Source organism: Candidatus Liberibacter asiaticus (genome assembly GCF_000590865.3).
GTDB classification, from domain to species: Bacteria; Pseudomonadota; Alphaproteobacteria; order Rhizobiales; family Rhizobiaceae; genus Liberibacter; species Liberibacter asiaticus.
Map to the genome: position 1 here is coordinate 912,672 of NZ_CP010804.2, position 115,343 is coordinate 1,028,014.

Genomic DNA, 115,343 nt, shown 5'->3' on the forward strand with positions numbered 1-115,343 from the left:
TAATGTTCATGGTATTTCTTCACAGAAGCCATCTTTCTCTGCCAGTCCGTGATGGTCAAAATTGATATGTTTATCATGAGGTATTTAATAAGTAGGATCGCAGTAAAGAAAATCATTTGTGTTCTCTGCAATGTTTACTTTTCCCAGTAGGATAATGAAGAGAGGAGGGTAAAAGGAATGGCAGTATCTTTTTTATCCACTTGGTACGTATTTCATTATACGTATAATTCCCTTTTAATTAAAACACAGGTGTTGGTAGCATTAACAAGCACAATGATATATGATATAGTGAATGAGATTTGATTTCGTGCATTGTTACGTATGGTGAAAGAAGTATTGTTTGCGTTTAAAAAAGAAACGTGAGTACACCAGCTGCCTTTTTTGTTGATTGCGAATCGTTATTCTTTCGGGGTATGTTGTGACGAACGAGAAGGAATGGCGTACTAAATTAGCGACCAGATGGTTTTTCTATTTAGTGATAGGCGGGATACTCTTCCCTTGAGAAATTTCGCTGAATATTTTTTTCTTTTGGTAAATTTTGATCAGAGACAAATCGAGAAACGCCTTATGGTATGAAGATTATTTCGTCAAGTTTTCATTACGATATGGCGAAAAAATAAAGGATATCAATAGGATATCGTACTGGAGGCCTCGCCCAGAATCGAACTGGGGTTGAAGGATTTGCAGTCCTCTGCGTAACCATTCCGCCACGAGGCCGAAGACAGAAAAGAGGAATAAATCAAAGACATAAATTTTCTTTTTAAGACTTATCACTTTGGAATGGATATTCCAATTCCATACTAACAGTAAATATTTTTTCTCGCAAGGAGAAATTTAGTTAACGTAGAATATTAAGAGTCCACAAAGTAAATCTGACTATAATCAGATCACCAAGTGATAATGCGAGGAGTAATAGGCATATGAACTATAAAATGTTCTTAATTTTCAATAAGCGTGTGAATCTTTTTCTTACACTATTATTAATTATTTTGAGCATGCATCGTCTCAGTTATAAAAAAACTTGTGAAGTATTAATAATTTCTTAAGACTTGAGAATATTGTGGTTTATTTTTAATAATGATTTTTATATAATTACAAGGTAGTTATTTTGATGATTTGATCGATTCTTGGTACTACCAAGAGAGGCTTAATAGTGAATATTGAAGGATATTTTCCGAGAGGTGGATTAGTGTGTAGAGTAAATCATTGTTTTTTAGGTTAATTTATTGCTCTTTAAGAATCAACCGGTTGATCCGATTATACCATTGTATGGTAGTCTAGAGTAGAGATCAAAAGATAACTAACGTTTGTTTGATAACGTCTTTAAAGGGGATGAATAATGGCCCAATATAATGCTGTATCCGAACCGTCTATGGAAGAAATAGTTAATTCTATTCGCAGGATACTGGAGAATAATGATCAAGAGTTTAGTACTTCTAATAATGTACAAACTCAAGTCCCAGCACGCGACGAAGGTGTAATCGAAAAAGAGGATTTTGTGCAAGAGGATAAAATGTCTAATCATCTTTTTGCAGATCAAAATTCCCATTTGAAGAAATATGGTGTCGAGTATCCTAAAAAGGAGACTATGTCACTTTCTGATGTTGCGGCGCGCGTTCGTGCAGAAGCTCGGGGTGATGCTCGTATTATTGCTGATGCACCTTCTCCTATAGCAAATTCGATTCTTCCTTCTACGGACGCATTAGAGGAAAATGCTGTCATGGATAAACCCTTGAATGAAGGTTTATCTCCGAGTTCAGATCTTGGTATGCAAGCGGAGGAATCAATGTATTCTCCTGATCTTGTTGATAAATGCAAGGGGGAAGAGGAGGCGTTAGTTTCATCTGATGTTGGAGATCAGGTTGCTTCTTCTTTTGATCAGTTGGTAAAGGCGCTTCGGGAATCTGAGAGTCGTTCTCTTGACCAGCTATCTTTGGATGTACTACGTCCTATGTTGCGTGAGTGGCTAGATGATAACTTACCAGGAATTGTGGAGAGACTTGTGCGGGAGGAAATAGAGAGAATTGCAAGAGGTCCTATTCGACATTAGTGTATACTTTTCTTGTCCTGTCATCGTGTTCTCTCGCTCTAAATCATAGTTAAGAATTTCTTCTTTTGATTGGTTTTGATGATGATTGATAAAACATATGATTTCGCTTTTATAGAACAGAAGAGTGTAGAGAAGTGGAATTCTGTTGATGCGTTTCGCATTGACGTTGCTCCTAAGCTAGGATCGGGGGTATTTTGCATTGCTATGCCTCCACCTAATGTGACGGGTTCATTGCACATGGGGCACGCTTTTAATACCACCATACAGGATATCATGATCCGTTTTGAACGTATGAGAGGAAAGAATGTTCTTTGGCAGCCAGGAACGGATCATGCTGGTATAGCTACTCAGATAACAGTCGAATCTCGGTTATTTGCCCAATCTTCCCTCACGCGAGAGGATATTGGGCGTGACGCTTTTATTGAAAAAGTTTGGGAGTGGAAAAAAGAATCGGGAGGATCTATCCTCAGTCAGTTAAAAAGGTTAGGTGCATCATGCGACTGGTCTCGTGAGAGATTCACAATGGATGAGGGAATGTCCAACGCAGTTCGCAATGCTTTTGTTGTTCTCTATAAAGACGGTTTAATCTATAGAGATAAGAGGATTGTTAATTGGGATCCATCGCTTAAAACTTCTGTCTCTGATCTCGAGGTTATTCAAAAAGAAGTTGATGGCAATCTGTGGTACGTACGCTATCCATTAGTAGAAGGAGTTACGTATCGTCACCCGATTAAATTTGATGATGATGCAAAGCCAATTGATTGGGAGGTTCGTGATTATATTATCGTGTCTACGACTCGTCCAGAAACGATGTTTGGGGACGTTGCTATTGCTGTTCATCCTGACGATTATCGTTATAAGGAGCTTATTGGAAAATATGCCACGCTTCCTATAGTGGGTCGTCTTATTCCTATTGTATCTGATGTTTATCCTGATCCTGAATTTGGGGATGGAGCCGTTAAAGTGACTCCCGCACATGATTTTAACGATTTTGAGATAGCAAAGCGTCATGGATTAGGTTTTATCAATATTTTAACGCCTGAAGCAAAGATTTTTCTCTCAGAAAATGAAAGTTTTTTAGAGAATATTGTCCTTTCCGATGAAGCAAGAAATATTTTTAGTGAATTTGAAGGCTTGGATTGTTTTGCGGCTCGCTCGAAAATAGTTTCATTGCTTGAAAAAAGTAATTTGCTTGATAAAACTGATTCTTACAGGCATATAGTACCCCATTGTGAACGTAGTGGTGTTACTATTGAGCCTTGTATAACAGAGCAATGGTATCTTGATGCTAAGGTTTTAGCTGAATCTGCTATCCGTTCGGCAAAGAATGGTTGTCTATCATTTATTCCACAATCTTGGGATAAGAGCTATTATGAATGGTTAGAAAATATTCAACCTTGGTGTATCTCACGACAGATTTGGTGGGGGCACCAGATTCCTGTTTGGTATTCTCCTGATGGAAAATTATTCGTTGAAAATACCGAAGATGCCGCTTTACGCTCTGCCATTGACTATTATCTTTCGCAGGATAATGACATGACTGTAAAAGTGCGAAAAATGATCAAAGATGGTAATATATCTGATCTTTTAAAACGTGATGAAGATGTATTAGATACTTGGTTTTCTTCCGCTCTTTGGCCTTTTGCGTCTCTTGGTTGGCCAGAACAAACTGCTGAATTAAAGACTTATTATCCTACGAGTGTTCTGGTCACAGGGTTTGATATTTTGTTTTTCTGGGTCGCACGTATGATGATGATGGGCCTGTATTTTATGAAAGATGCTGAAGGTAAGGGAATTGAACCATTCCACATCGTTTATATGCACGCATTGGTTCGAGATAAAAATGGACAAAAAATGTCTAAATCTAAGGGCAACGTTGTCGATCCAATTGATGTGATAGATCAATATGGTGCAGATGCTCTGCGATTTTATTTTTCTATCATGGCGGTTCAAGGGCGTGATATCAATTTGGATTTAGAGCGTATTGCTGGTTATCGTAATTTTATAACTAAATTTTGGAATGCTATACGCTTTTCAAAGATGAAAAATGCAAGGCACAGTGTTTCTTTTGTACCACAAGATGTGAAGTGGATTGTTAACAAATGGATCATCAAGCGCCTCGCTACTGTGATCAATGATGTTACTGTAGGAATGGAAAATCATCGTTTTAACGATGTATCTGCTGTATTGTATCGTTTTGTATGGGATGAGTTATGTGATTGGTACGTGGAGTTTATTAAGTCTATTCTCAATCAAAAAGATAGTGAATTGGTTTCGGAAACTTTATCATGTTTTTCATATGTCTTGTATAATGTTTGCAAGTTGTTACATCCGATTATTCCGTTTGTGACAGAAGATCTTTATTCTCATGTATCTCCACAGGATGATATGGACAAGCAAGGTCTTTTATGTCATGCGCAGTGGCCTTCACTTATTATTGATGATTCTGAATCTATAGAGGAGGTAAATTGGATTATAGATTTGATCTCCAAGGTTCGTTCTATCCGTACAGAAATGAATGTTCCATTAAAAGCAGTGGTGCCATTGGTATTTGCCAATATAGATGCACATGTGCGGAAACGATTAGAATGTCATAAGTGTATTATTGATCGTTTATCTTCAGGGAATATTATTTTTGCAGATTGTCCTCCAGATCGTTCGATTCAAATTATTCTTGATGGGATGGTATTATTTCTGGCAATCGGTGATTTCGTCGACTTTGTCAAAGAGAGATCTCGGCTCAAAAAGTCTCTCGAAAAAGTACTCGATGAATTATCTTCTATAAAGAAAAAGTTAGAGAATAATCAGTTTGTAGAAAAGGCTCCTCCAAGTATTTTACAAGCAGAAAAGGAAAGATTTTCTAAAGTTGAAAAGAAAAGAATATCTTTAGAAAATTCTCTTGAGCGCATAAGAATGTTGTAGATCTGGGGATTTTTAAATTTTTATTGATTATTTTTATTAGGTATTTCTATTGCTGATGGTTAAATGTAAATGATCCACCACTTCAGTATTCGTTTTTTTTTAGTGAAGGTGAGGTTGTGTGGATTTTTATGTAAATTGGAATAGGTAAATGTGGAATAGTGAATATTTCGGTTATAATTAATGTTAGTAAAAAGAAATAATAGGAAAATTTCTTTTTTCGTATAGGTATTCAATAGTCTATCTTGGTTTTGAGATTCATAAGTGAATTATAGTAAGTAGATAATATCGATATTTATTATTGTCGATGGTTGTATCGTTGCTATATTTAAAAAATAAAAAGCTACATTGATCTTTTCTATTTTATGTATGTATCAATTTCCTGAAAAGTAAAATTAATTCATCTACATAATCTACATTTGTAATTCATATCTTGTAATATATTATAGCTTATATCGTATTATTGATAAAAATAATTGGAATATGGGTTATTAATGTTTTCTTTAAATTTAAATATTCGAAATTTTTTTTATAATTATAAAGGCGGCATGACGATATTAACGGCTATTTTCTTACCTATTATATTTCTTGTTTTAGGAATGATTATTGAAGTATCACATATCTTTTTTATGAAGACAGTATTGCACTCTATGATTGATCGTTCTCTTGTGCATGCAGCAACACAAATAATGAATGAAGGGAATGGTAACAATAGAAAGAAACTGAAAGGCGGTGATATCCTATGTAGAATAAAGAATACGTGGAATATGAGTTTTCGCAACGAATTACGCGATAATGGCTTTGTAAACGATATTGATGATATAGTACGATCGACATCGCTTGATATTGTCGTAGTTCCTCAAAATGAAGGATACAGTATATCGGCTATCTCTCGATATAAAATTCCATTGAAGTTTTGTACTTTTATTCCTTGGTATACAAATAGTCGTCATATTGTAATGCCGATAACGAGCTCTGTAAAAGTTAATAGCCAAACTGACGCTCGATTAGATATGATGATAGTTTTAGATGTTTCTCGTTCTATGGAAAGTTTTTTTGATTCGTCTATAACAAAAATAGATATGGCTATAAAATCGATCAATGCAATGTTGGAAGAAGTTAAATTAATTCCGGATGTGAATAACGTAGTTCAAAGTGGATTAGTGACATTTTCTAATAAAATTGAGGAATTTTTTTTGTTGGAATGGGGAGTCAGTCATCTTCAAAGAAAAATAAAATATCTTTCTAAGTTTGGCGTGAGTACAAACTCAACTCCTGGGTTGAAATATGCTTATAATCAAATTTTTGATATGCAGGGAATGCGGCAACATTGTAATACAGAAGATGCCAATTATAAAAAAATTATCGTATTTATGACAGATGGAGAAAATCTTTCAACGAAAGAAGATCAGCAAAGTCTTTATTATTGTAATGAAGCAAAAAAAAGAGGGGCAATAGTTTATGCAATTGGTATTCGAGTCATCAGGTCTCACGAATTTCTTAGGGCATGTGCTTCGCCAAACAGTTTTTATCTAGTTGAAAATCCCCATAGTATGTATGATGCGTTTTCACATATTGGTAAAGATATAGTCACAAAACGTATTTGGTATGATAAATGAGATTAATTATTCTTTGTATGACTAAATGTTGGATATGCTTGAATATTATCTGTGGAGGTTTGTGTGATATCGGAGAGCCTATGGTAATGCACTTTCTTGATCAAAATCAGCATTGAGGATTTTTTGCAATTATGAACTCTCTAAAAGAAGTAAGTGCCTGAGTCATATTGTAGTATTTTTCTATTTTTTTAGAGATATGCTCATAAAAAAATATCATGACAAAACATCATTTATGTGAAAATATGTGGAAAATATTGAATAAATAAGTATAAAATTAACACTCCTTACATGTAGGTCATAGCAATCAATAATAGTCTATATTATATTCTCAGTATATTTACTAGTAGGATAAAATATCTGATATAGATCGTTGTGGATTGGGGATTTCATTAAGTGAGAATTTATTGAAAAGGTTTTCTTGTGATTGTCTTTTGAAGGGCAGTGTTGTTTGTGTTGTTGTTTTAGGGATGAGTTCCTGTTTTTTTTCATCGACTTATAAAGATGATAAGCTGGAATATTTTCCAGAAAGTATGTACGGAGTAACTGCAAGCGATCGTATTGTCTCTGGTAAAAGGGTGCCTAGAGGTGGAGGGCGTTATTTTTTAGGTAAGCCCTATCAGATTATGGGCAGGTGGTATGTTCCTCGACAATATACTGCGTATGCCGCGGTGGGAATGGCTTCATGGTATGGGAAAGCATTCCATGGGCGTTTGACTGCTAACGGTGAAGTTTATGGGACTGAGTATATTACAGCAGCTCATCCAACGTTGCCCTTGCCTAGTTATGTGCGTGTAACTAATATGGAAAATGGTATATCTCTTGTTGTACGTGTGAATGATCGAGGTCCATATCACAGTAACCGTCTTATAGATCTATCTAATGCAGCAGCAAAAATTCTTCGCGTTGAGGAAAGAGGCGTATCAAAAGTGCATGTAGAATATCTTGGAATGGCATTGTTGAATGGTATGGATCAAGAGTATCTCAGGTCTACTGTCATGGTGAATAGCGCCACGGTATTGCCTTTAGGATGTCAGTATCGTGAAGAAATTGTGGTCATTCCTTATCTTTTAACGCGTAGTCGTACTGTTCATTTAAATAATTGTGATGATGATAGTTTGCAAAAACAGCGTGAAATATCTTTGAGAGAAAGAAAAAAGTCGAATCTCATCCCGCTTCCTAATGGATATTCTCCTCCTAGAAAAATGGGAAAAATTCCAATACCTTCCCGATTTTGACATGTCGTGCACAGTATAATTATATGTCAAAATGAAAAGCCATATTGTGAGCGATCAGTAATTGGTCAATAGCAGGATATTCAAGGAATAATAAATAAAACATAGGAAACTATAAGATTAAAAGCATTTGCAGATTAGACATATAGAAAATCCGATTCACACAGATTTTTGTTCTTTGAGCTACTCAAATTATATTTTGATACAATTTCGATGAGTAGTTGGTCGTTTCTTTTTAGATATCCAGTATATAAATTCCACATTCAATTAATTTTTGGTATCAACTCTCAGAAAACTATCTCTAAAAAATATTTATGGACTATGGATTCGGGCAAAGTAAGAGACTTCTATTTATTGCGCTTTTAATGAGAAAACGATAGCTATCAAAGGAGGAATAGATGTGAATATTTTGGCTCATTTTCTACTCCTTCTCTGAGGGAGGATTCTGCTATATCTTACTTTTTATCTTCATCAGGATCACGTGCAATCTCATTTTTTAAATAAGCAAGATCCATGAAGTAGTCAGCTTGACGACGCAATTGATCAGAAGCCATAGAGGGATCGGATAATACTGTTGAAACAATCGTAACCTTTTTTACTTTCCTTTGAAGAGCTGCAACCAAGGTGGTGAAGCATCCGTCTCCTGAAAAGATAACAAGATGTTCCAGCCCTTCAGACTGTTCGAATGCATCAACGGCTAACTCAACATCCATGCTCGACTTTACCCTTTTTCGCCCACAGTTCTCTGTGAATTCTTTGGCTACTTTTGCAACAACTTGGAATCCATTATAGTGTAACCAATCAAGCAAAGGGTGTAATGGTGAGAATTGTTGTTCTGGATCTCCAACAACTGTGGTGTAATAATATGCCCTTATTACTATAGCGCGTGATCTAAAGGCTTTGAGAAGTTTCCTATAGTCAATATCAAATCCCAATGCTTTAGAGGAAGCATAGAGGTTGGCACCGTCAATAAAAAGAGCAATTTTTTCACGAGGATCGAACATTTTAAATTATTACCTATTTTCTGATCGTTTTACCTATGTGTTAACTGAAAATATCATGATATCGCATTAAAATTAAAGAAATTGGCTGAGGGTATTTATTAACTCAAAAACCATTTTGTTCGACTTAAACGAGTATTCATCGAGATTTATTTATTTAAAATATGCACAAGATGCAAGAGACAAGGACAGAATTTATCATTAAAAACTTGAAATGAACACTATTTTATTGTATTGAACAGGTAAGTGATTGTCTTTGCTGTTAATTTTTTTCGAGGTTTCTAATGGCACGTACTACTGTAGAAGATTGTATTGATAAGGTAGATAACCGATTCCTGCTCGTTCTTCTGGCGAGCCATCGTACAAGGCATCTATCCCAGGGAGCAAAACCGACAGTTGACGTTGGGAAGGATAAGAATACGGTCGTAGCGTTGCGCGAGATTGCAAGTGGTACTTTGTCGCCAGATGATCTTGAAGAGGATTTTATTCATTCTCTTCAAAAGCATGTTGAGATTGATGAACCTGATAGTCCTACTGAGAATTCTGATTTCTCATGGCACAAGCCGGAGGCTTTGTCATTTGGGCAAATGTCAGAAGGAGATCTCTTAGAAGGGATCAATAATATAGTCACTCCTGATAAGAGAGATGATTGATATTTTTTTCTAATCTTTTAATTGCTCCTATAACCTTTTTAAATACAATTTTTCCAATTTTTTTGTATTTTTTTGTAATCTGTTCAGCAATCTTTGTTACTCGTCCATCATGATAGGGTTTTTGGCGTTTATTATGTTCTAGTTTTTTTAGCATTATATATGGGGCATTCGATGTATGTTGAAAAGTTATAGATCTTTTTTTTCGTCGTTTTGTAAAGAGTTTTTCTGTTAGAGAAGAAATTTTTCGATATGATTATAGGTATAGGTAGTGATATCGTTAGTATTCAGCGTATTAGTAGGTTGTTGCAGAGTTTTAATAGAAAATTTGAGTCGCGTTGTTTTTCTTCATTGGAACAAGATGTTTGTGATCTTTCTTGCAATCGTGTTGCTTCGTATGCAAAGCGTTTTGCGGCTAAAGAGGCATTTTCTAAAGCTATCGGTACTGGGATATCTAAGGGAGTTTCATGGAAAGATATAGAAGTTTGTCATTTCCCTGGAGGGAAACCTTATATTTCTATTTCAGGTCGCGCTTCCGATGTACTTTCTTCTCTTGTTCCTAAAGGATATAAGCCGGTGGTCCATCTAACAATAAGCGATGATTTCCCTTTTGCTCAAGCGTTTGTTGTTATAGAATCTCTTTTGATATGAGTATCTAGGATTGCGGTTTTTGATTGGAATCATAAAAATAATGTGAAAAGAAAGTGGATAACATGTGGATAGCAAAAAAATGGACATGCAGTATATTCGGGAGTGATACTCTGAAATCAATTCTGCAAGCCTTATTTTTTGCTATTTTGATTCGAACTTTTTTATTTCAACCTTCTGTTATTCCGAGTGGATCTATGATACCCACTCTTTTGGTGGGGGATTATATTATTGTTAATAAGTTTTCTTATGGTTATTCCAAATACTCTTTTCCTTTTTCGTATAATTTGTTTAATGGGCGTATCTTTAATAACCAACCGCGGCGAGGAGATGTAGTGGTTTTTCGTTATCCGAAGGATCCATCTATTGATTACGTGAAGAGAGTAATTGGCTTGCCTGGCGATAGAATATCGCTTGAAAAGGGTATTATATACATTAATGGTGCACCGGTTGTACGCCATATGGAAGGATATTTTTCGTATCACTATAAAGAAGATTGGAGTAGTAATGTCCCTATTTTTCAAGAAAAATTGAGTAATGGTGTGTTATATAACGTTCTTTCTCAAGATTTTTTAGCGCCTAGTAGTAATATATCGGAATTTTTGGTTCCGAAAGGGCATTACTTTATGATGGGCGATAATCGTGATAAATCTAAAGATAGTCGTTGGGTCGAAGTTGGTTTTGTACCAGAAGAAAATCTCGTAGGACGGGCTAGTTTTGTTCTGTTTTCTATTGGGGGTGATACTCCATTTAGTAAAGTATGGCTTTGGATTCCGAATATGCGTTGGGATAGGTTATTTAAGATTTTGTGATGTCGGCATTGCGATATTCAACTCTAGAAAAACGGATAGGTTATGCTTTTGCTAATAGATCTTTATTAGAAAAGGCATTGACTCATTCCAGTATTTCTCATTCATATCAAGAAAGTTATGAACGACTGGAATTTCTGGGTGATCGAATTCTTGGTCTTTTGATATCGACATTGTTGTTTAATCATTTTGATTCTGCCAAAGAAGGAGAGCTTTCCGTTCGCTTTAATTCTTTAGTGAGTGCAGAAACTTGTTCCCAAGTAGCAAGAGAATTAGATCTTGCTTCCTTTATTCGTGTGAGTTCTGATCTCAGAAAAGACGTTTGCAGTTTTATGACGAGTATTCAAGCTGATGTTGTAGAAAGCTTAATTGCTGCTCTCTATCTTGATGGCGGTATTGAAGTTGCGGGCACTTTCGTAGATAAATATTGGAAACAACGTGCTCTTAAAAGTGGAAAGTTTCGTCGTGATGCTAAAACTGAATTGCAAGAGTGGGCGCATGCAAAATTTGGAGTAACCCCAGAATATAAAGTAACTTTTCGTTCTGGTCCCGACCATGATCCACGTTTCACGGTAGTAGTTGAGATTTCGGGACTTGCTCCTGCTCAAGGGATGGATTGTTCAAAAAGAGCGGCAGAGCAAGTAGCTGCTGCAGAAGTTTTGAAGCGTGAGGGGATTTGGACGTGATCAGTATAGAATATGGAGATGGGTGAAATTACTTTTTTTAATGAACACAAAGATTTCGTCCAAGATAATAGTAGATCAGGATGTGTAGCATTAGTTGGGGCAACGAACGCTGGCAAGTCTACGCTTGTTAATCGCTTCGTTGGAGCAAAAGTTTCTATTGTCACACACAAAGTACAAACGACACGTTCAATTGTAAGGGGAATCGTTTCGGAAAAAGAATCGCAAATCGTATTTCTTGATACTCCTGGGATTTTTAATGCCAAAGATTCGTATCATAAGCTCATGATTCGTTTATCTTGGAGTACAATCAAGCATGCAGATATTGTTTGCCTCGTTGTGGATAGTCATCGTGAGTTGAAAGTTAATATACATGATCTTTTAAAAGAAATCGCGAAACGTTCAAGTCGATTGATTTTAATTTTGAATAAAATTGATTGTGTAAAGCCAGAGCGCTTGCTCGAACAAGCTGAAATAGCAAATAAGTTAGTATTTATAGAAAAGACTTTTATGGTATCGGCAACGAAAGGTCATGGATGTGATGATGTTTTGAATTATTTATGTTCAACATTACCTTTAGCCCCTTGGGTTTATTCTGCGGATCAGATTTCTGATCTTCCTATGTTTCATTTTACGGCAGAAATTACGCGGGAGAAATTATTTTTGCATTTGCATAAAGAAATTCCGTATTCTTCCTGTGTAGTTACTGAAAAATGGGAAGAAAAAAAAGATGGTTCCATATTAATACGGCAGGTGATTTATGTAGAGCGGCCTAGTCAAAAAAAGATTATGCTGGGAAAAAATGGGCAAAATATCAAAACGATTTCTTTAGAAGCAAAGAAAGAAATAGCAGAAATACTAGAACAACCTGTTCATTTGATCCTTTTTGTTAAGGTACAAAAAGATTGGGGGCATGATCCGAAATGTTGTCCACAGAGAGAAATTTTTTGATAAAAACGAAAATTATTTTATAAAAAATAATGAAATATCATGATAAAAATCAGTTGGCTGTTATTGGTAATTATTTGAAAATTTTATGTATGACATGAGGTTTTAATGAAACGTAAACGTCTTGCTATTGTGCTTGCTGCAGGTAGAGGGCATCGTATGAAGTCTTCTTCCTCTAAGGTGTTACAGAAAATTGCTGGGAAACCTATGATTTCCCATGTTATGGAAACCATCGCTGCAGCAGGTATTGAAAACGTTGCTTTGGTTCTAGGATATGGAGCAGAAGAAATTACAAGGATTAATTTTCCTCCTACGTTATCAGTCGAGTATTATATTCAAGATTGCCAACAAGGGACTGCACATGCCGTTTTGACAGCACAGGATGCTATAAAGCCAGGATACGATGATGTTATTATCATGTATGGTGATGTACCACTGGTTTCTTCTCATACTTTGAAAAAAGCAATGGATAAAATAGCCCAAGGATATTCTATCGCAGTCGTTGGATTTAATGCGGATAATCCTAAGGGATATGGGCGTTTATTGATAAAAAATAATGAAATAATAGCTATTCGTGAAGAAAACGATGCTACAGATGAAGAAAGAAAAATTCATTATTGTAATAGTGGATTAATGGCTATTGATGGCTTGTATATCATGGATTGGCTTCTCCAAATTAAGAAAAACAAAGTATCACAGGAGTACTACCTCACAGATATTATTGAAAAAGCACGATTGGATGGGAAAAGTATTGCGAGTATTGATGTTAAGGAACAAGAAGTATGCGGTTGTAATAATCGTTATGAGTTGTCTTTAATCGAAAACATCTGGCAATCACGTTATCGTCGCCAGATGATGATATCAGGTGTGACAATGATCGCTCCAGAAACAGTGTTTCTTTCTCACGATACTATTATTCAACCAGATACTGTCATTGAACCGCATGTTTTTTTCGGATGTGGTGTCAGCATTGAAAATTATGTACAGATACGTGCATTTTCATATTTAGAAGGAGTACATATTGGTAAAAAAACCATTATCGGTCCTTTTGCTCGTATAAGACAGGAAACTACAATAGAAAAAAATGTCCGGATAGGAAATTTTTGTGAGGTAAAAAAGGCTACTATTAAAGAAGGAAGTAAAATTAATCACCTCAGTTATGTCGGCGATAGTGTAGTAGGGAAAAATGTTAACATAGGAGCAGGTACTATTACCTGTAATTATGATGGTACCCATAAATATAAAACGCATATAAATGAGAATGCTTTCATAGGATCTAATTCTTCTTTAATCGCTCCTATTACTATTGGTCAAGGTACTTATGTAGCATCTGGAAGCATTATTACGCAAGATACTCCGGAAAATTCGCTCGTATTCGCTCGATCTCGGCAGATTGTCAAGGAAGATGGTGCTTTGTCAATGCGAAAAAAAAAGTAGTACCTATAAATATTGTCTGACAATAGATTTTTTGTTTATAAAAGTGTTCTAATATTTGTTATTGCTTAATAAGAAGTCTTCCAGAAGTAGAGGTGATTTTTAAAAAAATGTGTGGCATCGTTGGAATTGTTGGAAGAGAATCTGTGGGCGAACGTCTTTTTAAGGCACTCAAACGCCTTGAATATCGCGGATATGATTCTTCTGGAATGGCAACAATTTGTGATGGGAAAATTCAGTGTGTGCGTGCACAAGGAAAACTATCTGAATTAGAGAAAGAATTGAATAAAAAGCCATTAAAAGGTAACATAGGTATTGCTCATACCCGTTGGGCGACGCATGGTTTGCCTAACAAAGAAAATTCTCATCCTCACTGCATTGAGGGAATAGCTGTTACGCATAATGGTATTATTGAAAATTTTTCTCGTCTGAAAAAAGAACATTTTTCTTCCCAACAAGTCTTCCTAACCGAAACCGATACAGAAGTTATTGCTTGTCTTTTAGAAAAATTTATCAAAAATGGCTCGAGCAAAAAAGAAACAATGCAAAAACTAATGCAATGTTTGACAGGATCGTACTCTATAGCTGTTATTTTTGAAGATGATCCTCATTCTATTATCGTTGCTCGCAAGGGTCCTCCTTTAATTATTGGGCATGGAGAAGGGGAGATGTTCGTTGGATCAGATGTAACAGCACTTACCTTATTGACCGATAAAGTAACATATATGGAAGATGGTGATTGGGCTATTATTCGTAATTCTGGGTTAACAATTTATGATTCGCAAGGTTATGAAATAGAGAGGCCGATTCAGATAGTGCAAATTGCTCCTTTTCTTATAGGGAAAGGCAACTATCGCCATTTCATGGAAAAAGAGATTTATGAGCAGCCAGAAGCGATTTCCCGCGTTCTCAGTCACTATATCAACCTCTCGGATCATACAATTATTCCCAATATTTTTAATTATGATTTTGCCAATATATCAGGTTTGCTTGTTTCTTCTTGTGGAACATCTTATCTAGCGGGATTAGTAGGAAAATTTTGGTTTGAACGGTTGGCAAGATTAAAGGTTGAAATTGATGTTTCATCAGAATTTCGTTATCGCGATTTCGTGTATTCATCAAAATGGGCTTCTTTATTTATTTCTCAATCAGGGGAAACAGCAGATACCTTAGCATCACTGCGTTATATGCGGACACAGGGTTTAACAATAGGATCTCTTGTTAATGTTTTGGAATCAACTATTGCCAGAGAATCTGATTTTATCTTTCCAATTAAGGCAGGACCAGAAATAGGAGTAGCTTCTACTAAAGCATTTACGTGTCAGCTCTTAGTCCTTGTGATTATGGCAATATATGCTGGAAAAGTAAGAGGATATATTAATGAAGAGCAAGAAAGGGAATTAATTAGATCCCTTGTTGAAATTCCTCGTAAGATGTTTGATGTATTGCAGAACATTTATTCGCAAATAGAAAAATTATGTTGTGGATTAGCAAAGTGTCAAACTCTATTATATGTCGGGAGGGGGTCTAGTTATCCTCTGGCATTAGAAGGAGCGCTGAAAATAAAAGAGATTTCTTATCTTCATGCAGAGGGTTATGCGGCAGGTGAATTAAAACATGGTCCGATCGCTTTGATTACTGAAGGTACTTTTGTCATAGCTATAGCGCCTTATGATCGTTTTTTTCAAAAAACTCTATCTAATATACAAGAGATAGTAACGCGAGGAGGACGTGTCATTTTTATTACAGATGAAGAAGGGTTGAAAAGACAAGACTTTCCTTCTATAGAAACAATTGTGCTGCCTAGTATGGGTGAGATTGTTTCACCGATTGTTTTTTCCTTGCCAATTCAAATGATCGCTTATTGTACAGCTGTGTTGATTGGTACAGATGTTGATCAACCTCGCAATTTGGCCAAATCGGTAACCGTAGAATAGGTATTGGCTTCACTGATTTTTATGGCTATATCAAATGATTTAATTAGAGACTGTTCATTATGAAAAAAAAATCTTTCCATACGTCTATTTCTGCGAAGGTTCGCAATAACTTTTTTGCTGGCTTTATTATATGTGCGCCAATTGCAATCACAATTTGGCTTAGTTTGTCTTTAATACATTGGTTTGATGGTTTTATCGTACCATATATTCCTATGCAATATAATCCCGAATATTATTGCGATTTTTCTATTCCCGGGTTTGGATTATTAGTCGTTATCGTTGGTATTAATATTGTTGGATTTTTTGGCAGAAATCTCTTGGGCAGATTTGTCTTTTTTTTAAGCGAATCTATTTTAAACAATACGCCTATTGTTCGGCATCTTTATAAAAGTACTAAGCAGATCATTAGGACTCTTCTCAAGGAGGATTCAACCTCTTTTAAGAATGCATGTCTTGTGGAATATCCTAGTGCTGGATTTTGGTCTTTATGCTTTTTGACTACAGAGGTTAAAGGCGAGATAAAAGAAAAATTTTCCAATATAGGCTGTGAAGATATGGTCACAGTCTTTATACCACCAACTCCTTTACCAACGGCTGGTATGCTCGTTTTTGTTCCTAGGAACAAGGTGATTATGCTTAAAATGAGTGCTGAAGATTCTGCCAAAATGCTGATATCTGGTGGGCTTCTGATCCCTGATAATATCAGTTACGATGCACAACCTGAAAGTAATTCTGTAAAAAAGTGATATCTGATGGACTTTTTATCCTGCCCTGATAAATTGGAACGCTTCATTGTATTGGTAGAGATATAAAAGTATTCGGATAGATTGTCCTCGGACACTGGTCAGATCTGGATCTTGTGTGAGAATATGTTTGGCATCTTTACGTGCTATTTCTAACAAAGAATCATGCAATTCAGGTTGAGCAATAAGAAATTTAGGCATTCCAGATTGTTTGATGCCGAGGATTTCTCCTTCTTTGCGTTGTTTTAAATCTTCTTCGGCAATCAGAAATCCATCTTCTGTATTTTTCAATACTGATAGTCTTGTATAACTGTTTTTGCTCAGAGGAGGATGATATAGGAGAATACAACTGGATATTTCTTCGCCGCGTCCAACGCGTCCTCGTAATTGATGTAGTTGTGCGAGTCCAAAATGTTCTGCGTTTTCTATGATTATAATTGAGGCATCAACAACATCGATTCCGACTTCAATGACGGTTGTTGCAATTAATAATTTACATGTTCCATTTTTAAAAGAATCCATTACTGATTCCTTGTCAATATCGGACATGCGTCCATGAATTATAGCAATAGACGAGGTAAAATGTTCATGCAGGCTATTAAAGCGTTCTACTACCGAACGAAAGTTTGATTCTTTTTTTTCTTCAATTTGAGGACAAATCCAATAGGCTTTTTTACCCTCTGATAAAACAACTTTGAGTCTTTCAATGACTTCGTCTATTCTGTTAATAGGAATGATAACAGTTTTAATAGGTTTTCTGCCTGCAGGTTTTTCCGTTATTTTAGAAATATCAATATCCCCTAAAGAAGTGAGAACAAGTGTGCGGGGAATAGGAGTGGCTGTCATGAGTAAAACATGGGGAGCCGTGGCTTTTTGAGTCAATTTGAGACGTTGTTGGACTCCAAAACGATGTTGTTCGTCGACAATAACTAAAATAAGTTTATAATATTGAATGGAATCCTGAAAAAGAGCATGAGTGCCAATGATGATGTGCGCTTGACCGTGAGCGATTCGTTCTAGTGCTTTTCTTCTATGGGCTTGTGGCATATTTCCTGTAATAATTTCGACAATAATTTGGGTATTTTGCGTGTATTTTTTGATAAATTCATAATGTTGTTGTGCTAGAATCCCAATAGGTGCCATGATAACTGCTTGACCTCCTGCTTCCACTGCTGCTGCCATTGCTATTAATGCAACCAGTGTTTTTCCAGAGCCTACATCACCTTGTAGAATACGGAGCATTCTATTTTTTTGTGACATATCCTGCAGAATATCTTTGATAGCGGATTCTTGACTTTTTGTTGGAGAAAAAGGGATATTTCGCAAAATTTTTTGAGCAATTTTCCCTTCAACATTGATTGGAATACCAATCTCTTTTTTAAATTGTTTCCGCATTAACAATAATGCAATTTGTCCTGCTAATAATTCATCATACGCAAGTCGCTCTCTCGCTGGGGATGTCCACTCAAAATCTTTTGCTTTACGGGGATTATGAATAATATTGAATGCTTCTGCTATAGAAGGAAAGGATTTCTTTTGTAATAAATCTTTTTCTATCCATTCAGGTAATACGGGTAATCTTGATAGTGCTTCAACGATAATTTTTTTGAAAAGATCTACTGATAAGCCTGTCGGGAGAGAATAAACTGCTTCAATAAGCGGGAAGTTTACATCTTGAGAATTATGAAAAATATAATGAGGATGAACCATGATAATGCGATTTTTGAGTTTTTTGATTTTTCCTGTGACGGTAATTTTTCTCCCTTCAAAAAAAACATTTTTCAACATCTCGGTTTTTCTATAAAAAAACAATAAGGTAATTTCACCAGTTCCATCGTTAAGGAGAATTTTATAGGGTCTTCTTTTTTGAAGTTGAAAAGAAGAATGCTGGCTAATATAACCCGTTATTGTTACTATTCTTTCTTCTGAAATTTCTGAAATTTTTGGACGATAGTGACGGTCAATGAAAGATGAAGGATGATAAAATAAGAGATCTATAAAACGGGTTTCATTTGCGTTACCACAATTGATAATCTTGGATAAAAACAAAGAATATTTTTTCCCAACGCCTCGAAAAGTTGATAAAGGAGCAAATAGGGGATTGAGAAAAGAAGGGCGCATATCTTATATGGATTATAATCAATAATGAGAACGATGATTTCATAAGGAACTATAGCAATATGTTAAGAATAAGTAGAGTCATTAGATGAAAAAAAATATGAATCTGCAGTGTCGCAAAATTGTCTATCGTTGTTGGCGGAGAGGGACACGTGAAATGGATTTGATTTTGGGGTCTTTTGTTGATCATTTCATTTTAGAGCTGAGTTCAGTTGAGTTGACCATGCTTGAATCTATTATAGAAGAAGATGATTCTAATCTTTTTAAATGGTTTACAGGAATGGAAAAACCACCAGAATATTTGCGTACACCTATTTTTAAAAAAATATACGATTATTATTCTAACAATTTAGATCGTAAAAACATGCTAGGAAGTCTGCAATGATTTTTGGATCCGATATTGAAAGAATTAGTGAAAAATATTGTAAAAAAATCACCCTTTCTCCAGTAATCGATGGTACTGAAGGGTTTATTCTAGCAGAAATAGCACGTTTGGGTCTCTCTCTCGTTTATATTTGTTCTGATGAACGGATTCTAATCAATCTTAAAAAAATTCTTACATTGGTCGTTCCAGATATTAGAGTTATCATTTTCCCAGCTTGGGATTGCCTTCCATATGATCGTGTATCACCTTCTCCTTATGTGGTAACACGGCGTCTTTCTTGTATTTCTAATCTTGTTTCTTTCAATTCATCTAAAGAAACAATTATTGTTCTCACAACTGTCAGTGCTGTAATGTGTCGTTCTGTCAATATTATGTCGATCAAAGATTATAAGTTATCAATACAATCTAAAGATCAAATTGATATGGCAAAGGTGATAGAAAAATTAGAAACCAACGGATTTCAAAGAGTTAATGCGGTATATAAAGTAGGGGAATATGCTGTACGAGGAGGTATTTTAGATGTTTATGAGCCTACTAAAAAATATCCTGTACGTCTAGATTTCTTTGGGAATACTATTGATAGTCTCCGTCTTTTTGATTCTAGCACGCAACGGACAATCAGAGAAATTTCTATCTTTGAAATCAATACTTTAAGTGAAGTTATGCTTACTTCCCAAAATATAAGTCGTTTTCGTGAAAATTATCTTGCGAATTTTGGTACAACAACGCAGGAAGATCCTCTCTATGTTGCTATTTCTCAAGGACGTCGATATCCTGGCATGGAGCATTGGTTGCCTTTTTTCTATCAAAGTATGGAAACAATTTTCCCATATTTAAGTGAATTCTGTATAATAACCGATCCTTTGGTTAAGGAAACAGCGCGCAAGCGTTCCCAATTAATTCAAGATTATTATGAAGCGAGATTGCAGTATTCTTCGGATAAAAAACAGTATTCCGTTTATAAACCTATTGCGCCAGAAAAACTCTACCTCAATTATCAGCAATTTGATGCATTAATCCAAACTACTCACAAGTTGGTTCAGATGACGGCTTTTAACCAGCAAGAAACCGCTCACAATCGTGTTGTTCATCTAAATGCATTTCCAGGAAAATCTTGGGTACCATCTGCTGTACAAAAAATTGAATCGCAAGATAACTGGGAATCAGGCGGTAGATTTGATAAATTTTTGAGCCATGTTGCTCAGCAAGCTCAAAAAGGGATAAAAACAATCATAAGTGCCTCTTCACAAGGAGCATTGCAACATTTAATTCATCTTATAGAGAGTCATGGATTTAAAAAAATAAAGAAGATCAATACTTTAACGGAAATAAATTCTCTACTAAAAGAAGAAATTGCAGCAGTAATTCTTCCTATCAATCAAGGATTTGAAACAAAACATATGATCCTTGTGACCGAAACAGATTTGCTAGGAAAGAAAATAGCACGTCGTGTTGTTCGAAAAAAGAACGTTCATGCACAGTCTTTCTTTGATTCTTCTAATATCGAAGAAGGAGCTATTATTGTTCATGCAGAACATGGAATAGGGCGCTTTGTGCGTTTATATAGTATTGAAGTATCCGGAACATTCCATGATTGTCTTGAATTGCATTATGCTGATAATGCAAAATTATTTGTGCCAGTAGAGAATATTGATTTAATCTCCCGATATAGTACAGAAATTACTACAGTAACGCTTGATAAGTTAGGGGGATCTGCTTGGAAAACGCGTAAAGCTAACTTAAAAAAACGTCTTGAAGATTTAGCACAAAAACTTGTCGACATTGCCGCAAAAAGAGCCATTCACTCCGTTCCTCCACTGATGGTTTCACAGGATTTATATAGTCAATTTATAAAAAGATTTCCCCACGTTGAAACAGAAGATCAAGAAAAAGCTATTGATGCTGTAATCCAAGACTTGTCTAGTGGTCGGCTCATGGATCGATTAATTTGTGGCGATGTAGGATTTGGAAAAACAGAAATTGCGTTGCGAGCCGCTTTCATTGCCGTCATGAATGGATTACAAGTAGCAGTTATTGCTCCTACAACGCTGTTAGTGCGACAGCACTTTCGATTGTTTTCTGAACGTTTTCAAGGTTTTTCGGTGCGTATTGCCAGTATTTCACGTTTCGTACAAACAAAAGAAGCAGCTCTCCATAAAAAATCTATCACAGAAGGTCAGGTAGATATTGTTATTGGTACGCATGCTTTATTAAATCCAAAGATCACCTTTGCTAATCTTGGGTTGATTATTATTGATGAAGAACAGCATTTTGGTGTTAAACATAAGGAAGCATTAAAAGAAACTCATACTGGCGTACATGTCTTAACTCTTTCGGCAACACCTATTCCGCGTACTTTGCAATTGGCAATAACAGGCGTGCGAGAGTTATCGTTGATTAGCATGCCGCCGATTAATCGTATTGCTTGTCGAACTTCTATTTCAATTTTTGATCCCTTAGTAGTTCGTGAGACCTTAATGCGTGAATATTATCGAGGAGGACAAAGTTTTTATGTGTGTCCTCGTCTCTCAGATTTAGAAAAATGTTATACCTTTTTACAGTCAGAAGTTCCAGAGCTCAAAATTGCAATGGCACATGGACAAATGTCTCCTAAAAATCTTGAAGATAAAATGAATGCTTTTTATGAAGGGCAATATGATGTATTGCTTTCCACTTCTATTGTGGAATCTGGATTAGATTTGCCAAAAGCTAATACAATGATTGTACAACGAGCTGATATGTTTGGTTTAGCTCAATTATATCAACTACGTGGGAGAGTAGGTCGATCAAAAATTGCATCATTTGCTTTATTTCTATTGCCAGAAAATCGTCCTTTAACTGCTGCTGCCCAAAAACGTCTGAGAATTTTACAGTCCTTGAATACTTTAGGAGCAGGATTTCAACTTGCGAGTTATGATCTTGATATTCGTGGTACAGGGAATCTTTTGGGAGAAGAGCAGTCCGGTCATATTAGGGAAATAGGTTTCGAGTTATATCAAAAAATGCTGGAAGAAACTGTTGCGTCCATTAAAGGACAAAAAGACTTGGTGGAGAGTGATTGGTCTCCCCAGGTTCTCATAGAGGCATCAGTCATGATACCAGAAAGTTATGTTTCTGATATTAATTTACGCCTTTCGCTATATCGGCGGCTTGGTAATATTACGGATCATGCTGATATTAGTCATTTTAAAGAAGAAATGGTAGATCGATTTGGTCCATTACCGATTGAAGTTATTCATTTATTAAAAGTAGTCTTTCTCAAATTGCTTTGTCGCATTGCTAATATCGATAAGATGGATATAGGTCTCAAAGGTATTATTATACAGTTTCGCCATAAGACATTTAGTAATCCAGAAGCATTATTGCAGTACATTGCGCAACAAAAAGGAAAGATCATTATTCGTCCTGATCAGAATCTTGTTTTCGACTGCTTGTTACCAACTATCAATCAACGATTTTTTGAGGCAAAACGCATTATTACTCACTTGATTAACATGACAAATCCTGAGATACAAACACCTGATAGTGGTGATTTATCACTGAAGGTTAAGTCACTATAGTGAAGTGATATAAGTATTGTGGTTTATATTAAAATAATTATGCTGCTGGCTGGGTTTCTTTTTGTTGGGCAGGATTGAAGAGATTAAGGGCTATTTTATTATTTTCATCAGTAAATCAAGACTATTGATTTATTGGTGGAATTTTTGGAAAGACGAAGAAAACTGCTTCTTCTAATACGTCATAGCGATATGAAACGGTAGGATGATCCTAATGAGTAATCTATCTTTGATTCAGGTACATTGGATGTGAAAGAAGTCATGTTGGATCAGTTGTTATACCGTGCTTATATTATTATGTATTAGAATACAAATTATAGATGAAAGTTGGTTAACTTCATCAATATGAACATTAGTGAGTCGATCGAAGGAATTGAAAAAATTTTACTCTAGCAATGAGGATTATAATTCAGTTGTTCTTGACACACTTCTACAAAGGATTATACCTTTGCCATATATATGGTTAGGACAGTATGATAGTCTTGGAGAAGGCTTGTGACTGCTATCGACAGATTGAAGATATTCTCCAAGGGAAAATTGCAAAATGTCCAGTAAGGGGTCTATACAACAAGGCAAAGAACAATCTTTTATGAATAGGATGCTCAGCATTTGACAGTAGGGGAAGTTTGGCAGCATTGATCGGGTGTTTATTGCGCTGAATCAAATGTTATGGGCACGTTTGGGAATAGTTCTAAAAGTTCTGAAAATGATGTCAATCGTTTAGGTGCATTTTGAGGGATGATGGTACAGGTAAATGCTGATCAAGGTCTAAAAGACATTGGGTAATCGTGTTGTTCACGCTACATTGCGCTGGAATAAATAAATTGTTCTTCTTGCAATGAATATCCTTACTGGTTTTTAGAGTTGGTAAGGTTGGTTAGTATTCTCTAAACGATTGGTTAACACTGTAAATATGGCACGAATAGGCTAGAAGTGTATTGGCAAGATGATGCGATAATTTTGGGGGTTCGTTCTTACGGTGAGAAAAATATCATTTTAGAAGTGATGACTCGTCAGTATGGACGTCATTTGGGATTTGTGCGTAATGGGCAATCTCATCGTATGCAACCAATATTGCAAGCAGGAAATTTAGTGAGAGTTAATTGGAGATCAAGATTAGCTCAAAACTTAGGAGAATTTCGTTTCGAAGTTCTTGAATCTCATTGTGCTAAACTTCTTTCTTCTTCTCTTTTTCTTTATGGATTACAATCCATAGTTCCTCTTTTTCGATTCTTGCCTGAACGAGAGCCATGTCTAGAGCTTTATGATATGCTTAATATCTTCTTAAACTGTCATAAAATTCCGTCTGTAATAGGCAAGATCTTTGTTCAAATCGAATTAATGCTTTTGAAAAATATTGGATTTGGACTTGATCTTACAAAATGTGTTGTAACAGGTGTTACGCAAGATCTTCTATGGGTTTCTCCTAAATCTGGGGGGGCTGTTTGTCGTTCAGTAGGGCTTCCTTATGCAGAGAAAATGCTGGTACTACCATCTTTTCTTTGGAAAGAAGAACAAACGATAGATGCCGATTCTCTCAAAAGTGCTTTTCAATTGACGGACTATTTTTTGAATAAATACGCTTTGCAACATAATATCATTCATTGCCATCTACTTCGGGAAAATTTTTTAGGTAAACTACTGGAATTAATTTAAATATTTTGCAGCAAAACGATACTTTTTACAGTACTTTTTAAAAAAAGCAATGACGACTACCTCGTAGAAGTTATAAAAAATATTCAAAAAAATGATAGGAAATTAACCGCAAAGATGACAGATTATATGATTCTTTTTTCCGAAAGAAAGTTTTATATTTCCTGTGGAATCAAAGTCTTGCAGTTTAATTTGCAACTTTTCGTTTGAGATTATGCTATTGTTAATTTTTATAGCATTACTTTTCAAATGTCGACGTGCCTCATTGGTTGAAGTAGCAAATCCTGCTTTAACAATAAGCGTCAAAAGACCCATTCCCCTACTTACTTCATCCTTCGAGATAGATATGGTCGGCATGTGTTGTGAATGTATGCTCATATCAAAACATTCCATTGCAGCAGTTGCTGCCTTTTCTGCTTCTTCTCTTCCGTGCACCATTGTAGTGATTTCTGTTGCAATGATTTTTTTAGCTTCATTGATTTCTTTCCCTTGCAACTTTGCCATGCGATCAATCTCAGACATTGGTAGAGTTGTGAGTCTCTTTGCGAAACTGACTACATCGGCATCATCGATATTACGCCAGTATTGCCAAAAATTATAAGGAGAAGTCATTTCTTTGTTAAGCCAAATAGCTCCTGACAGTGTTTTTCCCATTTTAGTGCCAGAAGCAGTAGTAAGCAGTGGAGAAGTAAGAGCAAATAATTTTGGAGTTTTCAAACGCTCTCCAAGATCAATGCCACAGATAATATTTCCCCATTGATCTGATCCTCCCATTTGGAGACGACAATCATAGTTTTTCGCAAGCTCTACAAAGTCATAAGCTTGTAAAATCATGTAGTTGAATTCAAGAAAAGAAAGAGACTGCTCGCGTTTTAACCGTGATCGTACAGACTCAAACGAGAGCATCCGGTTGACAGAAAAAAAACTACCAATTTCGCGTAAAAGATCAATATACTTAATTGAGCACAACCAAGTCTCGTTGTTGAGCATTAACGCATCGGTTTTGCCAGTTCCATACTTGATAAAAGAAGAAAATATACCTTTAATTTTTTCAATATTTTCTTGAATTTCTTGAGAGCGCATCATTCTTCTGCTTTCATCTCTAAAAGAAGGATCTCCAATTATACTGGTTCCTCCTCCCATGAGAGAGATGGGTTTATGACCTGTCTTTTGTAACCAGAAGAGTAGCATTAATTGCGTAAGATGGCCTGCATGCAAAGAAGAAGCTGTAAGATCGTAGCCGATATACGCCGTAACGACGCCTTGAGAACATAATATATCAAGTTCTCGAGGGTTGGAAATTTGATGGATAAACCCTCTTTCGGAGAGAATACTCAGAAAATCAGATTTAAATGCAGGCATGCCCAATCCTTTCACTGTTGTAAACCTATTATTTTGATAGCACAGCGTTTTTATACTATTTTTAGTTTAGAATAAATGCCCGTAAATTTTCTAGTAGGAATAACCTATTCTGTCAATTATCTTATCTATTTACCGTATCACGTATACTAAAGAGTTATCATCTGTTTCCACGATAGTAGGCAATTAAAATCCCTATGTATTCTTTCAGCGCAAGTTCAGTCAGATAAAAATTAGCGCTCAAAGGAATAATGCTATAATATGCATTCAAATAATCAGAACATGATGCTTTGGTGTTTATACCGAAATGTTGGAAGTATAATTGACTGCGTTTCAAATGATAGGCAGATGACACTAAAATAATATTTTTCCCTTGCATATTTTTGATCATTGATGATGAAAATTGTGCATTTTGAAATGTATCAAGTGACTGTGTTTCAAGTTTGATATCGTCTCTTTCAACGCCGCTTTCTAAGAGTTTATTATTATAGACAATAGATTCCGCAAGACCATGTTTTTGTGGATCTCCTCCACTTATTATAATGGTACAGTGCATGCTATGTTGTTTGCATGATTTATAAAGCCGCATTGTTTCAAAAATTCTAGAATAAGATTGAAAGGATGGTTCAATTCTTATGGCAGGAATTGTCGGTATAATTGTCGTACCATTTCCAAGTAATACAATGATATTACCATCTTTTTTCCATTGTGGTGATAACAAAGGTCTTTGATAAGAAAATTGTAAGTGCTTCAATAATATCGTTGGAATAATCCCCCAGCCAATGAATGAGAATAGTAACATAAAACAGCTCATGAAAAATATTTTTCTGATAGATTGGCATAACAAATGCCAATACGAGACAATCAAAAAAATCCACGATAATAGAATGAATAATATAAGCATCATTAGCTCTTTGTTTTTTGACAATCAATTTGTAAGATAGCACGCAATGCACTGGGAGAGAATGAAATCAAAAAAAAACAATACGATAATGTTATGCCATAGCTTATTTTTTAGGATTTCTTTTCCTTTCTGACAAGGGATTAGATGAGATTAAGCCGCTCTCCTTTCATTGTATTTTTTTATTACTAGCAAACCACTTTTTTATAATAGAAATAGAAAATGGCACATGGCCAATGCTGTCATAGAGATGAGAAAATTTAGTACTGCGAACGCTTGATGGGTTGCAACGTCTAGATTGCTAATTCTTCCTCTTAATAGTGGTAGAACTCGACTCCAAACTCGGGAACATAATAAGATTCTTGCTTTATTTTTTGCGACTAGCGATCAAAAATTCAGATGAGTATCAGAGACGATACTTTAGTTTTACGGGAGTTTGATATGAATGAAAATTCATATGTCGGAGATAACAATCAGTCCAACGGGTATCACGTTTAATGATTAATTGCTCCAAGCACCATAAACTCTCCCAGTGACAATAACTTTAGAGGCTACAATCCTAGTGATTGTAATCGGTAGCATTCTCAAAAGTTAAAAAACAAGTGACAGTATACGGTGGAGAGGTATTAAGTTTTAACTTTCCATCGATGGTGGACTGTCGCATCTCGATTGCACGCACAACCAAGTTATGTCGAGATAATTAAAAAAACACCATTTTTTAGTTTGTTGATCAACAGATGATTAACACTGTACCATCAGAGTACGATCATAAGAAACAATCTCTTTTTGTAGAATATGAGCGTTGTCTCTATGGATGTGGTGATAGACACGATATAACATTAGGGAGAAATAAGGAATCTCTTCCGCATTTAGCAGTTTGTCCAAACTTCTTATATTCTGAAGTGAGACCTCTTCTTGTTTGCTAGGAGCAGGTCATACTTTGTAATGGCGAAAGAGATAGGTTCCTTGTCTTCGTGCATATGATTTGAAATCTATCTTCTGGATTGATTTTTACCATTTTTCAACGGAGCAGAAGTTTTTTTCTCCGCACCTTTTTTTTCACCTCCTTTTTTAGAAGAACAGCTAAATAAAAGAGGACTAATAGCAAGCATTAATACGGTTCCTATTATTCTTGTATTCATATCTTTTCCTTTTACTTACAATTTAAAATAAATACGAATTGAAATGTACAATAAATTCATTAAAATTTTTTCAACTAATTGAATATTCTATTTAAAAAATATAAAGTAGAGTGATTTTGATTTAGTATAAAAACGGAAAAAATTGAATATTAATGATGTATTTTTATTTATTATTTTATTTATATTTTAAAATAAGGAAAATTTAGTTTTTATATTACATTAACCATATTATTTCCCTTTTATTATTATTTTATGAAATATTGCTATTTTTATCTATTTTTTTACTTTTCTGATTATCGCACGTAGATAGAAATTATTAGAGAAGAGTATGGTAGTGCTTAATTCTGTAACTCTTTAAACTACTTCAATAAACTTAATTTATCTTTTGTATAAAATCCTCTAATATCGATTTGGATTCATGGAGATCGAATTGAGCTTGTACTTTGTTGTCCGAGACATGCAGGATAGTGCCTATTCCGAGTTTTTTATGTCGTATGAAATCACCGACTTTAAATTTATTTATGGTTCGGGTATTTGATTCCAGTGCTCAGAAAAAGTGCCATAAATATCGTCATAAATGATTTCTTGGGTATGAGAAGGATCGTATAACTCTAATAAAAACTGTGATACTTGCGATGGTTGATATCTTTCTACGCGGGTAAAGTCATGCGTTCGTCGATTGATAGTATAGAAGAGATGACATTTTTTTTTTGCACGGGTAATGCCTACGTATGCGAGTCGGCGTTCTCCTTCTACATTACCCTCGTTGATTGAGAGTTGGTGAGGAAGTAATCCTTGCTCCCATCCTGAAATGAAGACAGTATCAAATTCTAGCCCTTTGGCAGCATGTAAAGTCATGATTTGGATGCAATTAGAATCGGGTATGAATGAACCAAGATTCTCTCTCAGGGGAGCCTGGAGAACAAAGCCTTCTAATGTTTCATGTTTTTCTATAATGGATAGAAGTTCTCGTAGGTTATCAAGACGTTCCTGTGATTTTTCCGAAGATTTATTATTCTTCCACATTGCCATGTAACCACTTTGTTCAAGAATCATGTTTGCAATAGGGGCAGGGTCCATTTTCTTGGAACAATTATTCCACCGACGAATATCTTTGACAAAATTTTGTAATGATTGGCGTATTTGAGGTCGAAATTGACCGCTATCAATCAATTTTTCACTTGCTTGTAGTAAGGAAATGTGATGTTGAGAAGCATGATATTGAATTTTGTGTAAGCTTTCTTTTCCTATGCCTCTTTTAGGACAGTTGATGATACGTTTAAAATCCTCATCTCTATGTTCTTGGCATACTAAGCGAAAATAAGCGAGGGCATCGCGAATTTCTTGACGGTCATAAAAACTACCTCCTATCACCTTATGGGGGATTTCTTGTTCAAGAAATGCATCTTCAAATTTGCGTGTTTGCCAAGATGTGCGTACAAGGATGGCTATGTTGTTTAAAGACATCCCTGTATTTTGGATATTTATAATTTCTTGGATGATTGTAGATAATTCAGAGTTATCACTTTGACTAACATGTATGCTGACTTTTGCATCATCATGACAATCACGTTGGGTAAAGAGTTTTTTATCAAAGCGCTGTTTATTATGGGAAATTAGCTTGTTAGCCGTATTGAGAATGTGAGTAGTTGAACGATAATTTTGTTCAAGTTTGATAATATTAGCATCTTTAAAATCTTTTTGAAAATTGAGGATATGAGAAAATTGTGCACCACGCCATTCATAAATACACTGATTTTCGTCACCAACACAACATATACGGGCGCCTTGTTTGGAGTCTTCTTTTTGACATAATAATCGTAATAATAGATATTGAGGGGTATTGATATCTTGATATTCATCCACCATGATATAAGGAATTTTTTCATGATACTTTTTCAAAACATGTGGATGATGCAATACTTCAATGGTTTTTATGATTAATCCGCCGAAATCACAACTTTTTGTTTTCTGGAGATAGGCGACATATTGAATATAGATTGCTTTTGGAATCTCTGCATCTTCAGTTAAAGAGGATTGTGGAATATCTTTTGGATTCCAACCGCGATTTTGCCAATAATCTATTTTTTCGATCACCTCATGGGGGTCATAATCTTTGTCGTCAATTTGTAAATCTTTGAGTAATTGTTTGATAATTGTGCGACTTTCAGCTGAATCGAGGATGGCAAAATCAGTAGGAAGACCGACTACTTCTCCATGTTTGCGTAAAATGCTTGCACAGAAAGAATGAAAAGTTTGAATCCTTGGAATCTTTTCTCCTAAATAACAAGCTAATCTATTTTTCATTTCTTGAATTGCTTGATTGGTAAAAGTCATGGCAAGAATTTTCGAGGGAGGGATTTCCTTGTGACAGATTAAATGCAACATACGTGCTATCAATACTGTCGTTTTGCCAGTACCAGCTCCTGCTAATATGAGGAGCGGAGTATCATCGGGGATTGTAACAGCATGAGTTTGTTGAGCATTGAGCCCTTTAAGATAGTTAGGAACACACGAAGGGACAAAATCGCCTTTTAATATGTGAGAAAAATGGCTTTTTTGATCGTCTTGTTGCACATGTCACCTATAATAAATCGAATATTACGTGGAAACATACTACAAAGGTTTGATAAAAATACAAGGAAGCAATATATAGCCTAGCTAGTGAACAATCAATAAGTAGGAAAATTAATTATTTTTTCACTATGATTGAGGATTAGAAGAGGTGGTTGCGTGATAAAAGAATTAGGTTTGTCTATGTTCATAATGACGACTATCTCTGGATGTGGTTTGGCTAGCAGAGAAAAGAAAAAGGTATTTTTGCATAAATCGAATGATACAGATATCGTCAATAAAAGATTTGGGAGCTCTTTAGATAAAGCAGAAGATGAATTTCAGATGCAATTACAGGATACGGGTATAGTTGTTAGTCGTATAGGTGATATGATTACATGTTATATACCAGTACATGTTTCTTTTGTATCAGAGGTTTTTTTAGAAAAAAAATTTTTACCTATGTTACAGTTGATTGCGACTATTTTAAATAAATTTCCCAGTACAGTCATTGCAATTCAGAGTCATACAGATTCCATTGGGACGTTAAAAAATAATCTTTTGATTTCACAGGAAAGAGCTGATGTTATTAAGAGTTATTTGATACAAAGGGGAGTGTCATCCAACAGATTCATATCTGTGAGAGGATTCGCTTATAAGTATCCCATTGATACAAATGATACTAAAGTAGGACGTCAGAATAATCAGCGCATAGAAATACAGATATTTCCGAGAGGAAATATCAAAAAATAACTTTATTAGTTTTATTGTATATATCATTGAGTTTTTTCTTGAATAAACAGTTATTATTTTATGGGAAAGAGAATCTTTCTGTTGTTGTTTGTCGGAAAAAGTAATAATTTTTTCCAAGTCATTTCCGGAGGTATATTTCGGTGTTCGAGTTATCTCGAGAGCAGGATAATTCTTTGTGAAATCAATCAATCAATTCACTGAGAGCGTATTCATTTTGTTGAATTTTTATTCTTAATTGGTTTGGTTATATACTAGAACTAGGGTTATTGCTTTGCTTAGACGTGTATTAATTGGTCTAGGATTTTTATTTTCCGTTGTATTGGTCGGTGCTTTTACCGTTCCTTTATTTATCGATTGGACCGATTTTCGAGAAGATTTTGAGCGCCAAGCTACCCTTATTGTGGGGAAAAAAATAGCAGTAAAAGGTGGAATAAAAATTCACATTCTCCCTTTTCCATCAGTTTTTTTCAAAGATATTAGGATTGATCAAAAAGAAGACGGTTCTTTCGAATCCAAGATAGAAGGTTTGTCAATGCGGGCGGAGTTTTTGCCTCTTTTAAGCGGTGAAATTCGTGTTTTTGATATGTATATTGATCAACCTCATCTCAATTTCTATCTCTCCTCAAAAGGCGTATCCAATTGGTTTCAGAGGAAAAGTACAATGGATATGATTCATAATGTTATTTTGGAAAAAATCCATGTTAAAGGAGGAAGAATCAAAATAATTGATCAGGAATCAGATCAGGTATACTTTTTATCAGATCTGAATCTTCAAATATCTGCTCGTTTTTTAAATATCATTTCTCCATTGTCTATTGATTCTATCAAAGGGTCTGTTATTGCTGAAGGAACTGGGAATTTTGACAATAAAAGAAGTGCGTTTAAGATTACAGCTAATTTCCCTGCTAAAAATAAGGCTATTTCCTTAAAAATACAGTTATTTCCTCTTGCTTATCCTATTATTATTGATTTGTTTGGAAATCTTTTTTGGAATGAAAAACAACCTATTTATAGTGGTGTATTTTCTGTTGCGGGTGATTTCTCTAAATTATTAAATCTAGAGCTCTCTGCGAAGAAGTCACGTCTTTCGGGAAATTTTAAAATTTCTGATGGAAATGTACGTATATCACGGTATAAATTACAATCAATTCTCCCTAATTCTTCTACAGACGAGGATAATAAAACAAAGGTTTCTCAGGATGAAGAAAATCTTCTGAATTTTTCTGAGAATGGAGCAGAGAGCATGCATGATTTGAATGAAACCGATTTTTTTGAAGAAGAAGAAAAAAAAAATAAAAACGATGATCTTAAAAAAGATGACATCCAATACTCTGTAAATAAAAAAGAGGAAAAAGATAATTCTCACGATAAAGAAAATCAAGAAAACTTTTCAGGAGATAAAATGATTTTGTGATTACAGGTTAAGTGATTCCGCCAGCGCGAAGAGTTTTTGGTGAATGAAAATGCCCGTTTTTATGAAAGAGCCATCATCACTACCTTCATTGCCATTATTCAGCCTCATAAACGGACGAGCTGGGATAGCAGCCGTCTCCGCACATGTTGTCCTACTGATGGATGATTGCCTTGGCTCCCACGACATTGTGTTATGTTAGCGAATATTCTGAGAATTATAGAGAAGTAATTTATTAGATATTTACGGGAATTAGAGGGGGTATTTTTTTACTGAGTCGACGTATTGATCGTATCAAATTTTTTCTATGTGATCCTATTCTCGTATTTAATCACGAAGTGCCAGATGGATCATATTTCCTTAAATTATTTCTTCCTAAAATTATCTAAGGAAATTACTGAAGCCATCTTATTTTTGTTCTGTTTCTTCGTACTTTTCTTTTTTGAAGAATCTTGGGATACAGAATTAGTTTGATTCTTATCGAAATTATCAGGGGATGTAAGGACTTTTCCTGTGTTCCCTCCTTCTAGTTTTTCTTCTATGTGTTCAATATGAACATCAAATTCCAATTCAAAATTAACAGATGGATCATAAAATCCCTTAATAGCATTAAAAGGAATAACTAAGCGTTCTGGTACATTAGAAAAAGAAAGGCCTACTTCAAAATGATTATCAAGAACTTTCAGGTCCCAAAACTGATTCTGAATTACTATAGTCATTTTTTCAGGGTAATTTTTTCTAAGATTTTGCGAGATACGAACTCCTCGAGCATTCGTAGCAAAAGTTATATAAAAATGATGTTCTCCTGGAAGAGAGCCAATAGATGCAACCTCTGACAACACGACTTTAACAAGACCGCGAAGTGCTTCTTTAGCTAAGATATCATAGCGAATATGATCATAATTCATCAAAGTATCTATCCATTTAATAATAAAAAACCATTGCCAACGACTTGAAAAAAAATTCCACAATGACACCATTTTTTATTAGGGGTCATCTCCTGACTATACAAAAGTATAGCACGATATGTTTCAAGAGAAAATAACAATGTGCACGCTTGTTAAAGAGGCTTCTGTTGCCAGGTGCCTCCAAACCCCGCCTGATAGTGCAACCCATCAGGAGTTAAGGTGAGAAATCACACTGACTAGGCAGCGAGAACTTCTCTAGCAGAGTTGTCATTTGCAACTACATTTTTAGCCCGATAACGGCGGTACTATGCCGAGCGAACTTTCAACCTTTACACTCTTGTCTATCCTATTTCGCCCCCGTAATGTTGCGGTATAAATTCTCGGTTACAAGAAATGACCCATGCTACCATCTATGGTGGAGGCGCCGGGTACTGCCCCCGGGTCCAACAAGCTTATTACGTCGACTATTTATCGCTATAGCCATATTTCTAATAGCACAATTATTATATATGTGTTTTACTCATATTGGAAGGGCATTTTCAAAGAACAGTGAATGATATTTTTGTGTGAAAAAATAGGTTGGAAGAATGCACCAGTATTTAGATCTTCTTCGTCATGTTATTAAATTTGGTTCTGATCGTAGAGACCGTACAGGCGTAGGAACGCGTAGTACTTTTGGTTATCAAATGCGTTTTGATTTATCTAAAGGTTTTCCTTTGCTAACGACCAAAAAAGTACATTGGAAATCTGTTGTTCATGAACTTCTTTGGTTTTTAAGGGGAGATAGCAATGTCTCTTATCTTCATCGCCATGGTGTGAGTATATGGGATGAATGGGCTGATAAAGATGGTGAATTAGGTCCTATATACGGAGTACAATGGCGTTCTTGGCCTGACTATGATGGAAATGTTATTGATCAAATTTCCTCTATTGTTCAGAGTCTGCGTGCTGATCCATATTCTCGCCGTCATATAGTATCAGCCTGGAATGTTGCTTTGATAGACAAAATGGCATTACCACCGTGTCACTGTCTTTTTCAATTTTACGTTGATAATGGTAAGTTATCATGTCAATTATATCAGCGTTCGGGAGATGTTTTCCTTGGAATACCATTCAATATTGCATCGTATTCGCTTTTGACGATGATGTTGGCAAGTGTCATCGGATTCCAGTATGGAGAATTTATTCATACGCTTGGGGATGTGCACTTATATAATAACCATTTTGAACAAGCTGATTTACAACTTTCTCGATCTCCAAGAACTTTGCCTCAAATGATCATTAATCCAAATATTGTGGATTTATTATCATTCCGATACGAAGATTTCACTCTTAGGTCTTATGAACCACATGCGGCTATTTTAGCTAAGGTATCAGTATGATGACAAGACCGGAAATTATTTTGATTGCTGCAATTACACGTAATAATGTTATTGGAAGTTGTGGTGGTATGCCTTGGAAGATTTCTTCCGATTTAAAACGCTTCAAAAGCTTGACTACAGGAAATCCAGTGGTTATGGGCTATCGTACGTTTCAGTCAATCGGTCGACTTTTACCAGGAAGAACTAACATTATTATCACGCGTGATAACACACGTCGTGCAAGTGTGAATCCAGAAGCTGTACTAGCATCATCTATACTTGATTCCCTTGATCTCGCTTCTAAAACAGGAAGCAAGAAAATATTTATTATAGGAGGAGGGGAAATTTATGCACAGACGATCAGTTTAGCACATACTCTGTACATTACACATATAGAAAAAGAAATAGAAGGAGATGTTTTTTTCCCTTCTATTGATTCTAATATTTGGAAAAAACAGGAAAAAGAAATTATCACTCCTGCAGGAGAAGGAGATGATTATCCAACACGATTTGTGATATATGATCGCTTTCTTTCAAAGAATTGTTCGTAAAGTTATACAATTATTATAGTTGACGTTATGGAGTCGTCTGTTTATAAGGGAATCCATTTTGGAGTACTATTTTTGATTCATTTTGGTTTAAGAGATTTTGATGTCTTATGACAAGAACAATAGTGACTGGCGTCCTACTAGATTAAGTGGTTCCAATGGTAACGGTGATGGTCTTCCTCCTTTTGACGTTGAGGCAATCATTCGTTATATAAAGGATAAGTTCGATCTGATACCTTTTTTTAAGAGTTATGGCTCTGTTTATATTATTCTTTTATTGATAGGTTCATTTTGTGCTTTTCAATCAATATATATTGTTCATCCTGATGAGAGAGCCGTAGAGTTACGCTTTGGTAAACCAAAAAATGATGTTTTTTTACCTGGTTTACACATGATGTTTTGGCCGATTGATCAAGTCGAAATTGTGAAGGTTATAGAGCGACAGCAGAAGATAGGAGGGCGGTCTGCAAGTGTTGGCTCTAATAGTGGATTGATTCTTACTGGGGATCAAAATATCGTCGGTTTACATTTTTCTGTCTTGTATGTCGTGACCGATCCTCGCTTATATCTATTCAATTTAGAGAATCCTGGAGAAACTTTAAAACAAGTCTCTGAAAGTGCTATGCGTGAGGTGGTTGGAAGAAGATTTGCAGTTGATATTTTTCGATCTCAACGTCAACAAATAGCTTTAGAAGTAAGAAATCTCATTCAAAAGACCATGGATTATTATAAATCCGGGATATTGATCAATACAATTTCCATTGAAGATGCTTCTCCTCCTCGGGAAGTGGCGGATGCTTTTGATGAAGTGCAACGTGCAGAGCAGGATGAGGATCGTTTTGTTGAAGAATCCAACAAATATTCTAATCGGGTATTAGGATCAGCTCGCGGTGAAGCCTCTCATATTCGTGAGTCTTCTATTGCTTATAAGGATCGCATCATTCAAGAAGCACAGGGAGAAGCAGATCGTTTCTTGTCTATTTATGGACAGTATGTTAATGCACCTACATTGCTTCGCAAAAGAATATATCTAGAAACCATGGAAGGTATTTTAAAGAAAGCAAAAAAAGTTATTATTGATAAAAAACAGTCCGTTATGCCTTATTTACCTCTCAATGAAGCTTTTTCTCGTATTCAACAAAAAGGGAAATTAGGTGGTATCAATCATGAGTAATAAGTCTTGTATAGTTTTTTTTCTTTTTATTTTTCTTTTATTGGGGCTTTCTTTCTCGTCTTTTTTTATTGTTGATGCGCGTCAACAAGCGATTGTTACTCGATTTGGAAAGATTCATGCTACCTATAGAGAGCCAGGCATTTATTTTAAAATGCCATTTTCTTTTATGAATGTTGATAGAGTTAAATATCTGCAAAAACAAATTATGCGTCTAAATCTTGATAATATTAGAGTACAAGTTTCTGATGGGAAATTCTATGAAGTTGATGCTATGATGACTTATAGAATCATTGATCCCTCTTTATTTTGTCAATCTGTTTCGTGTGATCGTATTGCTGCAGAATCTCGCTTACGTACTCGTCTTGATGCATCTATCCGGCGTGTTTATGGATTACGTCGTTTTGATGATGCTTTATCCAAACAACGTGAAAAAATGATGATGGAGGTATGTGAAGATTTGCGCTACGATGCTGAAAAATTAGGAATTAGTATAGAAGATGTGCGCGTTCTACGTACTGATTTAACACAGGAAGTTTCTCAACAAACATATGATCGGATGAAAGCAGAACGCTTAGCAGAGGCTGAGTTTATCCGTGCTAGAGGAAGAGAAGAGGGACAAAAACGCATGTCTATTGCTGATCGTAAAGCAACTCAGATTTTATCTGAAGCGCGACGTGATTCTGAAATAAATTATGGGAAGGGTGAAGCGGAAAGGGGGCGTATTCTCTCTAATGTATTTCAGAAAGATCCTGAATTTTTCGAATTTTATCGTTCTATGAGAGCATATACGGATTCTTTGGCTTCATCAGATACCTTTTTGGTTCTTTCGCCAGATTCGGATTTTTTCAAGTATTTTGATCGCTTCCAAGAAAGACAGAAAAATTATAGAAAAGAATATTGATACTAAGGAAATTTTATTGGCGATCTTGACCTTCGAGTAACTGCCTTTAATAGAAGGCCAATTATAAACCTTCGTACTCAAGAAGGTTAAATTGTAGGGCAGTTATATATTATTGGTTCTACGGTCTAACTGCATGGATGCAGGTAAATTGACATCTAACATTAATCTGACCCTCACTGGCATTACGTTTAACGACAAAAAAATACAAGAACTTATCCGAGAAGAATTAAGAGGTTGTATGACGATAAAATCAGGTATTTTGTCGAATAGAAGTGCGAAAATAGGGGTCAGGGATTAGAAGAGCTGATATTATAACTGGGCTTATCCTTCTGAAATATCAAGCAGAGAATAGGTTTTTCATCGGTAAAAACAAAGGTAAAAGCCACATTCCACTATGATTACACCCATGGGATTTGGACACCGATAAAATAGTTCAGAAGAAAAGAGTTTAAACTAGGTCTAGCCGATTTTAATATTTATAATGTGGGATGTTTCTATAATAACTTTTGACCTAAGTTCCGTTGTTTTTGTAATAACCCCTGAAGTAGACAGTTTTAAACCGTGTGCCCCATGTCCATGGAATGTGTAATCCTTTATAAACTGTCTAGCTACACTATCTAACCATTCTTTCTTACATGATTTTCCCTCTTTTTTCGGGGTTGAAAGGTGCGGGAAAGCTATAAAAAAACATTGTAGAATCAATGGAGGAGGGCAGGATATTTAGAAGGTAAGGGAATTTAAAATATTGATTTTACGTTATAATTAATCATATAGAAAATAAGATGACAATTAATTTATACTTGAACAAAAATATCTCTTGCTTGTTAATTTATAGTCTCTTTTTAGAGGAAAATATTCTGAGCAAAGGATGAAGAGAAATGAAATGATAAGAATATTTGCAAATATCGGTGTGCATATTTTATGAATTAAATCAGATCATAAGTAGATAAATATCCGAAGAATATGATACTATCGCTTTCTTCTGCAAATTATTTCAGTTAATAAGAGTACATTTGACAGTCAGCTCAATTGAACGCGTCGTTAGTATACAAAAGACATAAGCCTTAATAAGACAATTTACCTTTCGTCAGATTACTATTCTCAGAATAAGAATATAACTCGCATTGATTTAGCAATTAAAGGTTTTTAAGGAGATTTTACGATCTCGTCTTTCTTATATCCTTGAATATATAATAAGGCTTCAAGATCGCTATGATCAATACGTATTTTTGCTTGCTTTGCAAGGGCTGGTTTAGCATGGAAAGCAACTCCATATCCTGCTACTCTAAGCATATCAAGATCATTGTTACCGTCACCGACGGCAATGGTATCTTCGGGATTAATTTGCAGTTTTTGTATGGCTTCTAGTAGAATTTGTGATTTTGCTGTACCATCAATAATTGGTTCCATCACTTGTCCTGTCAATCTATCATCTTTCTCTATGAAACGATTCGCATAATACTGATCAAATCCAAGATGTTGAGCAATAAAACGAGCGAAAATTGAGAATCCACCTGTAACTAGAAGAGTAGAAGCACCGTTTTGTTTCATAGTATGGACGAGTTCATATCCTCCAGGATTATATGTAATTTTTTTTTCAAGGAGAGAATCAATAATTTTTGTGGAAGTTCCTTTGAATAGCGATATTCTTTCACGAAGTGAATCTTGAAAAGGTATTTCTCCATTCATTGCACGAGCGGTAATAAGAGAAACTTTTTCTTTTATTCCTATTAAATCTGCAAGTTCGTCAATGCATTCTTGCTCTATCATAGTAGAATCCATGTCGGCGATGAGAAGATTTTTCCGTCTATTTTCGTGTCGATGTATAATAAGATCAATAGGTTTATCTGCAATAATAGAAAGTATTTTACTTCTATGATGATCTATCATTCCTTCTAAAGGAAGGATGATATCACAGGCAATAGAATCTGCGAGCCAGTAAAATATAGAAGAATTTACTATCTGCATTATTTGTTTAACAAGGGAGATATTCAGTATAGGATGAGAGCGATGAGTTATAAGTGTAGCAATAAGAGCCATGATGATGATGTTCCTTTCAACACATACTAAAGCGATTTTTATATCTGGTCCAACAGCAAGTGGTAAATCCCTTTGTGCTGTGAATTTGGCGCATAAATTCAATGGTGCGATTATTAATGCTGATAGTATGCAAGTTTATGATACACTCCGTATTTTGACTTCTCGACCATCTGATCAAGACATGCAATCGATTCCTCATTATCTTTATGGTTATGTTCCTGCTCAGAAGTCTTATTCTACTGGAAAATGGTTGCGTTATGCTATCAAAAAAATTGCAGAGGTACAAAAAAACGGTTTTTTACCTATAATAGTAGGTGGGACAGGTCTTTATTTTCGTGCATTAACAGGTCAACTCTCTATTATGCCAGAAATACCTACTGCAATAAGAGAAAAGATACGTGAAAAATTGAAACAATATGGTTCCCATATTCTCCATGATGAATTGTCTAGTCTTGATTCTATTGTAGCACGACAGATTCATCCTTCTGATGGACAAAGAATCGCACGTGCTCTTGAAATTAAATTAGTTTCTGGCCAGTCTATCATAGAATTTTGGAAACAAGCACCAAATCCTTTCATACCCCTTGAATCAGCCCATAAGATTATCATTCTTCCTGAGAGAAGCGCATTAAAAGAGAGAATTCGTCGACGTTTTACACAAATGTTAGAATCAGGTGCGATAGATGAAATACGTAGTCTTATGAAAATGAATTTATCGTTGGATTTACCAATAATGAAAGCAATAGGAGTGCGAGATATTATTGCGTTATTAAAGGGTGAAATAAATTATGACGAAACATTACAAAGGGGTATCATCGCAACAAATAAATACGCTAAAAGACAAAAAACATGGTTATGTCATCAATTTCAAGCAGATTGGATTAGAATATCTTCTATAGATGATTTGTTTTAAACACACTGCGTGTCTTACAGTTTTTTTCTTATTAACTAAAAATATTTAAGAAGAAGAAAAAAACTATTGGTATAAATTATCCAAAATCCCTTTGATGTACTGAAAATGATAATATAATAAAATCATGTTTTTTCAGTATCTTGTACATATGATGTTAACTGTAAATCATATAAAAAATAGAAAATATCCTTTAAAACGACTATTAGAGGGTTACATGCCTTTACAGCATATGTGTGTTGATCAAGAATATTGAGATCAATAGCTCTCTTGTAGTGTTTTAGAATATGTATATAGGGAGATATATGAAGAAAACTGAAATATTCCGTATCTTAAAAGTTATTTGGATAGGATTGTATGTATCCGTAGCATCATTTTTCGTAACTAGTCCAATTTATTCCCTCTCACCCGATCTTATAAAATATCATCAACAATCTTCTATGTCTAGTGATCTTCTCGATCAAGAAGAAGTGAGGACTTTGAAAATTTATGTAGTTTCCACGGGATCTAAAGCGATCGTTACTTTTAAACGTGGTAGCCAGTATAATCAAGAAGGTTTATCACAATTAAATCGTTTATTGTATGATTGGCATTCCAAACAATCTATAGATATGGATCCACAGTTGTTTGATTTTTTATGGGAGATACAACAATATTTCAGTGTACCCGAATATATTTATATATTATCAGGATATCGTACGCAAGAAACCAATAAAATGTTGAGTAGGCGAAATCGTAAGATAGCTAGGAAAAGTCAACATGTTTTGGGGAAAGCTGTTGATTTTTATATTCCAGGAGTTTCTTTAAGGAGCCTGTACAAGATAGCTATACGTCTTAAAAGAGGAGGAGTTGGTTATTATTCCAAATTTCTTCATATTGATGTGGGAAGAGTGCGTTCTTGGACGTGAATCAAAATATTTGGATGTATTATTTATTCTTCTATAACTTAAGTAAAGGTAATACTAAAACCGAATCATGATTAATCAAAGACTTATCAACCGATCCTATCCAAATAGGTAAATATAGAGCTTTTTTAAGAGGTCCTTTTGTAGTTCTTCCCGACTATAGACAAAGAGGGATTGGATCGAAAATTGCTTATAAGGCTTTTATGGCGATTAAAAACTCAGGGGCTGAATTTGTTCTTATAGATGCTAAAAGTGATGGGTATAAGCACTTAGGCTTTAAGAAACCTATCTTCAAAAACAACATTATGGAGAACATGATAGGCAGGATGTCTTTACGACGTGAGTATGGTTAAGAATAAAATCTTCGCTTCTGGTTTACCGATAAAATCGTGCAAAAAAGAAGATGAAAAAAGCTATTTTTTAAATAATGAAAAACACTATGATAGATAATTATTTTTCATAAATAATTCAGAAGAAGAGTAATTAGAATTTATAAACATAATCAAGACCTATCTTAGTAACGCCTAAACCTATATTCTTATCTACTGCCGCTGACACTGCTGATACATTTCGATAAAGAATACCTATACTATCAGTTATCAGAAATTTCGCTTGATAACGCATACATACAACAACATCGCTACTGGCGTGACGAATCGCAAAATCGCTCTGTAATATAAGCCACGGTGTCGGGTATACGTAAAATGACATTCCCATCTCTGCTCCAAGCCACTTATCGCCTGTATTGAACCCAGTAGATGCTACGACACCGACTCCTATTTTCTTAAAAAAATAGGAATCATCAAAATTATTATTCCATGTTTTATGCATAGATAACACAGGCAGAACCAACACTCTCATCGTAGTTGGGTTAACTATTTCATTAAATGTTTCAAATCCGAGATTTATGCTAAAGCTTTTGTATGTATCCAGATAAACCCTGTGTTTATAATCCAAATCTAAAGAAAGAGGTGTTCTATATGAAGAGATTTCACGGCTCCATAAATCAATCATTACTCGTCGCATGAGACCAAAGTTGACCTTTAATTCATCCTCATGCTCTAACGCTTGGGAAAATTCCCCAATAAACGTAATTAATACAAAGATTATTGCACAAAAAACACGTACCATTATTCAGACATCACACATAATTTGATATTCATACTCATGCGATTCCTTTTTTTTTATTTTAGGCCTTACCATATATAATCGCCTTAAGATGTACCAAGTATAGGATAAACACTTTTCACTTTGTATTTTAATCAAAAATATTTGTCAATCCCATTTCAACTCTGCTCCTTGTTGATATTCTGTGACCCGAGTTTCGAAGAAGTTTTTTTCCTTTTTCAAATCTATTACTTCACTCATCCAAGGGAAAGGGTTTTCTGTATATTTGAACAAAGGTTCTAAACCGATTTGGTGACAACGACGATTGGCGATGAACTGCATATATTGTTCACATGAGGGAGCATTTAACCCCACGAACCCTTTTGGCATTGTTTCATGTGCATAGGCGATTTCGAGGAGGGTAGCTTCATGGAGCATGGTGCGACTTTTTTGTTGGAACTCTTTTGTCCAAAGATGGGGGTTTTCGATTTTAATTTGGTTGATGACATCAATACCAAAATTGAGATGCAGTGATTCATCTCGCATGATGTATTGATATTGTTCGGCGATTCCCACCATTTTATTGGCTCTTCCTAGCGATAGTATTTGAGCAAACCCCGTGTAAAACCACATTCCTTCAAACACGACATAAAAAACGAAGAGATCTTGTAAGAATTCTTGATCTGCGTCTTTTGTTCCAGTAGTGAAGGATGGAGAGCTCAGAGTTTGAGTATACTGTAAAGCCCAATTGGCTTTAGCGGTGATGGAAGGGACTTCTCGATACATGTTAAATAGTTCTCCTTCATCAAGACCGAGACTAGTGATAATGTATTGGAAGGTATGGCTATGCACTGCTTCTTCGAATGCTTGTCGTAGGAGATATTGTCGACATTCAGGATTAGAAAGATGGCGATAGATTGCTAGGACAATATTGTTAGCGACTAGGCTTTCAGAAGAGGCGAAAAATCCGAGGTTACGTTTAATCATCAGGCGTTCATCATCTGTCAATCCGTTTTTTGATTTCCACAGTGCAAGATCGTCTTGCATAGGTACTTCGGTTGGCATCCAATGATTATTGCAAGCAGATAAATACTTTTCCCATGCCCATCCGTATTTTAGGGGTAATAACTGATTGACGTCGGAGCGGGCATTCAACATGCGTTTATCATCGACATTGACCCGCTTTTCTCCTGCTTGAATAGGGCTTAATCCTGTGTTATTTGCCATGTGTGAATCCTTAAATATTCTGAAGGTAAGGCCAAATAGATTTATAAAAACGCTTATGACCAAGTGTTTAATTTTTTAATTAATATAATGGCATAATATTTATTACGAGAGATTGAAGTAGGGTAAACATGAAATATAAGATCGCGATTATCATATTATTGGTTTTGGTTGGAGTGATTTTAGCTTTTTATTTTCAACAGAGCAGTACTCCACAAAACCATCTTCTCTTTTTTTCTGAAAAAGCGGTATGGAAAGGAGATTCGGAAACATACTTCCAATGTAAACGAGCACATGAATTCGATGAGAACTTTGACAACTGTATTATCACAAGTATTAAAAAAACGGGAGGAACCCAAGAAGCGTTACGAGCGGCTCAATATCTGGAAAAATACTTAGAGCCTGGATACGTATCTTCATATCGTAAGGAAGCTTTAATTGGTATCGTAGAGGTGCAATATCCTTATAGAGCTAATGAGAATAGCGGGACTTTGCTTATTCCTACCGTGGGAAGCCATATTATTGATATCAATGATTCTAGTGTTCATCAGCTTTACGATTCTTCTCCTATAGCAAAGGATTTTGTATTAAGAAATCCAGGTGTTTTCCCTTATAGTGCGGGACATTTCGTTAAAAGCAGTCATAAAGATGGATTAATAGAATTAATTTTTTCTTATCCTTTGAGAAGTTGTCATGGTTGTGAAGATATTGGTTTTATGGATATTGCATATAAATTTACAACTAAAGGTGCATTCATTGGTAGAAAAGTATTTGGTATTCGGAATGATAATGCAAAATATCCTATGCACTTCTTTATATAAATCAGTAATGATTGATTTATAGGTTCTTTTACTATTCCTATTGCTATTTCATAGGTTACATACAAATTTTTCCCAGTCGGAGTGATATCCAGACGACCCGCGAGATGTTTAGGAAATTTCATCTTTTTTTTATTTTTAAGGATTTATTCGGATATATTCATGTTTTACGATCTATTTAAATCAAGGACTATGCACTACTTGAAGGGAAAAAGTAGCAGGAAAGAGTGTTTTCTTGCGATCTTCAATCCTCTAATAGAATGTTTGGATTTTAAAGAGATAGTAGAGGATAAAGAAAACTTTCCTTCTCTTACGATTAGATGATGAGATTATGATCTTACATTTAGAACATAAAACGAAATACACAAAAAAGAATAAAAACAACGCAAAAATTCGATAAAAAAATTTGCATTTTCATGCATTTCTGATTTTTTATTTTTCTTAATAAGCAGATCTTCAAAGTCTTCTTAACCTATATTTCCCTTTCTTTCCTATTTCACGGGATTCTATGTATTAAGACAATACGCGAATACTTCCATGAAATAGGGGAAAATTACCTTAATGATGTAAAAAGCATATAATACCATAACCTTATGCGAATTATTGATTCTATCGTAGTTCTGTTTTCCTAAACATTTGATTCTTTTCAACTATAAGAATGCAAATAAAACTGGAGACTGCTATTCCGAAAAATCCGATGGTAATAGGATAAGTTGTTCCATTAAATGATTGTCCTATTATTATTCCTAAAATTGTGCTGATCACTGTATTAATAAAGCCAAATATAGATGATGCTGTTCCGGCTAAATGTGAAAATGGCTCCATAGAGATGCTACTAAAATTGGAATTGATTAATCCAAATTGAAACGATGCTAAAAAGAAAAATGCGATGAAAATCAGTAAGTGAATAGGGTGATTAGAAGTAATTTGTACTAAAAGCCACGATCCTGTAATCATGAAAAAAATCAGCAAAGAATAATGTGATACTCGGCGTATGCCGAATTTTTCGACTAGACGGGAATTGATAAAAGAGGCAATAGACATAGCGAATCCACCTACTGCAAAAGCTATAGGAAACAAATTTCCTAACTGATAGATGCCCACATAGATCTGCTGCGAGGAGTTTACAAATCCTAGTATTGCTCCCATAGTTAAGCTGTTAGCAATATTGTACAAGGTAGAAGCGCGATGTTTGAATATAAGAGAAAAGCTATGTAGTATAGCATATAAATTCAAAGGACGCACATCGCGCGGATCGAGTGTTTCGGGGAAACGTATGTAATACCAAAGTGTAATGAAAGTAGTGATTACTCCCATACAAACAAAAATCCCGATCCAACCACCTGACAAGGCAACCGTGGCTTGACCTATACTAGGTGCTAATATTGGCATAATCATAAAAATCATCATGGCTATAGATAAGACCTTAGCCATGTCGCGTCCATCATAAATATCGCGAATAATTGAAATGGTAATAATACGAGGAGCAGCCCCTCCTATGCCTTGGATCAAGCGCATACAAAGCATTCCAGTAAATGAATTAATAGTGACCATGATGAATGTAGAGATAATATGTATAACTAGTCCAAACATCATTACAATTTTACGACCAAAACGGTCTGATAAAGGTCCGTAAAAAATTTGAGCTATCCCATAGCCGATAAGATAAAAAGATATTAAATGCTGTCCGTAATTTTCATTGCTGAGATGCAAAGAATCACTAATCTTAGGCAAACATGGGAGTATTATATCTATGCCAAGAGAATTAATAGCCATCAACATTGCTATAACTATGACAAATTCCATGTGACTAATATTGGAATTTCGTAACTTTAAGGGAAGTTTCTTTTTCACGGCATGAATCTTTCACAATTGAAAATAGCACTGGAAGAATGATATAATTAGTCTTTCTTACGCCTATATTCTATCTATACTTAAAATTTCGTGAAGTTCACCAGATTCAAACATTTCACACACAATATCGCAACCACCAATAAAATCACCTTTGACATAGAGTTGAGGAATAGTTGGCCAATTTGAATATTCCTTTATACTTTGACGTAAGGCATCATCTGCAAGTACGTCTATTCCTTTATAAGATACACCAAGACTATCAAGAACTTGTACTACTTTCCCAGAAAAACCACAGCGTGGAGATGTGGGGGTACCCTTCATAAACAAAACAACATCATTTTTTTTGATTTCGTTTTGAATGATGCTATTAACACTACTATTCATAGTTCATGTACTCCATTTTATTATTATTAGAATTCAATTAAATTTTTATTGTCTGATCTGTATTATTGAGAATCCGGAACTGAGGTTTTAATAGAGAGTGCATGCAGAGCATTCCCCATTTTATTTCCTAAAGAATCATATACCATTTGATGTTGTTGTATGCGATTCTTACCACGAAACTCTTCTGAAATAATTTCTGCAGCATAATGGTTGCCATCTCCTGCTAGATCATGGATGGTGACAATGGATTGAGGTATTCCTTTTTTGATCATTTTCTCTATTTCGTGTGGATTCATTGACACTGACTGCCTCCAATATTTATAATTTACACTGTTGATTCACTGATAAATTCAGGAAACCACGATTCATACTTTGTTTGTAATGTCGCAACAGGGATATTGAGTATGTTATGAATAGACAAAGTACTACCGGATACCTTTCCTAAGTACCGCAAGGGAATATTTTTATTATTTGCTTCAGACATTACTAAATCCTGATTTTCTGGGGAGATGCAAACAACATAGCGTCCTTGATCCTCTCCAAAAAGAAAAGGCTTTGGATCTTTTTCTATTTCTATAGGCAAAATAATATCCATTCCTTTTGCAGAAGATATTGTCATCTCTGCTAGAGTAATGATGAGTCCTCCTGTGGAGATATCATGGCATGCTGTAATCTTCTTTGCATTAATCATAGAAAGAACAAAAAATCCATGATTCTTTTCAAGATGACAATCAACTTTTGGAGGAGGACCTATGTTACTAGATGCACATTCAAGGCTATACATTGAACAGTCAAGATGACAACCATCATTGCCGATCATCAAGATAAGATCACCTTCATGAGCGCTGTCAATGCGTGTCATGAGTGAATAATCAGGAAGGATTCCAACTCCAGCAATGGTTGGAGTTGGGAAAATAGATTGCCCATTAGTCTCATTATAAAAGGATACATTGCCTGATACTATTGGAAAATCTAATATTTGACAGGCTTCTCGTATCCCTTTGACAGAATGAACAAACTGTCCCATTATCTCTTCTTTTTCAGGATTACCAAAGTTAAGGTTATCTGTTATAGCCAACGGTTTTGCTCCAGTTGCTATAATATTGCGCCAACATTCAGCAACTGCTTGTTTTGTTCCTTCAAAAGGATCTGCTTTAACATAGCGTGGTGTTACATCAGAAGAAAAAGCTAGAGCTTTCGTTTCATGTCCTTCTACACGGATAACGCCTGCATCTCCACCTGGAAGCTGTATAGAATTGCTTTGAATCATTGTATCATACTGTTCATATACCCATCTCCTTGAAGATAGATTGGGAGAAGACAAAAGTTTGAGAAGACTCTTAGTACAGTCTTCATCTGAGCAAAGGAGTTGAGGATTTGAAGGGGGAATAGTAATAGGTTCACACCATGCTCTATCATATTCAGGAGCCTCATCGCTTAAAGCTTTGATTGGAAGATTAGCAACTTCTTCACCACGATGGATTACGCGAAAGAGCTTGTCATTCGTAGTTATACCAATAATTGAGAAATGAAGCCCCCATTTATTTAAAATCTCTTGGGCTTTATGTTGCTTTTCTGGATTGAGAATCATGAGCATGCGCTCTTGACTTTCCGAAAGCATCATTTCATAAGCAGTCATTCCTTCTTCACATGTTGGCACTTTATCAAGATCTAGTGTAATTCCTAGGTTTCCTTGATTTCCCATCTCTATTGCTGAACACGTTAATCCAGCTGCTCCCATATCTTGAATGGCAATGACAGCATCAGTGTTCATTAACTCGAGACATGCTTCCAATAAACACTTGCCTGTAAATGGATCACCCACTTGAACGGTAGGGCGTTTTTTCGCAATATTTTCTCCAAATTCTTCTGAAGCCATAGAAGCTCCACCAATGCCATCTCGACCAGTTTTAGCTCCTAAATAGACAAGAGGCAGTCCTATTCCTCTTGCTTTTGAAGAAAAAATTGCATTGGTTTTAGCGATTCCAGCTGCAAAAGTATTGACGATAATATTGTTATTATAACAAGGGAGGAATTCAACTTCTCCTCCTACCGTCGGGACACCAAAAGAATTACTATAGCCAGCAATACCTGCTACTACTCCTGACAATAGGTGTTTTGTTTTGGGATGATGAATAGCACCAAATCGCAATGAGTTCATAGCGGCAACAGGACGTGCACCCATTGTAAAAATATCACGTAGAATACCTCCTACACCTGTCGCAGCTCCTTGATATGGTTCGATATAGGATGGATGATTATGGCTTTCCATTTTAAAAACAACACAATCACCACCTCCAATATCAACAACGCCAGCATTTTCTCCGGGTCCTTGGATAACATGCTTGCCAGTAGTAGGGAGAGTTCTCAACCATTTCTTTGAAGATTTATAAGAACAGTGTTCGTTCCACATGGCTGATATAATACCTATCTCTGTCAAAGTTGGTTGGCGTTTGAGAATATGTATTATTTGATCACACTCGTCTTTTGTGAGACCATGCGCAGTGAGAATTTCGAGTATGGGCGACGGCTTAGACATCAATAGTTCGCAATCTTGATAAAAAATTCAAAGAGTTTATATTACAATGGCGGTAATTTATATTCTGTCAATATTTATGTTATACACATAAATTACAGAACGTTGAACTCCTCAATATACAAGAAAATATCTTATGTACAGATCATAATAAATATAAGATATGTTAATAATGCAGAATACGTGAAAACGGCATTTCTTTTGCAATAAAAATAAATAAAAATTAGGATTTTTGTCTTTTTTATACCAAATTTGTACCAAAATTTGCGTTCTCTACACTTTTAGGAGTGTTTTTTATAGTTTATATTCACAGTTTTGCTTTTTTTAAGTAAGAAGAGATGCAAAGAGACCACGACCATCTATTCCCCCGTGGAATTTTTCTATTATATTTTCTGGATGGGGCATCATGCCTAGTACGTTTCCTCGTCGATTTATAACGCCTGCAATGTCGTGGAGTGATCCGTTGGGATTGGTGCCAGATGCATAGCGAAATACAATTTGATTATTTTTTTCTATTTCAGCTAATCCTTTTGCGTCGATAAAATAATTACCATCGTGGTGGGCTACAGGACATTTGATAATTTGGTTCATCTTATATGATTTGGTAAATGCTGTATTGGAATTGACGACCTCTAATAAAACTTGCTTACAAACAAATTTTAAAGAACAATTACGCATAAGGATACCAGGGAGTAAATTTAGTTCTACAAGAATTTGAAATCCATTACAGATTCCCATTACTTTTATTCCTTGTTGTGCCTTTTTTTTAATGGCTTGCATTACAGGAGTACGTGCCGCAATTGCTCCACAGCGAAGATAATCGCCATAAGAGAAACCACCAGGAATCACAATCAGATCGACATCTGGAATATCAGTATCAGATTGCCATACTAAAATTGGAGATTGTCCGATTATTTTTGTTATGGCTTTGATCATATCGTTATCGCGATTCAAGCCTGGAATCTGTACTATAGCGGTTTTCATGGATGCTTCTAAAAAGTTATGGAAAAAACGTATTAAGATCAAAAAAAAGTAGCAACGTTGCCAATGTTCTAAAGGTCATTTTACACGCGTAAAAAGTATTTATTCTTTGAAGTAGAGAAATTCGCTAACTTGACGATTTTTGAACTTTGATATCGTAGTCTTCGATGACAGGATTAGCAAGAAGATTTTGACAGATAGATTCTAGTTCTTCTTCTGCAATATCCGAGAGCGTTTCATCCATTTCTATGTCAAAAATTTTTCCTTGGCGAATCTGATTAATATTATGGAATCCAATATTCGAAAGGGCGGTTTTTAATGCTTTCCCTTGAGGATCTAGGACATCTTTCTTAAGTTTAACGACAACATTGGCTTTTATCACAAATTTATTCTCCTTTTTATTATTTTCTATTTAAAATAAGATTTTCTTTGAGTGCTGGCTCATTTTTTTTAAATATTCCCAAGCGGCGGGCTACTTCAGAATAACCTTCTAATAATTGATCATTGCTTTTGCTAAAACGTTTTTTATCACATTCTTCTTTTTTGCTCAGATCCCATAATCGACAACAATCGGGAAATATTTCATCTGCAAGTACAATACGTAAGATATCGTCGTCAAGAAGACGTCCGCATTTAATGCGAAAGTCTACAAGTTGAATATTAATTCCAAGAAAAAGTCCTGTCATGAAATCATTGATTCGAATGCTTAAAGCGGTCATCTCCTCGACTTCAGATTGATTTGCCCAGTTAAAAGCCGTTATATGTTCTTCAGAGACTAACGTCTTTTCAGAAGAATCAGGTAGATAATAAAATTCGACAAGAGATCGCGGAAGTGACAATCCTTCGGGTATATTCAGTCTTTTAGCTAAAGATCCCGCCGCAGTATTCCGAACAGTTATTAAGAGAGGAATCATTTCTACATCGCGAACTAACTGTTCTCGCATGTTGATTCTGCGAATAAAGTAATGTGGAATGCCGATTTTACCGAGTTGCGTGAACATGTACTCAGATATTCTGTTATTCAACACTCCTTTTCCATTGAGTGTTGCACAGCGTGGGTTGTTTTCTAAAAGATTATCATCTTTAAAAAACTGGATAAGAGTGCCAGGTTCAAGGCCTTCATAAATGATTTTAGTTTTTTCCTCATAAACAGGATTCCGTGGTCTCATCAATCCTCTCTTCAACCATTAACACAATCATTTTTATGTCGAAAGCGATATAAAAAAATTTCGTCAATTGATTAAAACTAAAATTCTAGTAAGACGTTTTTCTTTTAAAACATCTGAAAAACACGTTCAAAAATGGCATTAACGTGTTTGGTATGATATTTATAGTCAAACTTATCACATATTTCTTTTTCAGATAATACTTTTCGTATATCAACATCCGCTAGTAATACATCAAGAAAAATAGCTCCATTTTTCCAAACTTTCATAGCATTACGCTGAACAAGCTGATATGCTTCTTCTCTTGATACTCCAGCTTGTGTTAATGCTAGGAGAATGCGCTGAGAATGGATTAACCCTTTAAGCTGTTCAAGATTGTCTTTCATATTCTCTGGATAAACAACCAATTCTTCTATAACATTTTTTAAACGATTGAGTGCAAAATCAAGATGTATTGTCGCATCAGGTCCTATGACGCGCTCGACGGAAGAATGTGAGATATCTCTTTCATGCCAAAGCGCAACATTTTCCATGGCTGGAATAACGTGAGATCGTATTAATCGAGATAATCCTGTTAAATTTTCAGTTAGAATGGGATTACGCTTGTGGGGCATAGACGAAGAGCCTTTTTGTCCAGGATGGAAGAACTCTTCTACTTCAAGAATCTCGGTACGTTGAAGATGTCTAATTTCGGTTGCCACTCTTTCTATGGAAGAAGCAATCACTCCTAGTACAGAAAAATACATTGCATGTCGATCACGAGCAATGACTTGTGAAGAGATTGGATCTGTCTTCAAACCCATAGCGTCTGCAACGTGCTGTTCAACGTATGGGTGTATATTTGAAAATGTGCCAACAGAGCCAGAAATAGCACAGACAGCTATTTCTTCTCGTGCAGTAAGAAGTCGCTTGCGAGAACGAGAAAATTCCGCATAGGCCATAGCCAACTTAAGACCAAAAGTTGTGGGTTCAGCATGTATTCCATGAGACCGTCCGATGGTTAAGGTATCTTTATACTCAAAAGCACGTTTTTTCAAGCTTTCTAGCAATTGATCGATATCTTCTAATAGAATATCAGTCGATCGCATTAGTTGGATACTGAAACATGTGTCAAGAATATCCGATGAGGTCATGCCTTGGTGAATAAAACGCGCATCGGGACCTATGATTTCCGCAAGATGTGTCAAAAAAGCAATGACATCATGTTTGATTATCGAATCGAGTTCCATAATGCGATCAACGTTAAAAACCGCATTTCTGCCTTTTTCCCAAATATTCTTAGATGATTTTTCGGGAATAACACCAAGTTTAGCTAGGGCATCACAGGCATGAGCTTCTATCTCAAACCATATTCTAAATTTTGTTTCAAGAGACCATAGAGTGGTCATTGTAGTTCTAGAATAACGAGGAATCATATCTTAACCGATCTAATTGGAACCAAATGATTTGATTTACAAACTTTATAAAGAAAACCAAGGAATAGAAGTTCTTTGTTGAACACACGCAAATATAGTAATTTAGTGGGTGGAAGAGGGATATTAGCATATGAAACGTAAGAGATGTTAATTTTTATCCCTATGATTATTAACTAGTAGAAAACAGGACACTATCTAAGAGTACAAAGAATCTGTTCATTAATCAATTGCTAATGCTGATTTTTTTAGATCATTTAAACGCTTTGCATAAGATATTTCCCCTTTTTGGTTAAAAAAAGATGATCCAACTACTAAAAGATCGGCTCCCGCTTGGACTAAAGACTTAATGTTTCTGGATGTAACTCCGCCGTCGACTTCGAGAGAAATAGAGCGCTTACCAATCAATGCTTTAGCCTGTCTGATTTTAGGTATGGTAGATTCAATGAGTTGCTGTCCACCAAATCCAGGATTAACCGTCATTATGAGAATCATATCAATTTCATCGATAACATCCTCGAGGATAGCAACTGGTGTTTCAGGGTTTATTGCTACGCCAGTTTTCTTGCCCATTGCATGAATAGTGCGTAACGAACGACGTATATGGGGAGAAGACTCTGGATGAAAGGTGATGATATCACATCCAGCATCTGCAATAATATTTATATGCGAGTCAATAGAAGAAATCATCAAATGGCAATCAAATACAGAGTCACTATAAGATCTCAGGGATCGGATGACATCTGCCCCGAAAGAAATATTAGGCACAAAGCAACCGTCCATGACGTCGAAGTGAATCTGCTTGGCACCCGCTTTAGTTATATTGGAAATCTCCTCTCCTAAACGAGAAAAGTCTGCTGCGAGAATGGACGGAACTATTTGAATCGATGGAGTCACTATGAGAAAATTCTTCCAATTACATTCCAAAGTACGAAAACGATTGCGATTGTAACATAAAAATACATAACTTTACAATGATTCTTCCATTTTTTTTGGAATAAGTTTCATCACATTTTGGATTGCATTGTTGTACTATACGCTTTGGTTTAAACATTTTTTCCTTTAAGCCATGTAAAATTCTTTATTTCATAATTAAGATAGCCAATGATAACCACTAATATTGATTAGTCTAGGTAAGAATTTATAATCTTAGCACGATATTCTGTAATATCCATTGGGAATTCACAGAATTTTTTGCTATTTTACCTAATAATAATGTTGATTGGTCAAGCGTATAAAATAAGTAAATTTTCTATTTTTTATCCTATACGTTCAAATTTAATCCGTAGATATACACTATTGTGACTGTTTTTTCATACAATAAGAGGATGAAACCGATTAGTATTCCCTTTTCTTACATACATTTTTCTCTGTACAACACTAAAATATGATTATTATTGATGGTTTAGGCGTGCATGGCGTAGATGTCGAGTATGTTAAGCACATAGAATCCATCATGGCATCGTTACGGAAGGAAGAGTATGAAAAAATGAAAGAAGTTCGAAAATCTTATAATTCATTTTTAAAACATAAGGCTTCGCTCGGTATTAAGGTCTAGGATTCTTTTCTTGCCATTGTAGGCTGATAGCAGTGCTTGTCAAAGTTGAGACATTTCGTAGTTCCAAAAGTGTTTAAAATCAATTTTTTAACGTGACACTTTGTTTAAGCTCAAAAACTACGGGGGATTCCATAGAAGGCGTTGTGGAGACAATGTTAAGGGCTATGATTCTTGAGGTTATTTTTTCATTCAGAATGCTGTTAAAAGAAGAGCGGATTATAAGATATTTCAACCCTTCGATGATTCTAAAAAAGAGATTCTGTCTAGAACTTCTTGTAAAATAAGAGCAGCAGCGATCGAATCTACTTTTTGAATACGTTTTTTCCTTGATACGTTCATATCTATCAAGATTTGTTGTGCAGATACCGTGGTCAATCGTTCATCCCAAAAAACAAAAGGGACATATAGTTTTCTATCGATCATGTTATGCACAAAAGCACGGGTAGAATGTACGCGTGGACCTTCGGAGCCGTTCATATTCAAGGGTAATCCAATGATAAAAGCGGCAATATTCTCCGTCGTAATAAAAGAAAGTAATTCTAATGCCGTTTGCGTAACTTTTTTTCTAACAAGAAAGGGACGAGGATGTGCAAATCTCCTTCCAGGATCAGAGATGGCAAGGCCAATTCTCTTTGTTCCTAAATCGATTGATGCTATAGGTTGATTAGGCTTGAGAGACTTGACCAAGTCCTCAATAAGAAGTATTGACATGCTGGTGGTGCCTGCTTTTGCATAGTATTTCGTGAAATATTGAGTAAGAAAATTTCAAGGTATACATTTCTTTCCTGTATTCATCAATTAATATGTGTGAAGTTATAGTGGTGTTTTCCGCAGATGGCGAGCATAAATTTTTTTTATGATATGTTAGCTATCAATGTGTTTAGAACAAATATTATGAAAAGTATCTTCTTCTTGAAATCAGTCGCGATGTCATTAAGTTTTATTCCTGTATTTAGTGATAGGACTTTGATTTTAATTTTAAAGAAGAGTAGTTCGTCATCATAGAAGTGCGTTTGAGATGAAGGGTTCGTGAGATGTTAATTGATGTAGTAGATGTCAAGCGTATTGCGCATTTTTCTCGTATATCTATAAAAGAAGAAGATATACCACTTTTTTTATTGCGTCTTAACAATACTTTAAGTGTTTTAGAGAAAATTTCGGAAGTCAATGTCGAGGGTGTAGAGCCTATGGTATCTGTTGTTCCCATGAAAATGGTACACCGTCCTGATGTGGTTTGTGATGGCGATAAAGTGGAATCTATTTTGTCCAATGCTCCCCATGTTGAAAAAAATTTTTTTGTTGTGCCAAAAGCAGTAGAGTGATGAGTAGTTTCATATCATTTTTATCGGTCCATTTTATCGGTCCATTTTACATAGAGGTTTGTTGAAATGTCAGAATTAAATTTCATGGCTGTCTCAGAATCTAGAGACCGATTAAGATCAAAGGATATTTCTGCTGTAGAACTCGTTGATTCCTATATTCAAGCTATTGAAAATTCTAATAGTCAAATGAATGCATACATAGAAGTAGTTGCGCAAAAAGCACGAGCAGCAGCAGAAGAATCAGACAAGCGGATTATTAATGGAGATGCAAGAGATTTAGAAGGAATTCCTATCGGCATTAAAGATTGTTTTGCTACTAAAGGGATTCATACGCAGGCATGTAGTCATATCTTGGATGGATTTCGACCTCATTATGAATCAACGGTTACGCAAAAATTATGGGATAATGGCGCTGTTATGTTGGGCAAGCTCAATATGGATGAGTTTGCTATGGGATCTTCCAACGAAACATCTTATTATGGCCCCGTTATTTCTCCTTGGAGAAGCATGGATTCCACCGATAAGTTTACCCCTGGCGGATCTTCTGGGGGATCTTCTGCAGCTGTCGCTGGTTTTTTATGTGCGGCTTCCATAGGGACAGATACAGGGGGATCTATTCGTCAACCTGCGTCTTTCACGGGAACGGTTGGAATAAAGCCAACATATGGTAGATGTTCTCGTTTAGGCATTATTTCTTTTGCGCCTTCTTTAGACCAAGCTGGTATTATTACTCGTACTGTGAGAGATTCGGCTATTTTATTAAAAGCAATTGCAGGATATGACGAGTGCGATGCGACATGTGTTAATTTGCCAGTTCCTGACTATGAAAGAGCACTTGACCAGTCTATTCAAGGAATGACGGTGGGTATTCCAAAGGAATATCGCCTTGATTATTTATCTCCTACAATTGACAAAACATGGCAACAAGGAATTTCTTGGCTCAAAGATGCAGGAGCGAAAATTGTTGAGATATCTTTGCCTCATACTCAATATGCCTTGCCTGCTTATTATATCATTTCTCCAGCAGAAGCTTCTTCTAATCTCGCTCGTTATGATGGTGTTCGCTATGGTTTGCGTGTAGAAGGCAAAGACATTCTTGAAATGTATGAGAACACCCGTTCTATTGGATTTGGTCAAGAAGTAAAACATCGTATTATGATTGGTACTTATGTGCTTTCTTCTCGTTGTTATGATTCTCATTATTTACGAGCTCGTAAAATTCGCACACTTATCAAGCGTGATTTTACAGAAGCATTTGAGCAGGGTGTCGATGTGATCTTGACACCAACCACACCAACATCAGCTTTTCCCCTTGGAAAAGAAGAAAATAATTCTGGGTCTATGGGACATATCTACAACGATGTTTTTACAGTCGCCGTTAACATGGCAGGATTGCCAGCTATTTCTGTTCCTGCGGCTTTATGTGAGAAAAAAATGCCTCTTGGTTTGCAGTTAATTGGACAGCCATTTCGTGAAGAAACACTCTTTAGTGTTGGACAAATTATAGAAAAAGAAGCGGGATATTTTCGCCCTCACAAATGGTGGTAATAATAAAGATTTCTTTTTTTATATGTTTTTCACCAAATTGGGGTGATTTTGTTAAGATGAACGTCTTCCTTTTGTGCGAAGATGGGATAGGAAATATTGAATGGATTGCAAGACACTGGTCTGCTTTTTTATGGTTTTTGCAATCATTACTGTTTTTTGAGGGTTTATTATGGTCTCACTTGATACACATGTCGCTCGTTCAGAATCTCTCACATCTGGTACAACAGGCGACTGGGAAGTTGTCATAGGGATTGAGGTGCATGCACAATTATCTGTTGTCTCAAAGTTATTTTCAGGTGCATCGGTTAATTTTGGTGCGGAACCTAATACGCAAGTTAGTTTTTTTGATGCAGCAATGCCAGGAATGTTACCAATATTGAATGGACGTTGTGTTCAACAAGCCGTTATGACAGGTCTTGGATTAAATGCTCATATTAATAAATACTCTGTATTCGCTAGGAAAAATTATTTCTATCCAGATCTTCCCCAAGGATATCAGATTTCGCAGCATGATAAGCCTATTGTAGGAGAGGGGAAGGTTTCTGTTTCTATTGGTCCAGATAAATCAGGTCAATTTAGAACAATAGAAGTAGGAATTGAGCGTATTCACTTAGAACAAGATGCTGGCAAGTCCATTCATGATCAGTATTCGGCGGTTTCTTGTATTGATCTCAATCGTTCTGGTGTAGCATTGATGGAAATAGTGACTAAGCCAGATATGCGTTCTTCGCTTGAAGCAAAAGCTTTTTTGACTAAATTACGTAGTATATTGCGTTATTTAGGAACTTGTGATGGAAATATGGAAGAAGGTTCAATGCGCGCGGATGTCAATGTTTCAGTTTGTCGCCCTGGGGAGGCATGGGGTACGCGTTGTGAAGTTAAAAATGTGAATTCTATTCGTTTTTTAGGACTTGCCATTGAATATGAGGCACGTCGTCAAATTGCTATTCTTGAGGATGGAGGGCATATTAGACAAGAAACGCGCTTGTTTGATCCTTCAAAAAACGAAACACGTTCTTTGCGTACTAAAGAAGATGCTCTTGATTACCGTTATTTCTCTGAACCGGATTTACTTCCTTTGGAGATTGATGAAGATTTTATACGCGCAATTAAAAAACAGATTCCTGAACTTCCTGATGCCAAGAGAGAACGTTTTATTGGTGAATTTGGTATTTCTCTTTATGATGCTTCTGTTTTAGTTTCTGACAAATCAATCGCGGATTATTTTGAAAAATTAGCAGTAAATCGTGATAAAAAGATCGTTGCTAATTGGGTTATTAATGATCTTTTGGGCGTACTGAATAGGTCAGGGAAAAGTATAGAAGATACACCTATTTCTCCGAATCAATTAGGAGAATTAATTGACTTAATTATCGATGGAACAATATCGGGAAAGATTGCAAAGGATATTTTCAATATATTGTGGGAAAAAGGAGGAACCCCAAAGGAAATCGTAGAGGAGCTAGGGTTACGTCAAGTAACAGATCTCTCAGCTATTGAAAAGGTTGTTGATGAAGTTATTAATTCTAATCCCAATAATGTAGCACGAATAGCAACAAAACCCAATTTAGTAAGCTGGTTTGTTGGGCAAGTCATGAAAAATACCGGTGGAAAAGCTAATCCTAGCATTGTGCAAAAAATGTTGAAAGAAAAATTAGGGATAAAAGAGTAGTGTACACTCTCGCATGATTTTCTGTTTATTATTATGAACGTTTTATCATGGAATGTTCAAAGCATGAATTAGCATCTATGCATTCCTGCTGCGCCGCTCATGTAATCAAGTATAATAGTCAAAAATTGTAATGCTAGAGCAAGGGTTTATTTCCTCGCCTAAATCCCCAACCGTACATGCTTTGAGTGAGGTCATTTCTCGACAATAAAAATCGCTTTATTTTTTTAACGAGCCGCTTCAAGTGTGATTCCAACGATCTCTTAGACTCGATGGATAAGCTAGTCCAATGAGAACTTTTTAGATATCGAGATGTTAGTTTTATCACAGGTGTAAATTTTTTCCTCGGAGGATTAGTAGATTCATGTTTCGATGTATCTCCCAGTTAAATTCACCATATAAGCGGATATGAAACATGGGGCACAAGGGCAGGGTAGTCTAATTTGATGGGGGCACAGTGATTTTTTTAACCTTGCATACCTCTTGCTTTACGTTACCTGTAAAAGCGTTTTTGTCTTCATCACTCAAATCCCAAAAAGCGTTCGCCAATTCATCTACTGATAGTTTTCTCGATGCAGTAGCGCGTTCTTCGACTTCTTTCACTCGTTTTTCCGCCGCCTCAACACGTTCCTGTGCTAATCTATGGGTTTCACTTATCTTAAAATTAGCTTCCTTAATCATTTGCGTGCTATTTTTTTGAAGTTTGTTCAAAAGGTCCTCTGTTCTACCAATGACAATGTCACAACCACCGATTGTAAGAAGAGTCGTAGAAAAAGCAGATGTCATCAATATTTTAGCTTTCATTTTTTCCTCTTTATTGTTATGGCGGAATCATTCATCCATTGTAGACGGTGAATTTTTAATATTGCCTCTTTCTCTACTATCTTAGAATAGTGAGATCAAGATTATATATATTCAAATCTCGTAAATAAATATAAATACTTGATTTAATATTTTTTTACAGCTCCGTACCGTACCTTATTTTTTAAGTGCAAGGCTGATAGAATAAGAAATAAGATTGAATATTTGACCTTTAAACGTATTCTATTCGCTCCTTTAGCATATCTTTCTACTTGGCTTACTATTTCCAAGCATATAATCAGTCCAATAGTTTTGCAACTTATGCACATCTTTTAATGTCCAAATATTAAAACCTTCGTTTTAGTATTTTGATTTTTCTATCCCCCGATGCAAGGTTTGAATTCTAGATATTCCTGTTTACATGTTATTGAACAATTTTATTGAAGTGCAAATCTAAGTTTCTTCTCGTTGCACTCACTAGACCCGTCCAATGGGATTTTTCCCGATATAATGCTGTATTAGGATCTTTATGATGGGGAAGGCGTGTACGAAAACTTTCCCGATTCATGGCGTGTATGCTCTCGAATGACATAAAGGGAAGATTTCGATTTAGAAGTTACTTAATCATTAAAAGTGCTTAATATACAGTCTCTATTTAAGTATTTATGATATTTCCCTACAACATGTGGGAAATATCGTATCCCTTACATCCCCAATTATCTTGTGGTAGCATAACATTATAACAACGAATTTACAGTATATTTTAGTAGCGGTGTCCGTTGTTTTGTGGTAAATTAAGATGTCCGTTAGTCATATAGTGGTCAAAGTAGGGTGTGTATTTTTTACTTTTTTGGGAGAATGTCTTTTTCATAACAATATTTTCTTTTCTTGCGCTTTTTGGATCGTCTGTTTCTTTTTTCTCGTGTTCGGAGAATTGTTTTTTGGGATTTTCTTGTGATTCTATTACTTTTTTCTCGTGTTCGGAGAGTTCTTTTTTTTCATTTTCCGCAGACAGTGATTCTAAAGCTATCTGGGGAAGAGGAGAGCTTTTTAAGTTATCTTCCTCTATGCCGCACGGGTTTATTGCGCTACTTACGAATAACATTGTTAAAATTGTGAAATACTTTTTCATACCCTCTTAATACTGTAATTTAATTGATTTTTTCTTTATTTTTTTAGTAAATTATCTGTTAATATTTTTTGCAAAAGAAATATTATACCATAAAAGTTAGTAATATTATGGACTTCCAATAGATGAGCAAAGGCAATGACCTTAGTGTTATTAAAGGTTAAAGATTAATCCCTGCGATTCTGATAACATTTAGATTTTATAAGGAAGCAAAGAAAAAGCTGTAAAAATCCAATATATCACATCGCAATAAAACAAAAACCGCAGAAGAATAGTGTGTAACGGTAGATCACTAGTTCTTTAACGATGTTAAGGAGGCGAAATATTTATTGAGAATGGATAATAAAACACTTTTAGAGTTGGGTTGTACGCCCATTTTTTTGAGAAAGCGTGCAGGCAACTAGAATCGAACGAGATTTCTAGGCTGAAATTACAAAAAAACGAAAAGAAAATGCAACTTATAATGGATTAGATAAAGAAATAATTTCAAAAAGAAATAAAAGAGGAAAACGCCTTTTCCATTAAAAGTTAAAGTCGATCTATTGGCGAGGTGGAGATAAACAGAAATAACTATTGAATAGCAATTGTAATACTTATAGAATGTATGGAGGGCACCGTTGTGCTTTTTAAAAGTATCATTCTCTTTCAGTGTAGACCGTAAATCGTAAAAATAACGTAAAGAAGGAGAAAATTATGACTTTGGAAACGTGGATACATTTTTTAATCTTTACTCTAATAATTACCAGTGCCCCTGGACCAGGTAATATTCTCACAATTAATCACGCATTGCAACATGGATGGCGTCCTAACAAAATTCTGATTTTGGGTCAAGAGACAGCGGTTTTTATAATCATGTTATCAATTACTATGGGGACAAAATTCCTATCTCAGTTGGCTTATACCATGTTGATCATTAAATTCTTAGGAGTTGCTTGGTTGATTTATTCTGCATGGAGTGCTTGGTATTCTCCTTTTAATGATCTTCCTTTAGGTGAGATCCCTCTGTCGAGTAAGTCAAAGCTTTTCGTTAAAGGTTTCATTACGGATATTACAAATGGGAAGGCATGGGTGTTTTTCATGGCTATGGTTCCTGCCTATCTCAATATGAATCACTATATACTTCCACAATCTCTTATTTTGTCACTGACGATGGTTAGTGTTGATGCTATGGTTCTTATGACTTTCTCTCTTATATGTAGTAAGCTGAGAACTCTGTTTTCTAGCTCTAAATTCGTTAAGATACAAAATCGTGTTTCTGCTGTTGTTTTCCTATTGCTTGCATTGAGAATTGTCGCAAATTAGGAAAATATTTCCTCTATACTATCTTTCCCAATAATACAACAGAAGTGAGTGTTATTCGTTTGTAATACTCTTTGTGTTCCGTTGGGAAGGATAGTAGGTGATGGGTGTGCGAAATTGATGATATTTTAAGCTGTTATTTGCGTGTATTCGCGTTGTGTTCTTAGGGATAGTGGTCATATTATTCCTATGGATATAAATAATACTGACTGATTAAAATTATAATTTGATATAAAGATCATTAGAATCTTTTGGTATAGAAAACTCTAAACGAGCTTGGTAGTTCTTGAAAGAGTAAGGATTTTTTATAAACATCATTTTCATAAATTCTGCGATATATCCAATCACAGTCTGGGTACAAAATTTGCAGAGAGCAGAATCGATCATTGCTCTTTTAATGAAACTATTTTTATTTACTGAAATGAGCGATAATCCCTGATGCTAGGTGAAAGAAAAGCCATGAAAGTAAGAAATCGAATGTCCTGTTGTATAAAATAGGAACATTATTATTGTGGATATCAAATAAGTAATGAATATACTGACAAATCTCTGCGTGAAGAATAAAAAATGAGGAACGAATGGTAAATTGAATCATTTTTTTTCATCCTTCCATCAATTTTACAGTTACGTTGAATGACAAATAGTAGAATGAACTACAGGGTGAATAACCTAATTGAAACATAAACAAGTGATTAGATCTTGCTAAAAGTAAAAAAATAGCAACAGTTATTGCCCGAAGGTAGTGAATAAGTAATAAAAATACAATTAATAAGTGCATGAATACTCAATTATATACAATAATGATAATCGTCTGAGGAATCGTCAAAAGTAGAGATATCGTAAATATCAAAATGCTTGTAAATAGATTGTCTAACAATTCATAACCTAAGACCCTTAAAATACAAGAAGTGTTAAAGAGAAAAAACTATTAAATAACCTTAAATACTTGATTTTTAATATGTTTTTTATATCCCCTTACCGCACCTTATTTTTTAGGTATGAGGTTGATAGAACAAGAAATAATCTTCGAATCTTTGATTTCTGCCCGCTCTTGTCGTGTATTGCTCTGCTTGGGCTACTGATTTTCAACCATATAAAGCCATTAATTCATGAGTTGTCCCCCCGCTTCCGCTAATAGCGTAGCGGATATTTTTCGCACTTTTCGAGCAACACGAATAAACCAAAGGGCGAGCGGGGCGAGGTTCATATAAGGGAACCGAGTCGAGGAAACTACTCCTGTCTCGTGGAATATCTTTAGCATGAATTTGAACAAATCAATGAAACAACTAATGTTGTAGATTTTCAAGGGAAGGGGACATCACAAAATACTTCCCCCAAGAAGTTAAAGTATATTTAAGTGTGTTTTTTACTGGGATCGGTAGTTTCGATAATATCCATTTCCGTAGCGGTACTTTCCTCTCGCTTCGTAGAATTGATTTATATTATGCTTTCTGTCTCTTGCGTTGTAGTTTAGATTGCTCGTTACTTTTTTCTCGTGTTCAAAGAATGCTTTTTTTTCGTTTTCTGATAACGTATTCAATTCTCTTGTTATTTTGTCGAATTCTTTAAGTCTTTTTTCGTTTTCTGCACATAGTTGTGCTAATCGTGAAGAATAGCCCGGTTTTGCGCACGTTGCTATACGTTCTTCAGATCCATAGGTTGGGAATCTTCTTGCTTTCGCATCATACAGGTTCAGCACGTTACTTATGAGTAATACTGTTAATAATGTGATATACTTCTTCATGTCCCTTTAGTATTATAATTTAATTTATTTTTTATTTATTTTTTTATTTAATTTGGGTGTTATAATATTTTTTACAACTTTTAGCACAAGAACTAGTGTGTCCGTAAAAGTTAGTAATATTATGAACTTCGTATGCACAAAACGACTTATTCGGCAAAAAACTTAAATCCCATTTGTAGTTTTATTAAAAGCATCGAATAAATCTTTTATGATGGACACATGCTCCAAAATAATAAGTACGATACCCTTCCGGAGGAGAGGAGAACGTATTCCCTCGATCTAAATACTCAAGGCGAATAATATCAGGTTTCTTTTTTCCTTTTGTCATTTTCTCACCTCCACTTCCACCAACAGATTAAAACTATGCATCCTAAAACCATGCTAATATTGCAAATCACCTTGAGCTTTTCCACTCGGGTTAAATCGGATTTTCTCATTACTACCTCTCTTAGATTCGCCAATAAATAATCGTTTTACAAAGCAATGAGGCTCCATATAAAAAAACTAACGCACTCGTAGCTTTGGCGATATCCCATAAAGCATCGTGAATACCTTGTAATAAAAGCAAAGTAGGATCTTTCTTCATTGACCCTTTCTTCTTAAAAGCTATGTCAACCTTCTTTTGCTTAGTTCGCTTCTTAAAGTGTTGATGAATATATAAATAAACTAAAGCGATACTAATCCCTAAACATCCAATACCAGCCATCCAGCCAAATAACGGGAGGGAATTCATCTCACCCCTCCAAACTCAGGGGCTAAAGACTCTACAATAGGGGGGTGCCATTTAATCTGTTGAACTATTGTACCGTCAGAGCGTTTCTTACCCGTATCAAAATATCGTCCTCCCCCTTTTGCCCCTTTAGGGGTTAAAACATCTCGTTTCCTCCCAGATTCATGTTCTTCTAAAAGAAATCCCCATTCCCTAAGTTTTTTATTAACCTTTATAGCACTTGGTTTAGTAGCCAGTTTTTTCCCTAATTGAGTAGGGGTGTAATAGGGGAGATTATTGGGAGTAGGAAGGTTGATATCTTGGAGGACATTAACTCCTAAAACACTCTCCATCACTCTTGATGTCGAAATAAGAATTTGATTATTGTCTATGCCGGCTTCTTTAAGTCTTGATATTCGCCAGTCTTACGGATGGAGGGAATAACTTCTCCAGCTATCCACTTCTGAAACTATCCACTTCTGAAACGGAATGGCTTTCGGCTTATCCGAACGATTAAGAAAGAAATACAACTCTTGCTCCGATAAAACAGAAGTTTCTTGTTTACCTCCAAGAGAGGGAAACGGTTTCACCCCCTTCCATTCTTCCGGTACTTTATCTAATAAATGCCGACCCCATGTATAACCCAACGCCTCCGCAATATCTTTCGCTACAAACCAATAGTTGCCATCATCAAGAACCGTACGAATCAGGTTGTTTTCAAAGTTAAATGGGGTTATGGCGTTGGTACCTTTCTTCTTGTTCATGAAGGCTTCCTTCATTTGTGAGTTGAGGATTCAGAGAGGGGGAGTCAAAACAACAACATCCCCATCCCCATAACTCCTGACTTTATTCACTGGAAGGTTTCGCGCCTTGCCTCTTAGAAGCTTTATGTCTCTGATTCAGCTTATCGCTTAACTGACCTTGCTCCGCTGGTGTCAAGCAATAAACCGCATCGCAAATTTGATCCGGTGTAAGCTTCTTAGGTTCGTCAACCAAATCACAACCACCTAACGTGGCAGGTCCAGTCATTAACAACGATGCTAATAAAATACTCCTAGCTTTCATTTCAATTCTCCTTATATTGTTGATAATACTGGATTATTCTACCGATTCAAACGGTAAATGCGATGATTTTTTTCTTAAGTAGGTTAATGCTTCTCTGTCGAGATCCCATCCTAGTCCTAGGAATTCCCCATATTCAGTGGTAAGAATAGCATCTAACTCTAGAACCTCCGCCTCTTCATAAAGATTAGCGTAACGGTCAGAACTAGAAGGATAAGATTCAGCTATAGGTCTAACTAGGACATCTAAATCCTCAATCAGTTCTTTCACCTTCTTATAAGTCCAAAGGGTAGAAGGTAACATATACAGCTCAACACCCAACCAACGTCTCTTATAAACTTTATCGAGAACCTTCCGAACCTTCCCAGGATCCTCACTCCACGTCACTAAATCATACATCAAAACCACCGAGTCTTTTCCGAATTCGGAGGGAGGGGATTTACCAGTCACCAATTAGCCTTTTGAATCCCTAACCGGTATCCAAAAATCACAAAATTACCTTACTAAACTGTCTTCTGTAGCCATTTACTCATTCCGCTATTTTTTAAGTTCGCATACGGGCTTTCAAAACTTCTAAAGCTCGTCTCGTACTCAAAGTCTTCGGTAATTCACGTTCGAAAAGAGTAAGTAATTCCATCTGTGTAATCCTTCGTTTAGTCCCCCTAGGGGATTAAACTAGGGGGAATTGCTAATGAGAGGATTGGTCAGTTGCGGGTAATTACAAATGTATCCATATTTAGAATTAGCTTATTGTAACAGTGTAACAGACTTTTAGAGAAACTTTATACGCGCGAAAAAACGCAATATACCCTATATCGTATATACGTTTTTACACGTATATAGGAAAAGTTTAAAAACCTTGTTACTCTGTTACAATGCCCGTTTTATCCATTTAACTATTTGATTTTACTTTGTTTTGTAGGTCTAAAAAACTCTGTTACAACTTTGTTACATTCTGTTACACCGCCATGAACTATATTCTATTATACTACTGCTGATTTTCAGGTGGCTGAAAGGGAGTTAGATGACGCTTTCACAGCTGTTAGAGTTTAGGAGGCTTCCACAGCGTTGACAGGGTTAGATTCGCGCGTGTATAGAGTTTAAAAACTATATAAATTCAAGTATTTATGTTATAAAGATGTATGAGTAACTTGGTTAAAAAGGCTAAAAAAGCTGTGAAAGAGCGTATTGGCTACAGCCCTGACTTCGGTGCAAGTGGATTGGGTCACTCGCCGTCCCATTAGGATCTCTCATCGCTTTTGGGGCATAGATCATCTACCACATGAAAATCGATTGAAAAACAGCAATTAAGAATAGAATTGGCGAAGATCTCTAGTAATACTAAGACTACTTTGGAAGAGATGAGAGATGATACCTGCCTTAGTGAATTTCGGATTAAACGGCAACCAAAAGAGAAGAGCTGTGAGAGTAAGATGATGATCTGTTTTAATGCTCTCATCCGCCCGTTCACCACTTTATTTTGGCTTGTAGCCTATCCCATCTTTATAGGCTGGGTGGTATATAAGGGAGTTATGGATAAAGACCCTTTAGTACTTTTAGCCCCATTCACCCAAGATATCATACGCTTGTATTCCTGGATTTTGGTTTACGGATAAAATAGTTCAAAAGCGGAGATAAAAAAAACATTCCTTTACACATTTCTATACGAAGCTTTGTAATTTCTGCATGATTATGTGAAATAGATTCTCTTAATCCCTCAAATCTCTTCTCAATCTTATCTTTAAAAGAGGGTTAAAAAGGTGGCTAAAGCACTGAATATTTGTCAGATTAATGGGTGATTTTACTATCGTCTCGATGACGAAAGGATTAACAGTGTTTATCAAGTGGATTAGCTCGATAGTATTCGATAGGAATTCTCCATGCTCTTAGAGCGTTAATTACTTATTATGTGGTTGATTTATTTAAGAGATGATTCTATTTTAACGTGTATTATCTAGTGTCGTACGGTTTCTCATTAAACTTGCTCCTGCTATATTTAACTTTTAGTAACCAATGATAGGAAATATCATTTACTACATGACGGGGTTTTTTAAGAGATGATTTCATTTTTAACGGGTAGTATCGCAAGGTTTTTCATCAAATTTGTTCCTTCTTTATTTAATCTTCTTGAAGAATATATCATGAAGGAAAAATCGATAGAACATGATCGATTACGGCTTGAAATAGCAAAAATCCAAAGTACTACTCAAGTAGATCTCAAAGCTCTAGAGTCCGAAACTCCTGTTCGCTTAGCTAGACTTCAGAACCAAGCGAACGAAGATCAATTTGAGAGGGAGAGTAAGGCGATGATCTTTTTCAATGCTCTTATTCGTCCGTTTACCACTTTGTTTTGGATTATCCTTTATCCGCTATTAATATGGTGGGGGGTGGAAAAAGGATATTTGACCAAAGATCCTTTAACACTTCTTGCGCCGTTCACTCAAGACATCATCGCGTGTATTCTTGGATTTTGGTTTACCGATACAATAGTTCAAAGAAGAAAAGGAGTTTAAAAATGCCTAAACAACCGAATGTGAATATTGAGTTAGAAGGATTAACATTTGCTAATGAACAACGAGTTGATCAAGTTGCAGTCGATGAAGTTATGGTAAAAGCGTTTCTTTCTACTCAGGAGATTACGGATGATGTTTTGCACAAGTATGTGAGAAACAATGTGGAAGAGCCTTTAAGTTTTGTCCGCCTGATGTCTTTTGTTTGTAGAGATGGTGATAGGATTGTTGGCGCTATTCGAGCTACTCCTATCCAAATAGGGAAGTATAAAGGTTTTTTGAGAGGACCTCTTGGAGTTCTTTCCGAATATAGGAAAAGAGGGATTGGATCGAGACTTGCATATATGTCATTTATGGCGATTAAAAACTCAGGGGCTGAATTTGTTCTCATAGATGCTAAACATGATTGGCATAAGCACTTAGGCTTTAAGAAACCTCATCAGCATCAAATTAGATATGCCCATGGAGGGGGAGCGGCTACTGACTGGCTTGTTCATATCTTTAAAAACAACATTATGGAGAACATGATAGGAAAGATGTCTTTGAGACGTGAGTACGATTAAGAATGAATATATTCTTCGCTTTTGGGCTATCGAAACATAGTTCAGAAGCGAATATAAAATGTGCATTTTGTAGATATTCAAAACTTATTTGTAACAATGGGAAAAAGATCAGCACCTACATTCCCCCATAATGGATAAAAAAGTAATTCCTTGAATCATATAATGCATTTAGTTTCTTAATAACTTCACGTTGAGCTTCTATCCTTTTAAATTTTAGTAAGTTGTATCGTTCCCGAGGAGTTAGCTTCTTCATCGCTATTTCTATTTGTTAGGCATATGATTTACTAGCTCTTTACCTTTAGGAGCTTGATCTAAAGGTACAATATCAGAACAGCCACACCCACTTATTAGTAAGGTTGATGATATGAGCGAAGTTATTATTAATCGCTTGGCATTCATTGTAACAACTCTTTCGCTCATCAGTAATTTCTAATATACGCACTTTTAGATGGTAAATGATTTATCTTTAGTTGATTTTAGTTAAGAGGTACAGCTTCGTTCTAAGGTCTTGAGGATGATTCTAAGATTTAACCCCATTCCAAATCCGCATCTTGTTGATATTCATTGAATCGAGTTTCAAAGAAATTTCTTTTCTTCCTCTTTTCTATACATGATATTTCCTTTTTTTCAGCGTTAAAAGATGCGGGAGGGGTTTAAAAAAAGATCGTAGAATCACAGGGGTTTTATCACTGTTATTTAAAGGTAATAGATATTTAAACAATTGATTTTACGATATAATTAGGTATAAAGAGCAAAAAAATTGTCTGTTTTTTCGTATTTATTTATTGGATGTCTTCTACGAAGTAGAGCACAATTAATCTCAAAAAAATCAATGCTCCACAAGGAGGAGATCAGTACTAATTCACTCTTGTTCGCATCATATTGGAAAAGATCTTCTTCGAAAAGATCATCGATCCCATCATCAGGAACGAGAAACAATAGGAAAAGTTTTCAGAGTCATTGTTTTTCTGAAAAAATAGATCTCAAGATTAAGAATCATCTAAACCTTGAAAATAAGGTGAGCTTTTTAATCTTTTAATTTCATCGCGGATACGAGCTGCTTCTTCAAAATTTAAATTATCAGCAGCAAGATGCATTTGTTTTCGTAGCGATTTTAAATGTGCTTTTCCTTTTTTCTTGGACAGAGATAATTGTTGTGCGTCAATGCTGATATTAGTTGTTGCAGCATCTTCTAGTAGAATCGGATCAATCACTTCCATGATTTTTTCTTTCACGGATTGGGGATTAATATTATGTTTTTTGTTATGCTCGAGTTGCTTTTCTCGTCTTCTAGTAGTCTCATCAATAGCTAATTGAATAGATTTGGTAATCGTATCAGCGTAAAGAATGACTTTGCTATTGACGTTACGGGCCGCACGACCAATGGTTTGTATTAAAGAGGTTTTAGAGCGTAAAAAACCTTCCTTATCTGCATCTAAAATAGCAACAAGACCGCATTCAGGGATATCTAGTCCTTCACGTAATAAATTTATTCCGACAAGGACATCAAATTTTCCAAGACGAAGATCGCGTATGATTTCGATACGTTCTAGTGTTTTTACCTCAGAATGCATATAGCGGACACGAATGTTGCGTTCATAAAGATATTCCGTTAAATCTTCTGCCATTCGTTTGGTAAGAACTGTTAATAAAATGCGTAAACCTTGTTGGGCTGCTAAATTGATTTCATCATAAACATCTTCTACCTGAGTGCGAGCAGACCGAATCTCTACAGGGGGATCAACCAATCCTGTAGGACGAATAATTTGTTCGACAATGATGCCTTGACATTGTTCTAATTCCCATGATCCAGGAGTAGCGGAAACGACGATAGTGGTTGGCCTTAGGCAATTCCACTCTTCAAAACGCAAAGGACGATTATCCATACAAGAAGGAAGACGAAAACCATATTCGGCTAAGGTCGCTTTACGATGAAAATCACCGCGATACATACCACTAATTTGAGGAATAGTTACATGACTTTCATCAACAAATAATAACGAATCTTCAGGAATATATTCAAAAAGCGTCGGAGGAGGTTCGCCCGGATTGCGTCCAGTAAGATAGCGAGAGTAGTTTTCAATAGATTGACAAGATCCTGTAGTTTCTAACATCTCTAAATCGTAAGTGATTCGTTGTTCAAGACGTTGTGCTTCAAGTAATCTTCCTTCTTTTTCCAGTTCAATAAGACGCATCTTAAGCTCTTCTTTAATATATTTCATGGCGGTATTAAGGGTAGGTCGTGGCGTAACATAATGGGAATTAGCATATATTTTGATTGTTTCGACATTTCTAATCTTTTGACCAGTTAGAGGATAAAATTCGCTAATTTCTTCGATATCATTACCAAACATGCTAACACGCCATGCTACATCTTCAAGATGAGAAGGAAAAATCTCGATTGAATCGCCACAAACTCGAAATGTTCCGCGTATAATTCCTATATCCTGGCGCTTGTATTGTTGTTTGACTAAAGAAGAAAGTAATTCTTTTTGTTCTACCGAATCACCAATTTTTAGTTGTACAATCATTTGAGAATATGATTCAACAGATCCTATACCATAGATACAAGACACTGAAGAGACGACGATGCAATCATTGCGTTCTAAGAGAGAGCGAGTAGCAGAGTGGCGCATACGATCAATTTGTTCGTTAATAGAAGATTCTTTCTCAATATACGTATCTGTTCGGGGAACATACGCTTCTGGTTGATAATAATCATAGTAAGAAACGAAATATTCAACGGCGTTATGGGGAAAAAAATTCTTAAATTCTGAATACAATTGAGCCGCTAAGATTTTGTTAGGTGCCATCACGATAGCAGGTCGCTGCATTGCTTCGATTACTTTCGCCATAGTAAAAGTTTTTCCGGATCCAGTCACTCCGAGTAAAAGCTGTACTTTTTCTCTTGAATGAATTCCTTTTAAAAGTTGTGCAATAGCAGCAGGTTGGTCTCCAGAAGGATGGTAATCTGTTTGCATTTGAAAGAATGTGATATCCTTTGAATGATTATTTATGGACCAAGAACGATGAGGTGTCCAAATTTTACCGTTTTTGAGAAGAGGGTTGTCTGATTGGATTAAACGAGCAAGTGCTTGCACTGATGGAGTCATCGTTTGTTCAGAAATTTCTCTCGTCTGCTTCTCTGACATAGAGATAGAGCTTTGAGACTGAAATTCACCCTTTGAAGCTGTATTTTCTCGCTGATGGATAAGCATGCGTTTTGCCGCATTTTTGCGATGTTTACCCGCTTCAGAACGGATACGACGCATCGCATCGGCAACCATTGTTTTATCTACTTCAAGTTGCTTTTCTTCAAATGAAAAATAATCCGGATCATCGACACGGGTGCTGATCGATTGTATGCGAGAATCTTTTTTAGGGAAAGAGCGAGTTTTTTTAGGCATATCACAAGCGTCAAAAGATCATTTCCTCAAAGGAATACTATGTCACGCATTTTAAGAATTTATGTTTCAACGTCAATATTTTACTCAGTACGAATAGATTTGGGATTTCCTTTTTCATCAACTGCAACCATGACAACTGTCGCTTCACATGTTTTTTGCAAAACATCTGATGATGCATTACGAGGACAAGTCCAGACATCACAATATATGGTTACAGAGGTTTTTCCGATCTTGCGAATTTGAGTATAAATATGCACTAAATCACTGACTTGAATAGGTTTTTCAAACAATAATTCTGTTACTGCTTTGGTAACAACACGACATTTGCAAAGCTGTGAAGCACGTATACCACAAGCTATATCTATTTGAGACATAATCCATCCCCCGAAAACATTTCCATCTAGGTTGACATCAGTAGGCATGGTTTGAATTTTGAGTGTAAGAACGCCAGAAGAATGCATTTGACAGACCATTAAGACCTCTTTCTTAGTAATGATATTGATCAATAAAAGATTTATATTTTTTGATATGTCCACCATTCTACAGTATAAAATGATTTTCTTTTTATAGTTTTTCAAAAATAATTTATTATTGATTAATAGTTTTTATTGTTAGTATAGGGTATCCTATTATTAATTATTATGTACGATTTATTATATAATTTTTCTCTAATGGTGTTTTTTATCTAAGGATTGTGTTGTGGATTATATTTGCTTAATCATCGTTGCCAGTTTTCTTTCGGGAACTCTTTCGGGATTGTTTGGTGTCGGTGGTGGATTGGTCATGGTGCCTGTATTGAGCAAAGCATTTCAGCTAATGGGCATTGATGATTCAATCTGTATGCATGTTGCGATGGGGACATCGCTAGGAGTGATAGCCCCTACTTCTGTTATGTCATTTATGGAGCATAGGCGCCATGGGACAATTAATATGAAAATCCTTAAGGATTGGATATTTGTTCTTCCTATTACTACTGTTGTCACATCACTGATGATCTCGCATGTGGACAAATCTTTTTTGAACAAGGCTTTTGCTATTTTTTGCCTCTTAATGGGTATTTTAATGCTCAAAAGAGATCGTTTGTATTGCGAAAGGAAATTCCCAGATAATTACGTTAAATATATTTGGGGAATGGTCACAGGATTTTTATCGGGAGCACTGGGAGTAGGGGGTGGTATCTTTACAAATCTTCTCATGCTCTTTTACGGTGCTTCAATATATAAAGCGACAGCAACTTCGGCAGGTGTTAGTGCGTTAATTGCTTTTCCTGCATTATTGGTGAGGATTTATAGTGGTTGGGGACTAAATGGTCTTCCTCCTTGGTCTCTCGGTTTTGTTAACATTGGTGCTGTTCTGATTATTTTGCCTATTAGCATATTGATTACTCCTCTTGCTACAAAGCTGTCTTATATGATAGGCAAGAAATATCTAACCATAGGATTTAGCATGATTATGTTTACCACATCCTTTGTTTTTGCGTAATCTATTCTGTTGATCAATACTACCCCCATCTCGATGACGTTGCGCTATGCCATCTACGAGAATCGCTTTGTTGCTGAGGATGGGGTTGTGGTACTATAATTAGCATTACAATGAATTCAAATGTACAATGGGTATTCATGAATGGTGACATCTTTTTAGTGCATCGGAGGGATGAGATGGATTCTAAAAATTTTTCAAAAGCGATAGAAGTGCGGTATACGAGATTACTAGAAGATAATCCTATCCTTATCGGTATGGGTGAGGGGATTTTATTCTGTGGCATTTTTTATGCGCTGTAGTAGAACGCGATACGATACGAGTGATATCGGAAGGCTGTGAAAAAGAGAATGAACATCTCAATGGAATCGCTGTGGTACCAGCAACCGTTCGATGCACCACCGCTGCCTAAGCATAACTTGGTCAAATCATAGTGTTGTTTCCCGCTTGCCGTGTACTCAGTATCAGTTGTTCACAGGTTTTCCAGTGACGTAAGCCATAACTGACATGCCAAGCATTTTTTCTATCTTTCTTATGTCAATTCATTATGCTCTAGAATAGGTTTGAAAATACTCAAGATGAACTTTTCAAACCTATTCAGGTTCGCTATCAACGGTAAGAAAACAACTAATTGAAGACAACGCATGTAAAAATCATGCTTTTCTGTATACCATAGCACTTTCTCAGTTTCATACGTTTCCCTTTTCAAAATCATACTCGATGGTAAGAGGGCAATGGGTACTTAATTTACTGCGTCTAGTGTCGAGGTCACTCTGATCGTAGGAGACTATAGAAAAACTATTGTCTATCAAAAAATTCTTGTTATCTCGATCTATCACAAAGTAATCAAGAGAAGATTTATTTCTCTTTATCACATTGCATGTAGATTCCTTCTCTTGAGGAAAACGGATTAACAAACCATCAGGATCCATCTTCTGCCAAAAATCATCGGTATCTCCGATGCTGTTTATTTTTCTATTGAAGTCCCCTGCAATTACAAAAGGAATACCAGTTTTTATCTTTTGATCAGCCCATTTTTTGAGCCATTCACCTTGTTGAGAAAGCAAAGCACAATGACGGTTATTATTGAATTTTTTTTACGACACAAGAGGATTTGAGATGAACATTAAGAAGCCATACTTTTTGGTCATCGATTTCAATTAAAAGTTCAACAGTCTTACGGTTTCCCATTCTTGGAGTGATCTCTTGCGGAGCTGGTAACGGATAGGATACTTGAAGGACGCGAGCGACGTCTTTTCTAATAGCGATTGCTGTGTTAATATCACTCTCATCGGTATCAATATTACCGCTATTATCATCATAACTGCTAAAATTTAAACAACCCTTCATAGAGTCCCATACGGGATTTTTTCCACAACCAGAATAAAAAATGTACCATTTATCTTCAGGCAATATTCTTCTAACAGCGCCGTATCTTTCCATTTCTTGCAGATAAATAACATCAGCATCTAGATTTGAGCGTATCTTTGTAATACTTCATAATCGTTCTTCTCCCTCGGGACTGGAGTCCATTGAGATTGAAAGGAGATAAAAAATATCAATCAAAGATTATATCTAAATCCATATTCAATCACTCAAATATATTCACTACTTATAGATGTAATCAATGTCAATAAAATGTAGTACTATATTAAGAATATAATTATCTGCTTAAATCCACAGCTTAGATAAAGGTAATACTAAGAAAGAATATGATTAATCAAATACTTATAGATCGTTCGGTCGTACTTTTAAACTTGATCGGCAATCCTTTTAGCGGCTTTTATGCCATACGATTTTCACTTCTTCGATCGGTTGATCAAAGTCTTTTACCTCCTTGGCAGCAATTTCTTTTTTATCTTCTTCCAGTTGCCGTTCTAGTGCCGTTTATCTCTTTTTTTCCGTTTCTAATTGATGCTTTCGCTCTAGGTCTTCAGGACCCCCATTGATCACAGCAGTCGACAGCGGTGAAGGGGATGATCAATAATCTTTGGAACTCCCTTGAAGCATTATTAGTCGCTTGCTAGCAAAAGCACTTCTGGATGGTAAATAATGTATTATTAGTTGATTACTGTATTTAAATGATTTTCATTATATCCTTTTCTACCATCCTCTAAGACATCATAGCTTGTATTCTTGGATTTTAGTTTACGAATAAGAGGGATATGAACCTTGTGTTGTCAAGATTATTTTCCAGTTTATTATGATCTAGATCAAGATCTTCAGGATCCACACCCACTTAATTATAGCGGTTGATGATATTAGAAAAGATGCTATTTCTTGGCATACATTGAATCAATCCTTCCATCAGTTATAGCCAGCAAATGCACCTCTAGCTGGCAAATGATTTATTATCAGTGATTTGAGTCAAGGTTTAGATTGTATTTAAATTATTAGTGAGTTAAAAAGTGATTGTTTGTGAAATTATGGTTGAAAAGGTTACAGCTTCGTCTCAACTCTTTTTAAGAGGCTGTAGATCACAATATTACCGTTCTTTAATGTGAACGTTTAAATACTCTTGTGTTAAATCTTGGATTTTATTGACTATGGTATACAGTCCGTTCATACGTTTTTGAGAAAGATTTTCCGTCAATCCTAGGTGTTGCAGTATCGTTAGAGAATCCATTTTTAGTATTTCAGAAATCTTCTTATGGGCATAAATACTTTTGACGATATATAATAGTCCGCATACGATCTGAGAATCAGAAACAGCATAGAAGATCATGATGGGGTCCTGATCTCCTTTGTTTTCCCACTCTATCACCATCCATAATTTGCTCATACATCCTGCGACAATATTTTGGTCTGTCATGTATTCTTTCGGGAAGAGAGGGAGTTTTTTTCCTAACTCGATCAAATAGTGATAGCGATCGTGGAGATCTTCTATCATCTCCATATCTTCTATGATGTCATTAATAGGGATCATAAAGAATATCCTTTTACCAAGGTACAATTGTTCAATAATCGACTAAAGGAAATTGCAGATTAATACGGGTAAAAAATCAAAAGGATTTTAATATAGGCTTAAACAAGAAATAATGTCAAATAGACGATCAAACCTTCAAATGCCGAAAAGTTCAGAAGCCGATTAATATTATTCTTCAGATATATGATCACGAAATTTGTTGCTAATAGGATAAAGGCGATCGCGACCAAAACTTTTAGCAGTTATTTTAGTGCCTACAGGAGCCTGTCGTCGTTTGTATTCAGATCCATATAAAAGATGTTCTACATAACGAACGGTCTCATCATTATATTCTTGATCATTATTTATGAAAGATTCTTCATTTTCGACGATGCGTTTAATGATATCATCCAGAATAGGATAGGGAGGTAGGGATTCTTGATCTGTTTGATGAGGACGCAATTCCGCAGAGGGAGATTTTTCTAGAATACTTGGAGGAATGACTTCTGTCAAAGGTCCTAAACCACTTGTGATACCATGGGAATTACGCCAAGATGCTAATTGAAAGACTTGTGTTTTATATAAATCTTTCAGTGGATTAAATCCACCGCTCATATCGCCGTATAATGTACCATATCCAACTGAGATCTCAGATTTATTACTCGTCGTGAGCAACATTGCTTTTGAATGATTAGAAAGAGCCATTAAAATATTGCCTCTGATACGACTTTGTATGTTTTCGGCTACGATACCACTGGGTTCTTCTTGTAAAAATTGTGACATGAGAGAAAAAAAATGATTAACAAGATCATGGATAGGCAAAACGTCATATTTGCAACCTAATGCTTTGGCACAAGCAGCTGCATCTTCTAAGCTTTGAGGAGAGGTATATTTATAGGGAAGCATGATAGTTTGGACATTTTCTTTGCCCAAGGCATCAACTGCAATTGCCGCACATAGCGCTGAATCAATGCCTCCTGAAAGTCCAATGATGACTTTATGAAAATTATTTTTTTGAACATAATCACGCAAACTAAGAACGCAGGCATTATAGTCTGCCTCTTCTTCTTGAAGAGGGATATACATTGTTGATGCGGAGTCATCACTCATATAATTCCATTGACTCAATTGTTGGTCATAGTGCCATTCCGTCATGAAGTTTTGTTCTGAAAAATGCTTCATTTGAAATGCCAATTGTTGCTGACCATCGAAGCAAAAGCTCGCTCCATCGAATATCAGTTCATCTTGTCCGCCTACTTGATTCACATAAATAATGGGAAGGTGTACGTGAGAAATTTGTCCTGTGACTATTTCATGGCGTTTTTTCAATTTATTATGATAATAAGGAGAAGCATTGAGTGAGAAAAGAAATTCAGCGCCTTGTTTTTTTAAATGCTTGCAAATATTTGAATTCTTCCAGATATCTTCGCAGATAAGAATGCCTAATCGAATATCTCTAAAGACAATAGGATCATTACTATATCCCGATATAAATGTACGCTTTTCATGAAATTCACTATAGTTGGGCAAATTAATTTTATCGCGGACAGCAATAATATTGCCCGCATCAAGTATTACAACGGAATTCAATACGCCTTCTTGATCTTGACGAGGAAAACCGACTACGATTCCAGCTCCACCATCATGTGTATCACTCTTGAGAGTATCTATGGCAGAAGAACATGCTTGTATAAAGGATTTCTTGAAAACTAAATCTTCTGGTGGATATCCTGATATAAAAAGTTCCGTAAATAAAATAAGATCCATTCCTTGACGATTTGCTTCTTCACGTGCTCGGCGTGCTTTGGCAATATTGCCTGCAATATCTCCTACGACTGGATTTAATTGCGCTATGGCTATTTTCAATTTTTTAAGCAAGAGGAAATCCGTATTTTCGATTTTTTATGATGATCATTGGTGTATTTGATATTGTTCTTTTATTTTAAAGTATTGTACTCTTATTTATGTTCTAATTCTTTTTTCTTTCAGTTAACATTGTTAGGGATAAAAAACGATGCAGAGTCTTAATTTTTTTATTCGTCTGTGAGCGCAACTGCTTTTTGTGTATATCGGGTTTGAGTAGAAGAAAAGGTTTGTAATTACACATCGCATATCTTCAAAGACTGTATTCTAGTTTCAGAATCCAAAGTTATAGATAGATTGCGAGTGCCACACACTTATTGTTAGTTCCATATTTTCTGGCAATGCATTTAAACAAGCGTTGAAGTTGAATCGGTCTTCTTACGTCTTTTTTCTACCGTATCGTTCCTTAAATAATCAATCTAATTGTAATTATCATGGCGTTTTTTTTCAATAACTATAATCTTGATGAAAGAGGGCGATTCTTTTGTTATTTTCTTTCATTGCTTATTGTTGATACATTGCGTTCTTTCTCGTTATTTCAACATCTATGGTTAAAACGTCTCTCTAGCATTCTAGTTCAAAATGATTAATCGGTCTATTAATCGTAAAAAGGAAATGCACAAAAAGATCTTTTCATAGAAGATGAAAAAAGGAGATTCTTTGATAAGGTACGAGAGCACAATGCAACCGGCGTGTATCCATCAGAAGTGCGTTTACCTTGAGAGAGATAATTTATTTAACTTGTAGAATATCTGAGAATTAGCAGAATCCATTGGATTTCTTAAGGTTAAAAGTGATGCCCTGGCTCGATACCGATGGACAAGAAGATACTAATAAGGAGCTTGTAGGCACAATATCTTTGATACTGATTTTAATCTTCAATGGTTTTTCAATTTTTTAAAAATGCTCCAAAGGATAACAAGTGCAAAGCTTTCAATCAAGTCAGCACATCGAGCATTGGCTTGATTTTTATCATCTACTTTTTTGGTCAGTACTGCTTGATTTTTTATACACAATCTTTTGGGTTCGATGAAGTGGTCATTTTTTTAATCTCAGGCTGTATGTAGTCCTTATTTTTTAGATCAATATAGATACGGAAGCAATTTTCTGAACTACACTTAGTAAAAAGTGCGTATTTTTCTTAATTAACTATCTAAAATAATAGATGTTGGTATTGGCAGATTTATTGGGTGGTAGATTCCACTTTTTAGTGGCGGAATCTAAAGATAATGGTGGAAAAATGGCAGTGTTATGGCTGAGCAATAATCCTAATCCTATATATAGGCAACAAAACTGGACATTAACGGTTTATTTCTTACAATTACGGACAAAATCGGTTATTACGGCCTAATGAACAGGAAACGATTATGATGTCAGGGACGTTACTCATCGACCAGTATGAACAGCAGTTAGCAGAAAAAGTAGACCGTCTACGGCAGATGATGCTGGCATTTCAGGTGCCTAATCTGCAGATTTTCCGTTCAGAACCCATACATTATCGCATGCGTGCCGAATTTCACATCTGGCATGATGGAGATGATCTCTATCACATCATGTTCGATCAGCAGACCAAAGAACGGATGCGCATCGATTATTTTATGCCTGGTAGTCTACTCATCAATGCACTCATGATCGAAATGATGGCGACCATACGCCTAGAACCGCTATTGCGTGCTAAGTTATTTCAAATAGATTATCTTACGTCGCAAAGCGATCAGGCAATCGTTACGCTCATATATCACCGCCTATTGGATGATGCTTGGCGCGAGTGTGCTATACGCCTGCGTGACGCATTACACGCCCGTAAATATCAAATTCAGCTTATCGGGCGTGCTAATAAGACTAAAATCTGTTTAGATCGGGATTATGTCGACGAGCGTTTGACTGTCGCTGGTCGCACGCTTATTTATCGTCAAATCGAGAACAGCTTTACTCAGCCCAATGCTGGAATCAATGTACACATGCTGGAATGGGTGCTTGCAGCTACCAAAGGTATACAAGGGGATTTGCTGGAGCTTTACTGTGGCAACGGCAATTTTTCGCTGGTGCTGGCGCGTCATTTCGACCGAGTGCTTGCAGTCGAAATTGCCAAGCCGTCGGTGGAAGCTGCGCGCTATAACATCGCTGCGAATCATGTCAATAACGTGAAGATAGTTCGAATGTCTTCTAAGGAATTTACCCAGGCGATGCGGCGAGAACGTGAGTTTAACCGCCTCAAGGATATTGATATACACAGCTACCGTTTTAAAACGATTTTTGTAGATCCGCCACGCAGTGGTCTAGACGATGCGACGGTCGGCATGGTGCAGGCATATCCACATATCCTGTATATTTCCTGTAATCCCGATTCTTTGTGTCGCGATCTATCTATACTGTCGACTACCCACACTATCGAACGGTTAGCATTGTTTGATCAGTTTCCCTATACACGCCATATGGAATGTGGCGTATTGCTAGTACGTAAGCCATCGGGATGGCATCAATAATTTCATTTTCATCTACACGTGCATCCAGCGCAATATTTTAAGCAATTGGTCAATCCATAACATCAGACTGCCAGAATAAACAGTATGAATTAAGAATGGTACAATGATGAAATAAGTAGAAGTGAACGCTATGCAAGTTGATGTCGCATTAGAAGAAGTCAGAGTAATCGATCGAAAGGAATGATAGTTCTGAAACACTATAAAACTACCGTTAAGGGAAAAGCGTTTCTTTGTAAAGATCTGTTACCTGCCTAGAAGGGACAGCAATTTTCCTTTTTTTTGATCGAACCAAAGCCTTTTTGACAATCATATACAGTCCTGAGTTAGCCACTCTTTCATCTAGGGTATCACGATATTCAATGCTCCCAGACGGCATTGAAAAAATCGAGAGCCAGATGATAACTATCGCCTTTGTTGGCCCTTCGATGAAACTATGCAACATATAGTGTTCGATTTTCAAATAATCGGACAAGCTTGGCGATGAAATAGTCATTTACCCAAATTATATTTCGACAAAAACGAAATAGGTGCCTCAGTTAATCTATTGTTTTATAAAATGATAAAATTTTCTTCTAATAATTGTGAGTTAAGGTTGTTGTATTATATTAAGTATTGAGGCTTATGGCGATTGAACGGGAGAAATTAAAGATGATGGAAATGATATTTTTTGCTTTCGTTTTTACTTGTATTTTGTTGTTATGGTGTGTTTTTATAGGGCTTATTGCTTGTTGGATTGTGGATCGGTGGGAATATTTTTTTATCAGGCGTAAGTATGTATTAACAGCGATTCTACTAAATTATCAATTTTTTTATTCTTTACAGACAATATTTTCTGTCGAACATTATACTAATCCTCATTCGATTATATTGGCTTTTGTATGGAGTATATTAAGTTTCTTTATAACGTTTTGGATCTTTGTAGCATCAGTATCTATGGGACGTAGGGTTATCCAATATTTCAAACGTTCTAGATGAGGGAGTAGGGTTTTTTTTTCGAGCACATTTCTTTGATGAGAGTGGCTATCAAAATATTATTCTTTGATCGAGTAAGACTATCGCAAGGGCATATAAACAATCTATGATATGCCTCTATACAAGATATTTAACTTGCATCAGAATATATCTCTTGTATATCAACTAGAAATGTTTGTATTGCTCTAAGACGACGCATGCATAGTATTCATGCGTCTTTCCTTGTATTTCATTGCAAGATAATACTTCCCATATTTTTTTTACCACGATATTTTTCCTCAAAAATCATAATCGATGCTGATAGGACAATGATCACTTAATCGCTTTCCTCTGGATTTAATATCATCCTCATTGTACAAAATTTCAGAAAAACTCTCTTGGATTAAAAATTTATAGGCATTTTGATCCATCACAAAGTAGTCAATTGGGATTTTATTCCGTAGATTTTTATTTGCATTGCATCGAGAATCTTTCTCTTTAGGAAAACGGATTAATGAATCGTTGGGATCTATTGTCTTCCAAAAGTCATCGTTGTTCCCTAAGTAGTTTATTTTCCTATTGAAATCTCCTGCAATAACAAAAGGAACAAGGGATTCTTTCTTTTGAGTAATCCAGTCTTTAAGCCATTGAGCCTGTTGACTAAGCAAAGAACAGCTGGGACTATAAGTATTTTCTAGACTATCTAAGAAACAAAAGGACTTCAGATGAATATCAAGAACCCATATTTTTTTGCCATTTATTTCAACCAAAAGCTCAACAGCCCGACGATTTCCCGCTCTTGAGAACGAATCCTTTGCTCCTAGCAAAGGATAAGATTGTTGAAGAACACGAACGTTTTTTTTTCTGACAGCAATTGCTGTGTGAATATCATTATTACTATCACGTTTAGAATGATTGATTAAACGCTCTGTAGAATAGAAAATACACCATGTATTTTTAGGGAATACCTTTGCAACAGCATTATAGCTTCCCATTTCTTGTAGAAAAACAATATCAGCATCTAAATTTTTGGCGTACTGCCGTAACAAAGTATAGTCGCTCGTTGTCCTCTTAACTGAATTTTTCCAAAGAGAGACTCCTTCCTGTTCAGACAGAGTATTGATATTCCACGACACAAGTCTAACTTTTTGAGCAACGCTTGCTGTACAAGGGACCAAAAAGAAAACAAGAGCTAAAACATATTTCCTTATCATAATTATGATCTTCTCCTTTTTTCAATCCCATTTTTTGTCTTTTAATTTAGGTGAAAATTCTTTTTTTTTGTTGAGGATATAAACAATAAGCAGGAAAAACAGTTACAAAATAACTACTTGCCGATCATTATACGTTTATGTTGGTGCACACATGAATTCGCTTGTATTCCAATAGTAGCTTCTCACTTACATCCTTTAATTATGTCGACACTCCACCTTCGATGGACATATCAATTCTTAAGATTTAACACAGAACGTCCCTTGAAATACCATTTTGGAAGTGAACGCACCTCCAGAGGACAGTTCTCATTAGTTGGAACATAGCATCGATTCTTGATCGATAGAAGAAGGATACATTAACTTGCAATCTAATATATACGCAAGGATGTAATTAAAAAATAATACCACCTTAAGGAAGCTAACATTAGGAATAAACAATGTCAATAAAAAGTAGTATTATATTAAAAGAAAAACTTTTAATTGTATATACGGCACTGGCAATTGATTGGATATAATTATGATGTTTTTTACACTCTTCAGACTTATTAAAATTATTAAGAAAGAGCTTAAAAAAGAGATTGTAAACTCTGAGAGCTATGGATGCCATGATGTGAAAAATACGGAAGATCCTTTAATATTTTGTCCAAGTTATGTCTTTTGTCTGTAAAGAGGGTTATAATTGAATTGTCGGAGCTATTCGAGCTACTCCGTAAATACAAAGATTTTTTTAAAAAGAGGGTTCTCTCGGTATAAACAGAGGGATTGAATCGAAACTTGCATATAAGGCTTTTGTGGTAATTAAAAGCTCAGAAGATGAATTTATTCTCATAGATGTTAAAAATGATAGGCATAAACACTGAGGATTTCAGAGACCTCATCAAAATCAAATTAAATATGCACAGGGAAGAGGGGCTACTTATTTATATCATGGAGAACATGATTTTATCGCTCTGTTCCTTGTATCACGGCTGTTTTTTAGCTTTAAACGAACGCTAATCTTTAAAAAATCATAGATAACCGAAAAACAGACGTATCGATTAAAAAGCACACGTTATAATGACGCTTTTTATTATTTTTGACAATCGGGAGGGAGAGATTCCTTCGTTAGTATTGGTATGGCATCTAAGAGACTGACTTTTTGGGTGGTAGTGGATCCAAAACGACGAATTCCTATAGAACGTTCACTGGCTTCTTTATCGCCACAAATTATGATAATAGGAATTTTTTTAATAGAATGTTCTCGAATCTTGTAATTTATTGTTTCATTTCGAAAATCTGTTTCGATGGATAAATGATGACTTTTCAAAAGATTCGCAATTTCTTGTGCATACTCAACCGCAGAAGAGGTGATTGTTGTAACGATTGCTTGTATCGGAGAAAGCCATAATGGAAGATTTCCTTTAAAATTTTCAATCATGATACCGATAAAGCGTTCAATTGAACCAAATACTGCACGATGAATCATCACAGGATGGCACTTTTCAGAGTGAGAGTTAACGTAAAATGCATTGAAACGACTAGGAAGGTTAAAATCAACTTGTATCGTCCCACATTGCCAATCACGACCAATAGCATCTTTCAGGATATATTCAAATTTGGGACCATAAAATGCTCCTTCACCTAGAAGAACTCCAGTATTAATCCTGTCCTGGGATGAATTTTTAATAGTATCAAGAACACCTTTCATAATATTTTCTGCATCGTCCCATAATGCATCAGATCCGACACGTTTTTCTGGGCGCGTAGAAAGTTTGACCATAATCTTTTCAAACCCAAAATCTTTGTAAATTGATATAATGAGATTATGAATTTTAAGACACTCATTAAACATTTGTTCTTTAGTGCAGAACACGTGTGCATCATCCTGCGTAAACCCACGAACACGCATTAGTCCATGCAGCGAACCAGAAGGTTCGTTGCGGTATACAGATCCAAATTCAGCTAAACGGACAGGAAGTTCGCGATAAGACTTTAATCCATGATTAAAGACAGCGACATGGCCAGGACAGTTCATAGGTTTGAGAGCAAATGTCCGAAGATCTTTTATCGTGTCGTCGGCACATTTGACTGCAAACATATTAGCACGATACGAATCCCAATGTCCTGATTGTTGCCATAAATGTTGGTCCAATACTTGTGGAGTATTGATTTCCTCATAATCATCTTTGATTTTCCTACGCATGTAGGAAATAAGGGTTTGGAATATTTTCCAGCCTTTGCGATGCCAAAAAATTACTCCTGATCCATCTTCTGCAATGTGAAAAAGATCCATTTCACGTGCAAGCTTTCTGTGATCTCGCTTCTCAGATTCTTCAAGAAAATATAAATATTGTGTCAGTTCTTGTTGAGTATTCCAAGCGGTTCCATAGATACGTGATAACATCGGACGATTGCTATCTCCGCGCCAATAAGCACCAGCTACCTTCATTAATTTGAAAAATTTTTTTACTTGTCCTGTTGATCGTACATGTGGTCCCCGACACAGATCAAACCATTCTCCCTGACGATAGAGGGTGACATTCTCTTTGGCAGGAATGCTTTCTAAAATTTCTACTTTATAGGCTTCTTTTTTAGACTCAAAAAGTTCCCTTGCTTTCTCATGCGATAAATATTGTTTGAGAAAAGGGGAATCTCTTGCAATAATCTCTTGCATCTTCTTTTCTATTTGCGCAAGTTCATCTGAACTAAAAGGTTGTTCTTTATCAAAATCATAATAGAAACCATCTTCTATTATTGGTCCAATTGCCACTTGGACCTCTGGCCAAATACTTTGTACTGCTTCAGCCATAATATGGGCACAACTATGGCGAATGACAGCTAAAGATCTAGGATCTTCAGGGGTGATGATTTCAATCGATCCTTCTCGCACTGGATCAGACAAATCGCAGACTTTGCCATTAATTGCAACAGCAACTGCTTTTTTTGCAAGAGATCTGGAAATAGATTCGGCGACATCAGATCCTGTTGCATGAACAGGGAAATTCTTGATTGAACCATCAGGGAATGTCAACTTTATATCCGAAGGCATTAGCGATATACTCTTTCCTTTAAACTCGACCGTTTTTATCATCTCTTCTCTGAGCAAAATAACGGATTATCAATATAATATCCAGTCATAGAATGAAAAAGAATCACTTTTATCAAAATAAAGAGATGCAGTGTACTCATGCGAGATTTGTTGGAAAAAAATCCATCCAATATGCTCTTCGACACGAACTTCTTTTATAATTCAAGGGTTATACAAGTTATGAGATACCCTTCGGAGTGTTTTACGTGCGACTGGTGCAATAGGCAATCAAGAATGTAACAACATTACCCAGCTAGCTAAATAAAGAATTTACAGTTATGTTGAGGACAAACAGTTTTGCATAGATTGCATTATGAAAACCATGGTTTCAGGAAATTTTTATTTTCTTAAAAAATTTTGTGATCTAAGTTCAGTTGACAGGTTATTACTGTCTAAAGATATCTTTCTGCCACCACCTTTTGGTAAGGTTTCCCCCTGTTTTTCCTCCTCCGATGGGTTGATCAGCTTTTTTTCGCTCTTGCTTCATTCTCGCTTCTAGTTCTCTTATTCCATTCTCCGGATCTAAAGTCTCGGAACACCCACTCATTATAACGGTTGATGATATTAGAGAAGCCACTATTAATCCCTTGATATCCATTAAATAAATCCTTCCGTCAGTAACTAGTAACTCGCTAAAAGAAGTACTTTTAAATAGAAAAAAATATATTATTAATTGAATTTAGTCAGTAATTACATTGTATTTTAGTTAAAAAAATTTTTTGTAGAATTATAGTTGAAAGATTACAATTTCATTTCAAGTTTTTTAGGATGATTTTGATGGCTTAATCCCATTTCAACTCTGCTCCTTGTTGATATTCTGTGACCCGAGTTTCGAAGAAGTTTTTTTCCTTTTTCAAATCTATTACTTCACTCATCCAAGGGAAAGGGTTTTCTGTATATTTGAACAAAGGTTCTAAACCGATTTGGTGACAACGACGATTGGCGATGAACTGCATATATTGTTCACATGAGGGAGCATTTAACCCCACGAACCCTTTTGGCATTGTTTCATGTGCATAGGCGATTTCGAGGAGGGTAGCTTCATGGAGCATGGTGCGACTTTTTTGTTGGAACTCTTTTGTCCAAAGATGGGGGTTTTCGATTTTAATTTGGTTGATGACATCAATACCAAAATTGAGATGCAGTGATTCATCTCGCATGATGTATTGTTATATATTGGTACATTTTTTAAGAAATATATTTGAATCGGTTGATAAATATTTTACAAGGTATATTGTATTTTACTAACAAATTATTGATATCCATTTTTATTATTTATTTTCATTAATATATTTTATCAACTATATTTCGAGTATTATATGTTTCAAAATAAGAATTTTTTATTAGGCGTTTTGCGTCTAAAAAAGTGCACGCGTGGTGTTTTTTTAGTTATTACAGCTATTTTATTGTCTTCTTTTGTCGCCATAGTAGATGTTGTGGTAGATCAGGTGACGGTGATGCAGAAAACAGCTTTGCTTCAAGAGGTCTTGGATCATGTTATTTATCGCACTTCTCCAAAAAATTTATATGATTTAAGGGAAGCGGGTAGAGATAATTTTATAAGACATCAAATTGAAAAGGCTTTAAATACTTATAATTCCAGAGATCTTTCAAATATTGGGAGTATAGAATCAATCGTTAAAGATGCTGTTATTTTAACGAAAAATGTTAATTCTTTGCCTTTACAATTTACTGTCGACATCGCCCTTTCGACAACGGTTCAATTGCGAGGATCTCTTTTGCAGATGTTTTCGCAATCGAAGGGTAAAGTTGATATTTCTCGTCGAAAAAAAGTTATGTATAAACAAAATATTGGTTTAATGATTATGCCTTTTGCATGGGATGGCTATTGGCTAGCTTCAAGAGGAAAGGTTGCAGACTCAAAAGTACATCCTCCAAAGTATTTGGAGTATTCTCATTATTATCAGCAGTATCTTAATAGAAATACGCTTGTGAAAAATTTTCTCTCACAAATTCCTTATAAAAATTTCTGTATGGCTCCTTATCATTATTCTTCTATTCTTTATTGGGCAGTCGGAACCTTGACGTATAGCGTGGATAACAAGACGACTACGCGCGAATATTATAAGGATCCTTACTATGCTACATGGGATCATTTTCCTTATTCATTTATCAAGAACGTATTTGACATGACTTCCAATCAATTTGGAGATGGGCAGGTATTGACTAATACCAATCATTGCTTTCCTCATGGAGCAAGTCAGAATAAATATATGTTGATGCTTGCGATAGGAAATCAGCTATCTCGAAGTTCAGTAGAGAAAGAAAAAATAGAAAAGGTTCTGCAAGACTGCCATTACATGCATAAGCGTCATAGAACTGGAAGAGATGCAATTACCATATTTTCTGTAGGATTTTCTCCGGATCAAGATACGCGATATACTTTAAGACAATGTGCAAGTGATCCATCTAAATATTATGAAATTAATTCTGACGAGAATGTCATGCCTATAGCCAAAAGTCTTGCACGTAATGTTATAACTAATTGGTTTAGTCAGTTTACAATTACTGTGGTCGATAGCTAGAGGCGGTAAGTTTTCGCGAGGAATTTAAGAAAATAAAATAATTTTTACCTATTATTTTTTTTCGGGTGATCTCATTGATAATAAAATAAAATCACGTTGCAAATATTAAGGGAATATAAGTTTATCAAAGGACAAGCGTGCCATTTAATTCTTCATTCAAAAGACCGGAAAATATAAACAATATTCTTAGGGATTTTATGTGTCTTGAAGTCTTATGTTAGGATTCATTGTATGCATTTTTGTCATCAGCAGATTGTAAACCATTGTCATGGGTAATCCTTAGTATGAAAAAGGGTGCTGGGAATATATAAAAAAGCACCGTTAAATCAATGATGGTTTTGCAGGGAGGTTGAGAGAATAAAGAAAATTTAAATGCTTGATTTTACATTATAATTAATCGTTATTTTTCTATAACATTAAACATTATTTTATAGATAAATATATAATGTTGTATATACTTGCATGATAATCTATTAAAGTGTTACAATGGTTCCATATTTTTTTGATATGCTTGCAAAAAATATTTTAGGAAGGATGGCCGAGCGGTTTAAGGCACTGGTCTTGAAAACCAGAGATGGGCAACTATCCGTGGGTTCGAATCCTACTCCTTCCGCCATAAGAGTTATAACACACTTTAAAGTTGTCGCCTTTCTAATAAAAATCGTCAGCAGTCCTTTAGTTACTTCATGCGCTAGTTTGGTATTTCATTATATAGTTTTTGCCATGAACTTTAGGAAACTAGCGCATGCATTAGTAGCTGTTTCTATACGCTGCTTAACTTGATTCATGAAGATGGCTTACTACTGCTATGTTTCTAAAGTGACCGAATATCATCCTTTCTATGTCTATTTATTCATTGGTTTATATGTATGATTCATACCGCACCACTCCTATCAATATTTTAGTTTTTGTTGTATAATGATTTCTTGTTGATTGTGCATATTCTTTCTAAAAGCGCGTGATATTATTGCCAATATTAAAATTTTTCTCTCACTGTTTTATATTTTTAATATGATTAATAAATTTTATGTCTCTTGGGTAAATGTAATTACTTAAGAGGAATTCCAATATTATTGACTTTTCCAAAGATACTATGAAGAATAGTTCATGAATAGAATCTATCATGGGTTTACCGGATAAGGCTTTAAAGTCAATGCAAAGAGCCTTTTTGAGATGATTTCAAGTAAGATATTGGCTAGCGATATCAATCCATGAGACATTTTATCGCCAAATATGCGATCTTGCACAAAAGCCTGTAAACTTATAAAACAATGAGAATGGATAACAAGGGGGAAGAAACAATGAGTGAAGATGTAATAATCCATTCTTCCATTGGGGAACACGATGCTAAATTTGATATCACTATTCCCATTGGCGTTCTTGATTCTCCACGAAGTATCCGTATACAATGTTGGTCTGCCTATAAATACAAACACCAACTGCATATGTCCGATCTAAGTGATACTGTAATCGACCTTCCAAATCACATCTCCATTATTACCTGTATGGAGGATATGCGTCTCAGCTCTGTTGTTTATGCAACAAGAGAGGACTGTCAAAAAATTCTTCGTGCCTTAAGTGAGGTATCAAAACTATTTTAAATGGACTGCTATTTATAAATGCAATCTATTATAGATAACATCTGGGCTGTTAAAGGAAATGGCAATAACGTCAGCAAGACTTCGTTTTGTTCCACACATGACTTATAAACACGCTTGCGTTCGCATGCGACTTTTCTGAACATAGAATTCCGAGCAAACACGGACGCTTCTAACATAATGTTAATTTGTTGTTTGCAAGATGGAAAAGAAGGTCGTTTCTTTCTTGGACTAAAACAAATTTAGTATAGAAAAGCGTCCATTTGATTTTTTCTGAGGAGATAACTGTAAAGAAACATTGTTTTGGGGATCATCAAATGAATTATTCCAAGGATCTTTATTTTGGTTAGGAGAGGAAAATAAGGCTTTTTTATAGTCAATGGATTGGTGATCCATCGCCTTGGCAGCATAGAGAAAATCTTCTACTTTTTTGGAATCTTTAAAATCGTTAATCTTAATGTGTTTTTTTAATATGCGAATCTTTTTTCTTTCGGGTAAAACAGCGAAATAAGGAGATAATTTGAGTTTTTTCGACACAACTTTAAAAAGTTTACTGTCTCCGAGAATTTCGTAATGATTTCTAATGTTAGGAATAGTGCGTTTAAAATAAAGTGCTAAAGCAATATTAGGATCTTTTTCTTCTTCTTTTTTCTCGATCATTTGATGTTTATACAGATCACAGGTATCGTCAATGTGAAAATTATCTTGTACTTTCCCGATCTTTTTATGAGATAATTCTCCATGGATATCGAAGTTAAATGAAGAAATGATTTCTTTATATCGATTGTCTTTGTATGTGTTAGCGAAGCTTTTGGGATCTTTGAGATCAGATTTGAATATTTCGCATAAAAAATCCTCTCTTACTTTTTGAGAATCAATACCTTTCGATTCTAATAAAAAGTTGAGTATTCTTTTATTAGCAAGCAGTTCTTCAAAAGAATGGATGGTGTTAATATTAAGAGTATAATAATCTACTTCTGAATTAATTTCTAAATTAATCCTTTTTTGCGTACTTATTTGTTCCATTGAATTGAACGATTTATTTTCTGCATCATGAATGCTTCTTTTGCGATTAGCATAATGCTTCACATTATCACGTATGGTGAGCCTTGATTGCATCATCGGAATCGGTCCTATTGAACCGTCTGCATTAAAATTAAATGCGTGATTTAATTTGATAAGACGATCGTCCTTTGATTTATTGGCATAACTATCAGGATCAGAGGGATTACTAGTGAGGACATTTCGTAATTGATCTCTATCAAGATCTTGCATATTAAGGTTGTATGCATCCAAAGCAAACTGCAGTGTTATAATGGGTTCTTCCGCGGAATTAGGACCCTCCAACTGACATTTGCCACTTAAAAGATTATCGATAGATTTAATCTTACCTAAGGGTAGTTGATAATCTTTTATCAAAGATTGCATTTTATCATCGTGTAATATTTGACAATTCTTCTTATAAAGATCTAGCATCTTCTGAATTTGGCTATCTTGTTGAATTTTTGTGCTAGAACTATTATCCCGATGGAAGTTAATTTGAAAAAAATATTTCACTTGCGAAACTATAGGATCATTTTCTTGCATAAGCGTGAGAAATTTATCTGCTGTTATTTCTGGATTTAGAGGAAAAAGAGATAATTGAAGCATTTTAAAAAGCTTAGGATCTTTTAAAAAATCTGAAAATGAAGAAACAGAATTAATGGCTAACTTATAATAATTTTGATCAGAAACAATGGGGACACAATCTATCGTGTTATTAAAATAGTTGCTGACAATTTTTTCTATTTGCATATCAGTTAGAATTTTATCTCGTTTGCTTAAAGAACCATCTGGTTGAAAACGAAAGTTTTCTGCCATTGCACGGAAACGATTATCTCTAGATTCTATAAAATATTTTTTTGGATTCGCGAGACCTAGAGTCAAAACGTCTTTTAAAAATGGTAAGGATATATACTTAGGGGTAATACTAAAAGATTGGAGAACATAATCAAGAAGGCGTCTATCTTTGAACAATTGATCAACAGAATTGATTTTATGAATATTTTTTCGAAAATACTTGCTTTCTTCTAGAGCAACTTCTTCCTTGTGCTGATGCGATTGCTTATAGTCCTGAATGATTGTTTTGTGCTGTATATCACTCTGAATGACTTTAGGAGGAGGAGAAAAGTCATAAGAACGGGCAAAATATTGATATTTTAAGCTATTCAACTGATTAACTAAGCTTTTAGGATCAGAAAGATCGCTTTCCAGTATTTTCTTTATAAATTTTTCTGCGTGCGACATATCGGATAAACCAAAAGCTTTTAAAGCATAAGAAAAAAGGCGTTTATCTTTGATGAATTCGTCAATAGTTGAAATATGTTTGATCCTTTCTCTGTAATAACGTTCTTCACAAGAGACGATAGGATCTTTGGAAACAGTGGAAAACAATTTACTTTGGATATCTTTTGAAGGGAAAGGGGCGACGTGCGACGGTATCATAGATCATTCCAAGAATACGTTGGGATATCTGACCACAAAAACGCCCAGTACACACTCTATATCATTTATCATGTGAATTCTATAAAAATTTATAAAAATAAATCTCTTGAGAAAAAAGAGTTGGTAGTGATTTAAAATGCTACGTCCCATAGCTTTAACGACGAGTTAGACACAAGAGAGGGCTGATAACAAGCACCTCTGAGGTTGCTGAGGGTATGATTTCTATCAACTTGATGATCAGGCAGGTTTTCTATTGCAATATCGATCTCACTAGCTTGATGGTTTGATTTCAAATCAGGCAGGTTTTCTATTGCAATATCGATCTCACTAGCTTGATGGTTTGATTTCAAATCAGGCAGGTTTTCTATTGCAATATCGATCTCACTAGCTTGATGGTTTGGGTTCAGATTAGTAGCGACTTCTACCTCAATGTTGATATTATCAGCTTGATTCTCTATCACAGTAGGTTTATCTGCATTTTTGGATTTCTCTTCCAAAGATAGCCTGCTAGCACGACGTATATCTCTCTTAACTTCTGTTTTAAATATAGTCATATTTCGAGGTTTATTATTCTCTTGTATAACTCTATTTATGGACTTCTTGATCGTGTTACCTATTGTATTTCTTTTTTTTGCAATGGAATCACCGAGGTCACAACTACTAATAGATAGAACGCAGATGACTAACGTTGATACAATGAGAATATTTTTTGATTTCATCTAATATTTTTTTCCGTCGTTTACAAGGGGAGATACCAAGTATTCTAATATGTTCTTAACCCTAATCAATGGTTGTTGCTATGTCTACTACAATTCGTTTACCAAACTTTTTTATGGGTTTTTATCCAAATTTGTCAACAATTTATCCCTAGACTTATCAACAATCCGTTGGAGAAAGATTCGAAATTTCAAAATTTTTGAGAAATGATGGGTTTTTAAGAAGGTCTTTATCTTCGAAAGAATATCAAAAAACACACTAGAAAAGATCTTTTATCAGTGGAGTGGCATGAAGTTATTTCTCAATTTTTCTCTTGTAGAGTTATGATTGAACACTATTTACAAAATTTATAAATAAAAATAGTATAGGGAAGAGGAAAAAATTCAATGATTGCCATTGCTTATAGTTGTTATAATAAATTGAGATATAAAGAGATCTACACCAAAATTAACATAGATATGCGACTCACATATTTGTAAAACCAATACTCTGGATGTCGATTAAGTACAAAATTATAGAGGTAAGTTCGTAGGGCAAGTGAAATCACAAAAAAAGGATAGTCTCCCGGCGACAAAACATTTGTAGTAAACCATAATGACCGAAAGACTATTGAAAATAGAGAAGAGCGTAAATGCGCGTTTAAGAAATAAATGATACAAAAAAATATATATGTCCTCCTACATTCTAGCATATTGTAATAATAATACAAGCATTTTTCAGATATCCATTGTTTTTTCTTGAGTTTGGATAAGGAATTCGCAGTGAACAAGAATAGCAATTGGCTTTATAAAGGCTAAACTTTTTATGGTCCTTTTATAAGAGTGGAAATATTCCTATTTATCATTCGCCATTGATGGAATATAAGGATTATTTTTTTTTGATCTATTCTCCAATTCCACCGTTCTTTTTTGACCATTGCATCGGATTATCAAGAAAACAACGCACTTCTTCTAAGACATCGTGATTAAAAATTTTTAGTTTTTCTGCGATTGTTAGAATATCATTCCACGTAGCGAGATAGTGGAGTTTTATATTATTTTCACGAAAACGTGCAGGAACTTCAGGAAATATATCATAAAAAAACAATCCAATTCCATCTTGAATTATCCCACCAGAATCACGAATAACTTTGACGAACTCAAACATTGAATTTCCCAAAGTGACTAAGTCCTCTATAACAAGGACGCGCGCTCCTTTAAAAAGATGTCCTTCTATTTGAGATTTTTGTCCGTGCTTTTTTGATTTTTTTCTGACATAAATCATTGGTAAATTTAAACGTTCAGCGAGAAGTGTTGCGAATGGAATTCCTGCTGTTTCTCCTCCAGCAATAATATCGATGGATTCAAAACCTATATTGCGCAACACAGTTTTTGCTGTCAGATCCATAATCATTGAACGTGCACGTACAAAAGAGATGAGTTTGCGACAATCAATATATAGGGGACTGACAATTCCTGAAGTGAGATGATAAGGATTTTCAGGGGAAAAATTAACAGCTTTAATTTCAAAAAGCATTTTAGCTACTAATTCTGCTATGATGTTTTGTTGTGGAAAATAATTAACAATCACCTATTAACATCCTTATACTATTCAAGTTACAGATGTTTATGTCAGATAGCTTAGAGATGAGTCAACCTTTTTATAAAATTTCAAAGGTTATCATGAAGCATTACTTCCCAATACAATGGAAATATTGGATTAAAAATCGTGATAGATCCCGTAGAGGTTGTAATTTTTTCATCAAAAATAATAGGTTGTTCACGTCGTTTTAAGGATATTTTTCTTGTATTAACTGGTATTCCATACCATGTTGCACCATTGATGCTGACGAAACTCTCTAAATTTTCAAGTTTATTTTCTTCTTCAAAGATTTGTGCAAGACAATTAAGAGCATTTCTTGCGGTATAGATACCAGCACAACCACAGGAAGATTCTTTGGAAGAATCCCAGTGAGGAGCAGAGTCAGTACCAAGAAAAAACCGTGGATTACCAGAAAGGGCGGCTTTACGAAGAGAAAGGCGATGTTTCTCTCGTTTAGGAATCGGAAGGCAGTAATAGTGTGGATTAAGACCATCATGAAATATTGCATTTCTATTAATAATGAGATGATGAACAGTAATAGAACCAGCAATATTGGTAGCATTGTTAACATAGTCAATGCCATTTGAAGTGGTTATATGTTCAAGAATAATTTTTAAGTTTGGTAGTTTGTTGCGCAAAGGATCTAAGATTTTATCTATAAACATTAATTCTCTATCGAAAATATCAATATCTTGATTCAGTATTTCCCCATGAATGCATAGAGGCATTCCTATTGTTTCCATCCTTTCCAATACAGGCATCACACGATCAATATTACGTATACCATGGTGAGAATTTGTTGTACTACCGGCAAAATAGAGTTTTATCGCTTGAACTAATTGAGAAGTAAATCCTTTTTCTACATCATCTGGATCTGTTGTTTCAGTGAGATATATAGTCATCAAGGGAGAAAAATCATACTCTGGTGGAAGTGCATTTAAAATCCTTTGGCGATAAGCACACGCATCATCGACCGTAATGATTGGAGGATCGATATTAGGCATAACGAGAGCCCGTCTAAAGTTTTTCGCAGTATCTCTAAGAACTGTTTTTAATATTTCTCCATCACGTAGATGTAAATGCCAATCATCCGGAACGCGTAAGGAAATTTTTTTCATGTTCTCTCCAAGGTAATAGCCAAAACGATAATTTTGATACGTACATACAATAGCAATTACCACTAATTGACGAGTAATTGTAAAAAACTATCGTAATTTCATCCTCAACGACGGTAAATTTTATGGCAGAGAACCAATCATTACGATTATAAAAAACAAATCCCCTAAAAAAATCTTTAAGCACCATGCTGAAGTATTTTTTATTCATTATTAGCAACATGCAAGGATCTCGTTTACTTATGCTATATTATGGATGACATAAGGAGATATTTCTATGATTATGTTGAATAAACCAATATCTTTAATGGTTTAAAGTGCATAGGGAATAGCAGCCCACAGATTATCGATTTTTAAGGTTGCGTATCGTTGTGAACACCAAATAATCCCTTTCCTACTATAGCCCAAAATCCACAGATGATGGCGGAAAGAGAAACAACAGTCGCAATGTATTTGCTTTCACACAACTGCGCAAAAACATTAGAATTGATAATTTGGGTTAGCAAGAAAGCAACTATTATCGTAATCCATACTATCGTTACCCAAAAAGATCTGTTGGAATACGCAAAACGCATAATATTACTCTCTTGGATGGATCTTGCGATAGCACTATCTTTTTTAATTTGCACCTGTGCTTCTTGAAATTCCTTTGTTAATTGCGGTGGCATTGATTTGAACCCTTTTACCAATTGTGATTCCAGCGTTGCAAATTCACTGTCTGAATCGAATCGAACTGGTTTCTTGATCTGTTCCACAACATTTTCTGGGGAAATATTACTACCATCTGCCATTTTTGTGATTTCTTCCACTGTTATTGTTCTATTAGTGTTGGGATCATTGGGATCATACAATCGGCGCCATGTTTTATTTTCTTCTTGCACGATCTCTTGCAACTGTTCGGTTGAATGCGATTGGTATTTATTCCAAATTGATTCCATAATTTCACCAATCTCTTGGTTAGCAATTTTAGGAAATATTCGAAAAGACAAATCCATTATAACTTCGATTGGATGACTATCGAAGTACTTGAATCGATGATAAACGCCAACGAATACAGGTCCCTGTTTCCATGCTTGTGGTTCTTCGTCTAGCATTGATTTCTTTTTTTGTAGTACAACATCGCAGTGTGTTAAATAAATGAACTGTTGTATTTTGAGATGATCTATTGGTATGGAATATTTCACTCCTTTATCTATGAAAAAATTGGCGACTGCAATAGTTGAATAAGGAGGATTCGTTTGAGTAAATGTTCTTTTTTTCACGGATATTCCCTTCATATTTAAGATAACTCATACGATAATAAAGAATCGAGTTATCCTGTCTAAAACCATGGTAAAATCAACAAAAAGGTAAAATTATACCGAATGTGCACCGACCTTGTGAAGGCGAATCATGAGTTTTTAGATTGCACGCCACTCTTATGTGATATTACACTGCACACGCGTATTTTTGAAATACTACTACTACTAGCTTCCAAATGGTTGTTATTCTCGTTCCAAAAATCGTTTGTGTTTAGACTAATGATGCGACGGCAAAGGAGGTGGATATTCATTCTTGGAATGTATAGCTACACTCTCTCTTTCATTTTTCTCAAGAGCCGATTTCGCAAAACCATATACAATCTTGGCTCCATTTAAGGTATGTCTTTTAACATTACGCATAATCTTTTTCCACAAAAGACATATTTCTGGTTTTGCATTACAAAGATTGCTCGCATAACCCACAGTACCACTTGTGGCAGTCATAAAATCCGTGATTTCGGTTTTCTTACCTTTTTCCGTCTCTTCCAAAAAAGGTTGCGCATATACATTAGACAGAACGATTAATAACACTGATATCCAAAAAAATTTTTTTGCAATCCAAAACATCTCTTGCTAACATCCTTGCACTGTCTGAATACATCTTACACTTGTAATAATAAACATTTAGTTATTTTACTAATAAATATGCTGACATAAAAGTTATTTTTATTAATAAAATTGTAAAATTAATTTTTTACATTAATATCAAGGCGATATGTCTTTTTATTCAGGAATTTTTTTGATATTATCAGCTAAAATTCGCAATTTATCGCGCTAAAATTGTAAAAAATAGATTGTACTATGATTCTTTGCAAAAGGACAATGTGTCTTTTTTACTCCATATTATTGGAAATTCTCAGTGCTTTCTCATGTTTGAGAAAGATGATATATCTATTATAAAATTTCGTATTAGATAAGGAATAACATTGATTTTCATGGAATAGACGTTATTTAACACTTATGATTTGGCATTATTAATATTTTTTATGCAATGGTTTTTAATATTGGATTCGTTTAGTAAAGCTTTCATTTATTAAAGTATGTCCATAAGCATTGAGAGAGAAAAATGTTACGGGGAAAATACGATATTAGCTTTCTCAGTTTATTCTTAAAGACAATCAAGATATTAGGTAAATTGATATTTCGGCATTCTGCGTTCACAGTGATTATAGTAGGATATGTTTTTATTTTTTTGTGGATATTGTCCAATGCATTATGGAATCAGACAGGGAAACATCCTTCTCCAATTTTTACAACACGGCATCCTCAATCATATCGCATTTTTTTAGGTTCTGGTTCGGAAGTATCGAAGGATAAAGGGATAACTTTTAAGGTAGAAAAAGTAGGGGATCAGCACAATAAAATTTTGTTAAAAGAGTATTCGTCGGATAATAATAATAATAAAAAGTTATGAGAAAAAAATACAGAAAAAATCACAAAAAAGGTTTTTATCATGATTCGTGCGACGATATTTTAAGTCAGCGTACGAAATAAGCAGTTGATTATTTTGAAAATAATTAGAATATTCCCACTTCACCCATCGATATCTGAAGTAATAAAAAATCCTCTTGAGAAGGAAAATAATATGTTCCTTTTGTCTATGAAAATCGTCTTAATAGATCTCGCCCAATTTTGGGGAAATCTTTTTATCTTCTCCTTTTAAGATCAGATCTTGTATCTATAAACCTATGAAAAATATTGACTACGCATTGTTTTAATTGTGAAGTTCGACATCTTAACTTCTTTTCAAGCTTGATTAGTGATTTTGGTTTTATTTTTTATTTAATTCTCTTAAACTGTGTATGATTGATCGTTAAATCCTTAGGGTTAAGAGGGATGAAATATTTCATCTCCCTTAACCTCTAACGTTAATTGCTAAAGACTTTTGTCCTTTTCTTCAGACTATCTTCATACTTTTAGGCTCATTCCTTTCGCAGAATGATTTGATCTTCTAGAAAAAGTATAAAGAAAGCTTTTATGCAATATAACAATTTTAGATTGTATCATACCTCTCTTCACGAAGATCGCCGTAGTTTACAATAATTACTGATATGAGAGTCTAAGATAAGTAAATTCATAGTCCTTTTATATATATATATTACAGATTTTAAGAATTTTTATTTGATGAAGTATCTTGCTTTAAAATTACGGAAGTTATTAAACTTTAGATTGATTAGATCAAAAAGATGCTCTAACTATTTTGAAATCCCTAACTCTATCGAATTTTTCTGTGAAAGACTATCTTTAGTGCTCCATAAGTCTGGACTATCAAGAGGATCAATTATTGTTATTTCTGGAAAAAATTGTTTGATTGTTTCTTCTATTTTGTGCGTAAACAAGAGTTTTAAATTAGGTCCTGCATCTAGAGTAAAATAAATAGGAATAGATTGTTGGCGTGCATCCCATACTCTTTCCATCCCCTGAATTGTTTCTTTTTGCCAATATAACAAAGGTGGAGAGGCAGCAATCATAGTTGCGTGCATTTTTAAAGCATTTTTTTCAGCAACTTCTCCAAGTTTGATGAAATCTTGATCGATAATAGCTTGTTTAATATGTGCGAGATCTGTGGAAATTTGTTGTGTCCATTGTGTAAAAAAAGGCGAGTGGTGTCGAGTAATCTCCATTGCTTCACGCGATCCTATTTTTTTTTCTCTATCAATTATCTTTAAAAGTCCGATACGTAAATCAGGCCATTGATTGTTGAATGGTACAGCAAAACTATCCATACCATTCTGATCTGTACCACATATCCATTCGCAAAAACCTCTATAGAAAGATCGACAAGCACTACCTGATCCAAGACGTGCAACACGAGATAGTGATTCACTTTTTTCAGGAATAGAATAAATTCGAAATAATGCTAAAGTTAATGCTGCAAAACCAGAAGCAGAAGAGGCTAATCCTGCCTTAGTAGGGATATTATTAGACGTTTCTATTAGGAAATATACTTTTGAAAATTGACGAAAAAGATCGCAAAATTGAGTGGTTTTTTTAAAAAAACTACTCTGAGAAGAAATTTTTTGACCATTGAGTATGATGCAATCGGCATCACTATCGATCACTGTGATATGTGTTATAGTGCCCAAGTGCCCAAGACTCAAAGAAAGAGAATTATTGAGTGGAAGATTTAATTTTGAATCCCTTTTCCCCCAGTATTTACATAATGCAATATTACTAGGAAGAAAGGCGCTACTTTTTTCGTTGATTTTAGGATTACATTCACCGATATAACGATGTAGAATGTGACGGAGTGATAGGGACAATGTCTATTCCTTTTGCATGCATGTGACAATTGACAGATTGATAAGGAAGAGAGTTTAAATCTCCTTTCCCGAGAGCAATGACGCAGTCTCCTAATCCTGATCCTGAAATTTTAGAAGCCATAATATGGGGTTGTTCTCTGAGTTTCCAAACAATCTCGGAGAGTTTTGAATCAGAAACGCCTAAGGTTTCTAATAATCCCTGCTGTCTATTCATTGCTTGTGCTAGTACTTTTAAGTTTTTATTACGGAGAGCTTGACAAGAGATTTGGCTGAGTTTTCCCATAAGGGCATAAATTTTTTGGTTTATTTCGTTGATCTCGGGGTATTCTATTTCTATATAAGAAATTTTTTTTAAAACCTGAGCTGTAGGGGTTTTATACCCTGAATAAATCAGATGTATAGGAAAAATAAAATCAATCTTTTCTATGCTGTATTTTGGCATTTGATAACAAATCAAACCCCCATGGATGGAAGCAGCAAGATCAATTCCAGAAGAGATTCCCTGTACTTTTAACACAATTGCGTGTGCTGTTGTGAGTATTTCGTCAGGAGAAGGTTCTTTGTGGTATTGGAGTGTGAGTAAAGCAGCTGTTATAGCAACTGTAATGGCAGCAGAAGAGCCAAGACCCAATTGAGAATCAAGCTGAGAGATGACTTTTAGATCAAAACCACATGATGGTTTTATATGATTAATCGCCATTATAATAAAAGAAAACGAGGGATGGAACATCGCAAGATCAAGAGATCCACAATATTGACCCAAAGAAGAATCAATGTTGATTAGGCGATCTTTGCGTAATGTCAAATACAGGATTACCCGCTTATTTATGGCAAAAACAAGCGCAGCATGCCCATGCAGAACCCCATGTTCTCCCATCAAGACTAAACTTCCAGGAGCACTAACACAAATTTTATGCAAGCATTGTCCCATTTTTATCCTCTTTTATTTTATAACATGTATAGCCATAGAGGGAAGATAATTTTTCTGGATTATAGCCACCAACAAGAACAAGTCCTGCTTTTTCTCCTCGAATACTTCCTGCTCCTGCAATTTTTGCAGATCCGCCGTTATTTTCGATACAACGAATGAATTTTCCGACAGTTTCTGGGACGACTCCAATGGATTCTAGAAGAGATTGATTAACACGTACGGATTTATAAGTTTTTTCCGCATCTTTTTTTTGAATATTTTCCATCATTTCATTGGTAACAGCATTAAATTCGCTCCAAATACTGCTTTGTGAAAAGTGCTGTTCAACAAAAGAAACACATTCTCCTGTCGAACTTTCTGGCATTCCTGTGTTGATCGCCCACCATTCTCCTACAAGAGTTTCGTTTTTTATAATCTGAGGGGGATTTATATAGATAATTCCTCCCATGACTATTGTCGTAGAATCGATAATACCAGTTTTGCCATGTTGGAGACGTTCTATATAACCTGTTTCAGCAATTAGTTTTTCTTTGTTGCAAAAAGGTTGATGGGTTATAGAGCTTAAGGCAAGAGATAAGGCAGAAATAATTGCAGAAGAAGAGCCAAAACCACTCCCAATAGGAATAGTAGAATGCAAATCTAACGATATCCCACAAGAGATATGGGGAAGATGACGATTAAAAATATAGAGAATAAGATCATTTGGATGCGTTAAAACAGAGGTGATCGGAATTTTTTTTGCTATAAAATCACGATGTCGTTGATCAATTTGATGTCCAAGTAAACGACATGCTTCAAAAGAATATTCGATTGTTTGTGAATTTATAATGCGGATGAGTGATGGTTCGATAGTTGTGAGCAACGCTCTTAAATAAAAGGTAATCGCCACAGCTAGTGCTGATGCACCATATAAAGAAGAATATTCACCGCTCAAGATGACTTTAGCGGGAGCAATGCTATGAGCATGAGGGGTCTGGGAAGTTTGTTGTTTCATAAATTCGTTTATGGTTTTGAATGGTTGCTAAACGAAATGGACCTGTTGTGGTATGGGGTATTGTACAGTTTCCTTCAACAGAAGGAATGATATCTTGATGTAAGTCACAATATACCTGATAAGAGATAGGAATACGAGAGTTAATAATATGTTGATGACGTTTCTGATGTGATTTTTTACGATAATTTTTCTGTACAATTCCTGAGAAAAACTCTGCCACACAACCAGAGCCATAACTGAAAAATCCTACGCGTTTTCCCGCAAGATTTTCTGAGCTATGATCCAGTAAGGAGATAAAATCATTGAAATCATGACCTTTATTTTTTTGATAATCATGCCATACTGCTTCTAAAGATTGCAGATAAAATTTATCTGCAATCTTTAGAAGCAGTATGGCATGATTATCAAAAAAATAAAGGTCATGATTTCAATGATTTTCAGCCATGCGTGTAAAAGGTTGGTGATAGCAAAAATACTGAAAATCATTGAAATCATGACCTTTATTTTTTTGATAATCATGCCATACTGCTTCTAAAGATTGCAGATAAAATTTATCTGCAATCTTTAGAAGCAGTATGGCATGATTATAAAAAAATTAAAGGTCAATGATCCATTCAATGATTTTTAGCCATGCGTGTAAAATCGTTAATAGCAAAAATAGATGTTTGGGATGAGATTAGAATCGCAACGGCACCACATCCTTGAGTAGGCTCTCCCGACGAACCAAGATCATACCGTGCCACATCAGAAGCTACGATAAGCACTTTGCGTTCTGGCGATTTGGCGACTAACGCACAAGCCATATGGAGCGCACAGGTAGCGCTATAACATGCTTGTTTGAGTTCTACTACACGACAAGAAGAATTTAAACCTAGAAGTTTATGAAGCCATATAGCAGCAGACTTTGACTGGTCCACACTACTTTCCGTTGCAAAAAAAAGGGTATCGATTAAGTTTTTATCTTGATTTTGCATGATAGGAAGCGCTGCTGCTGCTGCCATTGTCACAATATCTTCGTCAGGATTCAAGACACTCATTCGTTCTTGCCCAATACCTACATAAAATTTGGCAACGTCCAAACGATATTTTTCTGCTATTACGGATAAATCCAAGTATTGATTAGTAGTATAAAAAGAAATATCTTCGATTCCAATTGCCATAAACCAAATACTCCAATTATTGATGTCTGATAAGGGCTGTATTCAGGTATAGCTCTTGTACACGTTTTGTTCCTAGTAGAAACATTGATACGATAAATTCTTTACGAAGAGATTCGATTGCCGCGACAACGGCATCGGATGAATCCATAGCTGGTTTTAAAAAAGGTGAAGCAAGCCCTCCGAGAGAAGCGCCTAAGATGATAGATTTTAATATGTCTACCCCATTACGAAGACCTCCGCTGGCAATAAATTGTGCTTCATTACAGTATGGACGTGCCATTTCTAAGGAGAGAGGTGTTGGAATTCCCCAATCTTGAAAAACAATTCCAATATCGCTTTCAAGATCCCGATGACTTTCAATGCGACTCCACGATGTTCCCCCTCGTCCTGCAATGTCAAAATATCGAATACCTGATTTTAATCCTAATTCTATGTCCATAGAAGAGAGACCACAACCAACTTCCTTCAGAAGAAGAGGGACATCCATTGCTGATGATAGCAGGGCAATTTTTGAACTGAGATCAGCAAAATTAGTGTTACCATTTGGTTGGATTATTTCTTGCAATGGATTCAGATGGAGGAATAATCCATCTGCTCCTAAAACATGAACAGCTTGATGTGCTTTTTGAACACCAAAATCATAATTTAATTGGACTGCACCTAAATTAGAAATGAGAACTGTATGCGGAGCATATTGACGTAATTCAAAGCTTTTGATGGCGTTATGGTCAGAAAACATGACTCTTTGTGAACCAACTGCCATTGCTACTTTTGTTTTTTCTGCTGCAATAGCGAGATTACGATTGATACGCTCAATCATTTTATTATTTCCACCTGTCATGGAAGAAATGAGAAGAGGAAAGGATAATTTTTTTCCTAAGAATTCAACGGACGGATCAACTTCATCGAAAGATATTTCTGGCAAAGCCCTGTGAATTAAATGCCAATCATCAAAAAATTTTTTGTTACGATCTATTCCAGGATCTTTACATACAATATTGATATGGTCAATTTTGCGATCATTCACCATTGAGATGCATCCTTTCTAGGCGCAAATGTGCCTCCATTAATTCACCAGGATTCGTTTGTGCAGCGAGTAGAGATAGTTCTCCGCAGAGTACTGTTGCAGCACATATTGCTGCAAGACGACGGGCATTATCTCCTGTTTTTCGTTCTTCAATGCATCCCAATGCTGTTAAATTATTTTTGATAGCAGGAATATTTTTGCCATTTCCAACGCATCCTAAGATCAAATTTGGTATGGTACAAGAGAAGTAAAGGGAATCATCATGCAATTTTGCATAAGTTAGTCCTTGAGATCCTTCGACAATATTGGCGGCATCTTGTCCTGTTGCTAGGTAATAGGCAAGTAACATATTGGCAAAGTGGGCGTTGGCAGAACGTATACCTCCAGCTAAAAAAGTTCCGATCAGATTTTTTTGTGTGTTAAGAAGGATAATTTTTTCTGGAGAAGTACGTAAATATTTTTGACATATTGCACGATTAATAGTTATTTCTGCTACAAAATTTTTCCCTCTCCCCATAATACCATTGATAGCAGTTGCCTTTTTATCTGAGCAAATATTTCCAGAAACGGATCCATAATGCAAATAAGACCATTGTGATAATATCCAGTCCATAACAGCATCGGCTGCTTTGGTTACCATGTTATGTCCCGAGGCATCTCCAGTGGCAAATTCAAGGCGTAAGAAAAGGAGATTACCAGCTATTTGAGAATGTAATTGAAGAAAACGAGTGAATTGACTAGTTTGTTCTATTACTCGTGCTATTTCTGCTTTTTTAAGAGTTATTTCTTGGAGTGCGGTCAAAGCCATTTCGGCATTTTCAGTTTCAAAAAAGATAGAACGAGTCATGCGCTCGTCAATGAGTGTCGCACGTATACCATCGGGACAAAGCATTGAGATATGTGCACCTCGTTTCACAGAATGCCACAGAGGATATTCGTAGGTTGCAAGAGGAACTTTTACCTTATCTTGGATAACATTTCCTGTTATTTTCATAGGCCCAATCCAACGCATGGGCATTGATATGCTTGATACTTTTTTCATATGCAAATGTTTCAACTAAAAAATATTTTATTCTATTCCTCGTCAATTCAATAAATCAATTTATTTTTTTATGCATTGTATTGATAAAATGTTTTTTGCGACCACTTAGTTTTCTTGATATCATTCACAAACTTCTCTCAGATTCATGGGATGTTCCTATTATAGTGAATTACAACGAATTATATCGCATATCCTACACAATAAACCATTTAGTTTACTATTTCTTTTTATTTTGTATTTTGTACATACAAAGGTGATTTTCTATTATTAAATAGTTGAATTGACCAGATGTTTTTAAAAAAAATGGTTTTTGCTATCTTAATGAACACTGATTATGGCATAAATAAGAAATAAGACACAAAAGAATATTTCTCCAATAGGAGAATTCGGGTGTAATATGGGCAAGCAAAATCTCCAATGGTAAGGCCATAGTAAGGGTATGCCAGTTGGAGTAAGGACATCTGCAACCAGATGGCTGACATATCCAATGATTAGAGCATCTTGTAACCCTTGATAAGAAATGAGTTCTGATGGAAAAAAATGGTGTATGAGCCATTTATATAAGATAACCGCGAGTATACTATGCGTAAAACCTCTATGACTTGATATACAGGAGGTAAGAAGGGATAAAGTTTTAAAACGTTTAGAAATAAAAGATCGAGGATGGTCAATATCTGGCAAAAGGCAAGACAACAATGCCCCTAAAACCACTGTACCCCATTCAGCATCTGTAAAAGATGACAAAAAGTTCACTTTCTTTGCAAGTATGACACTTGCCAAAGCGAAGATACAGTGTCCCTCATAAGTCATACAAACCACGCACTCTAGTAATCCTGATGTATAACAAGAGCATAATTAGCCCTTTGGATATTAATTTTATTATTCCATGCGACTTTTTATCATAAAAAGTATATTTTCTATAGTATTCTCTCCCGATTTTCTTTAGAATTAACACTCCAGTTGGCTGGGTAGCCGCGCTTTAAGGGAATGATCTCTTTAAGGTGAGGAAAGTCCGGGCTCCATGAAAACTCAACGCCGGATAACGTCCGGCAAAGGTGACTTTAGGGAAAGTGCCACAGAAAATATACCGCCTTCAATCAAAGGTAAGGGTGAAATGGTGGGGTAAGAGCTCACCGCGTTTTTGGTAACAGAAATGGCAGGGTAAACCCCGTTGGGAGCAAGACCAAATAGGGATAGCGCGGAGTAATACTCCAGATTTGTTTTCGATCTAGTTATCCGGGTAGGTTGCATGAGGTGCTATGTGAATAGCATCCTAGATGGATGGCTATCAGTTTCCTCTATGGAAATATACAGAACCCGGCTTATAAGCCAACTGGTCGTGAAAATGTAATTTATGGTGTATATGGACAGTTTTTACTTCGGTCGTAGCATTCAAAAGAATAAACTCAATTTTCCTTTTTCTTAGAGAATATTGAACGTATATTTTTAAGGGATTGAGAGGATTTATCCTTGTGGAAATATTTTCTCAGTAGTTTATGTTTTCAAAGTCATTATAGTATAATTTCGGTCGGATAGTAATTTGCTATTCCAAAAAATGAATCTATCTCATTTTATATATAAAGGCTATGTATAACTTTATAGGGCAATTTATCGTGATTAGTTTCAGTAAAAGTATGAGTTGATCTTTTTCTATTTAAACAGGAGTGTGATATGCTTTGATTCCAAAATCCAAAACCGGATATACTATCATTTATCTGGTATCAGAAAAGATGTTCTGGTAGGAATAATCCTAGTGATTTATTACGCTTTTCAACAATTTTCTAGGAAAGAATCATTAGATGAATAGCTGTGATATCCTTCATAATAAGGATGTTTTTGAATATGACGTTGTTATTATAGGTGCTGGACCAGCTGGATTGGCAGCAGCCATTCGTTGTAAACAAATCAATCCTCATTTATCTGTGGTTATTTTAGAAAAATCAGCAGAGGTTGGAGCCCATATTCTTTCAGGTGCGATTATTGATCCCATTGGGATAGATAGTTTATTGCCTCGTTGGCGTGAAGACAAAGGACATCCATTTCATACTGTTGTAAAAAGAGATCTTTATTGGTTTCTAAATGCGCAGAGATCAATACAGATACCACATTTTTGTTTGCCAGATTTCATGGATAATAAAGAACATTATATTGTTTCTTTAGGACAGGTATGTCGTTGGTTGAAGAATAAGGCGGAGGCGCTGGGTGTAGAAATTTATTGTGGTTTTACAGCTACTGAAATTTACTACGGAAAAAAAGGAGAAGCCCTTGGTATTTTGACAGGTGAAAAAGGTAAAAATTACGATGGAACACAGGGAAAACATTACATTGCTCCGATGTTGTTATTAAGTAAATATATGTTAGTAGGAGAAGGAGCATGTGGATCTTTGACTCGGCAACTGATAGAGCGTTACTCCTTAATGGATGGGCGTCAACCTCAGAAATTTGGTCTTGGTATTAAGGAATTATGGAAGATTAAACCTCAATATCATAGGAGAGGTCTTGCTCTTCATAGTATCGGTTGGCCACTTGATATGAATACTTCTGGGGGAGGGTTTGTTTATCATTTTGATGACAATCTTGTATCAATAGGTTTTGTTTTACATCTTGATTACCGCAATCCTTGGATTTCAGCTTATGAAGAATTACAGCGTTTTAAAACACATCCTGATATTAGAATAATATTTACTGAAGGAGAGCGTTTGGAATATGGAGCACGTGTCATTAGTGAAGGGGGATGGCAATCAGTTCCTAAACTTTCTTTTCCAGGGGGAAGTTTAATTGGTTGTGCGGCAGGATTCGTTAATCTTCTTCGCATTAAAGGATCTCATAATGCGATTATTTCTGGAATGCTAGCAGCAGAAAAGATCGTTGAGCGCTTGTCCAATGGAAAAAAACATGATGATCCTATAGAAATTGAAGATTCTTGGCGTCAAACTCAGATTGGTAAAGATTTATGGATTATAAGGAATATCAAACCCTTGCTATCACGCTTTGGAGTATTCATCGGGTTGTCCTTGGGATTGATGGATATCTGGATTCAAAAAATTCTAGGTTTTTCTTTTTTAGGTACATTAAAACATCATAAAATGGATTCTTGCTCTTTGGAAGCAGCTTCTCAACATAAGAAGATTGACTATCCTAAACCAGATGGGAAATTGACTTTTGATATTATGTCTTCTCTTTTTTTAGCAAAGGTAAAATATGTAAAAGAACAACCTATGCATCTTTTGATAAAAGATAAAGATTTACAAAAAAAATCAGAATTAAGAATATATTCTGGACCTTCAATGCGATATTGCCCAGCTGGAGTATATGAATGGCATCAAAACAATGATGAAAATAATTATATTATCCATGCACAGAATTGCATTCACTGTAAGGCATGTGTGATTAAAGATCCTAATCAGAATATTGAATGGAATCCTCCTCAAGGAGGTGATGGTCCCCATTATGTAGATATGTAAATTATGTTATTTCTATATATTTATTGATATAGGTAGATAATCAGTATCAGAAAAAGATTGTAATTTTTCTCTTTCTTTTATGAGTTATATTTCGTGTTATTGATTTTGTCATCCTAGCTTTAAGGATTTTTCATTTTAAATAATTCATTGACAAATAATTATTTTGTGAAATATAAGAATCTCTATGCAGTCTATCGACATACCTTTTTTACAACTTCCACATGCACATGGTATTCCTCTTCCGGAATATAAAACAAGCGGGTCTTCTGGTATGGACCTGTTTGCCGCTTTACCAGAAGATGAGCCAGTTGAATTACTACCGGGAATGCGTTCTTTGATCCCTGGAGGGTATATTATTGCGATTCCTCCTGGTTATGAAGGACAAGTCAGGTCGCGTTCTGGATTAGCACTTAATTATGGTGTTGCTTGTTTGAATTCCCCAGGTACTATTGATAGTGACTATCGTGGAGAAATCAAAATATTGCTGATTAATCTTGGTCAAGAAAATTTTTTGATAATGAGAGGTATGCGTATTGCTCAATTGATTATAGCAAATTCCGTTCGCGCTCATCCTAGCCTTATTTCAGCAATGCCTATGGGAAAAAACGAAAGAAATGAAAAAGGATTTGGTTCAACAGGACTTTATTAGTTTCACTACCTGCATCTGATTTATCTTTATACTTGATTTTTATACAGAACTAATATTTTACAAAGCAATAAGTAGTAAAGATCTCTATTGATTGGATATCAAGAATTGATTGGATTGGCGGTAAGCAATTGCTTCAGCAATATGCGCTTTTTGCATTTCTTCTGAGGAATCCAGATCAGCGATTGTTCGCGCTATTTTTAGTATTTTATGATATCCACGTGCTGAAAATAGTATTTTTTCGGCATACTTGATTGAGCAGAAGACTGCTTTCTGTATTCATATTAGCTATTTTTTCTATTAACACGGGGGAACAAACCGCGTTATATTTTAGTGAAGATCCTATTTTTTTTCCTTGCTAGATGAACACGAGAAGCTCTTGTTTCACTTGATTCAGATTTATTCATTACAAAAAGATCGGATATGGGTACGGCTGGGTACTGCTATACGTATATCGATGCGATCCATTAAAGGTCCAGAAATTCGCGCTTGATATTCAGTTGCGCACCGTGGACCTCTGATACAAACATTTTCGTCTTTATTGGACATACCACATCGACAAGGATTCATTGCGGCTATTAGTTGAATCCGAGAAGGATAGCTTATTTTTCGATTAGCTCTCGCAATAATACATTCACCAGTTTCTAAAGGTTGGCGTAGAGCATTAAGCGTTTGAGGTGAAAATTCAGGAATTTCATCTAAAAATAGCACGCCGTTATGTGCTAAGGAATCTTCTCCTGGCAACACTTGTAAACCTCCACCTATCAATGCCGCTATAGTGACAGAATGATGTGGAGAGCGGAAAGGTCTGTTTTGTATAAAAGAATATTCATGGGATGAGTGGCCAGATATTGAATAAATCATCGATACTTCTAATGATTCTTCTAGAGATAAGGGGAGTAGTATTGATGGCAAGCAAGAAGCAAGCATTGATTTTCTTGCACCAGGCGGTCCAATCATGATCAGATTATGTCCACTAGCCGCTGCTATTTAAAGAGCACGTTTAATAGTTTTTTGACCTTTGATCTCTGCAAAATTTGGAAGATTATCACGTTTTTTATATGTAGATTTACAGGGTTGAGGAAGCAGTTGTTTATTATTTAAGTGATTTATTAGTTCTAAAAGAGTGGAAGGAGCTACAATTCGCAAACTATCTGATGCCCATGCAGCTTCAGATCCACAAGATTGGGGACATATGAAATCTTTGTTCATATTTTTTGCACAAATAGCCGCAGGAAGTGATCCATCAAGATTTATTTCTCCTACTGCTAAATAGTGTGAAAATGATTCAGTACTGATTGCTTGAATCGATGCCATTAGTGCAAGAATGATAGGTAAATCATAATGAGATCCTTCTTTTGGTAAATCAGCTGGAGATAGATTGATGGTAATTCGTTTACTAGGAAGAGCAAGCCCGCATGAATAAAGTGAGACTGTATTCTTTCACGGCTTTCTATAACAGCTTTATCGGGTAATCCGACTATTTGTACTCCCACCCTTCCAGGAGATACCATAACTTGAACTTCGACAGGGATTCCTTTTATACCTTGAAAGGCAATCGTAGAAATTCTTGAAATCATATTTTCAAAACTTTAAAACTAATCTTAATGCAAAAAACGATGGCTTAATATAATAATTTATATTATTAAAAATCAGTCCATAGCAAGTAAGAATTGATACTGCATAGCGGAAGTAAACTCAATTGTTTATTCAAAAAAAGAAAAATATTTAAAAAATTTTGTCTCAGTATTTAATAATTTTCTCGCAAATAAGATCATTTTTTATCGATGTGATTACTTCAATAAAGGTTATTTTCATTTTGGGCAACTATCGATTCATGATATTGTTAGCATAATGGAGAATATATATCAAAAGCCTATAATTCTTCATTAATATCATTGATATAGCTTTGTATTATGCAACTCTGCATACCTTAATATGCTCAATATATTGCATTTTTTTTAACATAATATTTCCTCACTTCTTTAGCAGTACTTTTAAAAGTAAGATCGAATTTCGTAATAAAAACATCTCAAGTCACATATTTATATTTTTTAGTTTAAGCAATACATATTCTCAATCATTTTCTATAAAGTCCTCCCAGATGCATGAACAAGCATCGTGTAAACTTTTCCATAATTTGACATGATATGTTCTTGTACAAGAGGAGAATCATCATTAGACTGAGCAATTTCAGATAGCATTTCCTCAAAGTTTGAGATATAGCGATCAATAGCATTTCTTAGTGCTGAATCCGCCTTATACTGTTCTTGAAGATTAAGAAATACTTTTTGCCCTTTTATGGTATATAGCCGCTTGCTAAAGATATCATCTTCTCCTAGTGTATAAGATTTCCACAATTGAACAAAAGCATCATAATCAATAAACTTAGATATATTTTCTACAAGAGAATCTATAGAAGACAATGAATCCTTATCGGAAATATCTATATGTGAAGAACTCTTTCCTTTGCTATGGGTAGAAGAACTCAAAATTTTGTTAAACCATTCTTTTATTGCATGATTATTCTTTGTTTTTTTACCTGATGGACGTTTATCCACTTGAGAGATATTATATTCATCAGAATGCAATCCTTTATTATAAGAAGCAGCATTATTTTTTACTGAATCAGTTATTAACTTTTGGAAATCCTTTAAGGTATTGATCTGCTCTTCTATGGCACTGCGTATGGTATCAGCACTTTCTTTTGCTTCTTTTGCTAAAGATACGGAATCACGTTTTAAAATATCTCGAGAATTATTCAAATCTTCAGCTATCCTGCGAGAAGTCAAGGCAATATCATCACTGGTTTTAGATAATTTTTGAGTAAACGAATCGACTTTGTTATTTAGAGAATCTAAAAACACCTGCATAGATTGATCTGACTTCTCTTCAAGAGTAGAAAAAATATTTTCAATATTAGGTATGGTAGAACATATCTTTTGCCTCATATGATTTGACAAATCATATGATTTCTCTTTGAGAGTGACAAAATTACTATCTATAGTTTTAACAGTTTTATTTCCAATATCAGCTAGATTATGATCGATCAATCGTACTGTATCGCGACTACGCGTCTCTATATTAGATAAAGTTCCATCAATTTTTATAAAAGATGATTGTATACTGTCGGTCATATTCTTAACAACCGTGTCTGAAAGAAAATCAGCTTGTTCAACAATTTTTTTAACATCTACTAAAATAGACATAACAAATTTTTGGGCTTCACTAGATTTACTTACTAGTCGACTGGTTAAATCCACCAAGTTATTAGCATCTTTATCTAGAGATAATTTTGTTTCAGATTGTGCTTTCATGAGTGAATCATGAGATTTTATTAAAATTTGAGAATTTTTATCAAATTTGCTTACGATTTCAGACATTTGTAATAAAGAAACCCTAGATATCTCACCGAGATCTTTAATCTTTTTCTCAAATAATTTAGACGATTCCGCAAGCACAGTATCAATATGTCCTGTTGTTTCGGTAATGCGATTAGTCGTCTGATGCAAGCGTTCATCTACTTTGTTTAGAGAATCGGTAGCATCACTGATGATTGTTGTAACATCCTGACTACTATCCGTAATACGATTGGTGATTTTCTCAACGTCACTGATCAACAATGCCTCAAGTTTCTTTAATGCATTAGCAGCATTATATATTTGTTGATCTATGACATTAACAACAGCATTTCCTTCTTTATGAAAGGCTCCAGAAATAGAATCGGATATTTCCATTGACCGTTGCGAAAGGATATTATCAAGAATATTAGAACGCTCTTTAAAAGATAGTAGCATCGAATCATTGTTCTTATCAAAAAGAGATTCCATATTTTCCATGTTTGTCTCAAAACATTGGACATATTCTTTAAACTGTTTGAATACCGTAGATCCATAAGATTCTAATGCGCGATCTAGATTAGAAAGGACATCTTTAACTTCATGGATTCGTTGTTCTATCAAAGAACGAGATTCGTTAGTATGAGACGAAATAGTATGATCAACATCCAAGAGAATTCTAGAAATATTATCGCTAAAGCTATCTAAAGCAGAATGGAACTTCTCTTCTCTTTGTTCTAATACTCGACTGGTTTCAATAAATTTATTCGAAATATCAACGATTTCTCCTCTTACACGAGAAGTACTATCTATAATTTGATTAGTTATAACATCATTATTCTGCAATAGTTGTTGCGAAATTTCTTGTGTTCTTTGAGATATTCTTTTTTCTGAAATTTCCATAACTTTGGATATTTCATCCATAAAAGCTACAATATTATCCCCAAAGAATTCTCTGCATTTTTGGATTTTTTGATTTACGGAATCAAGCGATATCTCTAATTTCCCAGAAATATCAGTTGTAGATTGAGACATACTTCCAATAACCGAAACCAACTCTTGGGCAAGAGTTTGAATACTATCTGATAAATATTTGAAAGAAGAGGCAGAAGTATCTACAACCCTAGACAAAGATTTTTCTTGTTCTTTTAAATTATTTTCTAAATTTATTGTTTGCGTAGAAACCGCGGTAGACAAGCAAGAGGCTTTATTATCAAGAAGTTGGATAAGTTCATCTGACTTTTCTTGTAATAACCGATCAAATTTCTGATGAGAACGAAGTAGGGTACTATTTACGGAATTATTGCTACAACTTAGCAAAGATTCGATGCGCGAAGAATTTTCGTCCAAAATATCTCGAATAAACTGCGATGCAGATCCAATAGCACCATCTATTTTATTTTCACTACCTGCAAGATTTTGTCTTAAAACATCAATGTGATCGGAAAGTTTCTTGTCTAAAGTTTGACGATTCTCATCATAAGACAACAAAATATTACTCATACATTCTTCAAATGTTTTCGCAACTAATGTGTTAGAAGCAGAAATTTTTTCTAACATAGCCTGAGAATGATTTTCTAAAGTAACTCCGACATTTCCTTGGATTTCAGTAAGAGAATTAGCGACATCTATAGCTTTAGAATATGCTATGTCCGTTAATTTTTGAATATCGCTAGAAAGTTTATCGAGTAAAAGATGAGATTGATTTACAAGATTATTCTCAAATTTCGATTGATTATCTGCCAAAGCATTAACGAAACTATCATTACGTTGAGCAAAAGTAGTACAGAGTAATTCTTGCGCTTGTTTTAGAGAAGACAGAACCTTATCTGAATGGTTTACAAGATCGCTTCCTAATTCTTGACATCTTTCTTTTAGCGCTGTTGATATGGTTTCAACATCATCAATTGACTTGTTCATTGCCTTACTTATCGCTGAGAGCTCTGACTCAATATTTGCACTGCCACTATGTAACAACTCTTCCATACGTTTTGCATTGTTGGAAAAAAGATCATCAATATGTTGAGTAGAATTTTTCAGAATACCACTTACGTGGTCGCTTTTATTATTGAACGTATCGTTAAAAGAGTGCAGATGTTTCTGGAAGATGGTTTCA

Annotated in this window: 95 protein-coding genes, 2 tRNA genes, 2 other RNA genes and 3 pseudogenes (1 of these 102 only partly in view); 43 read left to right on the top strand and 59 right to left on the bottom strand. The window is 35.3% G+C overall.

Going from position 1 to position 115,343, the window contains the following annotated elements; genetic code table 11:
* Positions 1-643: 643 nt before the first annotated feature.
* Positions 644-717, bottom strand: a tRNA-Cys gene (locus CD16_RS04130).
* Positions 718-1,339: 622 nt separating this feature from the next.
* On the opposite strand from CD16_RS04130, the gene CD16_RS04135 reads away from it, so the two are divergent.
* The 4 genes from CD16_RS04135 to CD16_RS04150 all read left to right on the top strand — a co-directional run bounded on the left by CD16_RS04135 (position 1,340) and on the right by CD16_RS04150 (position 7,823).
* Positions 1,340-2,050: a PopZ family protein gene (locus CD16_RS04135; protein WP_015452763.1), complete on the top strand. Its 711-nt coding sequence runs from the start codon at positions 1,340-1,342 to the stop codon at positions 2,048-2,050.
* A 78-nt stretch (positions 2,051-2,128) separates the two neighbouring features.
* Positions 2,129-4,972 carry a valine--tRNA ligase gene (locus CD16_RS04140; RefSeq protein WP_015452764.1) on the top strand — a complete coding sequence of 948 codons (2,844 nt, stop codon included), beginning with the start codon at positions 2,129-2,131 and terminating at the stop codon, positions 4,970-4,972.
* Between the two features lie 491 nt (positions 4,973-5,463).
* Positions 5,464-6,588: a VWA domain-containing protein gene (locus CD16_RS04145; protein WP_015452765.1), complete on the top strand. Its 1,125-nt coding sequence runs from the start codon at positions 5,464-5,466 to the stop codon at positions 6,586-6,588.
* Positions 6,589-6,965: 377 nt separating this feature from the next.
* Positions 6,966-7,823, top strand: coding sequence for a septal ring lytic transglycosylase RlpA family protein (locus CD16_RS04150; RefSeq protein WP_413464085.1), 858 nt, complete (start codon positions 6,966-6,968; stop codon positions 7,821-7,823).
* Positions 7,824-8,275: 452 nt separating this feature from the next.
* Here the strand turns inward: CD16_RS04150 and CD16_RS04155 are convergent, their stop codons facing one another.
* Positions 8,276-8,824 carry a LabA-like NYN domain-containing protein gene (locus CD16_RS04155; protein ID WP_015824943.1) on the bottom strand — a complete coding sequence of 183 codons (549 nt, stop codon included), beginning with the start codon at positions 8,822-8,824 and terminating at the stop codon, positions 8,276-8,278.
* A gap of 281 nt (positions 8,825-9,105) precedes the next feature.
* Here CD16_RS04155 and rpoZ point away from each other — a divergent pair, with 281 nt between their 5' ends.
* From rpoZ to CD16_RS04195, 8 genes are all read left to right on the top strand, one after another.
* Positions 9,106-9,474, top strand: coding sequence for a DNA-directed RNA polymerase subunit omega (gene rpoZ / locus CD16_RS04160; protein WP_015452768.1), 369 nt, complete (start codon positions 9,106-9,108; stop codon positions 9,472-9,474).
* 249 nt (positions 9,475-9,723) lie between these two features.
* Positions 9,724-10,122, top strand: a complete 399-nt coding sequence (acpS, locus tag CD16_RS04165) for a holo-ACP synthase (RefSeq protein ID WP_015452769.1) — start codon at positions 9,724-9,726, stop codon at positions 10,120-10,122.
* Between the two features lie 62 nt (positions 10,123-10,184).
* Positions 10,185-10,931 (top strand): signal peptidase I, encoded by a 747-nt coding sequence (lepB, locus tag CD16_RS04170; RefSeq protein WP_015452770.1) that lies wholly within the window; start codon positions 10,185-10,187, stop codon positions 10,929-10,931.
* Positions 10,931-11,614 (top strand): ribonuclease III, encoded by a 684-nt coding sequence (gene rnc / locus CD16_RS04175; protein ID WP_015452771.1) that lies wholly within the window; start codon positions 10,931-10,933, stop codon positions 11,612-11,614. Before lepB ends, rnc begins: the two co-directional genes overlap by 1 nt.
* A 12-nt stretch (positions 11,615-11,626) precedes the next feature.
* The gene (gene era, locus CD16_RS04180; protein WP_015452772.1) at positions 11,627-12,562 is read left to right on the top strand and encodes a GTPase Era; all 936 of its coding nucleotides are present in this window, start codon (positions 11,627-11,629) and stop codon (positions 12,560-12,562) included.
* Between the two features lie 105 nt (positions 12,563-12,667).
* On the top strand, positions 12,668-13,996 hold the full coding sequence (gene glmU / locus CD16_RS04185) for a bifunctional UDP-N-acetylglucosamine diphosphorylase/glucosamine-1-phosphate N-acetyltransferase GlmU (protein WP_015452773.1): 1,329 nt from the start codon (positions 12,668-12,670) through the stop codon (positions 13,994-13,996).
* A gap of 107 nt (positions 13,997-14,103) precedes the next feature.
* Positions 14,104-15,930, top strand: coding sequence for a glutamine--fructose-6-phosphate transaminase (isomerizing) (gene glmS / locus CD16_RS04190; protein ID WP_015452774.1), 1,827 nt, complete (start codon positions 14,104-14,106; stop codon positions 15,928-15,930).
* A gap of 59 nt (positions 15,931-15,989) precedes the next feature.
* Positions 15,990-16,676, top strand: coding sequence for a DUF502 domain-containing protein (locus tag CD16_RS04195; protein WP_015452775.1), 687 nt, complete (start codon positions 15,990-15,992; stop codon positions 16,674-16,676).
* Positions 16,677-16,691: 15 nt separating this feature from the next.
* Here CD16_RS04195 and recG read toward each other — a convergent pair whose 3' ends face one another.
* Entirely contained in the window at positions 16,692-18,794 is a 2,103-nt protein-coding gene (gene recG, locus CD16_RS04200; RefSeq protein WP_015452776.1) for an ATP-dependent DNA helicase RecG, read from the bottom strand.
* An 85-nt stretch (positions 18,795-18,879) separates the two neighbouring features.
* On the opposite strand from recG, the gene CD16_RS04205 reads away from it, so the two are divergent.
* The 3 genes from CD16_RS04205 (at position 18,880) to recO (ending at position 24,389) form a co-directional block, all read left to right on the top strand.
* The gene (locus tag CD16_RS04205; protein ID WP_015452777.1) at positions 18,880-19,176 is read left to right on the top strand and encodes a succinate dehydrogenase assembly factor 2; all 297 of its coding nucleotides are present in this window, start codon (positions 18,880-18,882) and stop codon (positions 19,174-19,176) included.
* Positions 19,173-22,736, top strand: coding sequence for a transcription-repair coupling factor (gene mfd / locus CD16_RS04210; RefSeq protein WP_015452778.1), 3,564 nt, complete (start codon positions 19,173-19,175; stop codon positions 22,734-22,736). Before CD16_RS04205 ends, mfd begins: the two co-directional genes overlap by 4 nt.
* Positions 22,737-23,666: 930 nt before the next feature.
* A complete protein-coding gene (recO, locus tag CD16_RS04215) occupies positions 23,667-24,389 on the top strand; it encodes a DNA repair protein RecO (RefSeq protein ID WP_015452779.1) in 723 nt (240 codons plus the stop codon).
* A gap of 102 nt (positions 24,390-24,491) precedes the next feature.
* Here recO and tyrS read toward each other — a convergent pair whose 3' ends face one another.
* The 4 genes from tyrS to CD16_RS04230 form a co-directional block, all read right to left on the bottom strand.
* Positions 24,492-25,748, bottom strand: a complete 1,257-nt coding sequence (gene tyrS / locus CD16_RS04220; protein WP_015452780.1) for a tyrosine--tRNA ligase — start codon at positions 25,746-25,748, stop codon at positions 24,492-24,494.
* Positions 25,749-25,905: 157 nt separating this feature from the next.
* Positions 25,906-26,559 (bottom strand): YdcF family protein, encoded by a 654-nt coding sequence (locus CD16_RS04225; RefSeq protein WP_015452781.1) that lies wholly within the window; start codon positions 26,557-26,559, stop codon positions 25,906-25,908.
* 1,079 nt (positions 26,560-27,638) lie between these two features.
* On the bottom strand, positions 27,639-27,788 hold the full coding sequence (locus CD16_RS05720) for a Sec-dependent effector m04250 (protein ID WP_015452782.1): 150 nt from the start codon (positions 27,786-27,788) through the stop codon (positions 27,639-27,641).
* Between the two features lie 519 nt (positions 27,789-28,307).
* Complete coding sequence (locus tag CD16_RS04230) at positions 28,308-30,365, bottom strand: ATP-dependent helicase (protein WP_015452783.1); 2,058 nt, start codon at positions 30,363-30,365, stop codon at positions 28,308-28,310.
* A gap of 156 nt (positions 30,366-30,521) precedes the next feature.
* On the opposite strand from CD16_RS04230, the gene CD16_RS04235 reads away from it, so the two are divergent.
* A complete protein-coding gene (locus CD16_RS04235) occupies positions 30,522-31,094 on the top strand; it encodes an OmpA family protein (RefSeq protein WP_015452784.1) in 573 nt (190 codons plus the stop codon).
* Positions 31,095-31,365: 271 nt separating this feature from the next.
* Positions 31,366-32,508 (top strand): AsmA family protein, encoded by a 1,143-nt coding sequence (locus CD16_RS04240; protein WP_015824945.1) that lies wholly within the window; start codon positions 31,366-31,368, stop codon positions 32,506-32,508.
* Positions 32,509-32,870: 362 nt separating this feature from the next.
* Here CD16_RS04240 and CD16_RS04245 read toward each other — a convergent pair whose 3' ends face one another.
* Together CD16_RS04245 and ssrA are read right to left on the bottom strand one after the other, a co-directional pair.
* Complete coding sequence (locus tag CD16_RS04245; protein WP_040055325.1) at positions 32,871-33,413, bottom strand: SspB family protein; 543 nt, start codon at positions 33,411-33,413, stop codon at positions 32,871-32,873.
* A gap of 153 nt (positions 33,414-33,566) precedes the next feature.
* Positions 33,567-33,948, bottom strand: a transfer-messenger RNA (tmRNA) gene (gene ssrA / locus CD16_RS04250).
* A gap of 52 nt (positions 33,949-34,000) precedes the next feature.
* Between ssrA and CD16_RS04255 the strand changes: the two genes are divergently transcribed.
* The 4 genes from CD16_RS04255 (at position 34,001) to hflC (ending at position 37,397) form a co-directional block, all read left to right on the top strand.
* Positions 34,001-34,795, top strand: coding sequence for a thymidylate synthase (locus CD16_RS04255; protein WP_015452787.1), 795 nt, complete (start codon positions 34,001-34,003; stop codon positions 34,793-34,795).
* Positions 34,795-35,325, top strand: a complete 531-nt coding sequence (locus CD16_RS04260; RefSeq protein WP_015452788.1) for a dihydrofolate reductase — start codon at positions 34,795-34,797, stop codon at positions 35,323-35,325. Before CD16_RS04255 ends, CD16_RS04260 begins: the two co-directional genes overlap by 1 nt.
* Before the next feature lie 100 nt (positions 35,326-35,425).
* Positions 35,426-36,496: an FtsH protease activity modulator HflK gene (hflK, locus tag CD16_RS04265; RefSeq protein WP_015452789.1), complete on the top strand. Its 1,071-nt coding sequence runs from the start codon at positions 35,426-35,428 to the stop codon at positions 36,494-36,496.
* Positions 36,489-37,397 carry a protease modulator HflC gene (gene hflC / locus CD16_RS04270; RefSeq protein WP_015452790.1) on the top strand — a complete coding sequence of 303 codons (909 nt, stop codon included), beginning with the start codon at positions 36,489-36,491 and terminating at the stop codon, positions 37,395-37,397. The genes hflK and hflC overlap by 8 nt, the downstream gene beginning before the upstream one ends.
* Positions 37,398-38,543: 1,146 nt before the next feature.
* On the opposite strand, the gene serB is transcribed toward hflC, so the two are convergent.
* On the bottom strand, positions 38,544-39,437 hold the full coding sequence (gene serB, locus CD16_RS04275) for a phosphoserine phosphatase SerB (RefSeq protein ID WP_015452791.1): 894 nt from the start codon (positions 39,435-39,437) through the stop codon (positions 38,544-38,546).
* Between serB and miaA the strand changes: the two genes are divergently transcribed.
* The 3 genes from miaA (at position 39,436) to CD16_RS05725 (ending at position 41,605) form a co-directional block, all read left to right on the top strand.
* Positions 39,436-40,350: a tRNA (adenosine(37)-N6)-dimethylallyltransferase MiaA gene (gene miaA / locus CD16_RS04280; RefSeq protein ID WP_015452792.1), complete on the top strand. Its 915-nt coding sequence runs from the start codon at positions 39,436-39,438 to the stop codon at positions 40,348-40,350. The two genes, serB and miaA, sit on opposite strands and share 2 nt — an antisense overlap.
* Before the next feature lie 302 nt (positions 40,351-40,652).
* Complete coding sequence (locus CD16_RS04285; protein ID WP_015452793.1) at positions 40,653-41,255, top strand: YcbK family protein; 603 nt, start codon at positions 40,653-40,655, stop codon at positions 41,253-41,255.
* Between the two features lie 200 nt (positions 41,256-41,455).
* On the top strand, positions 41,456-41,605 hold the full coding sequence (locus CD16_RS05725; protein ID WP_015452794.1) for a hypothetical protein: 150 nt from the start codon (positions 41,456-41,458) through the stop codon (positions 41,603-41,605).
* Positions 41,606-41,735: 130 nt separating this feature from the next.
* Here the strand turns inward: CD16_RS05725 and CD16_RS04290 are convergent, their stop codons facing one another.
* Together CD16_RS04290 and CD16_RS04295 are read right to left on the bottom strand one after the other, a co-directional pair.
* Positions 41,736-42,383: a hypothetical protein gene (locus CD16_RS04290; RefSeq protein ID WP_015824949.1), complete on the bottom strand. Its 648-nt coding sequence runs from the start codon at positions 42,381-42,383 to the stop codon at positions 41,736-41,738.
* 144 nt (positions 42,384-42,527) lie between these two features.
* The gene (locus tag CD16_RS04295; protein WP_015452679.1) at positions 42,528-43,586 is read right to left on the bottom strand and encodes a ribonucleotide-diphosphate reductase subunit beta; all 1,059 of its coding nucleotides are present in this window, start codon (positions 43,584-43,586) and stop codon (positions 42,528-42,530) included.
* 128 nt (positions 43,587-43,714) lie between these two features.
* Here CD16_RS04295 and CD16_RS04300 point away from each other — a divergent pair, with 128 nt between their 5' ends.
* Positions 43,715-44,404, top strand: coding sequence for a hypothetical protein (locus CD16_RS04300; protein ID WP_015452797.1), 690 nt, complete (start codon positions 43,715-43,717; stop codon positions 44,402-44,404).
* 606 nt (positions 44,405-45,010) lie between these two features.
* Here CD16_RS04300 and CD16_RS04305 read toward each other — a convergent pair.
* The 9 genes from CD16_RS04305 to rpe form a co-directional block, all read right to left on the bottom strand.
* Positions 45,011-46,255, bottom strand: a complete 1,245-nt coding sequence (locus CD16_RS04305) for a multidrug effflux MFS transporter (protein WP_015452798.1) — start codon at positions 46,253-46,255, stop codon at positions 45,011-45,013.
* Between the two features lie 63 nt (positions 46,256-46,318).
* Positions 46,319-46,639 (bottom strand): Grx4 family monothiol glutaredoxin, encoded by a 321-nt coding sequence (gene grxD, locus CD16_RS04310; RefSeq protein WP_015452799.1) that lies wholly within the window; start codon positions 46,637-46,639, stop codon positions 46,319-46,321.
* A 62-nt stretch (positions 46,640-46,701) separates the two neighbouring features.
* Positions 46,702-46,941, bottom strand: a complete 240-nt coding sequence (locus tag CD16_RS04315) for a BolA family protein (RefSeq protein ID WP_015452800.1) — start codon at positions 46,939-46,941, stop codon at positions 46,702-46,704.
* Positions 46,942-46,964: 23 nt separating this feature from the next.
* The gene (gene purL, locus CD16_RS04320) at positions 46,965-49,178 is read right to left on the bottom strand and encodes a phosphoribosylformylglycinamidine synthase subunit PurL (RefSeq protein WP_015452801.1); all 2,214 of its coding nucleotides are present in this window, start codon (positions 49,176-49,178) and stop codon (positions 46,965-46,967) included.
* A gap of 321 nt (positions 49,179-49,499) precedes the next feature.
* Positions 49,500-50,159, bottom strand: coding sequence for a phosphoribosylformylglycinamidine synthase subunit PurQ (purQ, locus tag CD16_RS04325; RefSeq protein ID WP_015452802.1), 660 nt, complete (start codon positions 50,157-50,159; stop codon positions 49,500-49,502).
* A 124-nt stretch (positions 50,160-50,283) separates the two neighbouring features.
* Positions 50,284-50,538 carry a phosphoribosylformylglycinamidine synthase subunit PurS gene (purS, locus tag CD16_RS04330; RefSeq protein WP_015452803.1) on the bottom strand — a complete coding sequence of 85 codons (255 nt, stop codon included), beginning with the start codon at positions 50,536-50,538 and terminating at the stop codon, positions 50,284-50,286.
* Positions 50,539-50,557: 19 nt separating this feature from the next.
* A complete protein-coding gene (locus tag CD16_RS04335; RefSeq protein ID WP_015452804.1) occupies positions 50,558-51,325 on the bottom strand; it encodes a phosphoribosylaminoimidazolesuccinocarboxamide synthase in 768 nt (255 codons plus the stop codon).
* Positions 51,326-51,429: 104 nt separating this feature from the next.
* Positions 51,430-52,737, bottom strand: coding sequence for an adenylosuccinate lyase (gene purB / locus CD16_RS04340; protein ID WP_015452805.1), 1,308 nt, complete (start codon positions 52,735-52,737; stop codon positions 51,430-51,432).
* 219 nt (positions 52,738-52,956) lie between these two features.
* Positions 52,957-53,631, bottom strand: coding sequence for a ribulose-phosphate 3-epimerase (gene rpe / locus CD16_RS04345; protein WP_015452806.1), 675 nt, complete (start codon positions 53,629-53,631; stop codon positions 52,957-52,959).
* Between the two features lie 490 nt (positions 53,632-54,121).
* Between rpe and CD16_RS04350 the strand changes: the two genes are divergently transcribed.
* Positions 54,122-54,292, top strand: coding sequence for a hypothetical protein (locus CD16_RS04350; RefSeq protein ID WP_155714012.1), 171 nt, complete (start codon positions 54,122-54,124; stop codon positions 54,290-54,292).
* Between the two features lie 228 nt (positions 54,293-54,520).
* On the opposite strand, the gene ruvX is transcribed toward CD16_RS04350, so the two are convergent.
* Positions 54,521-55,003, bottom strand: a complete 483-nt coding sequence (gene ruvX, locus CD16_RS04355; RefSeq protein WP_040055311.1) for a Holliday junction resolvase RuvX — start codon at positions 55,001-55,003, stop codon at positions 54,521-54,523.
* Between the two features lie 323 nt (positions 55,004-55,326).
* On the opposite strand from ruvX, the gene gatC reads away from it, so the two are divergent.
* The 3 genes from gatC to gatB all read left to right on the top strand — a co-directional run bounded on the left by gatC (position 55,327) and on the right by gatB (position 58,834).
* Complete coding sequence (gatC, locus tag CD16_RS04360) at positions 55,327-55,614, top strand: Asp-tRNA(Asn)/Glu-tRNA(Gln) amidotransferase subunit GatC (RefSeq protein ID WP_015452808.1); 288 nt, start codon at positions 55,327-55,329, stop codon at positions 55,612-55,614.
* A gap of 66 nt (positions 55,615-55,680) precedes the next feature.
* On the top strand, positions 55,681-57,162 hold the full coding sequence (gene gatA, locus CD16_RS04365; protein ID WP_015452809.1) for an Asp-tRNA(Asn)/Glu-tRNA(Gln) amidotransferase subunit GatA: 1,482 nt from the start codon (positions 55,681-55,683) through the stop codon (positions 57,160-57,162).
* 169 nt (positions 57,163-57,331) lie between these two features.
* Positions 57,332-58,834 (top strand): Asp-tRNA(Asn)/Glu-tRNA(Gln) amidotransferase subunit GatB, encoded by a 1,503-nt coding sequence (gene gatB, locus CD16_RS04370; protein ID WP_015452810.1) that lies wholly within the window; start codon positions 57,332-57,334, stop codon positions 58,832-58,834.
* A gap of 435 nt (positions 58,835-59,269) precedes the next feature.
* Here the strand turns inward: gatB and CD16_RS04375 are convergent, their stop codons facing one another.
* From CD16_RS04375 to CD16_RS04385, 3 genes are all read right to left on the bottom strand, one after another.
* Positions 59,270-59,635 (bottom strand): hypothetical protein, encoded by a 366-nt coding sequence (locus CD16_RS04375; protein WP_015452811.1) that lies wholly within the window; start codon positions 59,633-59,635, stop codon positions 59,270-59,272.
* A gap of 421 nt (positions 59,636-60,056) precedes the next feature.
* On the bottom strand, positions 60,057-60,224 hold the full coding sequence (locus CD16_RS04380) for a hypothetical protein (RefSeq protein WP_155714013.1): 168 nt from the start codon (positions 60,222-60,224) through the stop codon (positions 60,057-60,059).
* Between the two features lie 171 nt (positions 60,225-60,395).
* Positions 60,396-60,764, bottom strand: coding sequence for a hypothetical protein (locus tag CD16_RS04385; RefSeq protein WP_040055312.1), 369 nt, complete (start codon positions 60,762-60,764; stop codon positions 60,396-60,398).
* A gap of 690 nt (positions 60,765-61,454) precedes the next feature.
* On the opposite strand from CD16_RS04385, the gene CD16_RS04390 reads away from it, so the two are divergent.
* The gene (locus CD16_RS04390; RefSeq protein WP_015452813.1) at positions 61,455-62,063 is read left to right on the top strand and encodes a LysE family translocator; all 609 of its coding nucleotides are present in this window, start codon (positions 61,455-61,457) and stop codon (positions 62,061-62,063) included.
* Positions 62,064-63,426: 1,363 nt separating this feature from the next.
* Here the strand turns inward: CD16_RS04390 and CD16_RS04395 are convergent.
* The 6 genes from CD16_RS04395 to CD16_RS04415 form a co-directional block, all read right to left on the bottom strand.
* Positions 63,427-63,804: a hypothetical protein gene (locus CD16_RS04395; RefSeq protein WP_015452815.1), complete on the bottom strand. Its 378-nt coding sequence runs from the start codon at positions 63,802-63,804 to the stop codon at positions 63,427-63,429.
* 184 nt (positions 63,805-63,988) lie between these two features.
* The gene (locus CD16_RS05730; protein WP_015452816.1) at positions 63,989-64,132 is read right to left on the bottom strand and encodes a hypothetical protein; all 144 of its coding nucleotides are present in this window, start codon (positions 64,130-64,132) and stop codon (positions 63,989-63,991) included.
* Between the two features lie 120 nt (positions 64,133-64,252).
* Positions 64,253-64,537, bottom strand: coding sequence for a hypothetical protein (locus CD16_RS04400; protein WP_015452817.1), 285 nt, complete (start codon positions 64,535-64,537; stop codon positions 64,253-64,255).
* Positions 64,534-64,866 (bottom strand): hypothetical protein, encoded by a 333-nt coding sequence (locus CD16_RS05800; RefSeq protein ID WP_015452818.1) that lies wholly within the window; start codon positions 64,864-64,866, stop codon positions 64,534-64,536. Before CD16_RS05800 ends, CD16_RS04400 begins: the two co-directional genes overlap by 4 nt.
* 72 nt (positions 64,867-64,938) lie before the next feature.
* Positions 64,939-65,277, bottom strand: a complete 339-nt coding sequence (locus CD16_RS05805) for a BRO-N domain-containing protein (RefSeq protein ID WP_244611797.1) — start codon at positions 65,275-65,277, stop codon at positions 64,939-64,941.
* Positions 65,278-65,611: 334 nt separating this feature from the next.
* A complete protein-coding gene (locus CD16_RS04415) occupies positions 65,612-66,025 on the bottom strand; it encodes a hypothetical protein (RefSeq protein ID WP_041186038.1) in 414 nt (137 codons plus the stop codon).
* 1,607 nt (positions 66,026-67,632) lie between these two features.
* On the opposite strand from CD16_RS04415, the gene CD16_RS04420 reads away from it, so the two are divergent.
* Positions 67,633-68,088, top strand: a complete 456-nt coding sequence (locus tag CD16_RS04420) for a hypothetical protein (RefSeq protein WP_015452822.1) — start codon at positions 67,633-67,635, stop codon at positions 68,086-68,088.
* Between the two features lie 2 nt (positions 68,089-68,090).
* Positions 68,091-68,648: a GNAT family N-acetyltransferase gene (locus CD16_RS04425; RefSeq protein ID WP_015452823.1), complete on the top strand. Its 558-nt coding sequence runs from the start codon at positions 68,091-68,093 to the stop codon at positions 68,646-68,648.
* 989 nt (positions 68,649-69,637) lie between these two features.
* On the opposite strand, the gene uvrB is transcribed toward CD16_RS04425, so the two are convergent.
* Together uvrB and CD16_RS04440 are read right to left on the bottom strand one after the other, a co-directional pair.
* Positions 69,638-72,055: an excinuclease ABC subunit UvrB gene (gene uvrB / locus CD16_RS04435; RefSeq protein ID WP_040055313.1), complete on the bottom strand. Its 2,418-nt coding sequence runs from the start codon at positions 72,053-72,055 to the stop codon at positions 69,638-69,640.
* 80 nt (positions 72,056-72,135) lie between these two features.
* Entirely contained in the window at positions 72,136-72,528 is a 393-nt protein-coding gene (locus tag CD16_RS04440; protein ID WP_236301248.1) for an acyl-CoA thioesterase, read from the bottom strand.
* 226 nt (positions 72,529-72,754) lie between these two features.
* On the opposite strand from CD16_RS04440, the gene CD16_RS04445 reads away from it, so the two are divergent.
* On the top strand, positions 72,755-73,537 hold the full coding sequence (locus CD16_RS04445; RefSeq protein ID WP_015452827.1) for a sulfite exporter TauE/SafE family protein: 783 nt from the start codon (positions 72,755-72,757) through the stop codon (positions 73,535-73,537).
* A gap of 137 nt (positions 73,538-73,674) precedes the next feature.
* Positions 73,675-73,836 (top strand): hypothetical protein, encoded by a 162-nt coding sequence (locus CD16_RS05735; RefSeq protein ID WP_015452828.1) that lies wholly within the window; start codon positions 73,675-73,677, stop codon positions 73,834-73,836.
* Positions 73,837-74,223: 387 nt separating this feature from the next.
* On the opposite strand, the gene CD16_RS04450 is transcribed toward CD16_RS05735, so the two are convergent.
* Both CD16_RS04450 and CD16_RS04455 read right to left on the bottom strand, forming a co-directional pair.
* Positions 74,224-74,601 carry an exonuclease/endonuclease/phosphatase family protein gene (locus tag CD16_RS04450; RefSeq protein WP_015452829.1) on the bottom strand — a complete coding sequence of 126 codons (378 nt, stop codon included), beginning with the start codon at positions 74,599-74,601 and terminating at the stop codon, positions 74,224-74,226.
* Between the two features lie 16 nt (positions 74,602-74,617).
* Complete coding sequence (locus CD16_RS04455) at positions 74,618-74,977, bottom strand: hypothetical protein (RefSeq protein ID WP_240532075.1); 360 nt, start codon at positions 74,975-74,977, stop codon at positions 74,618-74,620.
* Between the two features lie 269 nt (positions 74,978-75,246).
* Between CD16_RS04455 and CD16_RS04460 the strand changes: the two genes are divergently transcribed.
* Positions 75,247-75,483: a hypothetical protein gene (locus CD16_RS04460; protein WP_015452831.1), complete on the top strand. Its 237-nt coding sequence runs from the start codon at positions 75,247-75,249 to the stop codon at positions 75,481-75,483.
* A 536-nt stretch (positions 75,484-76,019) separates the two neighbouring features.
* Here CD16_RS04460 and CD16_RS04465 read toward each other — a convergent pair.
* Together CD16_RS04465 and CD16_RS04470 are read right to left on the bottom strand one after the other, a co-directional pair.
* Positions 76,020-76,460 carry a SufE family protein gene (locus tag CD16_RS04465; RefSeq protein WP_015452832.1) on the bottom strand — a complete coding sequence of 147 codons (441 nt, stop codon included), beginning with the start codon at positions 76,458-76,460 and terminating at the stop codon, positions 76,020-76,022.
* A 168-nt stretch (positions 76,461-76,628) separates the two neighbouring features.
* Positions 76,629-78,317: an NAD+ synthase gene (locus tag CD16_RS04470; RefSeq protein WP_015452833.1), complete on the bottom strand. Its 1,689-nt coding sequence runs from the start codon at positions 78,315-78,317 to the stop codon at positions 76,629-76,631.
* A gap of 1,352 nt (positions 78,318-79,669) precedes the next feature.
* Here CD16_RS04470 and trmA point away from each other — a divergent pair.
* Positions 79,670-80,788: a tRNA (uridine(54)-C5)-methyltransferase TrmA gene (gene trmA / locus CD16_RS04480; protein ID WP_040055315.1), complete on the top strand. Its 1,119-nt coding sequence runs from the start codon at positions 79,670-79,672 to the stop codon at positions 80,786-80,788.
* A 211-nt stretch (positions 80,789-80,999) separates the two neighbouring features.
* On the opposite strand, the gene CD16_RS04485 is transcribed toward trmA, so the two are convergent.
* From CD16_RS04485 to CD16_RS04510, 5 genes and pseudogenes are all read right to left on the bottom strand, one after another.
* Positions 81,000-81,281 carry a hypothetical protein gene (locus CD16_RS04485; protein WP_015824955.1) on the bottom strand — a complete coding sequence of 94 codons (282 nt, stop codon included), beginning with the start codon at positions 81,279-81,281 and terminating at the stop codon, positions 81,000-81,002.
* A 757-nt stretch (positions 81,282-82,038) separates the two neighbouring features.
* Positions 82,039-82,953 (bottom strand): endonuclease/exonuclease/phosphatase family protein, encoded by a 915-nt coding sequence (locus CD16_RS04495; RefSeq protein WP_015452837.1) that lies wholly within the window; start codon positions 82,951-82,953, stop codon positions 82,039-82,041.
* 1,069 nt (positions 82,954-84,022) lie between these two features.
* The gene (gene thrS / locus CD16_RS04500) at positions 84,023-85,981 is read right to left on the bottom strand and encodes a threonine--tRNA ligase (protein WP_015452838.1); all 1,959 of its coding nucleotides are present in this window, start codon (positions 85,979-85,981) and stop codon (positions 84,023-84,025) included.
* A gap of 424 nt (positions 85,982-86,405) precedes the next feature.
* The gene (locus tag CD16_RS04505; protein WP_015452839.1) at positions 86,406-86,618 is read right to left on the bottom strand and encodes a hypothetical protein; all 213 of its coding nucleotides are present in this window, start codon (positions 86,616-86,618) and stop codon (positions 86,406-86,408) included.
* A gap of 184 nt (positions 86,619-86,802) precedes the next feature.
* Positions 86,803-87,189 (bottom strand): annotated as a pseudogene (locus tag CD16_RS04510) (ribonucleotide-diphosphate reductase subunit beta); the annotation flags it as partial.
* A 150-nt stretch (positions 87,190-87,339) separates the two neighbouring features.
* Here CD16_RS04510 and CD16_RS04515 point away from each other — a divergent pair.
* The 3 genes from CD16_RS04515 (at position 87,340) to CD16_RS04525 (ending at position 90,167) form a co-directional block, all read left to right on the top strand.
* On the top strand, positions 87,340-88,566 hold the full coding sequence (locus CD16_RS04515) for a CLIBASIA_04065 family virulence factor (protein ID WP_015452745.1): 1,227 nt from the start codon (positions 87,340-87,342) through the stop codon (positions 88,564-88,566).
* Between the two features lie 528 nt (positions 88,567-89,094).
* A tRNA-Ser gene (locus CD16_RS04520) sits at positions 89,095-89,182 on the top strand.
* 685 nt (positions 89,183-89,867) lie between these two features.
* Positions 89,868-90,167 carry a hypothetical protein gene (locus CD16_RS04525; protein ID WP_015452842.1) on the top strand — a complete coding sequence of 100 codons (300 nt, stop codon included), beginning with the start codon at positions 89,868-89,870 and terminating at the stop codon, positions 90,165-90,167.
* Positions 90,168-90,395: 228 nt separating this feature from the next.
* Here CD16_RS04525 and CD16_RS04530 read toward each other — a convergent pair whose 3' ends face one another.
* From CD16_RS04530 to CD16_RS04555, 6 genes are all read right to left on the bottom strand, one after another.
* Positions 90,396-92,648: a DUF1217 domain-containing protein gene (locus CD16_RS04530; RefSeq protein WP_015452843.1), complete on the bottom strand. Its 2,253-nt coding sequence runs from the start codon at positions 92,646-92,648 to the stop codon at positions 90,396-90,398.
* A gap of 131 nt (positions 92,649-92,779) precedes the next feature.
* A complete protein-coding gene (locus CD16_RS04535) occupies positions 92,780-93,367 on the bottom strand; it encodes a hypothetical protein (RefSeq protein WP_015824958.1) in 588 nt (195 codons plus the stop codon).
* Positions 93,368-94,247: 880 nt separating this feature from the next.
* On the bottom strand, positions 94,248-94,880 hold the full coding sequence (locus CD16_RS04540; protein WP_207190562.1) for an orotate phosphoribosyltransferase: 633 nt from the start codon (positions 94,878-94,880) through the stop codon (positions 94,248-94,250).
* A gap of 134 nt (positions 94,881-95,014) precedes the next feature.
* A complete protein-coding gene (pyrC, locus tag CD16_RS04545; protein ID WP_015452846.1) occupies positions 95,015-96,064 on the bottom strand; it encodes a dihydroorotase in 1,050 nt (349 codons plus the stop codon).
* A gap of 350 nt (positions 96,065-96,414) precedes the next feature.
* A complete protein-coding gene (locus tag CD16_RS04550) occupies positions 96,415-97,323 on the bottom strand; it encodes a Panacea domain-containing protein (protein WP_015452847.1) in 909 nt (302 codons plus the stop codon).
* Between the two features lie 255 nt (positions 97,324-97,578).
* Entirely contained in the window at positions 97,579-97,929 is a 351-nt protein-coding gene (locus CD16_RS04555) for a DUF5330 domain-containing protein (protein ID WP_015452848.1), read from the bottom strand.
* 499 nt (positions 97,930-98,428) lie between these two features.
* On the opposite strand from CD16_RS04555, the gene CD16_RS04560 reads away from it, so the two are divergent.
* Entirely contained in the window at positions 98,429-98,776 is a 348-nt protein-coding gene (locus CD16_RS04560) for a hypothetical protein (RefSeq protein WP_015452849.1), read from the top strand.
* A 781-nt stretch (positions 98,777-99,557) separates the two neighbouring features.
* Here the strand turns inward: CD16_RS04560 and mvaD are convergent.
* From mvaD to CD16_RS04595, 9 genes and pseudogenes are all read right to left on the bottom strand, one after another.
* Positions 99,558-100,625, bottom strand: a complete 1,068-nt coding sequence (gene mvaD / locus CD16_RS04565) for a diphosphomevalonate decarboxylase (protein ID WP_015452850.1) — start codon at positions 100,623-100,625, stop codon at positions 99,558-99,560.
* Positions 100,582-101,556: a mevalonate kinase family protein gene (locus tag CD16_RS04570; protein WP_015824960.1), complete on the bottom strand. Its 975-nt coding sequence runs from the start codon at positions 101,554-101,556 to the stop codon at positions 100,582-100,584. Before CD16_RS04570 ends, mvaD begins: the two co-directional genes overlap by 44 nt.
* Positions 101,537-102,550: a mevalonate kinase family protein gene (locus CD16_RS04575; protein ID WP_015452852.1), complete on the bottom strand. Its 1,014-nt coding sequence runs from the start codon at positions 102,548-102,550 to the stop codon at positions 101,537-101,539. The genes CD16_RS04570 and CD16_RS04575 overlap by 20 nt, the downstream gene beginning before the upstream one ends.
* Positions 102,513-102,770: a hypothetical protein gene (locus CD16_RS05810; protein ID WP_236301255.1), complete on the bottom strand. Its 258-nt coding sequence runs from the start codon at positions 102,768-102,770 to the stop codon at positions 102,513-102,515. Before CD16_RS05810 ends, CD16_RS04575 begins: the two co-directional genes overlap by 38 nt.
* Positions 102,771-102,944, bottom strand: a pseudogene (locus tag CD16_RS05935) (hydroxymethylglutaryl-CoA synthase); the annotation flags it as partial.
* A gap of 220 nt (positions 102,945-103,164) precedes the next feature.
* Complete coding sequence (locus tag CD16_RS05820; RefSeq protein WP_236301257.1) at positions 103,165-103,710, bottom strand: hydroxymethylglutaryl-CoA synthase family protein; 546 nt, start codon at positions 103,708-103,710, stop codon at positions 103,165-103,167.
* A 16-nt stretch (positions 103,711-103,726) separates the two neighbouring features.
* Complete coding sequence (fni, locus tag CD16_RS04585) at positions 103,727-104,740, bottom strand: type 2 isopentenyl-diphosphate Delta-isomerase (protein WP_015452854.1); 1,014 nt, start codon at positions 104,738-104,740, stop codon at positions 103,727-103,729.
* A complete protein-coding gene (locus CD16_RS04590) occupies positions 104,730-105,779 on the bottom strand; it encodes a hydroxymethylglutaryl-CoA reductase (RefSeq protein WP_040055327.1) in 1,050 nt (349 codons plus the stop codon). The genes fni and CD16_RS04590 overlap by 11 nt, the downstream gene beginning before the upstream one ends.
* Before the next feature lie 318 nt (positions 105,780-106,097).
* Positions 106,098-106,589 carry a metal-dependent hydrolase gene (locus tag CD16_RS04595; RefSeq protein ID WP_015452856.1) on the bottom strand — a complete coding sequence of 164 codons (492 nt, stop codon included), beginning with the start codon at positions 106,587-106,589 and terminating at the stop codon, positions 106,098-106,100.
* A 146-nt stretch (positions 106,590-106,735) separates the two neighbouring features.
* Between CD16_RS04595 and rnpB the strand changes: the two genes are divergently transcribed.
* From rnpB to dut, 3 genes are all read left to right on the top strand, one after another.
* An RNA gene (gene rnpB, locus CD16_RS04600) (RNase P RNA component class A) lies at positions 106,736-107,120 on the top strand.
* A 458-nt stretch (positions 107,121-107,578) separates the two neighbouring features.
* Positions 107,579-109,243 carry an electron transfer flavoprotein-ubiquinone oxidoreductase gene (locus tag CD16_RS04605; protein WP_015452858.1) on the top strand — a complete coding sequence of 555 codons (1,665 nt, stop codon included), beginning with the start codon at positions 107,579-107,581 and terminating at the stop codon, positions 109,241-109,243.
* 184 nt (positions 109,244-109,427) lie between these two features.
* Positions 109,428-109,892, top strand: a complete 465-nt coding sequence (dut, locus tag CD16_RS04610; RefSeq protein ID WP_015452859.1) for a dUTP diphosphatase — start codon at positions 109,428-109,430, stop codon at positions 109,890-109,892.
* Between the two features lie 84 nt (positions 109,893-109,976).
* On the opposite strand, the pseudogene CD16_RS04620 reads toward dut, so the two are convergent.
* Both CD16_RS04620 and CD16_RS04625 read right to left on the bottom strand, forming a co-directional pair.
* Positions 109,977-111,469: pseudogene (locus tag CD16_RS04620) on the bottom strand (YifB family Mg chelatase-like AAA ATPase).
* A 507-nt stretch (positions 111,470-111,976) separates the two neighbouring features.
* On the bottom strand, positions 111,977-115,343 hold the 3' portion of the coding sequence (locus CD16_RS04625) for an apolipoprotein A-IV repeat region-like domain-containing protein (protein WP_015452861.1). The gene runs 2,120 nt beyond the window's last position; 3,367 of the gene's 5,487 nt are visible here — the last part of the coding sequence; its start codon lies off the right edge, out of view; the stop codon is at positions 111,977-111,979.

Bases quoted from the DNA above. Each gene is read 5' to 3' on its own strand.
- CD16_RS04135 (WP_015452763.1), top strand. From the start codon at position 1,340: ATGGCCCAATATAATGCTGTATCCGAACCGTCTATGGAAGAAATAGTT.
- CD16_RS04140 (WP_015452764.1), top strand. From the start codon at position 2,129: ATGATGATTGATAAAACATATGATTTCGCTTTTATAGAACAGAAGAGT.
- CD16_RS04145 (WP_015452765.1), top strand. From the start codon at position 5,464: ATGTTTTCTTTAAATTTAAATATTCGAAATTTTTTTTATAATTATAAA.
- CD16_RS04155 (WP_015824943.1), bottom strand. From the start codon at position 8,824: ATGTTCGATCCTCGTGAAAAAATTGCTCTTTTTATTGACGGTGCCAAC.
- rpoZ (WP_015452768.1), top strand. From the start codon at position 9,106: ATGGCACGTACTACTGTAGAAGATTGTATTGATAAGGTAGATAACCGA.
- acpS (WP_015452769.1), top strand. From the start codon at position 9,724: ATGATTATAGGTATAGGTAGTGATATCGTTAGTATTCAGCGTATTAGT.
- lepB (WP_015452770.1), top strand. From the start codon at position 10,185: ATGTGGATAGCAAAAAAATGGACATGCAGTATATTCGGGAGTGATACT.
- rnc (WP_015452771.1), top strand. From the start codon at position 10,931: ATGTCGGCATTGCGATATTCAACTCTAGAAAAACGGATAGGTTATGCT.
- era (WP_015452772.1), top strand. From the start codon at position 11,627: ATGGAGATGGGTGAAATTACTTTTTTTAATGAACACAAAGATTTCGTC.
- glmU (WP_015452773.1), top strand. From the start codon at position 12,668: ATGAAACGTAAACGTCTTGCTATTGTGCTTGCTGCAGGTAGAGGGCAT.
- glmS (WP_015452774.1), top strand. From the start codon at position 14,104: ATGTGTGGCATCGTTGGAATTGTTGGAAGAGAATCTGTGGGCGAACGT.
- CD16_RS04195 (WP_015452775.1), top strand. From the start codon at position 15,990: ATGAAAAAAAAATCTTTCCATACGTCTATTTCTGCGAAGGTTCGCAAT.
- recG (WP_015452776.1), bottom strand. From the start codon at position 18,794: ATGCGCCCTTCTTTTCTCAATCCCCTATTTGCTCCTTTATCAACTTTT.
- CD16_RS04205 (WP_015452777.1), top strand. From the start codon at position 18,880: ATGAAAAAAAATATGAATCTGCAGTGTCGCAAAATTGTCTATCGTTGT.
- mfd (WP_015452778.1), top strand. From the start codon at position 19,173: ATGATTTTTGGATCCGATATTGAAAGAATTAGTGAAAAATATTGTAAA.
- tyrS (WP_015452780.1), bottom strand. From the start codon at position 25,748: ATGCCTGCATTTAAATCTGATTTTCTGAGTATTCTCTCCGAAAGAGGG.
- CD16_RS04225 (WP_015452781.1), bottom strand. From the start codon at position 26,559: ATGAGCTGTTTTATGTTACTATTCTCATTCATTGGCTGGGGGATTATT.
- CD16_RS05720 (WP_015452782.1), bottom strand. From the start codon at position 27,788: ATGAATACAAGAATAATAGGAACCGTATTAATGCTTGCTATTAGTCCT.
- CD16_RS04245 (WP_040055325.1), bottom strand. From the start codon at position 33,413: ATGAATTATGATCATATTCGCTATGATATCTTAGCTAAAGAAGCACTT.
- CD16_RS04255 (WP_015452787.1), top strand. From the start codon at position 34,001: ATGCACCAGTATTTAGATCTTCTTCGTCATGTTATTAAATTTGGTTCT.
- CD16_RS04260 (WP_015452788.1), top strand. From the start codon at position 34,795: ATGACAAGACCGGAAATTATTTTGATTGCTGCAATTACACGTAATAAT.
- hflK (WP_015452789.1), top strand. From the start codon at position 35,426: ATGTCTTATGACAAGAACAATAGTGACTGGCGTCCTACTAGATTAAGT.
- hflC (WP_015452790.1), top strand. From the start codon at position 36,489: ATGAGTAATAAGTCTTGTATAGTTTTTTTTCTTTTTATTTTTCTTTTA.
- miaA (WP_015452792.1), top strand. From the start codon at position 39,436: ATGATGATGATGTTCCTTTCAACACATACTAAAGCGATTTTTATATCT.
- serB (WP_015452791.1), bottom strand. From the start codon at position 39,437: ATGGCTCTTATTGCTACACTTATAACTCATCGCTCTCATCCTATACTG.
- CD16_RS04285 (WP_015452793.1), top strand. From the start codon at position 40,653: ATGAAGAAAACTGAAATATTCCGTATCTTAAAAGTTATTTGGATAGGA.
- CD16_RS05725 (WP_015452794.1), top strand. From the start codon at position 41,456: ATGGCGATTAAAAACTCAGGGGCTGAATTTGTTCTTATAGATGCTAAA.
- CD16_RS04290 (WP_015824949.1), bottom strand. From the start codon at position 42,383: ATGGTACGTGTTTTTTGTGCAATAATCTTTGTATTAATTACGTTTATT.
- CD16_RS04295 (WP_015452679.1), bottom strand. From the start codon at position 43,586: ATGGCAAATAACACAGGATTAAGCCCTATTCAAGCAGGAGAAAAGCGG.
- CD16_RS04300 (WP_015452797.1), top strand. From the start codon at position 43,715: ATGAAATATAAGATCGCGATTATCATATTATTGGTTTTGGTTGGAGTG.
- grxD (WP_015452799.1), bottom strand. From the start codon at position 46,639: ATGAATAGTAGTGTTAATAGCATCATTCAAAACGAAATCAAAAAAAAT.
- purL (WP_015452801.1), bottom strand. From the start codon at position 49,178: ATGTCTAAGCCGTCGCCCATACTCGAAATTCTCACTGCGCATGGTCTC.
- purQ (WP_015452802.1), bottom strand. From the start codon at position 50,159: ATGAAAACCGCTATAGTACAGATTCCAGGCTTGAATCGCGATAACGAT.
- CD16_RS04335 (WP_015452804.1), bottom strand. From the start codon at position 51,325: ATGAGACCACGGAATCCTGTTTATGAGGAAAAAACTAAAATCATTTAT.
- purB (WP_015452805.1), bottom strand. From the start codon at position 52,737: ATGATTCCTCGTTATTCTAGAACTACAATGACCACTCTATGGTCTCTT.
- CD16_RS04350 (WP_155714012.1), top strand. From the start codon at position 54,122: ATGATTATTATTGATGGTTTAGGCGTGCATGGCGTAGATGTCGAGTAT.
- ruvX (WP_040055311.1), bottom strand. From the start codon at position 55,003: ATGTCAATACTTCTTATTGAGGACTTGGTCAAGTCTCTCAAGCCTAAT.
- gatC (WP_015452808.1), top strand. From the start codon at position 55,327: ATGTTAATTGATGTAGTAGATGTCAAGCGTATTGCGCATTTTTCTCGT.
- gatA (WP_015452809.1), top strand. From the start codon at position 55,681: ATGTCAGAATTAAATTTCATGGCTGTCTCAGAATCTAGAGACCGATTA.
- gatB (WP_015452810.1), top strand. From the start codon at position 57,332: ATGGTCTCACTTGATACACATGTCGCTCGTTCAGAATCTCTCACATCT.
- CD16_RS04375 (WP_015452811.1), bottom strand. From the start codon at position 59,635: ATGAAAGCTAAAATATTGATGACATCTGCTTTTTCTACGACTCTTCTT.
- CD16_RS04380 (WP_155714013.1), bottom strand. From the start codon at position 60,224: ATGTCATTCGAGAGCATACACGCCATGAATCGGGAAAGTTTTCGTACA.
- CD16_RS04385 (WP_040055312.1), bottom strand. From the start codon at position 60,764: ATGAAAAAGTATTTCACAATTTTAACAATGTTATTCGTAAGTAGCGCA.
- CD16_RS04390 (WP_015452813.1), top strand. From the start codon at position 61,455: ATGACTTTGGAAACGTGGATACATTTTTTAATCTTTACTCTAATAATT.
- CD16_RS04395 (WP_015452815.1), bottom strand. From the start codon at position 63,804: ATGAAGAAGTATATCACATTATTAACAGTATTACTCATAAGTAACGTG.
- CD16_RS05730 (WP_015452816.1), bottom strand. From the start codon at position 64,132: ATGACAAAAGGAAAAAAGAAACCTGATATTATTCGCCTTGAGTATTTA.
- CD16_RS04400 (WP_015452817.1), bottom strand. From the start codon at position 64,537: ATGAATTCCCTCCCGTTATTTGGCTGGATGGCTGGTATTGGATGTTTA.
- CD16_RS05800 (WP_015452818.1), bottom strand. From the start codon at position 64,866: ATGGAGAGTGTTTTAGGAGTTAATGTCCTCCAAGATATCAACCTTCCT.
- CD16_RS05805 (WP_244611797.1), bottom strand. From the start codon at position 65,277: ATGAACAAGAAGAAAGGTACCAACGCCATAACCCCATTTAACTTTGAA.
- CD16_RS04420 (WP_015452822.1), top strand. From the start codon at position 67,633: ATGATTTCATTTTTAACGGGTAGTATCGCAAGGTTTTTCATCAAATTT.
- CD16_RS04425 (WP_015452823.1), top strand. From the start codon at position 68,091: ATGCCTAAACAACCGAATGTGAATATTGAGTTAGAAGGATTAACATTT.
- uvrB (WP_040055313.1), bottom strand. From the start codon at position 72,055: ATGCCTAAAAAAACTCGCTCTTTCCCTAAAAAAGATTCTCGCATACAA.
- CD16_RS04440 (WP_236301248.1), bottom strand. From the start codon at position 72,528: ATGGTCTGTCAAATGCATTCTTCTGGCGTTCTTACACTCAAAATTCAA.
- CD16_RS05735 (WP_015452828.1), top strand. From the start codon at position 73,675: ATGAATGGTGACATCTTTTTAGTGCATCGGAGGGATGAGATGGATTCT.
- CD16_RS04455 (WP_240532075.1), bottom strand. From the start codon at position 74,977: ATGGAAAGATACGGCGCTGTTAGAAGAATATTGCCTGAAGATAAATGG.
- CD16_RS04460 (WP_015452831.1), top strand. From the start codon at position 75,247: ATGATTAATCAAATACTTATAGATCGTTCGGTCGTACTTTTAAACTTG.
- CD16_RS04465 (WP_015452832.1), bottom strand. From the start codon at position 76,460: ATGATCCCTATTAATGACATCATAGAAGATATGGAGATGATAGAAGAT.
- trmA (WP_040055315.1), top strand. From the start codon at position 79,670: ATGATGTCAGGGACGTTACTCATCGACCAGTATGAACAGCAGTTAGCA.
- CD16_RS04485 (WP_015824955.1), bottom strand. From the start codon at position 81,281: ATGACTATTTCATCGCCAAGCTTGTCCGATTATTTGAAAATCGAACAC.
- CD16_RS04495 (WP_015452837.1), bottom strand. From the start codon at position 82,953: ATGATAAGGAAATATGTTTTAGCTCTTGTTTTCTTTTTGGTCCCTTGT.
- thrS (WP_015452838.1), bottom strand. From the start codon at position 85,981: ATGCCTTCGGATATAAAGTTGACATTCCCTGATGGTTCAATCAAGAAT.
- CD16_RS04505 (WP_015452839.1), bottom strand. From the start codon at position 86,618: ATGGATATCAAGGGATTAATAGTGGCTTCTCTAATATCATCAACCGTT.
- CD16_RS04515 (WP_015452745.1), top strand. From the start codon at position 87,340: ATGTTTCAAAATAAGAATTTTTTATTAGGCGTTTTGCGTCTAAAAAAG.
- CD16_RS04525 (WP_015452842.1), top strand. From the start codon at position 89,868: ATGAGTGAAGATGTAATAATCCATTCTTCCATTGGGGAACACGATGCT.
- CD16_RS04530 (WP_015452843.1), bottom strand. From the start codon at position 92,648: ATGATACCGTCGCACGTCGCCCCTTTCCCTTCAAAAGATATCCAAAGT.
- CD16_RS04535 (WP_015824958.1), bottom strand. From the start codon at position 93,367: ATGAAATCAAAAAATATTCTCATTGTATCAACGTTAGTCATCTGCGTT.
- CD16_RS04540 (WP_207190562.1), bottom strand. From the start codon at position 94,880: ATGCTTTTTGAAATTAAAGCTGTTAATTTTTCCCCTGAAAATCCTTAT.
- pyrC (WP_015452846.1), bottom strand. From the start codon at position 96,064: ATGAAAAAAATTTCCTTACGCGTTCCGGATGATTGGCATTTACATCTA.
- CD16_RS04555 (WP_015452848.1), bottom strand. From the start codon at position 97,929: ATGTTTTGGATTGCAAAAAAATTTTTTTGGATATCAGTGTTATTAATC.
- CD16_RS04560 (WP_015452849.1), top strand. From the start codon at position 98,429: ATGTTACGGGGAAAATACGATATTAGCTTTCTCAGTTTATTCTTAAAG.
- CD16_RS04570 (WP_015824960.1), bottom strand. From the start codon at position 101,556: ATGGGACAATGCTTGCATAAAATTTGTGTTAGTGCTCCTGGAAGTTTA.
- CD16_RS04575 (WP_015452852.1), bottom strand. From the start codon at position 102,550: ATGAAACAACAAACTTCCCAGACCCCTCATGCTCATAGCATTGCTCCC.
- CD16_RS05820 (WP_236301257.1), bottom strand. From the start codon at position 103,710: ATGGCAATTGGAATCGAAGATATTTCTTTTTATACTACTAATCAATAC.
- fni (WP_015452854.1), bottom strand. From the start codon at position 104,740: ATGGTGAATGATCGCAAAATTGACCATATCAATATTGTATGTAAAGAT.
- CD16_RS04590 (WP_040055327.1), bottom strand. From the start codon at position 105,779: ATGAAAAAAGTATCAAGCATATCAATGCCCATGCGTTGGATTGGGCCT.
- CD16_RS04595 (WP_015452856.1), bottom strand. From the start codon at position 106,589: ATGACTTATGAGGGACACTGTATCTTCGCTTTGGCAAGTGTCATACTT.
- CD16_RS04605 (WP_015452858.1), top strand. From the start codon at position 107,579: ATGAATAGCTGTGATATCCTTCATAATAAGGATGTTTTTGAATATGAC.
- dut (WP_015452859.1), top strand. From the start codon at position 109,428: ATGCAGTCTATCGACATACCTTTTTTACAACTTCCACATGCACATGGT.